Source organism: Pseudomonas sp. NFACC51 (assembly GCF_900103575.1).
Taxonomy (GTDB): Bacteria; Pseudomonadota; Gammaproteobacteria; order Pseudomonadales; family Pseudomonadaceae; genus Aquipseudomonas; species Aquipseudomonas fluorescens_Q.
Genome location: NZ_FMXH01000021.1, coordinates 1 through 108,943 on the forward strand (window position 1 = coordinate 1; position 108,943 = coordinate 108,943).

The following is a 108,943-nucleotide window of genomic DNA, read 5'->3' on the forward strand; positions in this document are numbered from 1 at the left end:
GTATCAGCCGGTTTTGCGACTGCTGCGCAGCCGAGCGGGAGCAAGCTCCCTCGCCACAGGGTAGTTGTCTGGCTTGATTGCGCTGTTGGTTACTGCGAAGGCTGGGCCCAAGTGCTGTTGAGTCAAACCCCATGTGGGAGTGAGCTTGCTCCCACAGTTGTTTTTGGGGGGGCTCAGAATTTGTATGCGCCACAAATCCCTTGTGGCGAGGGAGCTTGCTCCCGCTGGCGTGCGAAGCAGGCCCCGGCGGTTCTTCAGGCCGACTGTATCAGCCGGTTTTGCGACTGCTGCGCAGCCGAGCGGGAGCAAGCTCCCTCGCCACAGGGTGGTTGCCTGGCTTGATTCCGCTGTTGGTTACGGTGGCAAGGGTGGGTCCAAGTGCTGTTGAGTTGAGGTAGCCTCAAACCCATGTGGGAGCGGGCTTGCTCGCGATGGCGGTGGGTCAGTAGCATCGATGTCAACTGACCCGACGCCTTCGCGTGCAGGCTCGCTTCCACAAAACCGCTTCCCTTTCAGGCATCAAGGAGATTCAGTTTGTCCTCTCCCATCCCGGTCACCATCCTCAGCGGCTTCCTCGGCGCCGGCAAGACCACGCTGTTGCGCCATCTGCTCAAGGCCGAACACGGCCTGAAAATCGCCGTGATCGAGAACGAATTCAGCGATGCCGGTATCGACACCCAACTGCTGGGCGACGAGCCGGTGCAAGTCATGACCCTGGCCAACGGTTGCGTGTGCTGCACCATCCACACCGACCTGACCAAGGCCCTGTATCTGTTGCTCGAGCGGCTGGACAGCGGCGAGATTGCCTTCGATCGCCTGGTCATCGAGTGCACCGGACTGGCCGACCCAGCGCCGGTGGCCCAGACGTTTTTCATCGATGAGGACCTGCGCGAGCGTTACATCCTCGATGGGATCCTGACCCTGGTGGATGCTGCTCATGCCGATGTCCACCTGACCCAGGCCATCGCCCAGGCCCAGGTTGGATTTGCCGACCGCCTGCTCTTGAGCAAAACCGATCTGGTGGACGCAGCCCAGGTCCAAGCCCTTGGTGAACGCTTGGCGCGCATCAATCGGCGAGCGCCTATCAGGGTGGTGGAACATGGCAAGATCGACCTGGCCGAACTGCTCGATATCCGTGGCTTCAATCTCAATGCGGACCTGGGCGCAGGGTTCAGCTTGCGGCCGGTCGGCAAGGCCACCACGGGCGATCGGATCAGCAGCCTCGTGCTGCGCACTGACAAACCACTGGATATCGAAAAGCTCAGCGAGTTCATGAACCAGTTGCTGGAAGAGCACGGCAAGCAATTGTTGCGCTACAAAGGTGTGCTGAACATCGCCGGCGAACCCCGTCGACTGGTATTCCAGGGCGTACTGAAACTGTACGGTTTCGATTGGGACACCGAATGGGCTCCGGATGAACCCCGGGAAAGCGTGATCGTATTCATCGCCGACGAACTGCCCGAAGAGAAAATCCGTGCAGGCTTCGATGCCATCCTGCTTTGATGTTCCGCTGCCTGTGGCTTTCAACTTGCCCAAGGTGAGTTGTTGAAGGAGAAGCTGCCCACCGTAGAGCCTTGTGGCGAGGGAATATCCTGCGCCACAAGAGCTATCTGGTTATTTGTCTTTTACGAGATTTACATGCCTTAGTGCAGGCTTAAGATAAAAGTTATCTTTGATTTTTCTTCGGTCTCGGCCAGATAGAGATACGGCGAGCCAGGCACTCTTAATCCCCCGACATATTTATGGGTTGCGGTCATGAGAGAGAGGGGAGTGTGCTGGGTGTTGATGTTTTTCCGAGTGATGATGTTGTGTTGTTGATCGACCAGGATGAAACGCGTCGGGTTGGCAGTGTTTGGATGTACTGCACCAAGTACTTCAAGCCAACTCTTGCTAATCAGCCTGTTGTAGTATTCCCCGGGGTTTTTCAGGGTCAGGATGTAGCCATTGGGCGTAGGCCGGAAATGCAGCATCAATTGGGTAGAGGCCGTGGCCTGGGCTTCGGCGCGCATGCCGAGCAAATGCGAGTGATCATGGGTTTGCGGTTTGCCGGTAAAGAATCCGCCGCTGAATGAACTGACGGTCGCCATCGCAGGTTTACCATGCAGCGTTTCAAGTAGATTGACGTGGGCATCAAACATGCGAAGTGTTGCATGAAAAGATTTTTCACTGTCCATGTGATAATTGAATCCTGTGTTGAGTTAGTAAGTATGAGATGGAGCGAGTGGGATCTTATTAGTTTGTTGGGGGTGGGTGGTATTATCTGTATTGCAGAAAGTTAAGTGCGATAACAACCAGTGAATGGTGTAAGGATGAACGGGTAAGTTGGCGTTAACTTTTTAACAGCCCATAAAAAAGGCCCGCCTCGAAGAGGCGGGCCTTTTGGCTACGGTCTGACGGGCTGATTAAGCGCCGTACACCGGCAGCTTCTTGCAAATAGCCTTGACCTTCTCACGCACGGCGTCGATGACCGCTTCGTTGTTCAGGTCCGCCAGGATGTCGCAGATCCAGCCAGCCAGTTCCTTGCACTCGGCTTCCTTGAAACCGCGAGTGGTCACGGCCGGGGTGCCGAAACGCAGACCCGAGGTAACGAACGGAGAGCGTGGGTCGTTTGGCACCGAGTTCTTGTTGACGGTGATGAACGCCTTGCCCAGCGCCGCGTCGGCGTCTTTGCCGGAGATCTCTTGCTTGATCAGCGAGAGCAGGAACAGGTGGTTTTCAGTACCGCCGGACACCACGTCGAAGCCGCGCTCGATGAACACGCCGGCCATGGCCTTGGCATTCTTCACCACTTGTTGCTGGTAAGCCTTGAACTCAGGTTGCAGGGCTTCCTTGAAACAGATCGCCTTGGCCGCGATCACGTGCTCCAGCGGGCCACCCTGGGCACCCGGGAAGACGGCAGAGTTCAGCTTCTTCTCGATGTCGGCATTGGCGCGCGCCAGGATCAGGCCGCCACGTGGACCGCGCAGGGTCTTGTGGGTGGTGGTGGTGACCACGTCGGCGAATGGCACCGGGTTCGGGTAGACGCCAGCGGCGACCAGGCCCGCTACGTGAGCCATGTCGACGAACAGGTAGGCACCGACCTTGTCGGCAATCTCGCGGAAACGCGGGAAGTCGAGGACCTGGGAGTAGGCGGAGAAACCGGCCACGATCATTTTCGGCTTGTGCTCGAGGGCCAAGCGCTCGACTTCGTCGTAGTCGATCAGGCCGTTGCCGTCGATGCCGTACTGGACGGCGTTGTACAGCTTGCCGGAGGAGGAAACGCTGGCACCGTGGGTCAGGTGACCGCCGTGGGCCAGGCTCATGCCCAGGATGGTGTCACCGGCCGACAGCAGCGCCAAGTACACGGCGGAGTTGGCTTGGGAGCCTGCGTGCGGCTGGACGTTGGCGTAATCGGCGCCGAACAGTTGCTTGGCGCGGTCGATGGCCAGTTGCTCGACCACGTCGACGTACTCGCAACCACCGTAGTAACGCTTGCCTGGGTAGCCTTCGGCGTACTTGTTGGTCAGTACCGAGCCTTGAGCTTCCATCACCGCGGGGCTGGTGTAGTTTTCCGAAGCGATCAGCTCAATGTGCTCTTCCTGGCGCTGAGCTTCTTGCTCCATGGCGGCAAAGAGATCGGCGTCGTACTTGGCAATAGTCAAATCACGGCTGAACATGGCGGTCCTCAAGGATCGGGGGCAGAAAAGGGGGGCATTCTAACCCAACCGGTTTTGGAAGGCATATGAAAGGAATTCAGCTTCAAGATGCAAGCGACAAGCTGCAAGTTAACGCGGACCGTTTCTGCCTTCAGCTTGCCGCTTGCCGCTTGAAGCTTGCAACTGCCTCAATCAATCATGAACAACGCATCATTGCTGAACTGCGCTTCGAACCGATTGGCCGGCATCGGCCGGCCGAACAGGTAGCCCTGGACTTCGTCGCAGCCGTGCTCGCGCAGGAAATCCAGCTGCTCGTGGGTCTCGACACCCTCGGCGATCACCGCCAGGTTGAGGCTGTGGGCCATGGCGATGATCGCCCGGGCGATCTGCGCATCCTGCTCGCCGGACGGCAGGCCGTCGACGAAGGTGCGGTCGATCTTCAGCACGTCGATGGGGAATTGCTTGAGGTAGTTGAGCGACGAATAACCGGTGCCGAAGTCATCGACGGCGATGCTCAGGCCCAGGTTTTTCAGCCCGGCCAGGATTTGCATCGCCTCGCTGACTTCGCGCATCAGGATACTTTCCGTCAGTTCCAGCTCCAGGCAGGCCGGCGGCAGGCCGGTGCTGCGCAGGATATTGGCGATGCGCGTGCCCAACTGGCCGTCGGAGAACTGCCGGGCCGAAATGTTGACCGAGACCTTCGGCACCCGGACCTTGGCCTGGTGCCATGTCCTGAGCTGCCGACAGGCCTCGGTGATGACCCAGTCGCCGACGTCCACCACCAAGCCGAGTTCTTCGAGTACCGGGATGAAATCCCCCGGCGGCACCAATCCGCGTCGCGGATGGCGCCAGCGCAGCAGGGCTTCGGCACCGGTCAAACGTTTGCCATCGCCGCTGAACTGCGGCTGGTAATACAGCACGAATTCGTTCTGTTCCAGGGCGTGGCGCAGGTCGCTTTCCAGCTCCAGGCGCTCCAGGGCGCTGGCGTTCATGTCGGCCTGATAGAACTGGAAGTTGTTCTTGCCCCGCTCCTTGGCGTGATACATGGCTGTGTCGGCGTTCTTCATCAATTGGCTCAGTTCGTTGCCGTCCTGGGGGCTCAGGGCGATACCAATACTGGCGGTGACGAAGAACTCCCGGCCTTCGAGCACGAAGGGCCGGACCAGGCTGGCGAGGATCTGCTCGGCTACGTTGATTGCCCGGTTCAGCGCCATTTCGCGGCTGGCGCGCGGTTGCAGCAGCAGGGTGAATTCATCGCCACCCATGCGTGCCACAGTGTCGTCGTCGGCGACGCAGCCGAGCAGGCGCGTGGCCATTTCCTTGAGCATCCGATCGCCGGCGGCATGGCCCAGGGAGTCGTTGATCGGCTTGAAACGGTCCAGGTCGAGGAACATCAGCACGACCCAGGTCTTCTGCCGGTCAGCCGATTGCAGTGCGGTGTGCAGGCGATCCTGGAACAGCGTGCGGTTGGGCAGGTGAGTCAGGGCGTCGTAATAGGCCAGGCGATGAATGCGCTGCTCGCTGGCCTTGCGCTCGCTGATGTCGCTGAAGAAGCACACATAGCTGGCTAGGTCACCTTCGTCATCCAGCACGGCCGTAATGCCGACCCACGCTGGGTAATGCTCGCCATTGCGGCGCTTGAGCCAGACTTCGCCTTCCCAGGTGCTGTGCTGTTGCAGCTGCTTGAGCACGTAGCGCAAGTGGGCTTCCTGCTGTTCGTCCACGGTCAGCATGTTGGGCAACTGGTCCAGTACTTGCGACACGGCATAACCGCTGACGCGACTGAAGGCTTCGTTGGCCTGGACAATGTAGCCGGCCGGGTCGGTGATCAGGATCGCCGAGGTCGAGTGTTCGAAGACCGTAGCGGCCATGCGCAGGTCTTTTTCAGCGCGACGCTGCTGGCTGATGTCGCGACCGACGCCGAGCACGCCTTCGAACGCGCCGTGTTCATCCCACACCAGTACCAGCCGCAGCTCGATGGGAATCTTGCGCCCATCGGCACGCAGGCAGTCGAACAGGAACAACTGGGTCTGCATCTGGTTGCGCAGCTCGGCCAGTTGATCGGGCTTGTCGAGGGCCTTGCTGACCCGGTCCATCAGGCTGTAGATGCCGGTCAGTTGTTGCGGATTGGCGATGATCGATTGCCAGCCGTTCTGGAAGATCCAGTCGGCGGTGTAGCCCAGTACCGCTTGCACCGACGGGCTGACGTAGTTGAGCGAAAGCTTGTTGTCGGTGGAGAAAATCACGTCGCTGATGCTTTCGGCGAGCATCCGGTAGCGTTGTTCGCTGTCACGCAGCGATTCACTGGCCTCGATCTGCTCGGTGACGTCCTTGGCCACGCCGATGATTCGTGTCACCTGGTTATCCCGGTCCCGGGCCAGGGCCTGCTCGCGGATGTCGAAGCAGCGCCATTTGCCATTGCGGTGGCGAAAGCGCAGTTGGCATTGCAACAATTGCGTGTACCCGCCCCGCCGCTGTGCCTGGCGCAGGCTGTGGTAGTGATCGGCATCGTCGCTGTGCAGCAGGATTTCCCAGAAGTACTCGCCCATCTGGTGCAGTTCGGTGCGGTCGTACCCCAGGGTCTGGCCCAGGTGGTGGTTGCTGAAGATCATCCGCTGACTGATGACGTCCTGCACATAGAGATGATCCGGCACGGTGCGCACCACGTCGGACCAGAAACCCTCGCGTTCGAGCAGCGAGAGCTCGATCAGCTTGCGGCTGGTGATGTCGCTGATGCTCAGGATGACCGCGTTATGGTCTTGCTGTTTTTCCGGCAGGCGCAGCACCAGCCACAGGTGCTGGTCGCGGCCATGGGCGTCCTGGAGCTTGATTTCCAGCTCCAGTTGCTTGTGTTGATCGAGCAGCGCCTCGAGCAGCTTCGAGCCGACGGGGTTGTTGTCCTGCGTACCCTTGCCGACCAGCAGTTGCCAGGCCTGATCGCAGGAATCGACATTGAGCAGTTTCAATGCCATCTGGTTGACTTCGGTGACGTGAACTTCCTGACGCAATTGCTCGAGTTGATGGGAGGTTTTTGTCCATGCGCGCAATTGATCGCCCGTGTGCAGGCCGGCCCGCTCAAAAAAAGCCTTGAGCCCCGACAGGTCGAGCACGCACAAGGCCACGCCAGTGCCTTCGAAAATATCCTGGTAGCGCCGCCGACCTTCATGCAACTGCCGCTGACGTCGGCGCATGTTCAAGAGCGCAATCACCGGCAACAACGAAAACGCCAGGCCCAGCAGGCATTTGCCGATGAAGGCCGGCAACAGTTGTTCGATTACCTGGCGACGGTCGAACAGCCCCCGCAGTTGCCAGTCGCTGCTGCTCAAGGGCACGGTCAGTACGGTGTTCTCCAGGTCATCCGGGGACAAATGGGTAGGGCTGCTCGAGGGCAGGCTTTCGTCGCGGCTGATGATCTGCTGGTTGAGACGGTTTTCTACCAGCCACAGCGGGCGCAGCCCCATATCGGCCTGCTTGGTCAGGGTGGAGAAAAAGTTCGGGCTCAGGCGCAGGGCCCAGTAGCCACGGCTGCTACCGCTGGCCTGGTGCAACAATAGGTGCACCACGGAGCCGTCTTCGGCATTGCTGAAATAATGGGCCTGGGCCCGGCTGCGCCGCACCAGTTCGCCCAGGTAGTCGGCGTCGTGGCTGTCGGCGTCGCTGTCACTGAGCACTCGGCCGGAGGGGCTCAGCAGGACCAGGCTGCGCAATTCGGGGAGCGATTGCTGGAGTTTGCGCACCAGGGCCCGCTGTTCGTCGCCCGTTTGGGGTTGTTCGACGATCGGTAGCAGGTTGAGGGCGATTTGCGCGTTCAGGGCCATGTTCAGGCTGACTTGCGCGGCGAGATCGGCGGTGTAGTCGATGGTGTATTGGCGTTGCTGCTGTTGGGTTTCGCGCAGTTGGTCGAGCAATTGCCAGAACAGCAAGCCGAGCAACAGCAACACCAGCGTGGCCAGTGCGCTCTTCAATGTCCCGCGCAGGGGCGAGCCGGACACGACTGCGGGTGCGCGAGGGGACAGGGGCGGAGTGACGTTGGACAAGCTGTAATCCTGCAGTTTGCTGGACTGGCGCGACGTGCACTATAAGCCGGACGCCCGAAGGGCGGCTAGCATGCCTTGACTTGTGGCAAAGTGCCAGCCCTTGGCGGCTGGACCTTGACCGACGGTTGAGGTAGCTTTGCCGGTCAAACAAGAGCGTTCCAGCTCCAGATTCCCAGGCTCTATCCGCGCGCAGGCATTGATGACCGTCAAGTGCCGGTGCCGCGCATGGCCTGGCTCGTTCTTTTCACCTGTCACTGACGCTAGGTTCACCATGGCTCAATACGTCTTCACCATGCATCGGCTGAGCAAAGTTGTTCCGCCGAAGCGGGAAATCCTGAAAAATATTTCACTGTCCTTCTTCCCCGGCGCCAAGATCGGCGTACTGGGCCTCAACGGTTCGGGTAAATCCACGCTGCTGAAAATCATGGCCGGCGTCGATAACGAATTCGACGGCGAAGCCCGCCCGATGCCGGACCTGAACATCGGCTACCTGCCCCAGGAGCCTCAGCTGGATCCGACCAAGACCGTCCGTGAAGTGGTCGAGGAAGCGGTCAGTGTGATCAAGGACGCCCAGGCGCGCCTCGACGAGGTCTATGCCGCCTACGCCGATCCGGATGCCGACTTCGACAAGCTGGCCGCCGAACAGGCCAAGCTCGAAGCGATCCTGCAGGCCAGCGACGGCCACAACCTGGATCGCCAGCTGGAAGTCGCCGCCGATGCGCTGCGCCTGCCGGCCTGGGACGCGAAGGTCGAACACCTGTCTGGTGGTGAGAAGCGCCGCGTGGCCCTGTGCCGCCTGTTGCTGTCGGCCCCCGACATGCTGCTGCTCGACGAACCGACCAACCACCTGGACGCCGATTCCGTCGCCTGGCTCGAACACTTCCTGCACGACTTCCCAGGCACCGTGGTTGCGATCACGCACGACCGTTACTTCCTGGACAACGTCGCCGGCTGGATCCTCGAACTCGACCGTGGCGCAGGCATTCCATACGAGGGCAACTATTCGGGCTGGCTGGAAGCCAAGTCCGATCGTCTGGCCCAGGAATCCAAGCAGCAGTCGGCCCATGAAAAAGCCATGAAGGAAGAACTGGAGTGGGTGCGCAAAGGTGCCAAGGCCCGCCAGTCCAAATCCAAGGCGCGTCTGCAACGCTTCGAGGAAATGCAATCCCAGGAATTCCAGAAGCGCAGCGAAACCAACGAGATCTACATCCCGGCCGGTCCGCGCCTGGGTGACAAGGTCATCGAGTTCAAGAACGTCACCAAGGGCTACGGCGATCGCGTGCTGATCGACAACCTGTCGTTCTCCATGCCCAAGGGCGCCATTGTCGGCGTGATCGGTGGTAACGGTGCGGGTAAATCCACGCTGTTCCGCATGCTGATGGGCAAGGAAACGCCGGATTCGGGCAGCATCGAAATCGGTGAAACCGTGCAACTGGCCTGCGTCGACCAGAGCCGCGAAGACCTGGACGGCAGCAAGACCGTGTTCCAGCAGATCTCCGACGGTTCCGACCAGATCCGCATCGGCAACTATGAAATCCCGTCGCGCACTTATGTGGGCCGTTTCAACTTCAAGGGCGGCGATCAGCAGAAGTTCGTCAAGGACCTGTCCGGTGGTGAGCGCGGTCGCTTGCACCTGGCGTTGACCTTGAAGGAGGGCGGCAACGTCCTGCTGCTCGACGAACCGTCCAACGACCTCGACGTCGAAACCTTGCGTTCCCTGGAAGAAGCCTTGCTGGACTTCCCGGGCGCCGCCATTGTGATCTCCCACGATCGGTGGTTCCTCGACCGCGTGGCGACCCACATCCTGGCATACGACGACGATTCGCAAGCGGTGTTCTTCGAAGGCAACTACACCGAGTACGAAGCCGATCGCAAGAAGCGCCTCGGCGAAGCGGCTGCCCAGCCGCACCGCGTACGGCACAAAAAACTGGCCTGAGTCGGTTGGTTGCATGAAAAAACGGAGCCTTCGGGCTCCGTTTTTTATGGGGGTTACGCCGGCACCGCGAATTCAAGGGAGAGAATGTTGGGGAGGGTCGGGTCCATCTCGTACAGCAAGGCATAACCCGCCCCCGTGATTCCGGTCAACAGGCTGACGTCGGGTACCCGATCGTTGTCGAGCCATGGTCCCTCGAAAAACTGCCGGGCGATTTCGTCGAGTGTCTTTCTGACCCTGCTCATGCCTTCGGGATTATCCGAATGCCGATACAGGTCATGCAGACAGATCAGATTGCCGAAATCGCCGTGGCACAGGTTAAAGCCCTCGCCGAAACCGTGCTGCCAGAGATTGTTCTCGCATCGCTGTATATCGTCGAGCACGGTCTGCCTGGCCGCGTCGTCCAGGGCGTCCCCCATCGATGCCATGAGCTGTCGCCTGGCGATAAGGATACCGCCGTCGCCGTGGCACCACTTGGACGTATGGTCCGCCGGGCCGAGGTTTCGCAGGTCCAGCCAGAAACCGTCCCGGCTCATGCGGTTTTCACCTTCGAGCACCTGGATGGCCAAGGGCACCAGGGTCGCATCGCCGGTCACGTCATAGGCTTTGCACAGGGCATGGATGACCCCCGAGAGGCCGTGGGACAAGCCTGTCAAAATGACCGAGCGATCATCACGCCGCAGCAGTTGGCCATCTTCAATCAGGACTTGATCCTTGATGTAGCCAATCATGCGTTGGATGGCTGGCAGCACGTCCTCCTGTGCAGACAATGCATGGATATTGGCCAGCAGGGTCACAGCCCCACAACAGCCTCCGAGGAAGTCGAAATCATAGTCTTCAGGAGGGACTTCAATCAGTTGGGTCAGCAGGCCGGCGATTTTTTCATCGTGTTTCGGATCTCCCGTTATTTGCCGACGATTGATCAGCAGATAGAGATAAGCCCCCAGCCCGTGATAGGCACTGACGGTCAAATCGGTTTTGAAAAAGCCAAAGCGTTGTTCCAGGGAGTACAGGACCTGATCCATGCGCGACAGAAAGTGCGGTTCGCCGCTCACCTTGAACAGGCCCAGATAAAACAAGCCAATCCCGGCGATACCGGAATACAGCCCGTGATCCATGGGCGACGGGTATTTTCTCTGGGTCGTGGGGTGCGTATGGAAAGACAGCCAGCTTACATCTTCCGTCATGCCCACTACCGCCAGCTCCTCGAGGCGGGCGCTGATGGTCTGTAGCGCGTCGAGTCGGTCCGCCAGGGGCGCTGTTTCAAGGTTCGCCAGCGTCTGCGGAATAGGGGAGGGGGGATGTCCGTTCGGTTCTGGGAACAGACAGATTTCGAGTAAGGTGCGTTGTAAGGCCCAGTCTTTGCGGGACAGGTTGGCTATTTTCCGCAGGCAGCTTTTTACCGGTGGTTCCACGGCTGCCATTTCAATTGTTTCACCCTGTGCGCTCGTAAAATAGTTGCCGTTCAGCGGCATGGTAAAGCACGGGATACTGGATCGTTGCAGGTCGGCTATTTCATAGCGGGGAATGCCCTTTTCCCGATAGGGTTCTTTCAGGTCTTCCCACAGGGTGGCGAGCAGAAGTTCCCGGTCGAGCATGTTCTGCATAAAGCGAGGGTGGCGGATCAGCCCGATAAAATCAGCGTAGCGCTGAGAATTTTTGAGCAACACCCGGGTTGACAGTTCGCCTGCGGATTGTTCAAGCATCTGCATGATCGCGCGCCGATGAACCAGCAGTTCGCCATAGGCCTTTTCAAAGCCTTGGAAAAGTTCTTTTTTATAAGCCTCAGGTCCCTTGCGCTCACCCTGCAAAAGCGGCAGATGTTTTTGCATCAGGTGGTGTTCGAATTCGACTTTGCGCAAATGGTAAAAACCATCGTCGAAAATCAGGGAATGGCGGGTGGAGATGAATAGCGCTTGCCGGGTCAGACCGCTCTGGTCGTTATTGGGCTGTTGTGAGAAGGGTACGAAGCCGCTGGAGCAGATTGATTGCTGGACCAATTTAAAACTATTGGACAGTGCGCAACCTGCGGGCAGGTCAGTGAGCAGGTCGCTGGTGGAAGCCGTGAACAAACACTCGAGGTCAATCATGACCGGGCTGTTGCCGCACGCAATAATATTTTCGTAGTGAAAGTCGATGCCATTCAATCCATGGATGACGGCTATTTGTGCCCCCATTTTTTGATAGAACAGCCCAATGTCTGTTTCGCTATCGCAAGGGAGGTTCTCGACTTTTTCTACCCAGCTGTGCCGTTCGCGGCTGAGGATTTTGGGCGTATGGATAGAAAAACAATCTGCGCCTGTCCACTCATGCAATTGGCCAAGAAGGCCATAGAAAAACAGTGCCTCCCGGCTTGCCCTTGGCTTGTAGACCAATGCCGTGGTGCCGATATTGACTTGGCAGACCGTTTCGCCACGACCGTGAGGGTCGCCCAGGCCGAGCTCAATAGCGTCGATTTTCCGCGAGGGGATCGAAAACGCTGTCTCCAACCATTCAGCGTCGTCGGCAAAGTTATGAATGACCGTATAAAGAAAATGGAGGGTGTCTTCCAGTAGGTCAAACAGCAATGTCGCCAGCACTGGGTAGGATTCGAAAAACTTCAGCAGCGGCAACGTGCGTAGAAGGTGATTGAATCCTTCCAGGTCAATGTCATCGCCGTCCGCAATCCGTGTATTCAAATAATGGACCAGGCTTTGTTCCGAGGTGCGTCCAACCCGGGCCAGGACATAGCGTTCAAGGCTGGCAAACAAGGCGGGTTCATCAATGTGCCTTGACGCATTCGAATAGCGCGCATCTGCCTTGAACGTATCGATGAAATAAAGAAAAAAGCGATAGCCAAACCAATAAAAATTGTCCTTGTTGCTTGAGCCTTGTTTCATGTCGACATTCACGCTGTCGAGATGAATCAATTTCTCTTTCAACGTATTCAAGGCGTCTTCGCCTGCGGCGGGCAAGGGCTGCTGATTGACGGGTTCCTTGATATACGAGACCAGTTGTTCCCTGTTCAGGCCAAAGTGATCCAGCACGGTTTGATCATCGGCATGCAGGCGGGTCAGGTTGTTTTCAAAAAGGGCGATGTCGCCGTCTGAAGCGTACCGGTACTTTCCTCGCTGATCCAACTTCAAAGCGTTAACAAGCATGCCATAGCTCCTGACATGGATAGAGCAGGCAATGCCTGCTCTATGTTTATAGGTGTTGCCTGTTTCGACGTCGATTAAGCGGGATTAACACCCGAGTGTCGAGCATCCAATATTGGTGCAAGTTCCAAAGGTGTTGCATTCCATCGTCGTTGCCAGCATGCCCCCGATGTTGTTGGCGGGCGCTTGGTAGGCGTTGAACTCGAGATAGAAGTCACCGGACATGTTCAGGATTTTTTCGCTCATGATATTTCCTCATCAGTTATTGAATATCGCGTACAGCGGCCTGCGGCCAATCGGATGCCAATCACTGTATCCGAACTGTAGGATGTCAAATGAAGTTGTCTATGAATGGGATTAGGGATATCAAAGTCGCCCTGTGCAGGTCGACCTTGAAAGTGGGATTAGCACAAAATGGCGGTGCACTCTGCGGTGCCACATTCGACAATGGTCAGCGCTGCTGACTCAATGCCGCGACTGACGAGTTGGTAGGACTTGAAGTCACCATCGAAGTCACCGGACATTGCCAGTATGTGTTCGCTCATCGTGTTTCTCCTCTGCTGTTACGCACCTGTTTTGGTGCGGGAAAAACAATAGCACGCTGCCGATTAAGCACAAACTTGTCGTTATGACCTTATGTTGCAGTTACATGTTGCTACAGGTATGTGGTTACTGTTGCGACGCTCTAGCGCTAGAGGCTTTATTGCTCTTGTTCGAGTCTGCAGGAAAGGTTTAAGTGTTTTCTCATGGTACTAACAAGTGCTGCTCGCTCAGTTCGTTAATCAAGCGCTATTGCAATGACTTCAATGGCGAGATTGCCCATCGGTCGCTCCCAGATCACCTCATCCCCCACCTTCGCCCCCAGCAACGCTCGCCCCAGCGGCGAACCCCAGTTGATCAGTCCACTGGCCGCATCAGCTTGGTCTTCACCCACCAATTGCACCCGCTGCTCGTGATCATGCTCATCGACGAAGGTCACCCAATGCCCGATCCGCACCTGATCCGTTGATGTCGGCACGACGACTTGGGCGCTTTGCAAGCGCTGATTGAAATAGCGCAGGTCCCGTTCAATGTCGGCGATGCGCTGTTTGTCTGCCTGGTCGCCTTTGGCTGCGTGCTGGCCATGCAGTGCCTGCAACTGGGCGACGCGGGCCTGCAACTGGGCAAACCCGGACGGTGTCACGTAATTGGGCTGGGCACTGACCTGGCGTTCGACCGGTTGATCGGCCTGGGCTGCGGCGGTGTCTTCGTTGACGAAAGCGCGACTCATGGTGTTCTCCTCTATTGGAGTTTGGGCCATGGTCGCAGGCTTTTGGTTTCGATGAATGTCTGTGCGCGACTTACGGCGAGCGATAAGCCCGGGCGGCATCTTGGTCTTTCTGCTGTTGCCAGGCCCGTTCACGTTCATCCCAGTGACGTTCGCGATAGGCGTCACGCTCCTCGCTTTCGCGCATGGCCTGACACTGACGGAAACCATCGCTCCAGCCTTCGGCGTAGCGCGGGTCCTTGAGATAGCGCGGCACGTCTTTCCTGAACTGGCCGGTGATCACCCCGGCGGCTTGCCGGCCGCTGCTGCAACCGTCGTCGTAGCCGTCGGCGAACGCTGGTGGATAACCCCGGGCGATCAGGTCTTCGTGGGTGGTTTCACAGCCACCGAGCAACATCAACATACTCAGGACCACTGCTGTGCGCTTCATTTCTGCTTTCCTGCCGAATCCCGCTCATACAATAAGTCTAGAAGTGGATTCGTCAGTAAGGCGTGAAAGCGTGGTGATTAATCCGTTCGTTGCGCAGGCCATGGTCAGTAGTGATACCACTTCACCTCAAGCATCACCTCGTTCTCCGGCGAGGCCAATTGGCTGAACTCCCGCTGGGCACTCAGGCGCAGGCCGAGGTTGCGGGACAGCTCCCATTGCTGGTTCAAGCTCAGGCTGCGGCGCACTTCGCCGTTGACGAAATAATCACCCTTGGCTTCCAGGCTCAGGTTGCCCAGTGGATTTTTCCACAGCACACCGCTATTGAAACCGGCGGCCGGAGCGATGAACTGGGCGAAGTCATTGTTGTGCTCGACCCGCACCGTGCCCAGGGCAAAGCCCAGCACCTCGTCCCCCAGCGCCCAGGTGCCACCTGCGCCGCCGTTGACGTGGCTGACCAGGGTTTCGTCGTCGTGTTTGCCTGGCACCCGCTCCAGGCCGCCGGTGACCTGCCAGGACAGCGGTTGCAGCAACTCGTTGCGCGGCGTCAGGGAGCGAATGGTCGCCAGGTCCAGTTGTTGCACCTGCCAGTCATTGCCTTCGTACTGGCGCAGTTTCAATTGCAGGATTTCGATCTGTGCGCCCAAGGGGAAGCTCTCGGCGTTGTCGTTGAGATCGTGATAGGCCATGCGCAAGCCATACTCGCCGAACGCCCGGTCGCCCCGCGTGCCGAGGCCAGCCTGCCAGGTGCGCGATTGGTGACCGTCCTCGGGCAGGCCCGGTTGCGGGATATCGAGCTCCGGCGCAGGGTTTTGGTTGATCGCCCGCAACAGTTCGAAACTGCGCTGGGCGCGTTGTGGGTCGCGCTCCTGGCCGTTGGCGCGATAGCGCTCCAGGCGATAGGCCGCATCGATGATCAGCGCCTGGCGTTCGCGCGGCAACGCCTTGAAGCCGGGAGCTTGCAGTTGCTGCTGGTCGGCGCTGGCTTTGAGTACCCATTGCTGTTCTTCGTCGCTGAGCGGTTCGGCGCGGCTGAGCAGTTCCCGTTCACGGGACGGTCGATACTGGATGCTTTCCACCAGGCCGGCTTCTTTCACGGCCTTGACGGTGTCGGTGGGAATCGCAGTCAGCGGGAATTGTTCGGTCAGGCGCAGGCTGGGGCGAGCCACTTGCAGCAATTCGAGCAGGCGATAGGAGCAGTTTTCGTCGAAGAAAAAATAGTCGAACTGAATCTGCTTGAGTTCCCAGACGTGCTCGACCATGCGCTCGGTTTCCGCCTGGCTCAGGTTCAGGCGGTATTCCCACAGGTCGCGGTTCTCCAGGCTACGGTACTCGGAGAGTTTTTCCTGGTACGGCACCAGGGCAAACAGGCCGGGATAGCCGCCCATCAGGCCCTTCCAGGCATAGAGGATGCTGTTGTCCGAGCCTTCGATGTAGGCGCCGAAATTGATCGCATAGCTGAGCAGGGCGGTCTTGTCGCTTTGCACATCGGCCTGGTCGATGCGCAGCAGGGTGTGGCCGAACATCGAGGACGGGCTGTTCAGATACGCGGCGGGGAAGATCATCACCGCGCTGTGGGGCGAGACGTCCTTGAACCATTGGTTGAAGTCGCTGCAGTCAACGGCCGGCAGATCCGTCAGATTGAGCTGGGCCTTGAGCCAGCGCGTTCGCGCCGGGTACACGCACTGGGCATGCTGCTGGCCGGCGCTGGCCGGGCCGTACAGGGCTTTTAGCGTGGCACTCAGTTCACGCTCGGGATGTTCGTTGCCATCGGGCGCGAGGAAGAATTGCTTGTCGCTGATATAGCTGCGCCAACCGCCAAGCTTGGCGGTTTCGTAGTGGCCCAGGGAAATCCAGAAGCGGTCATTGGCCAGTTGCTGCAAACGTTGAGGGTCGACATGAGGCGCGGCGGACAGCGGGGCGCACACACAGAGCGCCAGCCAGGCAAGGCGTTTGAGCATAGTCGGCTACTTGGAAAGGCGAAAAAACAAAGACCGAAGGGGCCCCGAAAAGAAAACCCGCTCCCCGAGAGGAGCGAGTGGTGTCGAGCTTAAGCTTGAGTGGCGTACTTGGCCAGGCGAGGATCGCTTTTCAGCACGGCCAGGGTGTTGGTATGCACATCTTCCGCTGTCACGTCAGCCTTGCTGAAGATCTGCTGGAAGTGCTCGTGGGTAACGGCGGAGAAGTGTGCGCGATCTTCCGGCGCCACGCCCAGTACCACGGCATAGGTGGTCAGCGCTTCGCCCTGACCCTTGGCCATGTCTTCGGACAGCTCGTTCATCATGCCATTCATGGCCAGCCAGGACTTGCCGCCGTAAGTCAGTGCCGCGTTGGTCGAGCAACCGTTGGTGCCGGATGTCATGCCGAAGGTAGCGTTACCGGAAGTGCCGTTGGTGGTGGATGCCAGGAAGTGTGCCGGAGTGCCACGCTGACCTTCGAACAGCATGTTGCCCCAGCCGCAATCCGGGCCGCCCGGCGCCTGAGCCATGGCGTTGATGGATACAGCGGTGAAGAGAGTACCGAGAAGAATCCGTTTCATAGCTATGTTCTCTTTATGTGCATACCGATGGACAGGGTCTGGCCCCTACAGCTGCCAGTGGGCCGGTTATTGTTCCAGCCGCGCAGTTTGGAGTTTAGGCACGATCTGAGGGTTCCGTGACATTTTGCAAAAACATCACTGGAAGATCGCCTGTCTACCGGGCCCGACCGCGGTTTCCCCTTTGACTATGCTTTGGGCAGAGGCGCTCCTTGCCAGTCAGGTACAGGCGGCGCCAGAATGCCGCTATCTGCCCCGCCTGATGTAAGGAAGCCCGATGCCTGATCCTGTTGCTGCCAGCTTGCGTCTAGCGCCCGAAGCGCTGACCCGTCCGTTTTCCGCTGAACAGTTCAGCTTCTCTACCACCAATGATCTGGAGCCCTTCCGCGGTGTGCTTGGCCAGGAACGTGCGGTCGAAGCCTTGCAGTTCGGCGTGGCCATGCCGCGCCCCGGTTACAACGTATTCGTCATGGGTGAGCCCGGCACTGGCCGGTTTTCGTTCGTCAAACGCTACCTCAAGGCCGAAGGCAAGCGCCTGCAGACCCCGGCGGACTGGGTCTACGTCAACAACTTCGATGAGCCCCGCGAACCCCGTGCCCTGGAACTGCCGTCAGGTACGGCCGGTGCTTTCATCGCCGACATCAACGGCCTGATCGACAACTTGCTGGCGACGTTCCCGGCGGTATTCGAGCACCCGTCCTACCAGCAGAAGAAAAGTGCCATCGACCGCGCCTTCAATCAGCGCTATGACCGCGCCTTGGATGTGATCGAGCGCCTGGCGCTGGAGAAGGATGTCGCGCTGTACCGTGACAGCAGCAACATCGCCTTCACGCCAATGAGCGAAGGCAAGGCCCTGGATGAAGCTGAATTCGCCCAGTTGCCGGAAGCCGAGCGCGAGCGTTTCCATGAGGACATCTCGGGCCTGGAAGAGCGTTTGAACGAAGAGCTTGCCAGCCTGCCACAGTGGAAGCGCGAGTCCAGCAACCAGTTGCGCCAGCTCAACGAAGAAACCATCACCCTGGCCCTGCAACCGTTGCTGGCACCACTGTCGGAGAAATACGCAGAGAACGCTGCGGTCTGCGGCTACCTGCAGGCCATGCAGGTCTATCTGCTCAAGACTGTGGTCGAGCAATTGGTGGATGACAGCAAGACCGACGCCATCGCCCGCAAGCTGCTGGAGGAACAGTACGCGCCGAGCCTGGTGGTCGGGCATCCGTTCAGTGGTGGCGCGCCGGTGGTGTTCGAGCCGCACCCGACCTACGACAACCTGTTTGGTCGCATCGAATACAGCACCGACCAGGGCGCGCTCTACACCACGTACCGGCAGTTGCGTCCGGGCGCCTTGCACCGGGCCAACGGCGGTTTCCTGATTCTCGAAGCGGAAAAAATGCTCGGTGAGCCGTTCGTGTGGGATGCGCTCAAGCGCGCCCTGCAATCGCGCAAGCTGAAAATGGAATCGCCGCTGGGGGAACTGGGGCGCGTGGCCACCGTGACCCTGACGCCGCAGCACATTCCGCTGCAGGTCAAGGTCGTGATCATCGGCGCCCGCCAGCTCTACTACGCTTTGCAGGACCTGGATCCGGATTTCCAGGAAATGTTTCGCGTGCTGGTGGATTTCGACGAAGACATCCCGATGGGCGACGAGAGCCTGGAGCAGTTCGCCCAGTTGCTCAAGACCCGCACTTCGGAGGAGGGCATGGCGCCGCTGACTGCCGACGCGGTGGCGCGCCTGGCGACCTACAGTGCGCGTCTGGCCGAACACCAGGGGCGCTTGTCGGCGCGTATCGGTGATCTGTTCCAACTGGTCAGCGAGGCGGATTTCATTCGCCAACTGGCCGGTGACGAGATGACCGACGCCGGTCATATCGAGCGCGCCCTCAAGGCCAAGGCCACCCGTACCGGGCGTGTCTCGGCGCGAATCCTCGACGACATGCTCGCGGGGATCATCCTGATCGACACCGCCGGTGCGGCCGTGGGCAAATGCAACGGGCTGACAGTCCTCGAGGTCGGCGACTCTGCGTTTGGTGTACCCGCGCGGATTTCCGCCACGGTGTACCCGGGCGGCAGCGGCATCGTCGACATCGAGCGGGAGGTCAACCTCGGCCAGCCGATCCACTCCAAGGGCGTGATGATTCTTACCGGCTACCTGGGCAGTCGTTATGCCCAGGAATTCCCGCTGGCGATCTCGGCCAGCATTGCGCTGGAGCAGTCCTACGGTTACGTGGACGGCGACAGCGCGTCCCTGGGCGAGGCGTGTACGCTGATCTCGGCCCTGTCGAAGACGCCGCTCAAGCAGTGCTTCGCCATTACCGGCTCGATCAACCAGTTCGGTGAAGTGCAGGCGGTGGGCGGGGTCAACGAGAAGATCGAAGGCTTCTTCCGCCTCTGTGAAGCCCGCGGGTTGACCGGTGAGCAGGGGGCCATCATTCCCCAGGCCAACGTCGCGACCTTGATGCTCGACGAGAAAGTGCTGGCCGCCGTGCGCGCTGGGCAGTTCCACGTCTATGCGGTGCGCCAGGCCGACGAAGCCCTGAGCCTGTTGGTGGGCGAGCCTGCTGGCGAGCCGGACGAAAACGGCGAGTTCCCCGAGGGCAGCGTCAATGCCCGGGTGGTGGAGCGGCTGCGGGTGATCGCGGAAATGATCAGCGAAGACGACATCAAGGAAGCGGAAAAGGAATTGGCACAGCAGGCATTGACGGAGGCCAAGCCGGCTTGATGTTTTCCTGACCGCAGCAAGACCTCCTGTGGGAGCGAGCTTGCTCGCGATTGCGGAGTTTCAGTCACGGTTTTCCCGACTGTCACACCGCAATCGCGAGCAAGCTCGCTCCCACACTGTTTTGTGGGTTATTTCTAAAAAAACGCCACCACTTTGGCGTCAATATTCACACTGTGACCGCTCGGCGTATTCTGGTCTCGAAAGTCCTTGCGACCGGAACTTTTCTTCTATCCTCAGCTCAAGGATAACGAGAGTCATCATCGGATCGAAACAGCCTCCTCCCGGGGCTGAATACCGGATCTACCGAGGGGCGCCGCCATGTCGCGCAACCTTTGCCTCACTCGTCAATGCCTGGGCCTTGTCACCCGTATCGAATGCGCCATCCGCCCCCTGGCGGGAGATACCGGTATGTGGACCTTGCTCTTCGCCGCCGGAATGGCCGGTGAACAACCTTCTGCCATCAAGGCCCAAGGGCCATTTCCCGGCCCGACTGCCGCCGAATCCATCCTCGATACCATTGTGCAAAGCCTGACGCTGCACGGCTACGAGCTGGCCGATGACCCGCAGATATGGTCCCTGCACATGCAAGCCCAACTGCGTGAAATCAATGGAGGCCGTTGTCGCAACGTCGGCGGCTTCGAGTTTCGTCCGCTGCATTGAAGGCCATCACCGCACGGGCATCGGCAGTAAAATTTTGACACAAGAGCAGGGACCTGGGACGGTCCCGGCGTTTGTGGGGCCGGTCGTGGCTGATATACTCGCCGCGATTTTTCAGCCCTGGTGTGAGATTCAATGGAACGCTTTATCGAAAACGCAATGTACGCCTCCCGTTGGCTGCTGGCGCCGATCTACTTCGGGTTGTCCCTGGGCTTGCTGGCCCTGGCGCTGAAGTTCTTCCAGGAAGTCTTTCACGTCATCCCCAACGTGTTTTCCATGGCCGAGTCGGACCTGATCCTGGTGCTGCTGTCGTTGATCGACATGGCGCTGGTGGGCGGGCTACTGGTGATGGTGATGATTTCCGGCTACGAGAACTTCGTCTCGCAGTTGGACATCGGCGACGACAAGGAAAAGCTCAACTGGCTGGGCACCATGGACTCTTCATCGCTGAAGATGAAAGTCGCGGCCTCGATCGTGGCCATTTCCTCCATCCACCTGCTGCGCATTTTCATGGACGCCAAGAACGTCGATCCCGAGCATCTGATGTGGTACGTGATCATTCACATGACTTTCGTGGTCTCGGCATTCGCCATGGGCTACCTGGACAAACTGACCAAGCACTGAGGTCGGTTCACCACGCTGACACAACGCCTGCCTGTAGAATTGCAGGCGGGCGTTGTCGTTTCGGGCGGCTTGCTTTGACGTAGGGGGCTCGTCACCCGCGGTGGCATCTGTGCTAGTCTGCTCGCCCTTTTGGTTCCGGGCGCTCCGGGAGGCGCTGTGTCACGCACGGCAACTCTCGAGCCGTCCGCACAGCGGAGCAGCATCATGTCCGAAGTTAACCTGTCCACCGACGAAACCCGCGTCAGCTACGGCATTGGCCGTCAGTTGGGCGACCAACTGCGCGACAACCCGCCACCGGGCGTGAGCCTGGACGCCATCCTGGCCGGCCTGACCGACGCGTTCGCCGGCAAGCCAAGCCGCGTGGGCCAGGACGAGATGTCCGCCAGCTTCAAGGTCATTCGTGAAATCATGCAAGCCGAAGCCGCTGCCAAGGCTGAAGCCGCCGCTGGCGAAGGCCGTGCGTTCCTGGCCGAAAACGCCAAGCGTGAAGGCATCACCACCCTGGCTTCCGGCCTGCAATTCGAAGTGCTGACCCAAGGTGAAGGCGCCAAGCCGACCCGTGAAGACCAGGTGCGTACCCATTACCACGGCACCCTGATCGACGGCACTGTGTTCGACAGCTCCTACGATCGTGGCCAGCCAGCCGAATTCCCGGTTGGCGGCGTGATCCCAGGCTGGACCGAAGCCCTGCAACTGATGAACGCCGGCAGCAAATGGCGCCTGTACGTGCCGAGCGAACTGGCTTACGGCGCTCAAGGCGTTGGCAGCATTCCACCGCACAGCGTGCTGGTGTTTGACGTCGAGTTGTTGGACGTACTGTAAGACCCTGCCTGGTTTAACGCCGGGCAAATAGGTGGGAGCGGGCTTGCTCGCGAATGCGGACTGTCAGTCGACATTATCGTTGACTGACCCACCGCTTTCGCGAGCAAGCCCGCTTCCACATGACCTCTGCGTTCATCCGTGGAGCCTGCCACTGAAATCACCCGTCGGGCGCAATGCCCGGGCGTAGCAGAACAGGAACAGATTGCGCACCAGTTCCTTGAGCACCAACGGCTCACTGGAATTGAGGCTGTTGAGGTCCAGGTCCCCCTGGTCCTGCAGCTCGTTCAAGGCTTCTTCTTCAAGCACCGCACAGACTTCCCCGGTTTCCCGATGCAGGATCCTGAGATAGGGATGTGGGCGGTCCAGCCAGGCATCGATCAAATAAGTCATGGTTCTCATCTCCTTGATGGGTTTCGATGAGAATAATTCTTATTCGCTAAATAGCAAGGCTCTATTGGCGTTGCGATTGTTTTTCTGACGGTGGGTTATGGCAGCTCAGAACGCCTGGCAGTTGGCTAACGTCCGAGAAATGGGGGCGAAGCGGAGAGGGCGAGGCTCCATCCCACACGCGGGGTATGGGATGGAATACAGCAGTATCAGACTTTTCTTACGAACTCGGACTTGAGTTTCATCGGGCCGATGCCGTCGATCTTGCAGTCGATGTCGTGGTCACCCTCGCACAGGCGGATGTTCTTGACCTTGGTGCCGACCTTGACCACCAGCGACGTGCCCTTGACCTTGAGGTCCTTGATCACGGTGATGGTGTCGCCGTCCTGCAGGACGTTGCCGACCGAATCTTTCTTCACGGTATCGTCGGACGCTGTTTCAGCTTCGCCGCTGGCGGACCATTCGTGGGCACACTCCGGGCAGACCAGTTGAGTACCGTCTTCGTAGGTGTATTCGGAATTGCATTTCGGGCAGGGAGGCAACGTGCTCACTAAGGTTCCTTGGGTATCAGGAGGGCAAAAGGGCGCACATTATATAGGGTTTTGTGGCTGGGATGGGAGTTCGCCGTCCTGTGGCGAGGGAGCTTGCTCCCGCTCGGTTGCGTAGCGACCGTGGATACTTTTGAAGGGGCTGCTGCGCAGCCCAGCGGGAGCAAGCTCCCTCGCCACAGGAAAACCTTGTATCAGTGGGTACGGGCGACCGCAAACTCGCTCAGCTCCACCAGCGCATCGCGGTATTCGCTGGCCGGCAGGGCGTCGAGGCATTTGATCGCGCGGGCAACATAGTCCCGGGCCAGTTTCGCGGTGTACTCCAGCGAACCGGATGCTTCGACCGCGACACGGATGCTTTCCAGGTCTTCGATCCCGCCTTTCTGGATCGCCTGGCGCACCAGTGCTGCCTGTTCAGGCGTGCCCTCGCGCATGGTGTAGATCAGTGGCAGGGTCGGCTTGCCTTCGGCCAGGTCGTCGCCGACGTTCTTGCCCAGGGTTTCTGCATCGCCCTTGTAGTCGAGCAGGTCGTCCACCAGTTGGAAGGCCACGCCCAAGTGGTCGCCGAAGGTGCGCAGCGCTTCGCTCTGCTCGGCGCTGGCACCGGCCAGGGCGGCGGCGCTGTGGGTCGAGGCTTCGAAGAGCATCGCGGTCTTGCCGCGGATGACTTCCATGTAGGTTTCTTCGGTGGTGCTGGCATCGCGTACCTTGGACAGCTGCAGCACTTCGCCCTCGGCGATGATGCGCGTGGCCTGGGACAGGATCTTCATCACCGGCATCGAGCCCAGTTCGACCATCATTTCGAACGAGCGCGAATAGAGGAAGTCGCCCACCAATACGCTGGGGGCGTTACCCCACATGGCGTTGGCGGTCGAACGACCGCGCCGCATGCCGGACATGTCGACCACGTCGTCGTGGAGCAGGGTCGCGGTGTGCAGGAATTCGATGGTGGCGGCCAGCAGGCGCATGTCATCGCCTTCGCGACCCAGGGCCTTGCCGCACAGCAGCACCAATAAAGGACGCAGGCGTTTACCGCCGGCCGAAGTGATGTAGTCGCCGATTTTCGATACCAGAGGCACGCGGGAAGTCAGCTGCTTCTTGATGATGCCGTCGACGGCGCTAAAATCGTCCGCCACCGCGCGGTAGAAAGCTTGGGGTTGCATCAGCGACAGGTGCTCCAGAAGGGTTGCGCGGCATGCTAGGACCCACGTCCGCAGGTGTCAAGGCGCGATAGACGGCTACTTGCAAGGCTCTCGCGGCTTGCGTACAATCGCGCACCCTGAACTTCCTGGGCAGCACCTGCCTTACGCAATTGCATCCGGGCCTTCCAGCCCATGCAGCCATGCCAGCCAATACCTCTTCTTATAAAGCGCTGGGTGAGCAGGATTATCGGAGAAATACCATGTCGTACGCAGTAATTGTTACTGGTGGCAAGCAATACAAGGTCGCCCCAGGTGAATACCTGAAGATCGAAAAACTGGAAATCGCTACCGGCGAATCCGTGACTTTTGATCGCGTTCTGTTGGTCGCCAATGGCGATGACGTGAATATCGGCGCTCCAGTCGTTGCTGGCGCTACCGTTGTGGCTGAAGTGATCTCCCAAGGTCGTCACGATAAAGTCCGCATCATCAAGTTCCGTCGCCGTAAGCACCACATGAAGCGTATGGGCCACCGCCAGTGGTACACCGAGATCAAAATCACCGGTATTCAGGCTTAATTTCAGCCTAATTCCTCACTAGGAGAATTGAACTCATGGCACACAAAAAAGCTGGTGGTAGTACCCGTAACGGTCGCGACTCAGAAGCCAAACGCCTTGGCGTGAAGATGTATGGCGGCCAGGCTATCAAAGCAGGCAACATCATCGTGCGTCAGCGCGGCACCCAATTCCACGCTGGCTACGGCGTGGGCATGGGTAAGGATCACACCCTCTTCGCTAAAGTCGAAGGCGTGATCAAGTTCGAAGTAAAAGGCGCCTTCGGTCGTCGTTACGTAAGCGTTATCGCAGCTTAATTGCGAGACCGCTGGAAAAGCCCTGTCTTGCGACGGGGCTTTTTCGTTTGTGGGGTGAGTCTCTTGCAAAACTGTTTGTATGGGCTGTCGGCGCTGCGGTTGGGGCGTGTCATCAGGTCGCTGCGCTCATTTTTGCAAGAGTCTTATGTCTTGTTTTTTTGGCTCGTCCGTATGGCGAGAGGCGTGTGTCATGAAGTTTGTTGATGAAGTATCGATTCGAGTAAAGGCCGGCGACGGCGGCAATGGTTGCATGAGTTTCCGTCGGGAGAAGTTCATTGAAAATGGTGGCCCTAACGGCGGTGATGGGGGCGATGGTGGCTCGATCTACATGCTCGCCGACGAAAACCTCAACACCCTGGTGGACTACCGTTACACCCGGCACTTCGATGCCGAGCGTGGCTCCAACGGCGGCAGCACCGACTGCACCGGCAAGAAGGGCGAAGACCTGATCCTGCGCGTGCCAGTCGGCACCACGGTGATCGATTCGGCCACCCAGGAAGTGATTGGCGACCTGACCAAGGCTGGCCAGCGTCTGCTGGTCGCCCATGGCGGCTGGCACGGCCTGGGCAACACCCGTTTCAAATCCAGTACCAACCGTGCGCCGCGCCAGACCACGCCAGGCAAGCCAGGCGAGCAGCGTGACCTGAAGCTGGAAATGAAAGTGTTGGCCGATGTGGGTCTGCTGGGTTTGCCGAACGCCGGTAAAAGTACCTTCATTCGCTCGGTGTCGGCGGCCAAGCCGAAAGTGGCCGATTACCCGTTCACCACCCTGGTGCCGAACCTGGGCGTGGTCAGCGTCGACCGCTGGAAGAGTTTTGTAATCGCCGACATTCCAGGGTTGATCGAAGGGGCTTCCGAGGGCGCGGGCCTGGGGATTCGTTTTCTCAAGCACTTGTCCCGTACCCGTCTGTTGTTGCACCTCGTGGACATGGCGCCGCTGGATGAAACCGATGCTGCCGATGCTGCTGAAGTCATCGTCAACGAGCTGACCAAGTTCAGCCCGGCCCTGGCCGAGCGCGACCGTTGGCTGGTGTTGAACAAGTGCGACCAGATCCTTGAAGAAGAGCATGAGGAGCGGGTCAAGGAAATCGTCGATCGTCTGGAGTGGGAAGGTCCGGTCTACGTGATCTCGGCCATCGCCAAAGAGGGCACTGAGCGCCTGTGTCACGACATCATGCGTTACCTGGAGGATCGCGCCGACCGCCTGGCCAACGATCCGGCCTACAAGGAAGAGCTCGCCGAGCTCGACCAGCGCATCGAAGACGAGGCCCGTGCCCAGTTGCAGGCGCTGGACGACCAGCGTGCCCTGCGTCGCAGTGGTGTCAAGTCGGTCCATGACATTGGTGACGACGATTGGGATGAAGAAGATGTGGATGACGAAGACGGTCCGGAAATCATCTACGTTCGCGACTGATGCTGCTCAGTTGAAGTCAAGGCCTGTGGGGGCTAGCTTGCTTGCGATAGCGGTGTGACAGCCGGTATCAATAATTGCTGGCCCCATGCAATCGCGAGCAAGCTCGCTCCCACAGGTTCAAGTGTTTCGGCGCGGTGTTATCATCGCAGCCAGCCGGTTTCCAAGGCGCCGCTCATTCGAGCGGCGTTTTGGTATCTGTAAAACGCAAATACGAATAATCCCATGGGCGGCGCTGGGTCGCGCCGTTCGCTGGCAAAGGTTGAAGATGATGCGGAGCAAGGTGACGGGGGCGCAGCGCTGGGTCGTGAAGATCGGCAGCGCACTGCTGACGGCGGATGGCAAGGGCCTGGATCGCCAGGCAATGGCGGTGTGGGTCGAGCAGATGGTGGCCTTGCATGAGGCTGGCGTCGAGCTGGTATTGGTCTCTTCCGGGGCTGTAGCCGCCGGTATGAGCCGCCTGGGCTGGACGTCGCGACCCAGCGCGATGCATGAGCTGCAGGCTGCCGCCGCCATCGGCCAGATGGGCCTGGTGCAGGCTTGGGAATCAAGCTTCGCCGAGCACGGTCGCCATACGGCGCAGATCCTGCTGACCCACGATGACTTGTCCGACCGCAAGCGCTACCTCAATGCCCGCAGCACCTTGCGCGCGCTGGTGGAGCTGAAAGTCATCCCGGTGATCAACGAGAACGACACGGTGGTCACCGACGAGATCCGTTTCGGCGATAACGACACCCTGGCCGCACTGGTGGCGAACCTGGTGGAGGCGGATCTGCTGGTGATCCTCACGGATCGCGACGGCATGTTCGATGCCGATCCGCGCAACAATCCCGACGCCAAGCTGATCTACGAAGCCCGTGCCGACGATCCGGCGCTGGACGCGGTGGCGGGTGGCACGGGTGGTGCGCTGGGTCGTGGTGGCATGCAGACCAAACTGCGCGCTGCGCGTCTGGCGGCGCGGTCCGGGGCGCACACCATCATCGTGGGTGGGCGCTTGGAGCGGGTGCTGGACCGCCTGAAAGCTGGCGAGCGCATCGGCACCTTGCTCTCGCCGGAGCGTGGCATGTTGGCGGCGCGCAAGCAGTGGCTGGCTGGGCATCTGCAGACCCGTGGCACCTTGGTACTGGATGCTGGTGCGGTGGTGGCCCTGTCCCAAGGCAACAAAAGCCTGCTGCCGGTGGGCGTGAAGTTGGTACAAGGCAGTTTCCGTCGGGGCGAAATGGTCGTGTGCGTGGCCCCGGATGGTCGCGAGATCGCCCGTGGCCTGGCCAACTACAGCGCCCTGGAAGCACAGAAAATCATCGGTCAGTCGTCTGATGCGATTGTCGGTCTGTTGGGTTACATGGCGGAGCCCGAGTTGGTTCACCGTGACAACCTGATCCTCGTCTAAGGAAAAATCATGGGTTTGGCAAAAGGATTGATCGGCTTGCTGCTGGCTGTGCCGCTGCTGGCTTCGGCCGAAGAAATTGGCCAGGTGTCGACGGTGTTCAAGTTTGTCGGGCCGAACGATCGGATCGTGGTCGAGGCGTTCGACGATCCCAAGGTGGATGGCGTGACCTGTTACCTGTCGCGGGCCAAGACCGGCGGCGTGAAGGGTGGCCTGGGCCTGGCCGAGGATCGCGCCGAGGCGTCCATCGCCTGCCGCCAGGTCGGGCCTATCAGCTTCAAGGGTGAGCTCAAGGACGGCGAAGAGGTGTTCCGTGAGCGCACTTCGCTGGTGTTCAAGACCATGCAAGTGGTGCGATTCCTCGACAAGAAACGCAATACGCTGGTGTACCTGGTCTACAGCGATCGCGTGATCGAGGGCAGCCCGCAGAACGCGGTGACGGCTATTCCGATCTTGCCTTGGCGTTAAGTAGCGAATGACGGGCGAGCCGATCGGCTCGCTTTTTTATCTCCATGGATGTGTTGTGCTTTTGGCGCGAAGGGATTCGTATGCGTGCGTTTTTGCTGCTGTTTGTATTGGGTTGTTCGGTGTCCGTCGGGGCTTTGGCCGAGCCGTTTTATAGCGAAAAAAACCTGGCCCATCCGCTGATAAAAACTTCCCAGGAGAGTGGGGCGACGCTGGCATTTATCCGCGAAGCCGAGGGTGTCGTAGGCTACTCATGCCTGTGTGATTCGCCGGATGGCGTCCCGCAAGTGCTCGACAGGTATGGCGATGCGAGTGTCGAGTCGGTGTTCTACGCCAGCCTCGACAGTGATCTCCAGACGTTGGTCGTGCTGTCACGGGCAAAGGGGCGGTACGCTCTTCAGGGTTATCGGTTCGTGCCGTCCACCGGCGGGTATCGCCGGCTCGAGACATTGCAGCCGGTATTGGATCGTATCGCCGCTGATCGCAAGGTCCTCACTGCTGCGCTGGTCCAGAAGGAGCTGGGCAAGTTGCCGCCCTACGATTACAGCGCCGTGTTGCCCAAGACCGGTATCGCCGAGTTCGACACGCTGGAGCCTGCGGGTGGCACGCTGGTGGGGTACTTCGGCGTCGACGGTGTCCCGGCGTCAGTGGGGCAGCCGCCAGAGGACCCTCATCGCGACACCTACAAAAAGACTTTCCAGCAGCGCGAAGGGCGCTGGCTCACGCTGACTTATGCGCGCGTGCCGCCTCGGGACGAGGATGTGGGCTCTGCCTATCGTGTCAGCAGGATGGCCTGGGAAACCGATCCAGCGGTGTACCAGGGCTCCGAGGATGGGGCCTGGGCAGTCTTGGGTAATGGGCGGCTCTGGGCGCTGGGTGCTTATATCCAGGGCAAGAGGTCGGGCCAGTGGGCGGAGTTCGACGAGTCGGGCTACGCGTCCACCGGCGCCTATGTGGATGGACTGCGCCAGGGGCCGTGGGTCGTCAGTGATGGGGGTGCGGTTTCCAAGGGCATGATCGTCGACGATTTCTATGAGGGGCGCTGGACGATCGAGGCGCGTGACGATGAGGAGCAGATGTCCGGCTTCGATACTTACAAACATGGTGATCTCGACGGGCCTTCCGAGCGCGTGCGTCATGGTGAGGTTGTCCAGCGCGGCGATTTCGTGGCAGGGCAGCAGCACGGAGACTGGATAATGCCCTGGGGTGAGGGGCGTTATGCGCAGGGCGTCCGGGAAGGCCGTTGGACCTTGAGAATGGACGGCGGTGGTGTCCAGGTTGTGGATTTTGTTGCTGACAAGAAGCAAGGCGAATTGCGCGAAGTGGATGCCGCAGGTGTGTTGCGGCTCGTCGAGCATTACCGCGCGGGTGTCCTGGATGGATTGAAAGAAACCTACGCGGCCAATGGCAAGCTCACCTATTCGGCCAGCTATGCCAACGGCCAGATCGAGGGGCGGGCGCTGACCTACACCGATGACGGTGCCGTGCTGCTTTCGGATATCTCGTGGCGCCATGGTTCGCGAGAGGGCGCCTTGCGTCTCTATCACCCCAATGGTCAGCCCGATACGGTGGCAACGTACGAGGGGGATGAGCCCATTGGTAACGTGCAGTCATTTGATGCGACTGGGGTGTTGATAGCGGACAGGAACTATTGCCACGTGCCTGATGGGAAATACACCCGTATCAAGCTTTGCGGCAAGCAGCGCGGGGCTTTCAATAACGGGCATTTCGACTCGGAGAGTGATTACCTGTTCGGTAATGAGCAAAGTGCCCGCCACACCCGGGAGGGGCGCAAGGTCCGGGAGGTGCTGCTGGGGCCTGATGATCGCGTGACTCACAACGAGTACTACCCCGATGGCCAGTTGAAGTACTCTGAAGCCAAGCAGGGCTTTCGCCTGATAACGGTCGAGGGGCGCGAATACAAGGACTACTCGTACGCCAGGCGCGAAGGTGAGACGGTCTACTACTACCCGACGGGTGTGGTTGAGCGTCGCATGAACTTCAAGGATGACAAGATAGTGGGTTGTTACACTGGATACGACGAGGCGGGTGTGCAGAATTTCCCGCCGCCTGGTGGTTGTCCTCCGCCAAAGCCGGTGGTTTTCAATTTTGGGGAATAGTGCGGGGCTTTAGTGGAGATGTCTGTTTTCACTGACGCCATCGCGAGCCTGCTCGCGATGTGGTGGTGCATTCAGTATCAAGGCAAGCTGATTCACTGCTCCCGCAAGGGGGGTAAATTGCGGGCAATAAAAAACCGACCCTGAGGTCGGTTTTTTAACGAGCGCGTCGCTTAGGCAGCAGCGGCAACGTTCAGGGCCTTTACGTGGCCATTCAAGCGGCTCTTATGGCGAGCAGCCTTGTTCTTGTGGATGATGCCTTTATCGGCCATGCGGTCGATAACTGGCACAGCCAGAACGTAAGCAGCTTGAGCTTTTTCAGCGTCTTTTGCGTCGATGGCCTTAACTACGTTCTTGATGTAGGTACGGACCATGGAACGCAGGCTGGCGTTGTGGCTGCGACGCTTCTCAGCCTGTTTTGCACGTTTTTTGGCGGAAGGTGTGTTGGCCACCGTCGAGCTCCTCGAAAGACTTTTTAGGAAATAGCAAACAAAATAGGCCGCGAATCATGCCGATGAGTTGAGGTCTTGTCAAGGGCGGGTGACGCGTTCCGCTGAATGGCAGGTACCGCGCACCGAAGGATTTCTTTCCGGCGTGCGACCTGTAAACTCGCGGGCTTTGGCTCTGCACTGTTTAGCGGCGCGGAGTATCGCACAAGTGGGCGCGTTGTTCGCCTGCTGTTTATCGACAGGCAAATACTCTTTTCATGAATCTGCTCAAATCGTTGGCTGCCGTCAGCTCTATCACGATGCTTTCCCGTGTCCTGGGGTTCGTTCGCGACACACTGATCGCACGGATATTCGGTGCCGGAATGGCCACCGACGCCTTCTTCATCGCCTTCAAGTTGCCCAACCTGCTCCGGCGGATCTTCGCCGAAGGGGCGTTCTCCCAGGCCTTCGTGCCGATCCTGGCGGAATATAAAAGCCAGAAGGGCGACGAAGCGACCCGCACATTCATTGCCTACGTCACCGGCCTGCTGACGTTGGTGCTGGCGCTGGTCACGGCGGCCGGCATGCTCGCCGCGCCATGGGTAATCTGGGCCACGGCCCCGGGCTTCACTGATACGCCAGAAAAATTCCAGCTCACCTCCGACCTGCTGCGGGTGACCTTTCCTTATATATTGCTGATTTCCCTGTCGTCCCTGGCCGGGGCGATCCTCAATACCTGGAACCGTTTTTCCGTGCCGGCCTTTGTGCCGACCCTGCTCAACGTCAGCATGATCGTGTTCGCGGTGTTCCTGACGCCGTACTTCGATCCGCCGGTGATGGCCCTCGGCTGGGCGGTGCTGGTGGGTGGCCTGGCGCAATTGCTCTATCAACTGCCGCACCTGAAAAAGATCGGCATGTTGGTCCTGCCACGGCTGAACCTGCGCGACAGCGGCGTGTGGCGGGTGATGAAGCAGATGTTGCCGGCGATCCTCGGGGTGTCGGTGAGCCAGATTTCCCTGATCATCAACACCATCTTCGCCTCGTTCCTGGTGGCCGGCTCGGTGTCGTGGATGTATTACGCCGACCGCTTGATGGAGCTGCCGTCCGGCGTGCTGGGTGTGGCCCTGGGTACGATCCTGTTGCCGACCCTGGCCAAGACCTACGCCAGTCAGGACCGCCAGGAATATTCGCGCATCCTCGACTGGGGCTTGCGCTTGTGTTTCGTGCTGGTCCTGCCTTGTTCCCTGGCCCTGGGGATCCTGGCCGAGCCGTTGACCGTTTCGCTGTTCCAGTACGGCCAGTTCAATGCCTTCGACGCCTTGATGACCCAGCGTGCGCTGATTGCTTACTCAGTGGGCCTGCTCGGGATTATCGTGATCAAGGTGCTGGCGCCGGGGTTCTATGCCCAGCAGAACATTCGCACGCCAGTGAAAATCGCCATTTTCACGCTGGTGATGACCCAATTGTTCAACCTGTTGCTCATCGGCCCGTTGGCTCACGCCGGCCTGGCCCTGGCGATCAGCGCTGGCGCGTGCCTCAACGCCGGGTTGCTGTTTTATCAACTGCGCAAGCAAAAGATGTATCAGCCGCAGCCGGGCTGGGGCAAGTTCGGCCTCAAGCTGCTGGTGGCCGTGGCGGTGATGTCGGCGGTTTTGCTGGGGGCGATGCATTTCATGCCGGCTTGGGGCGAAGGGCAGATGCTCGCGCGTTTCCTGCGCCTGGGAGCGCTGGTGGTTGCCGGCGTGGTGGCGTATTTCGGCATGTTGCTGCTGATGGGGTTCCGTCTGCGGGACTTCAACCGCAAGGCCTTGAGCTGAGGGCCAGCCCTCGATAATCCCGGGGCGGGCAGTGGTTTTGTCGGTTCGATCACTTTGGGGTGCGGTGTTGCCTGTCGTCGGCCGCCGGGTGTGGTTATAATCGGCCACTTTATGAGCAAGAAGCGCGTTATGCAGCTGGTTCGAGGCCTCCACAACCTGCGCCCCCAACATCGGGGCTGTGTCGCCACTATTGGCAACTTTGACGGTGTTCACCGTGGCCACCAGGCTATCCTGGCGCGGCTGCGCGAGCGTGCGCTGGAATTGGGTATGCCGAGCTGCGTGGTGATCTTCGAGCCGCAGCCCAGGGAGTTTTTCGCCCCGGACACCGCCCCGGCCCGTCTGGCCCGGTTGCGGGATAAACTGCAATTGCTGGCCGCCGAAGGCGTCGACCGGGTCCTGTGCCTGGCCTTCAACCAGCGCCTGAGCAAGCTCAGCGCCGCCGAGTTCGTCGACACGATCCTGGTGGACGGTCTGGGCGTAAAGCATCTGGAAGTCGGCGATGATTTCCGGTTCGGCTGTGACCGCTCGGGGGATTTCGACTACCTGCAACAGGCCGGTATCGTCCAAGGCTTCACCGTCGAAGCGGCACAGACGGTCGAGATCGATGGCCTGCGCGTCAGCAGCACCCAGGTCCGCAATGCCCTGGCGGCTGCCGACTTCGAATTGGCCGAGCGCTTGCTCGGCCGGCCGTACCGGATTGCCGGACGGATCCTGCACGGGCAGAAGCTGGCGCGCCAATTGGGCACGCCGACGGCCAACGTGCAACTCAAGCGTCGTCGTGTGCCGCTGACCGGTGTGTTCCTGGTGAGCGTCCAGATCGACGGCAAGACCTGGCCCGGTGTCGCCAATATCGGCGTACGGCCCACGGTCCAAGGGGATGGCAAGGCCCACCTCGAAGTACATGTTCTGGATTTTGCCGGCGATCTGTATGACCGGCGTTTGACGGTGGTTTTCCACCAAAAGCTGCGTGAAGAGCAGCGTTTTGCCTCTCTGGAGGCGCTCAAGACGGCGATCCATGCAGATATCGCCGCCGCCCGTGCCCTTGTCGCAACCAGCGCCAATCGCTAATGAAGAGCCTTAAATGACCGACTATAAAGCCACGCTAAACCTTCCGGACACCGCCTTCCCAATGAAGGCCGGCCTGCCTCAGCGCGAACCACAGATTCTGCAGCGTTGGGACAGCATTGGCCTGTACGGAAAGTTGCGCGAAATTGGCAAGGATCGTCCGAAGTTCGTCCTGCACGACGGTCCTCCGTACGCCAACGGCACCATTCACATCGGTCACGCGCTGAACAAGATTCTCAAGGACATGATCATCCGTTCCAAGACCCTGTCGGGTTTTGATGCGCCTTATGTTCCGGGCTGGGATTGCCACGGCCTGCCGATCGAGCACAAGGTGGAAGTGACCCACGGCAAGAACCTGGGCGCGGACAAGACCCGCGAGCTGTGCCGTGCCTACGCCACCGAGCAGATCGAAGGGCAGAAGTCCGAATTCATCCGCCTCGGCGTGCTGGGCGACTTCGCCAACCCGTACAAGACCATGGATTTCAAGAACGAAGCCGGCGAAATCCGTGCCCTGGCGAAAATCGTCGAGGGCGGCTTTGTGTTCAAGGGCCTCAAGCCAGTGAACTGGTGCTTCGATTGCGGTTCGGCCCTGGCCGAGGCGGAAGTCGAGTACGAGAACAAGAAGTCCTCGACCATCGATGTCGCGTTCCCGATCGCCGATGAAGACAAGCTCGCCGCCGCGTTCGGCCTGGGCAAGCTGGCCAAGCCGGCCGCGATCGTGATCTGGACCACCACCCCGTGGACCATCCCGGCCAACCAGGCGCTGAACGTCCACCCGGAATTCAACTACGCCCTGGTCGACGTCGGCGACAAGCTGCTGGTGCTGGCCGAAGAACTGGTCGAATCCTGCCTGGCCCGCTATAACCTCGAAGGTTCGGTGGTCGCCACCGCCCCGGGTTCGGCACTGGAACTGATCAATTTCCGTCACCCGTTCTATGACCGCCTGTCGCCGGTGTACCTGGCCGACTACGTGGAACTGGGCGCTGGCACTGGCGTGGTTCACTCCGCACCGGCCTATGGCGTCGACGACTTCGTGACCTGCAAGAAATACGGCATGGTCAACGACGACATCCTCAATCCGGTGCAGAGCAATGGCGTGTACGTGCCGTCGCTGGAGTTCTTTGGCGGCCAGTTCATCTGGAAAGCCAACCCGGCCATCGTCGACAAACTGACCGAAGTCGGCGCGCTGCTGCACACCACCGTCATCGAACACAGCTACATGCACTGCTGGCGCCACAAGACCCCGCTGATCTACCGCGCCACCGCGCAGTGGTTCATCGGCATGGACAAGCAGCCCACCACTGGCGACACCCTGCGCCAGCGTTCGCTCAAGGCCATCGAAGAGACCCAGTTCGTGCCCGCCTGGGGCCAGGCGCGCCTGCACTCGATGATCGCCAATCGTCCAGACTGGTGCATCTCCCGCCAACGCAACTGGGGCGTGCCGATCCCGTTCTTCCTGAACAAGGAAAGCGGTGAGCTGCACCCGCGCACCGTTGAACTGATGGAAGCCGTGGCCAAGCGCGTCGAAGTCGAAGGCATCGAAGCCTGGTTCAAGATGGATGCCGCCGAGCTGCTGGGTGACGAAGCGCCGCTGTACGACAAGATCAGCGACACCCTGGACGTCTGGTTCGACTCCGGCACCACCCATTGGCACGTGCTGCGCGGTTCGCACCCGATGGGCCACGAGACCGGCCCGCGTGCCGACCTGTACCTGGAAGGTTCGGACCAGCACCGTGGCTGGTTCCACTCCTCGTTGCTGACCGGTTGCGCCATCGACAACCACGCGCCGTATCGCGAACTGCTGACCCACGGCTTCACCGTCGACGAGTCCGGTCGCAAGATGTCCAAGTCCCTGGGCAACGTGATCGCGCCCCAGAAGGTCAACGACACCCTGGGTGCCGACATCATGCGCCTGTGGGTGGCGTCCACCGACTATTCCGGCGAGATGGCCGTGTCCGAGCAGATCCTGCAGCGCAGCGCGGACGCCTACCGGCGGATCCGTAACACCGCGCGCTTCCTGCTTTCCAACCTGACCGGTTTCAACCCGGCCACCGACCTGCTGCCGGCCGAAGAAATGCTCGCGCTGGACCGTTGGGCCGTGGACCGTACCCTGTTGCTGCAACGCGAATTGCAGGAGCATTACGGCGAATACCGCTTCTGGAACGTCTACTCCAAGATCCACAACTTCTGCGTGCAGGAGCTCGGTGGTTTCTACCTCGACATCATCAAGGACCGCCAGTACACCACCGGCGCCAACAGCAAGGCCCGTCGTTCGTGCCAGACCGCGCTGTTCCACATCAGCGAGGCGCTGGTGCGCTGGATCGCACCGATCCTGGCATTCACCGCCGACGAGCTGTGGCAATACCTGCCGGGCGAGCGTAACGAATCGGTGATGCTCAACACCTGGTATGAAGGCCTCACCGAGTTGCCCCAGGGCTTCGAACTGGACCGTGCCTATTGGGACCGGATCATGGCGGTCAAGGCAGCGGTCAACAAGGAAATGGAGATCCAGCGCGCGGCCAAGGCCGTCGGTGGCAACCTGCAAGCCGAGGTGACCCTCTACGCCGAAGAAGCCCTGGACGTCGACCTGGCCAAACTGGGCAACGAACTGCGCTTCGTGCTGATCACCTCTACCGCTAGCGTCGCGCCTTTCGTGCAGGCGCCGGCCGATGCGGTGACCACTGAGGTCAGCGGTTTGAAGCTCAAGATCGTCAAGTCGAACCACACCAAGTGCGCCCGTTGCTGGCACTGCCGCGAAGACGTCGGCGTGAACCCGGAGCATCCGGAAATCTGCGGGCGTTGCGTCGACAACATCAGCGGCACCGGTGAGGTTCGTCATTATGCCTAACACGGCGGGCCGTTTCGGACGGCTGGGCTGGCTGTGGTTGAGCGTGCTGGTACTGGTCATCGACCAGGCCAGCAAGTTCTACTTCGAAAGCTCGTTGACCCTGTACCAGCAGATCGTGGTCATCCCTGACTACTTCAGCTGGACCCTGGCCTACAACACTGGCGCAGCGTTCAGCTTCCTGGCCGACAGCTCGGGCTGGCAGCGCTGGCTGTTCGCCCTGATCGCTGTCGTGGTCAGCGCGGTGCTCGTGGTCTGGCTCAAACGCCTGGGCCGCGACGAGACCTGGCTGGCCGTGGCACTGGCGTTGGTGCTCGGTGGCGCACTGGGCAATCTTTACGACCGGATTGCTCTGGGCCATGTGATCGATTTCATCCTGGTGCATTGGCAGAACCGCTGGTATTTCCCGGCGTTCAACTTTGCCGACAGTGCCATCAGCGTGGGCGCGGTGATGCTCGCCCTGGACATGTTCAAGAGCAAGAAAACCGGAGAAGCCGTCCATGACTGAGCAGCGTATCGCTCAAAACACTGAAGTGAAGCTTCACTTCGCCCTGTACCTGGAAAACGGTGACACCGTCGACAGCACCTTCGACAAGGCGCCGGCAGTGTTCAAGGTCGGTGATGGCAACCTGCTGCCAGGCTTCGAAGCGGCAATCTTCGGCTTCAAGGCCGGCGACAAGCGCACCGTGGTCGTACCGCCAGAAAACGCCTTTGGTCAGCCCAACCCGCAAAACGTGCAGACCATGCCACGCTCCCAGTTCCAGGACATGGAGCTGTCCCAGGGCTTGCTGGTGATCTTCAACGACGCGGCCAATACCGAGCTGCCAGGTGTGGTGAAGGCTTTCGACGACGCCCAGGTGACCGTGGACTTCAACCATCCGCTGGCGGGCAAGACCTTGAACTTCGAAGTGGAAATCCTTGAGGTCAAGGCGGTTTAACATTTGACGGGCGGCTTCTGCTGCCACCCGATCCCGTGTGGGAGCGAGCTCGCTCCCACACTGGATTGCACTGATTCAATTTCTTGCGCGCAAGACACGAGGCACAGCATGCAAATCAAACTCGCCAACCCCCGTGGCTTCTGCGCCGGTGTGGACCGGGCGATCGAAATCGTCAACCGCGCCCTGGAAGTCTTCGGGCCGCCGATTTACGTGCGCCACGAAGTGGTCCACAACAAATTCGTCGTCGAAGACCTGCGCAGCCGTGGGGCGATTTTCGTCGAGGAACTGGACCAGGTGCCCGACGACGTCATCGTGATCTTCAGCGCCCACGGGGTTTCCCAAGCAGTACGCACCGAAGCCGCCGGCCGTGGCCTGAAGGTCTTCGACGCGACGTGCCCATTGGTGACCAAGGTGCACATCGAAGTGGCGCGCTACAGCCGTGATGGTCGTGAATGCATCCTGATCGGTCATGAAGGCCATCCGGAAGTCGAAGGCACCATGGGCCAATACGATGCCAGCAACGGCGGTGCGATCTACCTGGTCGAAGACGAGGAGGACGTTGCGGCCCTGCAGGTTCGCAACCCTGAGAGCCTGGCTTTTGTCACCCAGACCACTTTGTCCATGGACGATACCAGCCGTGTGATCGATGCCCTGCGCTCGCGCTTTCCGGCCATCGGTGGTCCGCGCAAGGACGATATCTGCTACGCCACTCAGAACCGTCAGGATGCCGTCAAGCAACTGGCGAATGAGTGCGACGTGGTGTTGGTGGTCGGCAGCCCGAACAGCTCCAACTCCAACCGCTTGCGTGAGCTGGCCGAACGCATGAACACCCCGGCCTACCTGATCGACGGTGCCGAGGACATGCAGCGCAGTTGGTTCGATGGGGTCGAGCGCATCGGCATCACCGCTGGCGCTTCCGCGCCGGAAGTATTGGTGCGCGGTGTGATCCAGCAATTGCAGGCCTGGGGCGCCACCGGGGCCGATGAGTTGGCCGGTCGCGAGGAGAACATCACTTTCTCCATGCCCAAGGAACTACGCGTTCGCTCCCTGCTTTAAGCCTTTTTCGCACAATGCCTGCTCGGCTTTCTCGCTGCGCAGGCTGATGCGTCCGCTACGCGCCAGCACCACCTGATGGTGACTGACCGGCTCGCGTTTGGCGCAGACATGCAGTGTGCCGGCCTGGAATGCGTCGCTGGGCAGTAACGCTTGCCCTTGGCTGCCGAACCTCACCGAACGCTTCACCGGCCGGTTGCCTATCACTCGCGCGCGACCGCTGCGCTCCATCAGCAAGGTCTTCTCCTTATCGTCCAGGGTGATGCGCCAGCCTCGGCCCCAATCGTTGTCTATCCCTCTGATCACGACGGTCCGGCTGCGCGTGATGGCTTCGCTGCGGGCAATGCGCAAACCACTGGCCAGCAACTGCGCGGCGTCTTTGCGCTCGGTGGCTTCGACCAGCGCTGTATAGCTTGCGCTGGCCCACGGCAGAACAATTGCCGCAATCGCCAGTCCCATGAGCAGTTCGATGAGGCTGAAGCCCTGTTGGTGCATGAGATCTCCTCCCTGGAGAATGTGAAGCGGATTCAGGTTTTATAGCCCATTGTGGCGAGGGGATTTATCCCCGTTGGGCTGCGCAGCGGCCCCAGACCAACCTCCGCACGGTGTCAGGTTGGATCGTAATCAGCTTCATTGGGGCTGCTGCGCAGCCCAGCGGGGATAAATCCCCTCACCACAGGGCAGTATTGGGCACACGGCAGTGGTTTGTTCTAGCGTGTACAAGCAGGTATAGCCGGCGGCAACGGAGGGCATCGATGGATCTTCGTACAAAAGGTTTCACGCTGATCGAGGTGCTGGTGGCCTTGGGCGTGCTGCTGATCCTGATCACCATGGCGGTACCGGCGTTTACCGGGTCGATGCAGAGCACCAAGGCTGACACCGAGATCGGCGATCTGCGCCGGGCATTGAACTTCGCCCGGATGGAGGCGATCGATCGGGGTACCACCACTCGAATTCGCCCCAGGGTCGACGGCGCGGCCTGGAGCAGCGAACTCACGGTGTATGACAGTACTGGCTCGTCGCCCACTGTATTGCGGGTTGTTCCAGCGATGAGCAGCGGCGCGACTCTGACGCTAACCTCAGAGGTGAGCAATATTGATTTCAACAACCTCGGTGGGTTGTCGGCCCCGGCCACACCGGTGAGTTTCAATTATGTAAGGGGGGCGCAGAGCCGGACGCTGAATGTTTGCCTCAATGGACGAATCGTATTGGGTGGAAGTTGCGGATGAAGGGTTGCAGTAACAGGGTGCAGGCAGGCATGACGCTGATCGAAGTGCTGGTGGCGGTGCTGATCCTCGGTGTGGGTTTGCTGGGGGCGGCGATGATCCAGCTCAATGCGCTCAAGTACACCGACAGTTCGCGCATGACCAGCCAGGCCAGTTTCATTGCCTACGACCTGCTGGACCGCATTCGCGCCAACTCCGGCGCCGACTACACCATCACACCGCCCAGCTCGCCGAACCTCAACGTGGCGCGGGACCAGGACCTCTACGATTTCAAGACCAACATCGTTGCCTTCGGCGGCGCCACGGCCACTGGCACCATTGCGCTGAACCAGCGGGTCTACACCATCACCATTTCCTGGGACGACGCCCGGGCCGCCAACACCACCGACGCGGCCGAGGCGCGACGCAGCTTTGTACTGACCAGTCGCGTCGCCGTCGATCCGGTGGGGACGCCACCATGAACCGACATTGCCGGGGATTCGGCCTGATTGAATTGATGATCGCGCTGGTGCTCAGCCTGATCGTCGTGCTGGGCGTCGTGCAGATTTTCATTGCCGCCAAAAATACCTACGTCAGCCAGAATGCCGCCGCGGTGATTCAGGAGGATGCGCGGTTTGCCTTGAGCAAAATGGTCCAGGAAATTCGCATGGTGGGCATGTTCGGTTGCGTGGCGACCATCATCGATGCCTCAACGGATAACAGTTTCGCTGCCAGCCAGACCACTCCAATCCGTTGGGATAACGCCAACCGGAGGTTGACCCTGGTCACCGCGGACATTGGGAGTGGCGGTAGCGCGCCGACCTGGACCGTCGTCTCCGATTGCCGTACCTCGGCGACGGCCTACTCGAACGCGCGGGTGCCGGCGACGGGGCAGTTGGCCTTCCCGATCCGTCGACTGGTCTACAGCTTCAACAACAATCAATTGCTGTTGGGCAGCGGCACCGCCAATCCGCCGACCCTGTCGGTGCTGGTGGACAACGTACGGGCGTTCGACGTGACGTTTGGCGTGGCTGCTAGCGACGAGGTCGACGCTGCCGTCTCCTACAGTAGCAATCCGTCCAGCTCGGAAATCCGCAGTGTGCGTTTGACCCTCACACTCTTCGACCCAAAAAACACAGTGCATGATCAAACCTTCAATGTAGTTGCCGCTTTGCGTAACCGGCTCAGGTGAGAGAATGATCTATGAATCTACCTCCCATGAAACATAGCCAGCAAGGCATGGCATTGCTGGTCAGCCTGGTGTTTTTGTTGCTGCTGACGCTGATTGGCCTGTCGTCGATGCAGAGCGCCACCCTCCAGGAAAAAATGACCAGCAGCGTCATGCAGCGCAACCAGTCCTTCCAGATCGCCGAGGCCGCGTTGCGGGTCGGCGAGAGTGCAGTGCAGGTCGAGGCTTATTCGTTGCCAGTCTGTACTACTACGATTCAATGCGCGCCACCGGCCGAGTCGGCAACTCTCACGGTGGCTGGGCGCAACTCTACGTCGGGGGTGACGTGGGTCGCCACGGCTGGAGGGTTCTATGGCGTGCAGAACATCGGCACCACGCAGGACGCGGTCAAGTTGAACACTCTACCGGTGACCCTGTATCGCGTCACGGCGGTGGCTGTGGTGGGTAATAACCAGCGCAGCGTGGTGGAGAGCATCTATGCGAAATAGGGAAATGTGTTGTGGCTGGAGGCAGACGTTGTGGGGAATTCTGCTCAGTCTTTATCTAACAGTCCCGGCCTATGCGTTCACGCCTTCGGATTCACCGCTGTTGAGTGCGGCTGCGGTCACGCCGAACGTGATGCTGCTGATCGATGATTCGGGAAGCATGAACAACATTATCTGGGCGGCGGGGTTTGATCCGGCGGCGACGCAGACGCGCACTTATGCCTGCAGCGCCAGTAACAACTGTAACGACAGGTATGAGCTGGACCTGGAAGATTCGAACATCCTGTTGGTAGGTCTGTTGCGTGGCGGCTGCTCGTCTGGCTGGTACGGTTTCTATCGACCCAGCATTGGGCGGGTGTGCCTTCGGTTGCCAGACCCTGTGGGAGGCGGCAATACCCGTTATACCGGTAAGTACCTGGCGTATCTGGTAACCCTGGCCAACGGATCGAGCCGGGATTTCACCACCGGCACGATTCCCAACGATTATCGAATCAACGTGGCACGGGATGTCTCCAACGACCTGGTCGCCAGCAACCGCGCCTTGCGCATTGGCCTCGCCACGTTCAACCCGCCCAACAGCAGTAACTCTGGCCCGGGTGGCTACATCGCCCGCGCCATCAGCGACCTGTCACCGGTTAGTGGCAGCGTGACCCAGACCCAGGCCAACACCAACTACAGCGCCCTGATCAATGCCATCAACGCCCTGGGCGCCGTCGCGAATACACCGTTGGCCGAAAGCTATTACGAAGTCACCCGTTACTTCAGGGGCATGGCGCCGTACTACAACAGCACACCGACCACCTACACCAGCCCGATCCAGTACCGTTGCCAGAAAAATTTCGGCGTGGTGATCACCGACGGGTTGCCCACCTATGACCGGACGTTCCCCACCAACGACCCGCAGGGCTTGGCCCGGCTGCCGAACTGGGATGGTATCAACAACGATGGCGCCGATCTCAGTGGTAACGGCGAGGGCGACACGCTTTACCTGGACGACATCGCCAAGTTCGCCTTCGACATCGACATGCGCTCCACCGGCACCGACGCCACCGGCCAGAGCTGGAACGCCACGGATTTTCCCCGGCAGTACCTCAATACCTACACCGTGGGTTTTGCCGTCACCAATCCGATGCTGTCCGACGCCGCCCGTTACGGCGCGGGTAAGTATTATCCGGCGACCGACAGCGAAGGCCTCAACTCAGCGTTGGCCTCCGCCCTGAGCGACATTACCTCCAAGGCTGGATCCGGGGGCGCCGGCACGACCAATGCCGCCACGTTGTCCAGCACCTCCAGTTACTACCAGACCACGTATGACCCCAAGGATTGGCGCGGCACCATCCGCGCGTTCGGCTTCACCTCGGCAGGCACGGTCAACAGGGCTGCGATGCAATGGACCACCGACACGGCCATCGTGCCCGGCGCCACGGCGCCGATTTATCAGTCGTGGAATACCGCGACCAATGCGCCTGTGACCCTGGCTTACGCTAACCTTTCACCTGCCCAGCAAAGCAGCCTCAGCCAGAACCTGCCTACGGGAATCACCGGCAACGATCTGGTGGAGTGGAGCAAGGGCGTCAATAAAACCGGCTTGAAGGTGCGCAATGTGTTGCTGGGGGACATCATCAACTCGCCGTTGGTGCTGGCCTCACCCAATGAACAGACCGCCGCGGATTTGCTCAACGACACCAGCTACAGCACGTATCTGACGACCAAGGCGGCGAACATGAATACCAGCCTGGTGGTGAACGCCAACGACGGTTTTTTCAGCGTCATCAACAGTGCGAACGGTACGCGACGATATGCCTATATGCCGTCGAGCGTGCTGCCATCGCTGCAGAACATTGCCGACACCAACTACGTCAATGGCGTGAGCCACAAGTTTTTGGTGGATGGGCAGGTCGGCGTATTCGATACGCAATCGGGGAGTGTCTGGAAGACGGTGGCCCTGGGCGGCACTGGTGCTGGGGGCAAGACGTTCTATGCGGTTCAGCTGTTCGATGCGACGGCGGGCAATGTGTTGCGGGCATTGTGGGAAATCAGTGCGCCAACCGTTGCCAACACCGCCAACGCTTTCAATGACCTGGGCTACGCCTACGCCCGCCCCGAAGTCGCCCGCCTGGCGGATGGGCGCTGGGCGGCGTTCATCTCTAACGGCTACGGCAGCAATAGCGGTGTCGCGGCGCTGTACGTGGTGGATATCCGCGACGGCTCGTTGATCAGGAAAATCGTCATCAACAGCAGCGAGACCGGTAATGGCTTGTCGTCGGTCAAGCTGCGGGTCAACTCCCAGAACGTGGTGCAGGCCGCGTACGGGGGCGACTTGAGAGGGCGGCTGTGGAAGTTCGACCTCAGCGGCACTTCCCCGACTGCTTGGGGTGTGGCGTTTGCCGGCCAACCATTGTTCACCACCTCCGGTGGCGCGACTCAGCCGATCACCGTTCAACCGCTGCTGGCGGACAACCCGCAGGGCGGTACCCAGGTGTTTTTCGGCACCGGCAAGTTCAACGAAACGGCGGATAAACTCAACAAGGACCTGCAAGGGTTCTATTCGATATGGGACGCCACCGGCGGTGCCGGGCAAATCACCGTGTCGAACCTGCAAGCCCAGTCGATCACGGGGGTGTTCTCGGGCAGCACGGGGCAGTTCGTGACGACCAGCCAGACCGACGTGGCTTACCCGACGAAAAAGGGTTGGTACCTGCCGTTGGTGTACAACAATGCGCTGACCGGGGAGCGGGTGATCAACCCGGCCAATCTGGTGAGCGGCCGCGTGGTCTTTACCACGGCCGCCGTGGACACTACCGACCCTTGTGCCAGCTTCGGTACCGGCAAACTGATCGAATTGGATGCGTTCAACGGTAAGATGCTCAACTATGCGGTGCTCGATACCAACGGCGATGGCACGATCAACAGCTCCGACACGATTTCCAGCGGGGTGGTCTTCACGGGGGGAATCCCGACCTTGAGCGCCGTCGTCAGCGCCAGCGGGGCCACCAACATGATCGTCAACGACTCCAGCGGCAACATCACCGAACTGCTGGAAAAATCCGTGGGCGGCAGCCGCCGCATCATGTGGCGACAAATACAATGAAGAGGCAAGGCATGCGCAGATCCAACCGAGGTTTCACCTTGATCGAAATCATGATCGTGATTGCGATCATCGGTATCGTGATCACCGTCGGCTATCCGAGCCTGACCGAATACATGAAGAAGGGCCGACGGGCTGAAATTGCCGGGCTGTTATCGGAGCAGGCGCAAATTCTCGAGCGCTACTACTCGAAGAACAACCGCTACACCGATGCGACTGGCCTGAGCAGCGGCAACGATTTCTATACCATTACCCAGACTTTGACGGATCAGAGCTTCATCCTGACGGCTGTGCGCAGGAGCGGCTCGTCCATGGCCACGGATAAATGCGGTGACTTCAGAATCACCAATACCGGCGCACGAACTGTGGAAAACACCGCCGCCGGGATGACCGCCAAGGATTGCTGGGGCCGCTGAGTTTCTTTTTTCGGGCGCAGCCTTGCGCCCTCTGTCTTATGAGTCGAATCAGAACATGACCAGGCAACAGCAAGTGGTGATTGTCGGCGGCGGAGTCATTGGCCTGCTGACGGCGTTCAATCTGGCGTCCGAAGGGCAGCGTGTGGTGTTGCTGGACCGTTCCAGTCTCGGCCAGGAGTCGTCCTGGGCCGGCGGCGGTATCGTGTCGCCGTTGTATCCCTGGCGCTATAGCCCAGCAGTCACGGCGCTGGCCCATTGGTCACAGGATTTTTATCCACAGCTGGGCGAGCGTTTATTCGCGGCGACCGGGATTGATCCGCAAGTGCATGTCACCGGTCTGTATTGGCTGGACCTGGACGATCAGGATGAGGCGCTGGCCTGGGCTGAGCGGGAAGGGCGCCCGCTGCGAGCTGTGGATATCTCCGCTGTTCATGATGCCGTGCCGGTACTGGGTCCTGGTTTTTCCCGGGCGATCTACATGGCCGATGTGGCCAACGTGCGTAATCCTCGCTTGGTGAAATCCCTCAAGGCGGCCTTGCTGGCGCTGCCCAACGTCGAGGTTCATGAGCACTGTGAGGTCAGTGGGTTCATTCGCGAGGGGGCGACTGTTATCGGGGTGGACAGTTCGGCGGGCCCGATACGTGGCGACCAGGTGGTGCTGGCTGCAGGTGCCTGGAGCGGTGAGTTGCTCAAGACGCTGGGGCTGAAGTTGCCGGTCGAGCCGGTCAAGGGCCAGATGATTTTGTACAAGTGTGCGTCGGATTTTCTGTCGAGCATGGTGTTGGCCAAGGGGCGTTATGCGATTCCCCGTCGCGATGGGCATATCCTGGTTGGCAGTACGCTGGAGCGTGAGGGCTTCGACAAGACGCCGACCGATGCTGCCCTGGACAGCCTGAAGGCTTCGGCGCAGCAGTTGATTCCGGCGCTGGCGGGGGCTGAGGTGGTTGGGCATTGGGCTGGGCTGCGGCCGGGGTCGCCAGAGGGCATTCCCTATATCGGCGAAGTGCCGGGGGTTGGCGGTTTGTGGTTGAACTGTGGGCATTATCGCAATGGGTTGGTGTTGGCGCCGGCTTCGTGTCGGTTGTTTACGGACCTGATGTTGGGGCGGGAGGCGGTGATTGATCCTGCGCCTTATGCGCCGGCGGGACGGTTGGTTTTTTGATTGGGTACATATCCGTTGCTGCGGTAATGGCTACTTAGGGTTCCGCCCTGACGGCGTCTCACTTTTGAAAAGCGCAAAAGTAAGCAAAACGCTTTAGCCCCACCACTCGGTGCCTCGCTAGGGCTCGGCATGCCCGAACGTAGGCATTGCTCCGTGGGCCGCCGCGAAGGGCCATCCATGGCCCAGCGCGGCTACCTCGGCATCCATGCCGAGGTGCCCACTGCGCAATACCTACGTTCGGCCATCGTGGTTAATGGGGCGCCGAGATCAACGTCCACCGCGAGGCGGCCTTATAGCCGACCTGTCTCTTTGTCGTACTCCGACCCAATTGTGGGGGCGAGCTTGCTCGCGAAGAGGCCGGTACATACGACATCCTGTTGACTGCGGTCGCACCTTCATAGCCTCAGCCTGTTCGCGATGGCGGTAATTCCGTGACATAGCGGTTGGATTTACTGCTGTCATCGCGAGCAAGCTCGCTTCCACATTTTCGACCTTCAACAATCACAAAATTTGTATACGCCACCCATCCCTTGTGGGAGCGAGCTTGCTTGCGATGAGGCCAGCAAACACAACATCCTCATCGACAGTGGCATCGCCTTCGCGAGCAAGCCCGCTCCCACAGGAGAAACGCGGTCCCACCCCAACCAGGCCGGCTATCAGGCCGCCTCGCGGTGGACGTTGATCTCGGCGCCCCGTTAACCACGATGGCCGAACGCAGGCATTGCGCAGTGGGCAACCCGGCATGGATGCCGGGTTAGCCGCGCTGGGCCATGGATGGCCCTTCGCGGCGGCCCACGGAGCAATGCCGGAGTGAGGGCACACCGAGCCTAGGCGAGGTGCCGAGTGGTGGGGCAGAAGCGCTTTGGTTACTTTCGCGCTTTTCGAAAGTGACCCGCCGTCAGGGCGGAACCCTAAGTAGCCGTTACCGCAGAAACGGATATACACACTCCCGATGCCCTGACAGCCAAACCAGATTTGTGAGAAAGGTCGGACAAAATTCTGAATCGAGATGAATTTTCCGACGATCTCTGGCGGTTGCCGAGTGGGAAGGGCTCCGACTAACCTCCTCCCACCGTCGTGGAAGGCATCGACACCGAATGCCTCCTCGCCAACCTCAGCGAAACCCTGGCCTCAGCCAGCGCAACAATCAGCGACCTGGCCTTCGAACTCGACGGTTCGCGACGGCATGTTGCATTGGGCGTGCAACAGCTGATCGAGTTGAGTGAGTTGCTAGCCAATCGTGTGCTGGACGAGCAGGTGCCGGTGCCGAAGGGCTAGAAAAGCTGCCAAGGCGAACACAGCACCTGTGGTGAGGGGATTTATCCCCGTTGGGCTGCGAAGCAGCCCCAAAAAGCAGCTACTCAAACAACCTGATACACCGAGGTGCCAGGTTCGGGGCTGCTGCGCAGCCCAGCGGGGATAAATCCCCTCGCCACACAGTTCGGTGTAGATCCTGCCATTCGGTGCAGACCCAGCCATTGGTTGAGCTGAGCCGGCCACATGCTCAATCCAACCCCAATTTCTTCAACCGATAGCGCATCGACCGAAACGACAACTTCAACCGCTGCGCCGCCGCCGTGCGGTTCCAGCGGGTTTCCTCCAGGGCCTGGAGGATCAGCTTGCGTTCGACGTCTTCCAGGTAGTCTTCCAGGTTATCGACCTGCATCAAGTCGGGGTTGCCCGGTTCTGCGCTGCCATTGCCCTCGGCCAAACGCAGGTCATCCGCTTCGATCTGCTGCTGTTCGCAAAGGGTGTAGGCCCGCTCGAGCATGTTCTCCAGTTCACGCACGTTGCCCGGGAAACGGTAACTCCTGAGAGCGTCCAACGCCTGGGGATGCAACTTGACCGGTGGACTGCCTGTGTTGGCTGCCAGGCGCAGAAGCATGTGATTGGCCAGCAGCTCGATGTCTTCGCGGCGTTCACGCAATGGCGGGACGCGCAGTTCGATGACGTTCAGCCGGTAATACAAATCCTGGCGAAAGCGCCCGGCGGCCACTTCGCCGTCCAGATCCTTGTGGGTCGCGCAGAGGATGCGCACGTCCACCACTTCTTCCTGCTGGCCGCCAACAGCGCGCACGGCCTTTTCCTGGATCGCCCGCAACAGTTTGACCTGCATCGCCAAGGGTAGGTCGGCCACTTCATCGAGGAACAAGGTCCCGCCATGGGCGGCCTGGAACAAACCTGGCTTGTCCTCGATGGCGCCGCTGAAGCTGCCTTTTCGATGGCCGAAAAACTCACTTTCCATCAGCTCCGTGGGAATTGCCCCACAGTTGACCGGTACAAAGGGCAGGTTGGCACGGGGGCCTTGTTCGTGGATCAGCCGGGCGACCAGTTCCTTGCCGCAGCCCGATTCCCCGCTGATGTACACCGGTGCCTGGCTGCGGGCGAGTTTTTCGATCTGCTTGCGCACGCTGAGCATGGGGGGCGAGTCGCCCAGCAGGCTGCGCTCGAGGGTGGTGCCAGGCGTGGCGACCGGCGGCAGGCGCAGGGCACTGGTGACCAGTTCCCGCAGCCGACCCAGGTCTACCGGTTTGGTCAGGAAGTCGAAGGCGCCGGCCTTGAGGGCGTCGATGGCGGTTTCCAGGCTGCCGTAGGCGGTGATCATTGCCACGGGGAGCTGGGGGTAACGCTGCTGGATGTGTTGCACCAGTTCCAGGCCGGTGCCGTCGGGCAGGCGCATGTCGGTCAGGCACAGGTCGAAGGCCTCGCCGGCCAGCAGGTTCTGGGCTTCGGCGAGGTTCTTGGCGCTGCGGGTGTCGAGTTTCATCCGGCCCAGGGTGATGTCCAGGAGTTCGCGGATGTCCGGTTCGTCATCGACGATCAGGATTCGTTGCCGTGAGCGTGTATTCAAATCTGTTTCCGTCCGTGAGCAAAGGTGATGCGAAAGCAACCGCCGCCTTGGCGTGGTTTGAAGTCTAGGCGGGCCTGGTTGCTTTCGCACAGCTCACGGGACAGATAGAGCCCAAGGCCGGTGCCCTGGCTGCTGGTGGTGAAGAAGGGTTCGAACAAATGTGCCTGTTGCTCTGGCGTCACACCAGGGCCGTTGTCGATGATGTCCAGGGTGGATAACTGGCTGTGGGGGTCGATGAACAGTTTCAGCCAGGCCTCGGCCTGTTCGTGGGCCATGGCGCTGTGGCGCCAGGCGTTGCGCAGCAGGTTGTCGAGTACCTGGGTCAACTGGTCGGGGTCCATCAGCGTGGTGTAGTCACCCGGGTCGATGCTCAGGTGCAAGTGCTGGTGCTCGGCCATGCTTTCGCGGGCCTGCCGGACGAATTGGTCGAGCCAGGTCCGCAGGTCGAGGCGTTGGGGGGTGGTTTGCTGGCGGCGAGACAGCTGCAGGACGTTTTCAATGACGCGGTTCATTCGTTGGGAGTGATCTTGAATAATCTGCGTCAGACGCCGATCCGCGTTGTTCAGTTCCTCGGATTCGCGCAGTAATTGCGCTGCGTGGCTGATGGCGCCCAAGGGGTTGCGGATTTCATGGGCGATGCCAGCAGTGAGGCGCCCGAGGGAAGCGAGTTTCAGTTGCTGGGCCTGCTGCGCAACCTGGGCCAGGTCCTCAAGGAATACCAGCAACTGCTGTTGATCGTAATGCCCCAAGGCGATGAAGCTCGGTTGCAGGGTCAGGCCTGTGCCGGTCACGGTCAGGCTGGGAGGGCGCAGGCTGGGGTTGTTCAGCCACAATTGCAGGCGTTCGACCAAGGCGGTGCAATAGTCATCGATTCGCTGGCCGACCAGGTCGTGTATGCCCAGCAGGTTCAAGGCGCTTTCGTTGGCCAATTGCACGCGCCGCTCGCGGTCGAGCACCAGGATACCTGTGCGCATGCGTTGCAGGATCAGTGCGTTGAGCGCTTCGAGGCCGATCACCTCGCTGGCTCGTTGCTCGGCCAGGGTTTCACTGGCTTCCAGTCGCCGGGTCAGGCCCTGTACCAGCAGGGCGGCGGCAAAACACAGCGCCCCGAGGGTGCCGGCTTGCAGATAACTGCTGGGACGGTTTGAATCGCTCAGGCCGAGGAAAAAAGTCGACCCGACGATACCGATCGTGGCGACAGCGGCGATCAACAGGCCGACCCGGCTTCGCAACAGCGTATTGCCGATGGCTACCGAGACAATGAGCAGGTTGCCGATGGCACTGGGCACACCGCCCGCGGCGAAGAACAGCCACGAAAGCAGCAGAACGTCGGTGAGGGCCAGGCCGAACAGCCGGGCGGGGCGGCGAATGTTCTCAAGGAACACCACCAGCAGGATGTTCAGCACCAGGTACAACCAGCTGCCGTTGCGCAGCAGGTCGTCGTTGGCGAACTCCAGCAGGCGGTTGTCCAGCTTGCTGGAGATCAGCAGCACCAGGGTGATGCCGATGCTCAGGCGATACAGGTGATAGAGACGCAGCAGGCGCTGCGCCTGTTTTTCGCGTGGGCTTGAGGCCTCAGCGATCACGAGTGCCCGGGCCTTGCTCGAGATGAGCCTGGCTGCAATACCATTGTTGTTCGAGGGCCAGGGCCCGGTCACGGGGCAGATGTACGCCGCAATGGGCGCAACGAACCATGGGTGGTGCGTCCTGCTCCCGGGGAGCGTTCGGCGCGGATGAGGTGCTCTTGAACTTGCGCCAGAACCATACCGCGGCGGCAATCAGGGCGATCCAGAACAGTAAACGAAGCATGATGGGCGGCTTTTTGGCTAGAGATCAGGCAGTTTAGCCAAGGACAGGAACGGCGCACAGCGCAATAAAACCCAGGCATAAAAAAGGGAGACCCGCGGGTCTCCCTTTTTGCTGAGGCCTTGGCCTCAGTCGAACATACCGAAGGTCATGTAGCTGAACCAGGAGCGATCGGTGGATTCGCTCTCAGGCTCTTCTTCTTCGATCACGTCGCCATTTTCGTCCTTGGGCTTGAGCTCGTTTGGAATGGCTTCCTTGGCGTCCTGGAACTGACGCTGCACGTCCTGGTTGGCGCGGGTTTCGCCCGGCGGCAGAGGTGGACGGGACTCGATCAGGCCCAGGGTCGCCTTGCTCAGCCACGAACGGTTGTCCGCTTCGTCGACCCGTGGGGTGAACTGGCCATCGACCAGGGATGGGTGATCCGGGTAGTTCAGCTTGAGGGTTTCCAGGCTGGTGGCCGCCAGGTCGTCCAGGTGCAGGCGCTGGTAGGCTTCGGTCATCACGGCCAGGCCGTCACCCACCGAAGGGGTTTCCTGGAAGTTTTCCACTACGTAGCGGCCACGGTTGGCGGCGGCAACGTAGGCCTGACGCGTCAGGTAGTAGTCGGCCACGTGGATTTCGTAGGAGGCCAGCAGGTTGCGCAGGTAGATCATGCGCTGCTTGGCGTCCGGCGAGTAGCGGCTGTTGGGGAAGCGGCTGGTCAGTTGGGCGAACTCATTGTAGGAGTCGCGCGCGGCGCCCGGGTCACGCTTGGTCATGTCCAGCGGCAGGAAGCGCGCCAGCAGGCCGACGTCCTGGTCGAAGGAGGTCAGGCCCTTGAGGTAATAGGCGTAATCGACATTCGGGTGCTGCGGGTGCAGGCGAATGAAACGCTCGGCGGCGGACTTGGCTGCTTCCGGCTCGGCGTTCTTGTAGTTGGCGTAGATCAGCTCCAGCTGGGCCTGATCGGCGTAGCGACCGAACGGATACCGCGACTCCAGCGCCTTCAGCTTGGCAGTGGCGCTGGTATAGCTGTTGTTGTCCAGGTCGTTCTGCGCCTGTTGGTACAGTTCGACTTCGCTCAGGTTTTCGTCTACGACTTCCTTCGACGAGCAAGCAGCAGTCAATGCGAGGATGGCGATCAGCAGCAGGTGTTTCACTTGCATGGCGGCTTGCGTCCCTATGACGGCCGCTGTCTTGGGCGGGGCCGTCCTGTTATGATGAGCGCCCCGTTGAAAGCCTCGGGGCAAAAGACGCCGTATTTAACCACAAGCGCGCAGCCGAAACCAAAGGCTGTGCCGACGCCCAGTCCGAGCATGTCCGATAAAATAGAACTTCGCGCAGAGGTGCCGTCCGAATTGGGCGGCCAACGCCTCGATCAAGTCGCCGCACAACTCTTTGCCGAGCACTCTCGCTCGCGCCTTTCCGCCTGGATCAAGGACGGCCGCCTGACTGTGGATGGGGCGGTGATCCGCCCGCGCGACATCGTCCACGGCGGTGCCATTCTCGAGCTGACTGCCGAACAGGAGGCCCAGGGAGAATGGGTCGCCCAGGACATCGCCCTGGACATCGTCTATGAAGACGAAGACATCCTGGTGATCAACAAGCCTGCGGGCCTGGTGGTGCACCCGGCGGCTGGGCATGCTGATGGCACCTTGCTCAATGCCTTGCTGCACCACGTACCGGACATTATCAATGTGCCGCGTGCTGGCATCGTCCATCGCCTGGACAAGGACACCACCGGTCTGATGGTGGTGGCCAAGACCATCCAGGCGCAGACACAGCTGGTCACACAGCTGCAAAGCCGCAGCGTCAGTCGCATCTATGAATGCATCGTGATCGGGGTCGTCACCGCCGGTGGCAAGATCAACGCCCCTATCGGTCGTCACGGCCAGCAGCGCCAACGCATGGCGGTGATGGAGGGCGGCAAGCAGGCGGTCAGCCATTATCGCGTGCTCGAGCGTTTCCGCTCCCACACCCATGTGCGGGTCAAGCTGGAAACCGGCCGGACCCACCAGATCCGTGTGCACATGGCCCACATCAACTTCCCGTTGGTGGGCGACCCGGCCTACGGCGGTCGTTTCCGCATTCCGCCGGCTGCCAGCCAGACCATGGTCGAATCGCTGAAGAATTTCCCGCGGCAGGCGTTGCATGCACGTTTCCTGGAGCTGGATCATCCGACGACCGGCAAGCGCATGAGCTGGGAGTCGCCGTTGCCGGATGACTTCGTCTGGCTGCTGACATTGCTCAAGCAGGACCGCGAGGCGTTCATCGGATGAGTGACTGGCTGATACCCGACTGGCCCGCGCCGGCCCGGGTCAAGGCCTGCATCACGACCCGTGAGGGTGGCGTCAGCCTGGCGCCGTTCGACAGCCTCAACCTGGGCGATCATGTGGGCGACGATCCTGCGGCCGTCGCCGAAAACCGTCGTCGCCTCACCGATCAATTCGCCATCACCCCGGCCTGGCTACAGCAGGTCCACGGCATTGCCGTGGTCGAGGCTGATCCGGCCCAGGTGGCGACCGCCGATGCCAGTTGGACCGACACGCCCGGTATCGCCTGCACCGCGATGACGGCGGACTGCCTGCCTGTGCTGTTCTGCAACCGTGCCGGCACCCGCGTCGCGGCGGCCCATGCCGGCTGGCGCGGGCTGGCGAACGGCGTGCTGGAAGCCACCCTCGACAGCCTTGCCGTGCCCGCGGATGAAATCCTCGCCTGGCTCGGCCCGGCCATCGGCCCGCAAGCGTTTGAAGTCGGGCCGGAAGTCCGTGAAGCCTTCATCGCGCAACTGCCCCAGGCAGGCCAAGCCTTTGCCGCGAGCCCAAACGCCGGCAAGTTCCTCGCCGATATCTACACGTTGGCACGGCTGCGCCTGGCCGCACATGGTGTCACGGCCGTCTACGGTGGCGGTCTCTGCACCGTGACCGACCCTCGTTTCTTTTCCTACCGCCGCAACCCGCGCACCGGTCGCTTCGCTTCGCTGATCTGGATCGAACGCTAGACTTCTCTGATCTGTATCAAGGGCGCCCGGCTTGAATCTTCCAGAATCGACCACATCTATAACGGTATCTGGCAGGTTTCTTCATTCAGGATGTTTCCACGGTCCGGCCTGCTCATTAGGAAGGTGACCCATGCGTATTGATCGTTTAACCAGCAAATTACAGTTGGCCCTGTCCGATGCCCAGTCCCTGGCCGTCGGTCTGGACCATCCCGGTATCGAACCGGCGCATTTGATGCAGGCCATGCTTGAACAGCAGGGCGGCTCCATCAAGCCCCTGCTGATGCAGGTCGGCTTTGACGTCAACAGTCTGCGCAAAGAACTGGCCAAGGAACTCGACCAGTTACCCAAGATCCAGAATCCCACCGGTGACGTGAACATGTCCCAGGACCTGGCGCGGCTGCTCAACCAGGCCGATCGCCTGGCCCAGCAGAAGGGCGACCAGTTCATTTCCAGCGAACTGGTGCTGCTCGCCGCCATGGACGAGAACAGCAAGCTTGGCAAATTGTTGCTCGGCCAAGGGGTGAGCAAGAAAGCGCTGGAAAATGCTATCAACAACCTGCGTGGCGGCGAAGCAGTCAACGACGCCAACCACGAGGAGTCGCGCCAGGCGCTGGACAAATACACCGTCGACCTGACCAAGCGTGCCGAGGAAGGCAAGCTCGACCCGGTGATCGGCCGCGACGATGAAATCCGCCGTACGATCCAGGTGCTGCAACGCCGCACCAAGAACAACCCGGTGCTGATCGGCGAGCCAGGTGTGGGTAAAACCGCCATTGCCGAGGGCTTGGCCCAGCGCATCATCAACGGCGAAGTGCCGGACGGCCTCAAGGGTAAACGTCTGTTGTCCCTGGACATGGGCGCCTTGATCGCCGGTGCCAAGTACCGTGGCGAGTTCGAAGAACGGCTCAAGGCGTTGCTCAATGAACTGTCCAAGCAGGAAGGGCAGATCATCCTGTTCATCGACGAACTGCACACCATGGTTGGTGCGGGTAAAGGCGAAGGCTCGATGGACGCCGGCAACATGCTCAAGCCTGCGTTGGCCCGTGGCGAGTTGCACTGCGTCGGCGCGACCACGCTCAACGAATACCGCCAATATATAGAGAAGGATGCGGCGCTGGAGCGGCGCTTCCAGAAAGTGCTGGTGGAGGAGCCGAGCGAGGAAGACACCATTGCCATCCTGCGCGGCCTCAAAGAACGCTACGAAGTTCACCACAAGGTGGCGATCACCGATGGCGCGATTATCGCGGCGGCCAAGCTCAGCCACCGCTACATCACCGACCGCCAGTTGCCGGACAAGGCCATCGACCTGATCGACGAGGCCGCCAGCCGCATCCGCATGGAAATCGACTCCAAGCCCGAAGTGCTGGATCGGTTGGAGCGCCGCCTGATTCAGCTCAAGGTCGAATCCCAGGCCCTGAAGAAAGAAAGCGACGAAGCGGCGAAGAAGCGTCTGGAAAGGTTGCAGGAAGAGATCGTTCGTCACGAGCGTGAGTATTCCGACCTCGAGGAAATCTGGAACTCGGAGAAAGCCGAAGTCCAGGGTTCAGCGCAGATCCAGCAGAAGATCGAACAGTCCCGCCAGGAGCTGGAAGCGGCCCGTCGTAAAGGCGACCTCAACCGCATGGCCGAGCTGCAGTACGGGGTGATCCCGGACCTGGAGCGCAGCCTGCAAATGGTCGACCAGCACGGCAAGAGTGAAAACCAGTTGCTGCGCAGCAAGGTCACCGAGGAAGAGATTGCCGAAGTGGTCTCCAAATGGACCGGCATTCCGGTGTCGAAAATGCTCGAAGGCGAGCGCGACAAGCTGCTGAAGATGGAAAGCCTGCTGCATCAGCGTGTGATCGGCCAGGAAGAGGCAGTCGTGGCAGTGTCCAATGCCGTACGCCGCTCCCGTGCCGGGCTGTCGGACCCTAACCGTCCGAGCGGCTCGTTCATGTTCCTCGGCCCTACGGGGGTCGGTAAAACCGAACTGTGCAAGGCGCTGGCCGAGTTCCTCTTCGACACCGAAGAGGCCATGGTGCGCATCGACATGTCCGAGTTCATGGAGAAACACTCCGTGGCACGGCTGATCGGTGCGCCCCCGGGTTATGTCGGTTATGAAGAGGGCGGTTACCTGACCGAGGCAGTGCGTCGCAAGCCGTACTCGGTGATCCTGCTCGATGAGGTCGAGAAGGCGCATCCGGATGTGTTCAACATCCTGCTGCAAGTGCTGGAGGATGGACGCCTGACTGACAGCCACGGGCGCACGGTGGACTTCCGCAACACGGTGATCGTGATGACCTCCAACCTGGGCTCGACGCAGATCCAGGAACTGGTGGGCGACCGCGAAGCGCAGCGTGCGGCGGTGATGGACGCGATTTCCACCCACTTCCGGCCGGAGTTCATCAACCGCGTCGACGAAGTGGTGATCTTCGAGCCATTGGCCCGTGATCAGATTGCCGGCATTACCGAGATCCAGTTGGGTCGCCTGCGCAGTCGTCTCACAGAGCGTGAGCTGAAACTGCAATTGAGCGACGAGGCATTGGACAAGCTGATTGCGGTGGGTTACGACCCGGTCTATGGCGCACGGCCGCTGAAGCGGGCGATCCAGCGCTGGATCGAAAACCCGCTGGCGCAGTTGATCCTGTCGGGCCGCTTCATGCCGGGCGAGACTGTGACCGGTACGGTGGAGAACGACGAAATCGTCTTCAACTGAGGCGATTGTCTGGGCTTTTGTGGCGAGGGAGCCAGCTCCCGCTGGGTCGCGTAGCGGCTCCTCAAAAAGCGAGGAGTGCTTCGCGCTCCAGCGGGAGCAGGCTCCCTCGCCATGGCCGGTGTTCTTTTCCTGATTTATGGGGGGGCTCGCTTCCAAGCGCCATTTTTTTCATCAGGCCGTTGAACTCAAAGGAAAAGGCTTGTAAAGTGCGCCCCGCAGTCAGTCACCCCAAGGGTTACTTCTCGCTGAGAAGGAATCCAAAATAAGTTGCAAATCATTGTCTTGAAAGCAATTTAAGGGGTTGACAGAGGTTTTGAAGATTGTAGAATAGCGCGCCTCAGACACACGAACGCAGCGATGCGTAAGGGTAGAAGAGGTTGAAGCTAGCTTCAACGTTGTAACTTGAAATATCAGTTCCGTGATAGCTCAGTCGGTAGAGCAAATGACTGTTAATCATTGGGTCCCAGGTTCGAGTCCTGGTCACGGAGCCATTTCAATCGGGGTATAGCGCAGTCCGGTAGCGCGCCTGCTTTGGGAGCAGGATGTCAGGAGTTCGAATCCCCTTACCCCGACCATTTTTGGGTCGTTAGCTCAGTTGGTAGAGCAGTTGGCTTTTAACCAATTGGTCGTAGGTTCGAATCCCACACGACCCACCATTTTTGAAACCAGTTCGCTGGAATCGAATCTTAAGATCAGAGGCCAAAAGCGCTGATCGAGAAGGCGACTTGCGAAGGTCGCCTTTTTTTTACCGGGGTATAGCGCAGTCCGGTAGCGCGCCTGCTTTGGGAGCAGGATGTCAGGAGTTCGAATCCCCTTACCCCGACCATATTGAAAATCCTCGTATCGAAAGATACGGGGATTTTTTTTGCGTGCGATAAAGCGGATTTGACTTAAGACATCGTACAACCTGCCGATAACCCGCCGACAGGGGCCTTGCCCCACTTCAGGCCAATAATAAAAAAGGCATTCCCTATGGTTCTTCGTCAGCTGAATATCGCCCCTCGTGCCGCGTTGGGTTTTGCCTTGATCGCCGTGCTGGTGGCATTGCTCGGGGTGTTCGCGCTGGGACAGATGTCGAGTATTCGAGACAGTGAAGTTGCGGTGGAAACCCAGTGGCTGCCGAGCATTCGTGGCGGTGATGAGATCCGCGAGTGGATGTTGCGCATCCGCACCATTTCCCTGCGCATGGCCCTGGACCAGGACCCGAAGAATATTGCGGTGTATCGCGGGCAGATGGATACGCGCGACAAGGAGCTGAGCGAAAAAATCGCGGCCTACGAAAAGCTCGTCGTCACGCCTGAAGGCAAGGCGCTTTATGACCAGTTCAAGCAAACCTTCGCCGCTTATCGTACGGGTATCGCCCAATCCTTCACCCTGGCAGAGCAAGGGCGTCGGGACGAGCTGATCAAGCTGCTGCTGGTGGACATGAAGACCGTGGTGGACGGTTCCGGCAAACAGCTCAACGACCTGGCGGAGCTGTTCTCCAAGCAAGTGTCCATCGAGAGTCAGAAGTCCCAGGAGCACTACGCCAATTCCCGCATGATCGTCAGCCTGTTCGTTGTGCTCGCCGCCCTGGCCACGGTGGCCCTGGCCATGCTGCTCACGCGCAGTATCGTCAAACCCTTGGGTGAGGCGCTCAATGCTGCGGAGAGCGTCGCCCGGGGTGACCTGACCCGGCCAATCGAGACCCATGGCAACGACGAAGTGAGTCGCTTGCTCAAGGCGTTGGCGGCCATGCAGCAGAATCTGCGTGAGACGTTGCAGGGCATCAGCGGTTCGGCCGCGCAACTGGCCACCGCAGCCGATGAACTGAACGCCGTCACGCTCGACAGCACCCAAAGCCTGCAACAACAGAACAACGAAATTGAACAGGCTGCCACGGCCGTCACCGAAATGACCACCGCCGTGGAAGAAGTCGCGCGCAATGCGGTTTCCACTTCCGATGCCACGCGTCAGTCCAGTGAGTCGGCGTCCCTTGGGCAACAGCGAGTCAGCGACACGGTCGACGCCATCGGCGCCCTCGCCAGCGACGTGCAAGTGACTGGCGGCCTGGTGCAATCCCTGGCCAACCAATCGCAGGATATCGGCAAGGTGCTGGACGTGATCCGCGCCATCGCCGAGCAGACCAATCTGCTGGCCCTCAACGCGGCCATTGAAGCGGCCCGGGCGGGTGAGAGTGGACGTGGGTTTGCAGTGGTGGCCGATGAGGTGCGGGCGCTGGCTTATCGCACGCAGCAATCGACCCAGGAAATCGAGCAAATGGTCCAAGGCATGCGCAGCGGCGCCACCCAGGCACTCGACTCCATGCAAGCCAGCTCCAGTCGCGCCGCCAGTACCCTGGCCATGGCGGAGCGGGCGGGGGACGCGTTGCAGACCATCACGGCGTCGGTCAATGAAATCCATGAACGCAACCTGGTGATTGCCAGCGCCGCCGAAGAGCAGGCACAAGTGGCCCGCGAGGTGGATCGCAACCTGGTGAACATTCGTGATTTGTCGGTGCGTTCGGCTTCCGGCGCGGACCAGACCAGTGCGTCCAGCCATGAGTTGTCGCAACTGGCCAATTCGTTGCGCACGATGGTGCAGCGATTTCAGGTTTGATTATTGAAGGGACATGAAGGGTTGATCGCTCCCACGCTCTGCGTGGGAGTGAATCCAGTGACGCTCTGCGTCACAAAGGACGCGGAGCGTCCCGGGCTGCATTCCCACGCAGAGCTTGGGAACGATCGTCAGTAAGGTCTCAGTGCAACTTCAGCCGTGGCTCAGTCCCGCGCCCGATCTTGCTGCCCAGCATCAGCATGGCCGTGCGGAACATGCCGTACAGTGCCATCTGGTGCATGCGGTAGAGCGAAACGTAGAACATCCGCGCCAGCCAGCCTTCGAGCATCACGCTGCCGGTCAGGTTGCCCATCAGGTTGCCCACTGCCGAGAATCGCGACAGCGAGATCAGCGAGCCGTAGTCGGTGTATTTGTATTCGGGCAGGGCCTTGCCCTCGATCCGCAGCTTCAAGGACTTGGCCAGCAACGAGGCCTGCTGGTGCGCGGCCTGGGCGCGGGGCGGGACGTTGCGCTCGCTGCCGGGTTGCGGGCAGGCGGCGCAGTCGCCGAAGGCAAAGATGTTCTCGTCGCGGCTGGTCTGCAACGTAGGCAGCACTTGCAGCTGATTGATCCGGTTGGTCTCCAGCCCGTCGATGTCCTTGAGGAAATCCGGGGCGCGAATCCCGGCGGCCCAGACTTTCAGGCTCGCGTCGATCACTTTGCCATCTGCCGTAATCAGGCTGTCGGCGGTCACTTGGCTGACGGCGGCGTTGGTCATGACGTTGACGCCGAGTTTCTCCAGGGTCTTGTGCACCGGTCCGCCGATACGTTCCGGCAGGGCTGGCAAGACGCGTGGGCCCGCTTCGATCAGAGTGATGTGCATGTTTTCCGGTTTGATCCGGTCCAGGCCGTAGGCGTGCAGTTCGTGGGCGGCATTATGCAGCTCGGCCGCCAGTTCGACCCCGGTCGCACCGGCTCCGACAATGGCGACGCTGATGCGCTCGACGACATCGGTTTGCCCGGCGTGGGCGCGCAGATAGTGATGAAGCAGTTGCTGATGGAAGCGCTCGGCCTGTTTGCGGGTGTCGAGGAACAGGCAATGCTGCGCTGCGCCTTCGGTGCCGAAGTCATTGGTGGTGCTGCCGACGGCAATCACCAGCGTGTCGTAGCCCAGTTCCCGGGCCGGCAATAGCTCGACGCCCGCCTCATCGTAGGTGGCGGCCAGTTGGATTCTCTTGCGCTCGCGATCCAGGCCACTCATGCGCCCGAGCTGGAACTCGAAGTGGTTCCATTTTGCCTGGGCGACATAGTTGAGTTCGTCTTCGGAGGAGTTCAAGGAGCCTGCGGCCACTTCGTGCAGCAGCGGTTTCCAGATGTGGGTCAGGTTCGCGTCGACCAGCATCACACTGGCCGTGCCGCGCTTGCCCAGAGTCTTACCCAGACGGGTAGCCAACTCCAGACCGCCGGCGCCGCCGCCAACGATGACAATACGATGAGTCATGGGGATATCTCGCAAGGCTAAAGGAAATCGGTGCCGTTACCCGAGCGAGCGGCAGTGTGACTGGGCGGCTCATAGCGTCAGGTAACTGATCAGTCGGCTCAACAGGCCCAGGCCGATGGTCACGGCCAGTACCACCACCAGGAGCATCCACGGCCGGAAAGGCCGGCGCTCGACTCGGTGCTGGGACAGTTGCAGGTACTCTTCGACATGCTTCTGGTCTTCTGGGTTCAGGCGGCTGGTCATAAAGGCCTCGTCAGGTAGACGTTGCGGAATGTGAAGACGTTACAGCGTCCGGCTAGCCGGCATTGAAAGCAGCGTAGCCGCTCGCCGGAACGGGTTCGACGATCAGGCTGTCGTCCAGGCGAATGATTCCACTTTTTAACACCCGGGCGGTGATTCCGCCATGGCCGCGTACGGCCTGGAATGTACCTTCGCCGAGGTTTCGCTCCAATCGGGCACAAGGCTGGCACCAGCCGGTGGTTTCAAAAATGGCTTGGCCAACGCGAAAGCGCCGGCCCTTGAGGCTGAACAGATTGATGCCGCTGACCACAATGTTGCGTCGCAGCTCCTGTGGCAGCACGGGCCGGTCCTCGGGACGGCCCATCAGCGAGCCGATCACGGCCAGGTGCTCCCATTGGATCAGCGTCACTTGCCGCGCATTGCGCACGCCGGGGCGAGCGTGATCGCCGGTCAGCCCAGCCTCCAGGCGGGCCTCCACGGCGTCCAGTTCGATCATGGGCGCGTGGCCCTGAGGTCGTACGCCAATCCAGCGTACGCGGCCCTGTTGGGGCACAGCGGCAATCAATTCCTGCAGTGGGCTCACAGGCTGATCCCGACATCGAACACAATGCTGCGACCCAGGTTGCTGCGCAGGAAGTCCGGCGCGTCGGGGTGTGCGAACAGCACCCGGGCAAACGTCGGCCCCACCAGTGACAGCGAGCGCCAGCCCTGGCGCAGGTATTCGGTCGGCGGTGGGAAGTGACTGTTGAGGTCCAGCACTTCGCGCTTGAGGCTGGCGAAGGCGATGATGTCCAGGTCCCCCAGGTCCATGCCGCGCTCGGTGTAGTTGTGAGCTTTCTTGCGCAGGGTCGGGGCCAGCCGCATCAGGAACTCATTGGCCGGAATCCGCCGCGGCTTGGCCTCGCGACGTACCAGCTGGCTCAGGGAGAAGGCGCTGCGGCGGCGTTGCAGTTCATCGCGCCATTCGTCATTGAGGCGTCGACCTTCGTCGAGCACGAAAAACACTTCGAAATTGGCATCGCGAAACAACACGTCCGGCGGCTCGCCGGCCGGCGCGAACTCGTCGGCGCGATAAGGTACGTTCAGCCCTTGCAGCAGACGCTGGCAAACCCAACGCTCACGCTCCCATTTGCGGGCATTGGAGAGAAAGGCGTTGGCTTGCTCGGCCGCGATGGTCAGCAGGCGTAAGTAATCGGAGTCATCCATGAGCCCAAGCTTAGCGTTCAATTGCGACAAGCTGAAAGCGTTGCGTGGATTAATGGGCGTTGTGGGCGGGGTGTAGACTGCTGGTTTGAAAAAAACGTGGCGAGGGAGCTTGCTCCCGTTGGGCTGCGAAGCAGACTCGAAGCATTTGCGAGCGCTTCGCGCTCGAGCGGGAGCAAGCTCCCTCGCCACAACAGCCTGTTTGAGGCAAGGGCAAGCGAAAGGAGTAGTCCCATGATCGGTGCCGAACTGCTCTCCCCGCAGACGCTGGCGGGCGGCTGGCTGATTTTTCTGCCTGCCTTGGCTTGGGCGGTGTTTCGGGCACCGTGGGTCGAGTTGTTCACCGACAGCCGTCGCCAGCATCTGCTGTTCGGCACAGTGCTGGCGTTGTTCATGCTGTGGCTGGTGCGCCGGGATTTCGATACGGGTGTCTCGTATCACTTCATCGGCATGACTGCCGTGACGCTATTGCTGGACTGGCCGTTGGCGATCCTCGGTGGCCTGTGCGCGCAGCTAGCGCTGGTGCTGCTGGGCCGCCAGGACCTGGCAGCGGTAGGGGTCAACGGTGCGCTGCTGATCCTTTTGCCGGTGCTGGTCACCGAGTGCTGCGCGATCCTGGTGGAGCGCGCCCAGCCGCGCAATCTGTTTGTGTATATCTTCTGTTCGGGGTTTCTCGCGGCCGCGCTTTCGGCGCTGGCGTGCCTGCTGCTGGGGCTTGGCCTGCTGTGGTACGACGGAATATTCGCCATGCCTTACTGGCTGGAAGATTTTGTCGGCTACCTCTGGTTGATCATTTTTCCCGAGGCCTTTATCAACGGTATGGTGATCAGCGCATTGGTGGTGTTCAGTCCCGAATGGCTGGAGACCTTCAACCGTACGCGCTACCTGTCGGCTCCGTGGAACGATGATGACAAGCCTTGATTCACGTCAAGGCTGTACCACCACACGCCATTCATGCTTTGGAAAATTTCCAGGAGCACAACCATGAGTGTTTATGAGTGGGCCAGACAAGAGATCAGGCGTAGCCACGATGCCGCAATGGAGATCGGTTTTGACCCAGGCTTGAGCCTGCGCGCCTTGCTCAGTGCGATCGTGCAACAGAGCAAGACAGTGCGCAGCCCTGAAGACCTGGCCGATGAGTTGAGTTTCCTGGCGGAAAACCTCGACGATGAACAGGACTACGGTTTCATGCGGCCTTAATGGCGAATGCCGTACACCCAAGAAAACGATGACTCTGTGGCGAGGGGATTTATCCCCGCTGGGCTGCGTAGCAGCCCTGAAACCTGACACTGTGGTGTTTCAGATCGACTGCATTCAGCTTTTTGGGGCTGCAGCGCAGCCCAGCGGGGATAAATCCACTCGCCACAATGACTCAGATTTTTCCTGAGTGAGCGACACTGCCTTAGTGCCGGGGCTCGAAGTCTTCGCTGAACAGCTCGTCCTCGGCGTCGGGGCTGACCGGAATCTTGTGTTCTTCCGACGCCCAGGCGCCGAGGTCGATCAGTTTGCAGCGGTCAGAGCAGAACGGCCGGAATTTGCTCTCCGGGGTCCATTCCACAGGGGCGCCACAGGTTGGGCAATCAACGGTTGGGGTCTGGCTCATGATTGGCCTCCACGCAAAGTAAGGTAAAAGTGATGCAGGCGCTCGACCTCGCTGTGCAGCCAGGCGAGGTCGCGATCATTGACCACCACGTCGTCGGCATGGCTCAGGCGATCCTGGCGGCTGGACTGGGCCTTGAGAATCGCCTGGACCTGCTGTTCGCTGGTCTGGTCGCGCTGCAACGTACGTTCAATCTGCAATTGTTCCGGCGCATCGATCACCAGGATCCGCTGGGTCATGGCGTACTGCCCCGACTCGATCAGCAGCGGCGATACCAGGATCGCATAGGGCGATTGTGCCTGGGCCAGATGATGGGCGATTTCCTCGGCGATCAGCGGATGCAGCAACGCCTCGAGCCAGCGGCGCTCATCGGCATTCTCGAAGATCAGCTTGCGCAGCGCCGCCCGGTCCAGGGCGCCGTCGGCCTGCAATACGCCGGGGCCGAAGTGCTCGGCGATTTTCGCCAGCGCCGGGCGTCCGGGTTCGACCACCCAGCGCGCCGCATGATCGGCGTCGATGACGTGCACGCCCAGGTCGATGAAATGCTGCGCCGCCGCGCTCTTGCCGCTGCCGATGCCACCGGTCAGGCCGAGAATCCAGGGCTTTTTCACTGAGGTATTCATTAAAAACCGACAGACTGCCAATAGAAGTCGGTTATTTGACCACCCCAGAGCAAGGCAATCCAGCCGGCAATGGCCAGATAAGGTCCAAAGGGAATCTGCGTCGACTCGGGAGCATCACGCAAGCGCAGCACAATCACCCCGACAACGGCGCCCACCAGCGACGACAGCAGCAGTGTCAGCGGCAGGATCTGCCAGCCACCCCAGGCGCCGAGCATCGCCAGCAGCTTGAAATCCCCGTAGCCCATGCCTTCCTTGCCGGTGACCAGCTTGAACACCCAGAACAGTGACCACAGCGCCAGATAGCCGGCCACCGCGCCCCACATCGCCTGGTTCAAGGGCACGAAGAGTCCGAAGCTGTTGATGATCAAGCCCAGCCACAACAGTGGCAGCACCAGGGAATCGGGCAGCAATTGATGCTCGGCGTCGATCAGACTCATGCCCAGCAGGCCCCAGGTCAAGACCATCACCATCACGGCGTGCCAGCCAAAGCCGAAATGCCAGGCGACGAACGCCGATAACGCGCCGCAAGCCAGTTCGGTCAGGGGGTAACGCTTGCCAATGGGCGCGGCGCAGCTCGAACAGCGGCCGCGCAGCATCAGGTAGCTGAGCAGTGGAATGTTTTCCCAGGCGCGGATGCGATGGCCGCAGTGCGGGCACTGGGAGTGGGGCAGCATCAGATTGTAGACCGGGCCCGGGGTTTCGGCCGGCAGGCCCAGCAGGTCGTGAGCCTGCAGGCGCCATTCGCGGTTGAGCATCTTCGGCAGGCGCCACACCAGCACGTTGAGGAAGCTGCCGATGATCAGGCCGAGCAGTGCTGCAACGAGCACGAAAGCCAGGGGATACAGCACGAAGAATTCGCTCAGGGGCATGTCAGATCGCAGAGCCGAGTTGAAAGATGGGCAGGTACATGGCAACCACCAGGCCACCGACGACCACCCCCAGGACCACCATGATGAAGGGTTCCATCAGGCTGGTGAGGTTGTCCACCAAATTGTCCACCTCGGCCTCATAAAAGCTCGCCACCTTGTCGAGCATGTCGTCCAGCGCACCGGATTCCTCGCCGATGGCGGTCATCTGGACCGCCAGGTTCGGAAAGATCCCTGAGGCACGCATGGAAAAATTCAACTGCATGCCGGTCGAGACCTCCTGCTTGATGCGCTGCACGGCATGTTTGAACACCACGTTGCCGGTGGCGCCAGACACCGAGTCCAGGGCCTCCACCAGCGGCACGCCGGCGGCGAAGGTGGTGGAAAGCGTGCGGGCGTAGCGGGCCACGGCGGATTTGTACAGCAAGGTGCCTATCAGCGGCAGCTTGAGCAGCCATTTGTCGCGCCAGTCGCGAAAGCGCTCCGAACGCCTGAGCGCGTACTTCACGCCAAAAAACGCCCCCATCAACCCGCCCAGCATTACCCACCACCATTGCTGCATGATTTCCGACAGGCCGATGACCATCACCGTGAAGGCTGGCAGTTGCGCGCCGAACCCGGAGAATACCGACTCGAATTGCGGCACGACCTTGACCAGGAGGATCCCCGTGACCACTGCGGCAACGAGGACCACGGCCGCCGGGTAGGTCATGGCTTTCTTGATCTTGGCCTTGAGCGCTTCGCTCTTTTCCTTGTAGGTCGCGACTCGGTCCAGCAGGGTGTCCAGGGCACCGGCCTGTTCGCCGGCATCCACCAGGTTGCAGTACAGCTCGTCGAAATATTGTGGGCACTTGCGCAGCGCCGCGGCGAAGCTGTTGCCGGCGGCGACTTCCTGCTTCACCTCGTCCACCAGCTTGCGCATGCTGGGGTTGTCGAAGCCTTCGCCAATGATGTCGAACGCCTGCAGCAGTGGCACGCCAGCCTTGAGCATCGTGGCCATCTGGCGGGTGAAGAGGGCGATATCCAGCGGCTTGATGCGCTTGCCCTTGCTGAATATCGAGGCGGATTTCTTGCGCACCTTCTGCGGGTTGATGCCTTGTTTGCGCAGCTGTGCCTTGACCAGCGCCGGGCTCTGGCCCGTCAGCTCGCCACTCATTTTTGTGCCTTTGCGGTCCTTGCCTTCCCAAGTGTAAACATCGGTTTTGACTGCCTTGACCGCCATGTTCAATCCTTGGTGACCCGGTTGATTTCTTCGAGGCTGGTGACACCCTGCATCACTTTGAGCAGCCCCGACGTGCGCAGGTCATTGAAACCGTCCTTGCGCATTTGCAGATCGATTTCCAGCGAGTTGCCCTCGGCCATGATCAACCGTTGCAGCTCGGGCGTGTTCTTGACCACTTCGTAAACTCCCACGCGCCCTTTGTAACCGTTGTTGCACTGTTCGCAACCGACCGGCTCATAGATCGTGAATGTGCCGAGGTGTTCCCGAGGGAAACCTTCCTTGAGCAAGGTTTCCTCGGGAATCTCGATGGCTTTCTTGCAGTGACTGCACAGCTTGCGCGCCAGCCGCTGGGCAATGATCAGGTGCACGGCGGTGGCGATGTTGAACCCCGGAATGCCCATGTTCTGCAGGCGGATCAGGGTTTCGGCAGCGCTGTTGGTGTGCAGGGTGGAGAGCACCAGGTGCCCGGTCTGGGCGGCCTTGATGGCGATCTCGGCGGTTTCCAGGTCGCGGATCTCGCCGACCATGATCACGTCCGGGTCCTGGCGCAGGAACGAGCGCAGGGCCTGGGCGAAATCCAGCCCCTGGCGCGGATTCACGTTGACCTGGTTGATGCCTTCCATGTTGATTTCCACCGGGTCTTCGGCGGTGGAAATGTTGATGTCCACGGTGTTGAGGATATTCAGCCCGGTGTAGAGCGACACGGTCTTGCCCGAGCCGGTCGGACCGGTCACCAGGATCAGCCCTTGCGGTTGCTTGAGGGCGGCCATGTACAGGTCTTTCTGGTCCGGTTCGTAGCCCAGGGCATCGATGCCCATTTGCGCACTGGAGGGGTCGAGGATCCGGATCACCACTTTTTCGCCCCAGAGCGTGGGCAGGGTGTTGACCCGGAAATCGATGGACTTGGTTTTCGACAGACGCATTTTCAGCCGCCCGTCTTGGGGTTTGCGCCGCTCGGAAATATCCAGGCTGGCCATGACTTTCAGGCGGGCGGCGATACGGTTGGCCAGTTGGATCGGCGGCCTGGCCACTTCCCGCAGTATGCCGTCGGTGCGCACCCGCACCCGGTAGATTTTTTCATAGGGTTCAAAGTGCAAGTCGGAAGAGCCGCCCTTGATCGCGTCCAGCAGCATCTTGTTGACGAAGCGCACCACCGGCGCGTCGTCGGTGTCTTGACCGCCGATGGAGTCCTGCTTGGAATCGTCGATCGACTCGATGTCCAGGCCATCGAGATCGACATCGCCCATGCCTTCCAGGCCTGTACTGCTGGATTCGAAAAACTTTTCGATGGCGTCACTGAGCTTGTTGTCCTCCACCAGGATGGCTTCGGTGGTCAGGCCGGTACTGAACTGGATGTCATTGATGGCCTGGTGATTGGTCGGGTCGGAAATGCCCACGAACAGCTTGTTGCCGCGTCGCCACAGTGGCAGGGCATGATGTTGGCGCACCAGTTTTTCACTGACCAGCCCCGTGGGTTGGGTGTCTTTCTCCAGGCTGCTGAGGTCCAGCAGGGCCACGCCGAAATGTTCCGAGGCGATTTCCGCCACCTGACGGCTCTGGACCAGTTTGTTTTGCACCAGATAACTGACCAAGGGCATGCGACTGCGCTGGGCCTGTTGGTACGCCTGCTGAGCATTTTGCTCGGTGATCAGTTCGGCCAGCACCAGTTGCTTGGCCAGACCGCTGAGGGGAATGTCATTCATGGGAATACCGACGGCGGACAGTTCATGACTTATAGCCTAGTCAAGCATCGACGCCAAACCAGCGGAGCAGGGTGACAAAAAACGTCAGATAGTGCGGTTGTTGAGGTAGGACGTCGCCGTTGTGCGGGTTCAACCCCCCTTATTGATGAGGCTTGAGGGTTGGCATGTGCCCTGCAATGGCTATTTCAGGTCATGAGATTTCGACTCATGCATGGGAGATGTCTATGAATAAGCAGAGTGGCTTTACCTTGATCGAGCTGCTGATCGTCGTGGCGATCATCGGCATTCTGGCGACGTTTGCGTTGCCGCAGTATTCCAAGTACCAGGCCAGGGCGAAGGCTACGGCCGGTCTGGCAGAGGTATCCGCGTTGAAAGTGCCATTTGAGGACGTCATGAATCAAGGGACCAATCCAACGTTGGACCTTATAGGGGGAACTGCATCCACCAGTAACTGCACGATGACCGCTTCAGGCACGGCTTCCGCAGGAACGGGTACCATCGCTTGTGTTCTTCGCAATGCGCCTGCCCCCGTGGCAGGTCAAACAATTACTCTAAGTCGTTCAGCCGCGGGTGTCTGGACGTGCGGCTCTACGGCGGCCCAGGAATTCCTACCGGCCGGCTGTACTGGCGGCGCTGCCGCTGCCGCCGCTCCAGCGAGTTGATGACAGCAGGCGCCCCGCTCTGATGAGCGGGGCTTGATCTTCGAAATCGATCTGACTCCCGTACTTGGAAGCAAAGAGAAAAGCTCAGAAATTCATATGGTTAGTTGGAACCCAAAACCCGCAACTTGCATGTCCAGAATCGGCAGTTCATGCATTTTGCATGATTGTGAAAATTACCGTTTCGCTTAACTTGCTGATTTATAAGTAATTAATGAACGTTTCAAAAGTGGCACAGCCTTCGCACTACTCCTGTTAACCCTGCCGGAATGCATCACCCCGGCAGTTTCTGAGAAAAACAGGAGTTACTCGTATGAAGAAGTTCGCTATCACTGCCGCCGCTGCTACCGCTCTGACCCTGACCATGGCTAGCGCATTCGCCGAGACCACTCAAGCAACTCAGGCGCCAATGATGCTGGCTGCGGGCGAAGTGACAGAGGCCAAGGAAGACGTTTCCGATACCTGGATCACCACCAAGGTCAAAGCTGACCTGGTCACCGAAAAAGGCATTCCAGGCACTGATATCAAAGTCGAAACCAACAAAGGTGTTGTGTCCCTATCTTCGATGACCAAAGTCACTGAGGCACAAAAAGACACCGCTGTGGCGATCGCCAAGAAAATCAAAGGCGTCAAGGCCGTATCGGCTGATGGCCTGAAAGCCGAATAAGGCTAAGACTTCTCGCCTGGACTGGGAGAAGGCGCGGCAAGCGGGCCAGGATATACGTTTGCCGTCGCTTTGGAGTTCATGCGAAAGGCCACACGGATGTGGCCATTACAGGCCCCCGGCATTCGTGCCGGGGGCCTGTTCTATTGTGGGGTGGATCAATTGGGGGGCAGCGGTTGTGGATGAGTCTGTAGGATCGCCATCGCGAGCAAGCTCGCTCCCACATTGTTCTGGGTGATCTCAAAATCAGTGCTCATCGCCATCCTCCTGTGGGAGCGAGCTTGCTCGCGATGGCGGTAGTACATTCAACGCCTCTGTACGGACAAACCTCAGCGCCCCCGCTTGCTGGTGATCTGCACCAGCCGATTCCCCTCGAAGCGCAGGTATTGGTACATGCCGCTGTTGGGGCCGTAGGTCCATTCCTCCACCGGGTATTCTTCCCGGCGGTTGACACTGCGCTTGTAGCCCAGGTCATCCCGCGCCGCTGGCTCCCCGCACTTTTGCAGCACTTCGCTCGAGCGGTCGCCGACGCTGATCAGTTGGCTGCCGCAGCGCAGCGTGTCGGCAGCCGCGGCTTGGCCGGTGGCCAGCGATAGACCCAGGCAGAGTCCGAACCAGGGTTTCATCTATTCGGCATCCAGATGCAGCGGGGTAATCACCCGGCCATCGCTCTCGGCCTGGCCGAGGTTGGCGTCGATGAAATACACGCGGTCATCGGCCAACTGGCCTTTGTCCACCAGGAAGTCCTTGATGCTACTGGCCCGTTCCTGCCCCAGTTGGCGCAAGAGCACGTCACTGCCGCTCCAGAACTTGATCACGCCTTCACGCAGTTTCTCGATACGCGCCTTTTTATCCAATTGTGTCCATTCGGCGGGCGGTTGGGTCTTGAGGCGGGTGCGGTAGATGCCTTCGAGCAGCGGCGCTTTTTCGTCCTCGGGCACCTGTATCAGCGAGGCCTGGGCCGGAACTTTGTCGCCCCGACGCTGCAGCATCTTGTAGTAGTTGTATTGATATTCGCGCTCCAGGCGTTGGGCGGCGAGCAGTGGGCCGTCGCTGCTTTCGGCGGCGGTGCCTTCGATCTCCAGGCGCAGCTCCGGACGTTTGCCAAGGGCCTCGGACAGTTTGAGCAGCACGCCTTCATTGTCTTTGCTCAGGTCGCTGGAGCCTGGCGCAAACGCCACGCTGCCCAGGTCTTCCGAGCCGCCGCCGGCCACCAGCCCACCGATAAGCTTGAACGGCGCCTGGGCCGCTCGTACCACCAGGTTGCGCAGGGTCTGCCAGATGATTGGCATGACGCTGAATTGCGGGTCGTTGAGATCACCGGACACCGGTAGTTCGATGGAAATCTTGCCGTCGGAATCCTTGAGCAATGCGACGGCCAATTTGAGTGGCAGGCTCACGGCGTCCGGGCTGTCGACTTTCTCCCCCAGTTGCAACTGCTCGACCACCACTTTGTTCTCCGCCTGGAGCTTGCCCTGGGTGATTCGGTAATGCAGATCGAGATTGAGCCGACCCTTGCGGATGCGATAGCCGGCGAACTTGCCGGAGTAGGGCGTCAGGGTAGTCAGCTCGACCCGTTTGAAACTGGTGGCGATGTCGAGGCTGGCCATCGGGTCGAAGGGGTTGACCGCCCCTTTGATGGTGACCGGTGCATAGCGATCTACTTTGCCCTTGATGTCGACACTGGCCGGTTTGGCCTGGCGGCTGTCGATCGTGCCGATTGCACCGTTGAGCTGTTGGATAGCCGTGGCGAAATTGGGGGTCAGGCTGAAGTCGGCGAAGTTGGCCGAACCGTCATTGATGGCGATACCACCGATGTGGATGCCCAGCGGTTTTTCCTGGGGCGCCGGTTTTGCCGCGGTGTTCTTCGTGCCGCTGTCGGCCGGTTGCGGGATCAGCAGGTCATCGACGTTGGTGGTGCGGTCGTCGTTGATCATGAAGCGCGCGTACGGTTGGAACAGGTTGACCTTGTTGATGGAAAGGCTGTCACCGTGCTGATAATTCAGGCCTTCGAGGACCAGGCTTTGCCACTTGAGGAAGTCGCGGGTCTTGAGCGTGTCGAGGGTGTGCAACTGATCGACCTGGGCGCGGCCGGTGACGGCAAATGCCAGCGGTTTGGTACTTTTGAGGTCGACCGCCAGGTCACTGCCGAGCATCCCGGAGCGCAGCTCCAGGCGAATGAACGGGTTGATGTACGACTGAGCGACGCGCAGGTCGACGTCCTGGGTCTTGACCTTGAGCTTGGCGGTGATCGGGTTCAGGTTGACCTCGCCGTCGGCCAGGATCTTGCCCTGCTTGCCTACCCCGGTGTCCAGCTTGAGGGTAAAGGGTGAGCCATTGAGGGTGTCGTAGTTCTGCAGGTCGAGGTTCAGCGGGCCGACCTCCAGTGCCACCGCGGGCTGGGCCTGGCGGTCGGCCAAGTGCACCTTATAGTCGCGCAGTTGCACATCCTTCAACATCACCTGCCAGGGTTTGCTGGGCGGTGCCGGTTCAGCTTTTGGCGAGTCTGCCGCTGCCGGGGCGGATGCCGGCTCAGCCTTGACCTGCGGTTTGGCCGGCTGGCTGGCGAAGAGTTTCTGCCAGTCCAACTGCCCGTCCGCCTCGCGAGCGGCCCAGGTTTCCAGCTTCTGGCTACGGATCTTGCCCACGATAACTTGCTGCTTGGCCAGGTCCACCGAGGTTTCGCTCACGTCCAGGCGTTCGAGCTTCACCAGTGGACGGCCATCGGGTGCCTTGATGGCGAAGGGCGCGACACTGACCGCGGCGTTGTTGAGCAGCAGTTCGGTACCCTTGGCCAGGTTGAGCTTGTAGTCGGTGCTGAGGTTCAGGACGCCGTTTTCCAGAACCAGCGGCACGGCGTCGCGCACATAGGGCCACCAGGCTTTCATTTGGCCGCCAGTGACTTTGAGAGTGCCTTGGGAGGCAATCGGCGTGAGGCTGAAATTACCGGTCCAGTCGATCTGTCCGCCTTCGGGGCCAGCAGCCACCAGGGTCATGTCGGCATTGTCGTCGGGCAGGGTGCTGAGGTTTTTCAGCTCGAAATCGAGGGTGTCGTAGAGAAACTCAATGGGTTCGCTGGGGCGCAGGTCCTGAAAATGCACATAACCGCCGGCCAACTTGATTCGGTCGACCCGCAGGGGGAACGGCTTGGCCTCGGGGGCGGCGGGCGTCGGCTCGCTGGCCGGCAGCTTGAACAGGCCCAGCAGGTTCAATTGACCGTCCTTGGCGAACATCACTTCGGTCTTGGGCTTGTCCAGCTCGATGTCGACCAGGTGCAGGGCGCCCGACCACAGGCTGTCGAGCTGCAGGTTGGCATACAGCCGTTCGAAGCCGACCTGTTCCTTGCCTGGTTCGCCGATATTCAGGCCCCAGAGGGTGACTTCAAGGCTGAAGGGATTGAGTTCGATGCGCTGGATCTGGGTCGGCACCGTCGCAAAGGTGGCCAGTTGCTGGTTGGCGATGCGCAAGGCGATGCCCGGCAAAATCAGAAAGCCCAACAGGCTGTAGAGGGCCAGTGCGGTCAACAGAGCGCCGATGGCGCGAATCAATCCTTTGGGCATGTGCGGCTTCATCTTGGTGTGAATTCGGAGTGCCTTGGAGTATGGCATGCGTTTACGGTTCCGAAGCCACTGTGATTTATGAGATTTGTCCGTTTTTTGCGTGAGAATTCTGAGCCTGGCTTAGAGCTGGAGGACCAGGGTCTTGAGTGGCGGTTGCTGGTCGAGGGAGGGGAAATCGCTGCCGGGCGTCAGCACGCTCCACTCGCGCACCGGGCGACCGGCTTTTTCCGCACAACGCAGTACCTGTTCGCGCCAGTCGTCCATGGGCACTTTTGCCAGGTTGTTGCAGCAGATCAGCACGCCATTGTCGGCGGTGGTGAGCAATGCCGGTTTCAGCAGGCTTTGATAGTCGCGCAACAGATCGACGGTGCCGAACGCACTTTTGGCCCAGGCCGGCGGATCGAGCAGCACCAGGTCGTACTGGCGTTGTTCCAGGCGCACGTAGTTGGGCAGTTTCTGCCCGCGCCGCTGGCTGATGGGCAGGCCGGCCAGTTGGCGGATCGCCGGAAAGTAATCCGACTGCACGAACGCCATCGGCGGCAAATCGGGGTTGAGCAGGCCGTTTTCGCGGCCCACCGCCAGGTTGCCTTCGGCGAAGTCCAGGTTGCACACCTCCCGCGCGCCGCCGGCCGCAGCGCTCAGGCCGACGCCGCAGGTGTAGGCGAACAGGTTCAGCACGCTTTTGTTGCGGCTGTGTGCCTTGACCCAGCCTCGGGCGTTGCGCAGGTCGAGAAACAGCAGTGGGTCCTGCCCGGCATGGCGACCGCGGACGCGATAATTCAAGCCCCATTCATGCCCGACCAGGTCTTGCAGGGCGGCCTCGTCCGCCTGATAGACGGTGTCCTGGCGGTCGACGCGCGAATTGCCCCGGGCGCGGTCGTTGTAGACCAATAGCGTCTCCAGGCCCAGCCGTTCGTTGACGATGCCGTGCAGTTGCAGCAGGTCGTCGCGCTCCAGCGCTTTATGGAAGCTCTGTACCAGCAGTTGCGGGCCGTAGCGGTCGATGGTCAGGCCGGGTGCGCCTTCCTGGCTGCCATGGAACAGGCGATAGCAGTCGGTGCCTTGCTGGTGCAGTTGGTCGAGCAACTCGTGGCGCTGGTCGAGGGCGGCGCGCAGCGCCTGATTCAAGGAAGACATGCCGGGCGCGCCTTAGAGAAATGAGGCGCGGGAGTTTAGCAGTTATACAAACCCAGGTTGGGGGATTGCATACGGATCTGGAGCCGGGCACCGATCTGTGGCGAGGGAGCTTGCTCCCGCTGGGCTGCGCAGCGGCCCTATCATTTTTGGGAGCGCTACGCACTCCAGCGGGAGCAAGCTCCCTCGCCACAAAGGCGCGGTGCTTCTGGGAAGCCAAGTTGTCTGGCTCAGCGATTCAGGCGTTTGTCGATCAGCCCCTCCACCACACTTGGATCGGCCAGGGTCGAGGTATCACCGAGGCTGTCGAGTTCGTTGCAGGCGATCTTGCGCAGGATGCGCCGCATGATCTTGCCCGAACGGGTCTTGGGCAACGCCGGCGCCCACTGGATCAGCTCCGGTTTGGCGAAGCTGCCGATTTCCTTGCTGACGTGGGCCAGCAGTTCCTTCTTCAACTCGTCATTGGCCTCCACACCGTTCATCGGCGTGACAAAGGCATAGATGCCCTGGCCCTTGAGGTCGTGGGGGTAGCCGACGACGGCTGCTTCGGCAATGTTGTCGTGCAGCACCAGGGCGCTTTCCACCTCGGCGGTGCCGATGCGATGCCCGGAAACGTTGATCACATCGTCGATGCGCCCGGTGATCCAGTAATCGCCGTCTTCGTCGCGGCGCGCGCCGTCGCCGGTGAAGTAGTAGCCGGGGTAGGGTTTGAAGTAGGTGTCGACCATGCGTTGATGATCGCCGTAGACGCTGCGAATCTGCCCGGGCCAACTGGATTTGATCGCCAGTACGCCGCTGCCGGCGCCGCTGATTTCCTTGCCCACTTCATCCAGCAAGACCGGTTGCACGCCGAACATCGGCCGGGTGGCGCAGCCTGGCTTGAGCCGTGGGGCGCTCACCAACGGGCTGAGCATGATGCCGCCCGTCTCGGTCTGCCACCAGGTATCGACAATCGGGCAACGCTGTTCGCCTACCGTGTTGAAATACCATTCCCATGCTTCCGGGTTGATCGGCTCACCAACGCTGCCGAGTAATCGCAGGCTTTTGCGGGACGTTTCCTGCAACGGGCCGGCACCTTCGCGCATCAGCGCGCGCAGGGCGGTCGGTGCGGTGTAGAAGATATTGACCTGATGCTTGTCGATCACCTCCCAGAAGCGCGAACTGCTCGGGTAGCTCGGCACGCCCTCGAAGATCAGCGTGGTGGCGCCATTGGCCAGCGGGCCGTAGACGATGTAGCTATGACCGGTGACCCAGCCGACATCGGCGGTGCACCAGAACACTTCGTTGTCGCGGTAATCGAGCACGTACTTGAACGTCATCGCCGCTTGCAGCAGATAGCCTCCCGTGGTGTGCAGCACGCCCTTGGGTTTGCCAGTGCTACCGGAGGTGTAGAGGATGAACAACGGGTCTTCGGCGTCCATCGGTTCGGGTGGGCAGTCGTCGCTCATCTCGTGCATGGCCTGGTGGTACCACAGGTCACGGCCTTCAACCCAGTTCACCTCGCCCTGGGTGCGCTCGACCACCAGCACGGTGCTGACGTTCGGGCAACTTTCCAGGGCCTTGTCGACGTTACGCTTGAGCGGTACGAAGCGCCCGCCGCGCACGCCTTCGTCAGCGGTGATCACGGTGCGGCAATCGGCGTCGAGAATCCGGTCGCGCAGCGAGTCCGGTGAGAAACCGCCGAACACCACTGAATGCACCGCGCCGATGCGGGTACAGGCGAGCATGGCGTAGGCGGCCTCGGGGATCATCGGCATGTAGATGCAGACCCGGTCGCCTTTCTTCACACCACGGCTTTTCAGCACGTTTGCCAGGCGGCACACATGGTTGTGTAGTTTTTTGTAGGTGATTTCTGCCGATTCGGCGGGGTCGTCGCCTTCCCAGATGATTGCCGTCTGGTCGCCGCGTGTTTGCAGGTGACGGTCGATGCAATTGGCGCTGACGTTCAGCTTGCCACCGGCGAACCAGGTCGCGTCGCCGTTCTTGAGGTCATAGCGCTGGACGGTTTGCCAGGGCGTCATCCAGTCGAGAAAGCGTGTGGCCTGCTCGGCCCAGAAGGCGCTGGGGTGTTCGATGGATTCTTTATAGAGCCGCTTGTACTCGTCCTGACTCAGTTGCGCAGCCCGGCGGACGGCATCGGCTTGGGGGTACTGGCTGATATCGAACATGACGGTTCCTTATTCTTGTTTTTGCGACAAGTGATAAAGATGCGCCGAGTAGCCGGAGGGTTCAAGTCATGCACAAACAACTGTGGGAGTGAGCTTGCTCGCGAAGGCGGTGTGTCAGTCAACATGAGTGTCAACTGATCCACCGCCTTCGCGAGAAGCTCGCTCCCACAAAAGTAAGTGCTTGGTGTTCGACCTGCGATCAGCCGCGATGACGCCCGCGGAAGTAGTTGATCAAGCCCTGGGTCGAGGCATCTTCGGCCGGGTTTTCTTCACTGCCCACCAGACGGTTGTAGACGCCCTTGCCCAGTTCCTTGCCCAGCTCCACGCCCCATTGGTCGAAGGCGTTGATGCCCCAGATCACGCTCTGCACGAACACCTTGTGTTCATACAGCGCGACCAGTGCGCCGAGGCGACGTGGGCTGATGCGTTCGACCACTAGGGTGTTGCTCGGACGGTTGCCCGGGATCACCTTGTGAGAGGCCAGTTTCTGCACGTCTTCTTCGCTGGCGCCCTTGTCCCGCAGCTCGGCTTCGGCTTCGGCGCGGGTCTTGCCGAGCATCAGTGCCTGGCTCTGGGACAGGCAGTTGGCATACAGCCATTGGTGATGATCGGAAACCGGGTTGAAGCTGACGATCGGCACGATGAAGTCGGCCGGAATCAACTGGGTGCCCTGGTGCAGCAACTGGTGGTAAGCGTGCTGACCGTTGCAGCCGACGCCGCCCCAGATGACCGGGCCCGTGTCGGTCGACACCGGTGTACCGTCCTGGCGCACGCTCTTGCCGTTGGATTCCATGTCCAATTGCTGCAAATGCTTGGTGATGTTACGCAGGTAGTGGTCGTACGGCAGGATCGCATGGCTCTGCGCACCCCAGAAGTTGCCGTACCACACACCCAGCAGTGCCAGCAGCACCGGCATGTTCTGCTCGAACGGGGCGCTCTGGAAATGCTGGTCCATGGAATAGGCCCCGGAGAGCAATTCCTTGAAGTTCGACATGCCGATGGCCAGGGCGATTGGCAGGCCGATGGCCGACCACAGCGAGTAACGCCCGCCGACCCAGTCCCACATCGGGAAGATGTTCTCTTCACGGATGCCGAAAGCCACGGCGGCGGCATTGTTGCTCGACACGGCGATGAAGTGGCGATACAGCTCCGCTTCGGAGCCACCCTGGGCCAGGTACCAGGCGCGGGCGGCCTGGGCGTTCTTCAGGGTTTCGAGGGTGTTGAAGGATTTCGACGAGACGATGAACAGCGTGGTCTCGGCGCGCAGCTTCATGGTTAGCTCATGGAATTCGCTGCCGTCGATGTTTGCCAAGTAGTGGCAGCGAACGCCTTTTTGCGCGTAGGACAACAGCGCTTCGGACACCAGTTCCGGGCCGAGGAAAGAACCACCGATGCCGATGTTCACCACGTCGGTGATGGGCTTTTCGGTGTAGCCGCGCCACAGGCCGTCGTGAATGCGGCCCACCAGGTCGGTGATCTGGTTCAGAACTTTGTGCACGTCCGGCATCACGTTGACGCCGTTGACCAGCAACTTGTCGCCCACCGGCCGACGCAGGGCGGTGTGCAGGGCAGGGCGGTTTTCCGAGGCGTTGACGATTTCGCCTTCGAACAGCGACTTGATCGCGCCCTTGAGGTCGACTTCGTTGGCCAGGCCCACCAGCAGATCGCGGGTCTGGGCGTTGATCAGGTTTTTCGAGTAGTCGAGAAACAGGCCGCAGCTCGAGAGGGTGAATTGAGTGAAACGCTGCGGATCGGCATTGAACGCTTCGCGCATGCTGAAATCCTGCATGGCTTTGCGGTGGTCATTCAGCGCTTGCCAGGCTGGCAGAGCGGTCACGTCATGAGGGGTTCGGTAATACGCCATCGCTGCGGGTTTCCTTTTTACTTGAACGACCTTTTGTACACTAAAAATTCCGGCGCGGCTCGAGGTGGGCGTCCGGACACTGCATCGACACGATCGCCAGACGCAGGGCGAATACAGTAAACCTCGCGTTGCGATCTGTCTTGACTTTGTCAGACCGATTCCCGGTACTTTTTTATACAACTGGGCGGGAAAGGTCCGACAAACGGAAACGCAGATTGCTTACCGTGGGAGCGAACTTGCTCGCGATAGCGGTGTGTCCGTCGACATCTCTATCAACTGACCTATCGCTATCGCGAGCAAGCTGATCCCACAGGGGGGAATGGTGAAGCAGGTCGATTCGATCAGGCAACCTGGACCGGGATGGCATTGCTGGTGTGACTCAGTTCATTGCCTGGCGCCATGTACAGCATGCGGGGCTTGAAGTTGACCAGCTCGGCTTCGCTGTAGTGGGCGTAGGCGCAGATGATGACACGATCCCCCACCTTGGCCTTGTGCGCTGCGGCGCCGTTCACCGAGATCATCCGCGAACCTTCCTCGCCACGGATGGCGTAGGTAGTGAAGCGTTCGCCGTTGTCGACGTTGTAGATCTGGATCTGTTCGTATTCACGGATCCCTGACAGGTCCAGCCATTCACCATCGATGGCGCAGGAGCCTTCGTAGTCGAGCACCGCGTGAGTGACTTCGGCGCGATGCAGCTTGGCCTTGAGCATGATGGCGTGCATGAATTTTTCCTTTGGTCGGGTCCGAACGGCGGGCAGTCTGCCTGAAGGCTGCCGAGGCGGCAATAACACCGCAGGCCCCTTGTGGGAGTGAGCCTGCTCGCGACAGCGGTGGGTCAGTTGACCGATAGGCTGGCTGACGGATTGCTATCGCGAGCAAGCTCGCTCCCACAGGGTTTTGTGATGCTTAGGCGGGCGTGTCGAGATCCAGGTGCAGGTTGTCGATCAACCGCGTAGTGCCCAGGAAGGCCGCTACCAGAATCACCAGGTCACGGTCCTCGCTCAATGCCGGGCGCAAGGTCTTGGCGTGACGGATCTCCAGGTAATCGGAACGCAGGCCGGCCGCTTCGAGCTGCTTGAGCTGCTCGTCGATCAGCGCCGGGAAATCTCGTCGGCCCTGTTTGATGGCCTCGGCGATCTGGCTCAGGACGCGATAGACCACGGGCGCGACGGCACGTTGGTCCGGGCTGAGGAAGCCGTTGCGCGAGGACAGCGCCAGGCCGTCCTCGGCGCGCACGGTCGGTTCGCCGATGATCTGGATCGGCATGTTCAGGTCATGGACCAGTGCGCGAATCACCGCCAGTTGCTGGAAGTCCTTCTGGCCGAACACCGCCAGGTCGGGCTGGACCATGTTGAACAGTTTGCTGACCACCGTCGCCACGCCCTCGAAATGCCCCGGGCGGCTGGCGCCGCACAGGCCTTCGGACAATTGCGGGACGCTGACCCGGGTCTGCCCGGCCATGCCGTCGGGGTACATCTCTTCGACGCTGGGAGCGAACAACAGATGGCAGCCGGCCTGGAGCAGTTTCTCCTGGTCGGCCGCCAGGGTGCGGGGGTATTTGTCCAGGTCTTCGCCAGCACCGAATTGCAGTGGGTTGACGAAGATGCTCGCCACCACGAAGTCGGCCCGTTGCGCGGCCTTGGTGATCAGCGCCACGTGACCACTGTGCAGGTTGCCCATGGTCGGCACGAAGGCGATGCGTTTGCCTTCGCCGCGGGCACGGGCCACGGCGGCCCGCAGTTCGCGTACGGTTTTGACGGTATTCATGCAGAAAACCCGTGTTCGGCGCCCGGGAAGGTCACGGCCTTGACCTCAGCGACATAGGCACTCAGGGCGCCCTGGATAGACGTTTGCCCTGCCATGAAGTTTTTCACGAACTTGGGTGCGCGACCGGTGATCGACAGCCCGAGCATGTCGTGCAGCACCAGTACCTGGCCATCGGTGGCGTGGCCGGCGCCGATTCCGATCACCGGGATCTTCACCGCCTGGGTGATTTCTTCCGCCAGCTCGCTGGGCACGCATTCGAGCAGCAACATCGCCGCGCCAGCCTGCTCCAGTGCAATCGCATCGGCGCGCATCTGCCGCGCCTGGTTCTCATTGCGGCCCTGGACCTTATAGCCACCGAGGATGTTCACCGCTTGTGGGGTCAGGCCCAGGTGCGCGCACACCGGGATGCCTCGCTCGGCCAGCAGCCGAATCGAATCGGCCAGCCACAACGCGCCTTCGACCTTGACCATGTGGGCACCGGCCTGCATCAGCATGGCGCTGTTGGTCATGGTTTGTTCAAGGGTGGCATAGGCCATGAATGGCAGGTCGGCGAGAATCAGCGCATCGGTGTTACCGCGTTTGACGGCGGCCACATGGTAGGCCATCTCGGCGGTGGTCACCGGCAGCGTGCTGTCGTGACCTTGCAGCACCATGCCGAGGGAATCGCCCACCAGCAACACTTCGACACCAGCCTCATTGCAGGCGTGGGCGAAGGTTGCGTCATAGCAGGTCAGCATGGCGATTTTCTCACCTTTTTGCTTGAGACCTTGCAGCGTGGTCAGGGTAATAGCTGGCATGAAAAAGTCCTCATTAGGCGCTCTTGAGCTACTGCGAGTAACGCGCATGAATCGTCATCTATACAGGCGCACCCTCTATGTGTGGTGCTTGTAAGGCCTGGATTGCGCCCTTTAAACGCCGCGTTGGCGGCATCGGGACGCCTATAGTCGTGAGGAGCACTCGGGAAGTCAATTGGATGTGTTACCGCCGGGTGTTACCGGGGTTACTGATGCGTTTCAGCGTAGAGGCGTGTCTCGGATCTGACTGCCGGGTCCCTGATCCCGTGGGAACGAGCTTGCTCGCGATGGCGGTGTGTCAGTCACCCTGGATGCTGGATGTGCCGACGCTATCGCGAGCAAGCTCGCTCCCACAGGGGGGCTTTGTCAGATAGGCGGCAGGCGTTCCAGACCAACGAATGGGCACGCCGCGAGCAGATCCTTGAGCAAGCGCCCATCGGCCAGGCGCAGGTCGGCGGGTGCCAACTCGGCCAGTGGGTACAGCACGAAGGCTCGGGCCTGCATGTGGTAGTGAGGGACCTTGAGGCGAGACTCGTCGATCAGGCGATCGCCAAACAGCAGGATATCCAGGTCCAGGGTGCGTGGGCCCCAGCGTTCCAGGCGTTCGCGACCTTGTCCGGTTTCGATGGCTTGCAGCGCATCGAGCAGGTCCAGCGGTGCCAGGCGGCTGTCCAGCACCGCCACCGCATTGGTGTAGCGCGGCTGGCCGGGCAGCAGGGAATCGCTTTGATAAAACGCCGAGACCCCCACCAGTTGGGTATCGGGCAATTGCGCCAGCGCCTGGATGGCACTGCGCAATTGTTCGGCGGGTTCGGCCAGGTTGCTGCCCATGCCGATGTAGATGCGTTCCATCGATTACTCGCCCGATGCGCTCGGTACACCGGCACGCTTGCGCTTGGCACCGCTGCTGCGGCGGCGCTTGCGCGGGCCGCTGGCGCCGTCATCCTTGCCGCTGAGCTCGCGAATCATGTCGCGGCGCTCGCTGTCGTTGGCGTCCTGGTAATCGGTCCACCATTCACCCAGGCCATCGGTCTGCTCGCCCGCGCTTTCACGCAGCAGCAGGAAGTCGTAGCCGGCGCGGAAACGAGGGTTGTCCAGCAGCAGGTCGGCACGCTTGCCGCTGCGCCGTGGCAGGCGTTCCTGCATGTCCCAGATCTCGCGGATCGGCATCGTGAAGCGTTTTGGAATGGCGATGCGCTGGCACTGTTCGGCAATCAGCTCGTGGGCGGCTTCCTGCATCGCCGGGATCGGCGGCATGCCACGCTCTTGCAGGCGCAGCACCCGAGCCGGCAGGGCAGGCCAGAGCAAGGCGGCGAACAGGAACGCAGGCGTCACCGGCTTGTTCTGCTTGATGCGCAGGTCGGTGTTGATCAGTGCTTCGCTGATCAAGGTGTGGGTGTAGGTCGGGTTGTGCTCCAGGGCCTCGGCGCTGGCGGGGAACAGCGGATCGAACAACTGCAGGTCCACCAGCATCTCGAAGGTGTCTGCGGCGTTGCCCGACAGGAACAGCTTGAGCACTTCCTCGAACAGGCGCGCCGAAGGGATTTCCCGCAGCATCGGCGCCAGTTCACGAATCGGCAAGGCGCTGTGTTTTTCGATGCCGAAATCCAGCTTGGCGGCGAAACGCACGGCCCGCAGCATGCGCACAGGGTCTTCCTGATAGCGCTGCTTGGGGTCGCCGATCAGGCGGATCAGGCGATTGCGAATGTCGTGTACGCCGTTGGCGTAATCGAGGATGCGTTCGCTGACGGGATCGTAATACAGGGCGTTGATGGTGAAGTCGCGGCGTTGCGCGTCTTCTTCCAGAGTGCCGTAGACGTTATCGCGCAGGATGCGCCCGCTTTCGTTACGGGAAGACTGGTTGCTGTCTTCTTCTTCATCGTTTTGCGGGTGATTGGCGCGGAAGGTCGCCACTTCGATGATTTCGCGACCGAAGTGGATATGGACCAGTTTGAAGCGCCGGCCAATGATCCGCGCGTTGCGAAATTCGGCCCGTATCTGTTCCGGCGTGGCGCTGGTGGCGACGTCGAAATCCTTTGGGGTGATGTTGAGCAGCATGTCGCGCACGCAGCCACCGACCAGGTAAGCCTGGTAACCGGCGTTCTGCAAACGTTCGACGATGTTCACCGCATAACGGCTGAACTGGGCCTTTTGCAGTGAATGCTGGCCGCTGTTGAGCACTTCAGGCGTGCTGCGAATGTGTTGCGTACGACGCAAGGGAGAACGGAATGACTGGAACAGCTTCTTCAGCATGGGATGCACTGTTTGAAGGAATATTCGGCCAAAAACGAAGAATGGCCGCATGATGGGCCGAGATTCTAGCATTTAGTCGAGGGATGGTGTAGGACGGAGCGGTTTTGAGCTTCAAGCGACAAGCTTTGTAGGCTGCGGGGAGGCGGAACGACAGAAACCACAAGGGGAGCCGAAGCTCCCCCAGAATTAGTTACGTGCTCTGTTTTTATTATTGGTTTTGGGCTTCTTGTTTTTGTTGAGTGCCCGCGTCACGAGGTTTTCCCTTCGTGACCCTCCCAATCGGGAGCCAAGAGCAAACGGATTGCTTTGGTCGCTGTGTTGCAGTGATCAATCGATCCAACCAGTTCAGGCACCTGTCTTGAGACAGTTTTTATTGTTCTCGGCCTGGTTGTGGGGCAAGCCCCAAATACAACGCCTCTCCAAAAGAATCAGTTAGCTGCGCCTCTCGCCGTCTTGTTTTTATTGTGCGTGAGTCGATTCGTCTTATTTTTATTGTCTTTTGCATTGCTTGTTATTGTTCTTGTACCAAAGCTATAGCAGGGTGCGTGCCAACTTTTGCGAGGGCCAGCGAAACCGGGGGTTCCAGGGTTATAACCATTTTTCCGAGGCGAAAAAAAGCCGGGGTTTCGTTACCGTAAACCCCGGCTTCTGTTACGTGAAAAAGCTGAGGTAACAGTTTTTTCACATTCGGCGGTGTTACCCCCACACCTCAGCTTTCGCTGGTCGCTCCGGTCTTGCGCCGTGGAATCCCCAGGCGCTGGCGCCGTTCCCACAGGCACTTGCGGCTTACGCCCAGTTTGCGTGCCAGTTCGGTCTCGGTCATGTGGTCCTGGTGCTCCAGGACGAAGTGTTGGAAGTAGTCCTCCAGGGACAGGTCTTCGGTGGGCTCGTGGCTGGTGTTGTTGGCAGCGCCGCCCTGTTGCGGGGCCAGGCCGATGAATTCTTCGTCGTCCAGGTCGCTCAGTTCGATGTCGATGCCCAGCAGGTCGGCAGAGATTTCCGGGCTCTCGCACAGGATCACCGCCCGCTCGACCGCGTTTTCCAGCTCGCGAACGTTACCCGGCCAGGCGTAATGACGGATGGCCTGTTCGGCGTCCGGGGCGAACTTGAGATCGGTGCGGTTGACCCGCGCGCTCTGGCGAGCCAGGAATGCCTGGGCGATTTCATTGACGTCCGCGCCACGTTCGCGCAGGGCGGGCAGCTTCAAGGCGATCACGTGCAAGCGGTAATACAAGTCTTCGCGGAACTGGCCGATCTTCGCCAGGCTCTTGAGGTCACGGTGGGTGGCCGCGATCAGGCGGACATCGACCTTTTGCGACTGCACCGAGCCGACGCGGCGGATTTCGCCTTCCTGAAGCACCCGCAGCAACCGCGCCTGGGCTTCCAGTGGCAGTTCGCCGATTTCATCGAGGAACAGCGTGCCGCCGTCCGCCGCTTCCACCAAGCCTGCGCGCCCGGCGCTGGCGCCGGTGAACGCACCTTTTTCGTGGCCGAACAGTTCGGACTCGATCAGGCTTTCCGGGATCGCCGCGCAGTTCACCGAAATCATCGGTGCCTTGGCCCGGCGTGACAGGTTGTGCAGGGCCCGGGCTACCAGCTCCTTGCCGGTACCGGACTCGCCCTGGATCAGGACATTGGAGTCGGTCGGGGCCACTTTGCGGATCTTGCTGTACAGGTCCTGCATGGGCGGGCAGGAACCGATGATGCCAATTTCGCCATTATTGTTACTGGCGCCGGCTTTCGTCGAGGCACTGGCCTTGCCGGCGGGTTCCGCCGGGTTGCTGGTCGCCGCCTGTCGGTCGCGCAGGATGCGGGCCACGGCCTGGAGCATCTCATCGTGGTCGAACGGTTTGGCGATGTAGTCCACCGCACCCATTTTCATGGAGTCGACCGCCGAGCGCAGGCTGGCGTAACTGGTCATGATCAGCACGGGTGTGCCCTGGCCGAGCTTGATCAGCTCGGTACCCGGGGCGCCAGGCAGGCGCAGGTCGCTGACGATCAGGTCAAATGTTGGAATGCTGAAACGTTCTTGTGCTTCCTGCACTGAACCGGCTTCGCTGACCTGGTACTGATTGCGTTCCAGCAGGCGGCGCAAGGCGGAGCGGATAATTGTTTCGTCTTCGACGATCAAAATGTGCGGCATTGATTCGATTCTCTCGACGGTCTCAGTTCACAGCGGACGTCGCTTCGACATGACGCGGCAAGGTCACCCGGATACGGGTGCCGCGTTGGCTTTGTACATCGGCCGGGCTGTCGATGGTGATTTGTCCATAATGCTCTTCAACGATGGAATAGACCAGTGCGAGGCCCAGACCGGTGCCTTCGCCAGGATCCTTGGTGGTGAAGAAAGGTTCGAACAATCGGTCCATGATGTTCTGTGGGATACCGCTGCCTTCGTCTTCGACGATCAGGTCGACCGTGTGTTCGAAGGCTTCACTCTTGACCCGCACCGCGCTGCCGGCCGGTGAGGCGTCCCGCGCGTTGGATAGCAGGTTGATCAACACCTGGGCGAGCCGCTGGGGGTCGCCGTCGACCCAGTGATCCGGATCGCACAGGTTGAAAAACTGCACTTCGAAGTTGCGTCGGTTGAGCGCCAGCAGACCAATGGCATCCTGGGCGACTTCGGCCAGACAGACGGGCTCGTCATTGTGCTGGTGACCGCCGGCATGGGCGAAGCTCATCAGCGACTGGACGATCCGCGACACACGCTTGGTCTGTTCGAGGATCTGGCCGCTGATTTCCGTCAGTTCGCCGTCGTCCTCGCGTTCTTCGCGCAGGTTCTGCGCCAGGCAAGCGATGCCAGTGATCGGGTTGCCGATTTCGTGGGCCACCCCGGCGGCCAACCGGCCGATGCTTGCCAGTCGTTCGGAGTGGACCAGTTTGTCTTCGAGCATCTGGGTATCGGTCAGGTCTTCCACCAGCAGCACCAGGCCGCTGTTACCGGGTGCCAACGGCTCGTCGATCGCGGCCTTGTGCAGGTTCAGCCAACGGGTCTGGCCGTCGAGGGCCAGGTGCTGTTTGTGCAAGTGCTCGTCCGGCAGGTCGATGAAACCTTGCAATAAGCCTTTCCACGGCTCGCCCAGGGTGCTCAGGCGTGAACCGACCACGCGCTGGGCGGCGATCCCGGTGAGTTCTTCCATGGCTTTGTTCCACATCAGGATTTCCTGGTCCTTGGCCAGGGAACACACGCCCATTGGTAGTTCCTGCAGGGTCTGGCGATGGTAACGGCGCAAGGCGTCCAGTTCGGCGGCCAGGCCCGTGAGGCGCGAGTGGTAATCCTCGAGGCGGCTCTCGATGAAGTGGATGTCTTCGGTGACGTAGTTTTCGCCGCCGGCCTTGTAGGGCAGGAACGTCTCGACCATGTCCTGGGCCACGCTGGGGCCCATCAGGCCGGACAGGTTGGCTTCGATCCGGTCCCGCAGCCGACGCAGGGCATACGGGCGACGTTCATCGAAAGGCAGGTAGAGGTCTCGCAGGGCCTGTTCGACTTCCTTTTGCGCGGCCTTGGCGCCCAAGGGCTTGGCCAGTTGCGTGGCGAATTCCTGGGGCGAGGCGGCGTGCAGTTCGCGACGCTGCGGGCGGCGGACATTGTCCACCGCGCAAGCTTCGGCGGCGCTGGCCTCTTCGCTGCTGGCGTTGGTGAACAGCGAGATCAGGGTGAACATCAGCACGTTCGCCGCCAGGGAGGCGATGGCCGCCATATGCCAACTGGTGTCGTCGAGCACGTAGATCATGTTCAGCAGCGGAATATAGAAGCCCTGCAGGTTGCCCATCAGCGGCAACAGCATCGCGACCAGCCACACCAGGATCCCTGCCAGCAGGCCGGCGATGAAGCCGCGGCGGTTGGCAGTCGGCCAATACAGCACCGACAGTACCCCGGGCAGGAACTGCAAGGTGGCCACGAAGGCGACGATGCCCAGGTTGGCCAGGTCCTGCCCCTCGCCCAGCATCAGGTAGAAGCCGTAGCCGGCCATGATGATGGCGACGATCAGCGCCCGCCGTGTCCACTTCAGCCAGCGGTAGATATTGCCTTCGGCCGGTGGCTGGTAGAGCGGCAGCACCAGGTGGTTGAGGGCCATGCCCGACAATGCCAGCGTGGTGACGATGATCAAGCCGCTGGCCGCCGACAGGCCGCCGACATACGCCAGCAACGCCAGGGCCTTGCTGTTGGCGGCGATGCCGATGCCCAGGGTGAAATATTCCGGATTGGTACTGGCGCCCAGCTTCAAGCCGGCCCAGAGGATCAGCGGTACCGCCAGGCTCATCAGCAGCAGGAACAGCGGCAGGCCCCAACTGGCGCTGACCAGCGAGCGCGGGTTGAGGTTTTCGGTAAACGTCATGTGGTACATGTGCGGCATCACGATGGCCGATGCGAAGAACACCAGCAACAGCGTGCGCCATGGGCCTTCCTGCAACGGTGTGTGCAGGGCGGCGAGGGCCGTCTGGTTCTGCAACAGCCAAATTTCCAGCTGTTGCGGGCCATCGAACACGCCATACAGGGCATAGAGACCGACACCACCGATGGCGATCAGCTTGATCACCGATTCGAAAGCGATGGCGAACACCAGGCCTTCGTGTTTCTCCCGCGTGGCGATGTGTCGGGAACCGAAGAAAATCGTGAACAGGATGATCAGTACGCAGAAGCTCAGCGCCACCCGGTGCTGCACCGGCTCGCGGGTCAGGATGCTGATGGAGTCGGCCACGGCCTGGATCTGCAGGGCCAGCAGCGGCAATACCCCGACCAGCATGAAGATCGTGGTCAGCGCGCCGGCCCAGGTGCTGCGAAAACGAAAGGCGAACAGGTCGGCCAGCGACGACAGTTGGTAGGTGCGGGTGATTTTCAGGATCGGGTAGAGCAACACCGGCGCCAGCAGGAACGCCCCTGACACCCCCAGGTAACTGGAGAGGAAACCATAGCCGTACTGGTAGGCCAGCCCGACCGTGCCATAGAACGCCCATGCGCTGGCATAGACACCCAGCGACAGGGTGTAGGTCAGCGGGTGGCGGATGATCGCCCGGGGGATCATGCCTCGTTCGCTGATCCAGGCTACGCCGAACAGCACTGCCAGGTAGGCGGCGCTGATCAGGACCATCTGGGTCAGGCTAAAGCTCATCGGCATCTTTTTGGCTCTGCAGGATGAAGGTCACGACAATCAGGATCAGCCAGAGCAGATACGGCCGATACCAGGCACCCGTGGCATCGATCCACCAATCCATGATGGCCGGGGAGAACAGATAAATCCCCACTACCAGGAGCAGGACCAAGCGATAGATATACATCCCGGCCTCTCTAATTTATGCGCGTGCCCAAAAAACGTGCGGCGATGGTAACGGATGGGCGCCAAGCTGCAAGGGCCGTCAACGTATTTGCGCTTCGGGCAGGCTCAGTGTGCGCGGGATCTTGCCTGCATCCCAGTGGCGAATGCCCCAAGCCAGCAGTTCCCGTGGGCTGGCGTCGACCAGTTCGAGGCCCGGTTGCTGGCCCAGTGCGCGCAACGCCCGTAACAGCAATGGCGTGGCCTGATCGGCCGCCAGGGGCGGTGAGCGGTAGGATTTACCGAGCTTGTGCCCGTCGGGTTGGGTGATCAGCGGCACGTGCAGGTAACGCGGTTGCGGCAACCCGAGCAGTTCTTGCAGATAGAGCTGGCGCGGTGTGGAGTCCAGGAGGTCGGCGCCGCGCACGATATCGGTCACCCCTTGCCAGGCATCGTCCAGGACCACGGCCAATTGATAGGCGTAGAGCCCGTCGCGGCGGCGGATCACGAAGTCGCCGACCTCACGGCCCAGGTGCTGGCGGAACTCGCCCTGGACCCGGTCGGTGAAATGGTACTCAAGCTCGGGGACGCGCAGACGGATGGCGGCGTCCTCGGTGCCGTGCCCGGCATTGCGGCACAACCCTGGATAAATGCCCTGGTACGCTTCCAGTTGTTTGCGCGAACAGGTACAGGCGTAGGCCAGGCCTTGGCTGAACAATCGGTTGATGACCTGATCATAGGCGTCATGGCGTTCGCTCTGGCGAACCATCTCGCCGTCCCATTCGAACCCGTAGCTTTCCAGTGCCTTGAGAATCGCCGCTTGCGCGCCCGGTTCTTCCCGGGGCGGATCGAGGTCTTCCATGCGCAGCAACCAACGCCCGCCCATGGCGCGGGCATCCAGGTACGACGCCAGTGCGGCGACCAGTGAGCCGAAGTGCAAGTGGCCGCTGGGGGTGGGGGCGAAGCGTCCGATGTAGGCAGTCATAGGGCGAATGTTACTGGGTCCGGGCGGTGGGCATGCAATCTCGACAACAAAGCATATCCCCTGTGGGAGCGAGCAGGTTTTTCAGACTTGGAGAAAATATCGGAAACAAAAAACGGAGCGTATGAACGCTCCGTTTCGGTGACAGCGCCGGCGATTACTTGCCGACCTGTTTTTCCTTGATTTCCGCCAGGGTCTTGCAGTCGATGCACAGATCGGCCGTCGGGCGGGCTTCCAGGCGGCGAATGCCGATCTCGATGCCGCAGGACTCGCACCAACCGTATTCTTCGTCTTCGATTAGCTGCAGGGTCTTGTCGATTTTCTTGATGAGCTTGCGCTCGCGATCACGGGCACGCAGCTCGAGGCTGAACTCTTCTTCCTGGCTGGCACGGTCGGCCGGGTCGGGGAAGTTGGCCGCTTCGTCTTTCATGTGATCCACGGTGCGGTCGACTTCCTGCATCAAATCCTGTTTCCACTTGTTCAGGATCTTGGTGAAGTGCGCGCGCATGGGGGCGCCCATGTACTCTTCGCCAGCTTGCGGGACGTAAGGCTCAAACCCGCTGAGCGACTGATTTTGATTTTGCTTTGCTTGGGTGGGCATGAATGGACCGCCTCTACTCTTGTAATCCACTACGCAGGATTGCTCCATCACCGACACCTGCCGGCCCTGCGGCTGCAAGCGGGCGAACTTACCAGATCAAATCGGGCCGCGCTACTCCCGGTTGTCGAGCCTGCGGCGGCCGGGGCTTGTAAAACATGGCCGGGTTCGCTTCGGTGGGGATTTAAACCTGCTCAATGCTTGATTCTAGTCAAGCCTGGGCCAATCGCGGGAGTCATTTCCTGCAATCCACGGGCTCAGACCATTTGTGGTTCGCACCTGTTCCCGCAGTTGTTTCTGACTTGGCTGGAGAGTTGGGTAGAATCGGTTCTTTTTTCCCCTGAAGGAAGGCCAATGGCTCAGCCCTACAGTGCGCGCAGCCGCGCCATCGAACCTTTCCATGTGATGGCGTTGCTGGCCCGTGCCAACGAACTGCAGGCCGCCGGGCATGACGTCATCCACCTGGAGATCGGCGAGCCGGACTTCACCACCGCCGAGCCAATCATCCAGGCTGGCCAGGCCGCGCTGGCGGCTGGCAAGACCCGTTACACCGCGGCCCGTGGCATTCCAGAACTGCGCGAGGCCATCGCCGGTTTCTACGGCCAGCGTTATGGGGTGGAGATTGACCCCCGGCGCATCCTCGTGACCCCGGGCGGGTCCGGCGCGTTGCTGCTGGCCAGCGCTTTGCTGGTGGACCCAGGCAAGCATTGGCTGCTGGCCGACCCCGGTTATCCGTGCAACCGTCATTTCCTGCGCCTGGTCGAAGGGGCGGCGCAATTGGTGCCGGTGGGGCCCGAGGTGCGTTACCAATTGACGCCAGACCTGGTGAACCGCCATTGGGACCAGGACAGCGTCGGTGCGTTGGTGGCCTCACCGGCCAACCCGACCGGGACGATTCTCACCCGGGACGAATTGGCTGGGCTATCCAAGGTCATCAAGGGCCATAACGGCCATCTGGTGGTGGACGAGATCTATCATGGCCTGACCTACGGCACCGACGCCGCCAGCGTGCTGGAAGTCGATGACGATGCCTTTGTCCTTAACAGTTTTTCCAAGTATTTCGGCATGACCGGCTGGCGACTTGGCTGGCTGGTGGCCCCTTCGGCGGCTGTCGGCGAGCTGGAAAAGCTCGCGCAGAACCTCTACATCAGTGCGCCGAGCATGGCCCAGTACGCCGCCCTGGCCTGTTTCGAGCCGGCGACCATCGAGATCTTCGAGCAGCGGCGGGCCGAGTTTGCGCGGCGCCGTGACTTTCTACTGCCGGCCTTGCGTGAATTGGGCTTCGGTATTGCGGTGGAGCCGGAAGGGGCGTTTTACCTCTATGCCGACATCAGTGCGTTCGGCGGCGATGCCTTTGCGTTCTGCCAGCACTTCCTGGAAACCGAACACGTGGCCTTCACGCCGGGCCTGGATTTCGGTCGCCATCAGGCCGGTCACCACGTGCGCTTCGCCTACACCCAGAGCCTGCCGCGGCTGGAGGAAGCGGTGGCACGAATCGAACGTGGACTACGGAGCTGGCAAGGCTGATGCAATTTTCCCCTGCGTTGGAAGAAGGTCGCCTGATTCGACGTTACAAGCGTTTTCTCGCCGATATCGAGACCGTTCATGGCGAACTGCTCACTATTCACTGCCCTAACACCGGCTCGATGCTCAATTGCATGGCTGAAGGCGCGCGTGTCTGGTTCAGTCGCTCCAGCGATCCCAAGCGCAAGTTGCCCGGCACCTGGGAAATTGGCGAAACCCCTCAAGGGCGGCTTGCCTGCATCAATACCGCGCGGGCCAACGCGTTGATCGAAGAAGCCTTGCGCGCCGGGGTCATCAGCGAACTGAACGGGTTTACCGGGCTCAAGCGTGAAGTGGCTTATGGGGTGGAAAACAGCCGTATCGATTTTCGCCTGGACTACGACCACGGCTCGGCCTGGGTCGAAGTCAAAAGTGTCACGCTGGGGTTCGATGGCACGAATGTGGCGGCGTTTCCCGATGCGGTGACCCTGCGCGGGGCCAAGCACCTGAGGGAGCTCGCCTGCCTGGCCCGGGACGGTGTGCGGGCGGTGCAGTTGTATTGTGTGAACCTGAGCGGCATCGAAGCGGTGCGCCCGGCACAGGAAATCGACCCGGTATACGCCGCTGCGCTGCGTGATGCGGTGGCGGCGGGTGTGGAGGTGCTGGCCTACGGGGTCACGCTGACGCCCGAGCAGATGTGGGTGGATCGCGGGTTGCCGGTGCTGCTAGAGCTCGACCCAGATGCCTTGCTCGTCCTCCCGGCTGTCTAGGGCAGCGAGGAACTGACCGGCGCAGGGGCCCGCCACGCATTCGCCGCTTTCTATCAGGAACAGCGCGCCGTGGGTGGCGCACTGGATCAGGCTGGCGCTGGGGTCGAGGAACTGGTCCGGTTGCCATTCCAGTGGCACGCCCCGGTGCGGGCAGCGGTTGAGATAGGCATAGACCTGGCCGGCGCGTCGCACGGCCAGTACTTTGCGCCCATCGAGGTCGAAACCGCGACTGCCGTTGTCGGGCAGTTCGACGGCGGTACAAAGAAACTTCATGTGTGTCTCTATATGTCTGACGGAGTGAGACTCTGTGGGAGCGAGCTTGCTCGCTCCCACATGGGCTTCATGTAGCAAAAGATCCGCCCTTGACGGTCAAATGAAAACAATTATCAAATGGCGCCTCCTTCGCAGGTGATTGAGGATACTTGGCCCGGCCCGGTCCTGCGAAAAACTTCTTTGAGGAAGCTGCCCGATGCGCCTGAACATCCGCGTTGTTGCGCTCTGTGTTGCACTGTTGGTCAACCAGGGGACCAGCGCGGCTGAATCGCCGCAACGTTGGGTCAGCGCCGGCGGCGCCGTGTCGGAGTGGGTCAGTGTGCTGGGGGGCGAGTCGAAACTGGTGGGTGTGGACACCACCAGCCAGCATCCTGAATCCTTGCGAGCCTTGCCCAGTGTTGGCTATCAGCGACAGCTGTCGGCGGAGGGCGTGCTGAGCCTGCGTCCGCAGATCCTGGTGGGCACCGAGGAAATGGGGCCACCGCCCGTGTTGGCGCAAATTCGCAGCGCCGGTGTGCAGGTCGAACTGTTCTCGGCCACACCAGACTTGCCGGCCCTGCAGGGCAATCTGCGGCACCTGGGACAGTTGCTGGGGGCTGAGGCCGAGGCGGCGCGGTTGTTCGACCTTTATCAAAAGCAACTCATTCAGCAACAGGCCCGGGTGGCCGAGGCCCAGCGCAAGCAAAAGGCCCCTGGTGTATTGCTGTTGGTGGGCAGTTCCGGCGGCAAGCCACTGGTCGCCGGTAAGGGGACTTCGGCTGATTGGCTGTTACAGCAGGCCGGCGGTCATAACTTGGCGACCCACAGCGGCTACAAGTCTTTTTCCGTGGAAACCCTGGCCAGCCTGAATCCGCAAGTGCTGGTCTTTGCTGACCGTGCCTTGAGCGGTGAAGAAGCGCGTGTGGCGCTGTTCAGGGAAAACCCGATTCTTTCCTCGACCCAGGCCGCCAGGGATGGGCGCGTCATTGAGCTTGATCCGACGCTGTTGGTAGGCGGATTGGGCCCGCGGTTGCCACAAAGCCTGGTGATACTGACGGCGGGCTTCTATCCGGCTGCGTCGGCCACGGCGCCATGACCTCGTTGGTCAAGCCACGCACCTTGTTCATTGGCCTGGGCCTGCTGTGTCTGCTGGCAACCTGGCTGTCCCTGGCCCTGGGGCCGGTGAGCTTGCCGTTGCTCGACACCTTGCGCGCCGCCCTGCGCCTGCTGGGCTTGCCGGTGGCGGCCGATGGCCTGGAGCAGGCCGAACTGATCCTCGGCCAGATCCGTTTGCCACGTACCTTGCTGGGGGTGGCGGTGGGCGGGGTGTTGGCGTTGTCCGGTGTGGCGATGCAAGGACTGTTTCGCAACCCACTGGCGGACCCGGGGTTGGTGGGCGTGTCCAGCGGTGCGGCACTGGGTGCCGCGTTCGCCATTGTCGGTGGCTCGGCGCTGGGTGGGTTGCCCGAAGCCTTTGGTCCCTACGTGTTGTCGTTGTGTGCATTCCTTGGCGGGCTCGGCGTTACGGCGCTGGTCTATCGTTTCGGGCGACGCAACGGCCAGACCCATGTCGCGACGATGCTCCTGGCCGGTATTGCCCTGACCGCGCTATCCGGTTCGGCCGTCGGTCTGTTCACCTACCTGGCGGATGACGCGACCCTGCGCACCCTGACGTTCTGGAACCTGGGCAGTCTCAACGGCGCCAGCTATGCGCGGTTGTGGCCGCTGTTGCTGGTCAGTGCCGCAGTGGCGCTCTGGCTGCCACGCAGGGCCAGGGCACTCAATGCGCTGTTGCTAGGGGAGTCCGAGGCTGCCCACCTGGGCGTTAACGTCGAAAGCCTCAAGCGTGAACTGGTGTTTTGTACGGCCTTGGGGGTTGGCGCGGCGGTGGCGGCTGCGGGCATGATCGGCTTCGTCGGGCTGGTAGTGCCGCATCTGGTGCGGCTGGTGGCCGGCCCCGATCACCGTGTGTTGCTGCCTGCTTCGGTGTTGGCGGGCGCAAGCCTGCTATTGTTCGCCGATCTGGTGGCGCGCCTGGCACTGGCCCCTGCGGAATTGCCGATCGGCATTGTCACGGCCTTCATCGGCGCGCCGTTCTTCCTTTATCTATTGGTGCGAGGGCGCGCCTGATGCTGCGAGCGCAGAACCTGCACATTCAACGTGGCCGCAAGACGGTGCTGGCGGACGTCGATCTCGCGCTCAACCCTGGTGAAGTACTCGGAGTGCTTGGGCCCAACGGCGCAGGTAAAAGTACTTTGCTGGCGGGCCTGTGCGGCGAACTGCGCCCGGCCCAGGGGCAGGTCTGGCTCGATGATCGGCCACTGGCCCAGTGGCAGGGGGCGGAGCGCGCCCGGCGCCTGGCAGTCTTGCCGCAGTCCTCGACCCTGGATTTCGCCTTCCGTGTCGAGGAAGTCGTCGGCATGGGGCGCCTGCCGCACCAGAGTGGTCGAGTGCGCGACGAGCAAATCGTCGCCTCGGCGCTGCAAGTGGCAGACGCTGCGCATCTGCACGGTCGCAGTTACCTGGCGTTGTCCGGCGGCGAACGTCAGCGGGTGCATCTGGCGCGGGTGTTGGTGCAGTTGTGGCCAGGTGAAACGGGGCAAACCCTGTTGCTGGATGAGCCGACCTCGATGCTCGATCCGCTGCATCAGCACACCATCCTCCAGGCGGTACGTGAGTTCGCCAGTCGCGGCGTTGCCGTGTTGGTGATCCTGCATGACCTGAACCTGGCGGCGCGTTACTGTGATCGCCTGTTGCTGCTCGCGTCCGGTCGGCCAGTGGCCCTGGACACGCCCCGGCACGTGCTGCGCCCGGAACCGCTCAAGGCGGTGTTTGGCCTGGACGTGCTGGTGCAAGACCATCCGGAGCGCGGGCATCCATTGATCATTGCCCGCTGAGGGCGCCCTGGAGGATATGGACGTGCGCCTGCTTCTGATTCTGGCATTGAGTGTACTGACGGCGTGTCAGAGCATCGCACCGCCTCCACTCGGCGGACGAATCCGTGATTTGCACAATGGCCAGGCCGTGACACCCCAGGTATTGGTCGAACGCTTGGCAATGGCGCCTCGGATGGTGGTGGGGGAGCGGCACGACAATCGCGATCACCACGCACTGCAGGTCTGGCTGCTCCAGGCCCTGGCCGGGCAGCGGGCCCAGGGCAGCCTGTTGCTGGAAATGCTCACCCCCGCCCAGCAACCACGTGTTGATTCGGTCCGCCAGTTACCCACCTTGCCGAAAGACCTGCCCGGCGCACTGGACTGGTCGCCGGGCTGGGATTGGAGCTTGTATGGCCCCGTCGTCGAGTTTGCCCTGGCGCAACGTTATCCGTTGCTGGCCGCCAATCTGGACGCCGCCGAGATCCAGCGTTTCTATCGACAAGCCCCCAGCTTGATGGGCACTCGCTCCAATGCAGCCACTGTGAAGGATGAGTTGTTGGGGCAAATCCGTGAATCCCACTGCGGTTTGCTGCCCGAGTCGCAAATGCCGGCGATGCTGGCCGTGCAGCAGCAGCGTGACCGGCGCATGGCCGAACGCTTGTTGCAAGCGCCGACACCGGCACTGTTGTTCGCCGGTGCCTGGCATGCGCGCAAGGATGTTGGTGTGCCGATGCATGCGTTGGATCTTGGCGCCAGTGAGGCACCCATCGTCTTGATGCTGGCCGAGGAGGGCAGCGAGGTGACGTCGGCCATGGCGGATTACGTGTGGTACACGCCGGCCGTGCCGCCACAGGATTACTGCGCGCAGATGCGCGAGCACGCCGGGAAGTGATTTTCTACAGGCAAAAAAAGACCCGGCAAAAGCCGGGTCAAATAACCGTGATTAGCCTGATGAGGAGATATCTGAGAGTCCGAACCAAGGGCTGTTCAAATATCGACCAGTCTCGCGACCGGATGTGCTAATCATAGCGATTCTCATTACCATGTCAAACATTGTTTTACGATTCACCGAAATAACCGCGCGACCAGGGTTCGCGCTGGAAACGAAAGGGGCGTCAGGTCTTATGGCGCATTGAAATGGCGTCCAGCTGTTTATTCAGGGCTTCTTTGCGCTCGGCGGGGATGTCATTCCAATGCACATCCATCAACGCGCCCTCGATGGCGTACAGCAACACCTTGGAGGCCCGGAAGCCCCGAGTGCGTACGGCGCGATAGGCGTCCACCGCGCCAAGCCGGCGTAGATCCGAGGCACTGTGAATGCCCACGGCGTGCAGCCACTGGGCTGATGTCTTGCCCAGATTTTTCAGATGTTGCAGTTCATCATTCATCGAGCCTCCTTGCGAATGGCCGATTGGTGCAGTGGGCAAGCTTCTGAGCAGTGTAGCGGTCAGTAGGAAAAGCGTGATTGTTTGGTCGGATTCGACGCAAAAGCTTCTAATGCATTACGCACGATGGGGTGGGAAAAGGCTGCAAACTACATGCTCCAGCGCAAGCGGGGGCGCTGGAGGTCCGTTTCAGTCTGTGGCAGTTCCGCTTGCTGGCCGACCCGCTTCAAACAGGTTCAGCGAGTGCGGTAGCGCAACCGGGTGCCGAAGTTCATCGACATCAGGATCTCGTCCGCAGACAGCTCTGGCGGGAAGTAGGCGCCGGATATCTGCGCATGGGCCAGGCTCGCGCCTTCCAGTGACGACTTGCGAAAATCGATGCCGCGCAAATCGGCGGAGCGGAAATAGGCATCGCTGAAGTCAATGTCGTCCGCGTTCAGCTCCCGCAGATCAAGCCCTCGAAAATCGCCGCCGCGCATGTCGACCGGACCTTGTGGGCGTTCGCTGTTGAACCCGGCGATATCATCTTTGCGCAGCAAGGCATAAAGCGGGGTAGTGAGAAGTTTGGGAAGGCTCATTTCATATCACCTGTTGGTTTTATGACGCCAGTATAGTGCCACTATTTGGCGGCCGTGAAGCCGGACATCGCTTCACGGCCGAAATAGTGATCTAGAGGCCTGGCAGGCGCTGGCGGATCTGCGCGACCACGACGTCGAGCGTACCGCTTTCGTTGGTTTGGACCCGTTTGCTGCAGAGAATTTCCGCCGGGGTCAGGGCTTCACGGCTGGCCTGTTGGGCGGCAATGACCGCCAGATTCGCATCGGAGGGGTCTTTCTGGTCGGCCTGACGTTGTGCCAGGCGACTTTCGATGACCGCTTGCGGCGCATTGCAGTCGAGGATCAGGAACGGAGCACCGGTGGCTTCGGCGATTTTCGCTGCTGCGTCGCGTTGATCGCGCTTGAGGTAAGTGGCATCGATCACCACCGGGAATCCGGCGCGCAGGATCACCGCGGCGATTTCATGCAGGCGGGCGTAGGTAGCGCTGCTGGCGTCGCTGCTGTAAATGCCGGCCTGTGGATCGTTGGGTACTTGTTGCTGGCCGAACAGCCGCTTGCGCTCCACGTCCGAGCGCAGGCGAATGGCGCCCAGCGCCTCTACCAGGCGCATCGCGACATGGCTTTTGCCGACGGCCGAAACACCGTGGGTGATGGCCAGGAAAGGCGAAGGAATGGTGCTGTAGCTTTCGGCCAGGTTGGCGTAGTTGCGGTACTGGCGCAGGGTGGTGGCGCGCTGTACCGGATCGGCTTCGGCCGGCATGCTGAACAGCGCGACTTTGGCCCGGACCAGGGCACGATAGGCTTTATAGAAGTTCAGCAGCTCCAGGCCCTGGTAGTCACCGGTCAGTTCCAGGTACTGGCTGACGAAGCGCCGTGCCAGCGATTTCAGACCGCGGTCCTCCAGGTCCATCGCCAGGAACGCGGTGTCGGCATAGACGTCGGTGAAGCGGAACGGCTCGTTGAACTCGATGCAGTCGAAAATCACCACCTTGCCGTCGATCACGGTGGCGTTGCCCAGGTGGATATCACCGTGGCATTCGCGGATGAAGCCTTCGGCCTTGCGTTGGGTGAACAGCGGCTTGAGGCGTTCGAAACTGCTTTCGGCCCAGGCTTGCAGGGCTTCGAGTTGCAACAGGTCGGCCTTGTCGTTGAGGAACGGGCGGATCTGTTCAAAGTTCTGCAGCACCGGTGCCATCACGCTTTGCGGGGTGCCGGCGTCGTTTTCGGCGGGCACCCTGGGCGTGGCGAGGTGGAATTGGGCGATCTGCGCGGCCATCTCGTCGATGTGCGCGGTGGTCAGTTCGCCGTTGGCTTGCAGCGTGCTGAGCAGCTCGCTCTGCGGGAACTGACGCATCTTCAGGGCGTACTCGATGGCCGGGCCGTCGCCACCCAGCTGCGGCGCTTCGGCGTTGCCGGTAATTGGCAGGACGTCCAGGTACAGGTCCTGGGTCAGGCGCTGGTTGAGGCGCAACTCCTCACCACAGAAGTGCTTGCGCGCCTCGAGGCTGGTGAAGTCGAGGAAGCCGAAGTTGACCGGTTTTTTGAATTTGTAGGCGTATGGCCCAGTGAGCAATACCCAGGAAATGTGGGTCTCGATGACCTGGAACCCTTCGACGGGATGCGGGTAGAGGGCCGGGTTTTGCAGGGCAGCGATCAGGGATTGGCTCACGGGCGGTCCTTCATAGACTGGAAAAATTCAGGCCGTCATTATGGCCGCAAGCCGCGCTAACGCAAACCGCGTGGAGGGCTCATGTTGAACCCCGACAAAGTGCGTATAATCCGCCGCCATGACTCGTACCCGATCCCCCCGTACCCCCAAGAAACCACCCGCCAGCCGCCTGCGGCCCTGGCTGGGCTGGGCCCTTAAACTCAGCCTGGTGGGCCTCGTCGTGCTCGCCGGTTTTGCGGTCTATCTCGATGCCGTGGTCCAGGAGAAGTTCTCCGGCAAGCGCTGGACCATTCCGGCGAAGGTCTATGCCCGGCCGTTGGAGCTGTTCGTCGGACAAAAGCTGAGCAAGGATGATTTTCTGACCGAGCTCGATGCCTTGGGTTATCGCCGTGAAAGCGTGGCCAATGGTCCGGGCGCGGCCTCGGTCAATGGCAATACCATCGACCTCAATACCCGTGGCTTCCAGTTCTATGAGGGCATGGAGCAGGCACAACCGGTGCGGGTGCGTTTTTCCGGCGATTATGTCGCTGCGCTGACCGGCGCCAATAACGCAAGCCTGTCGGTGGTGCGTCTTGAGCCGCTGCTCATTGGTGGCCTGTACCCCAAGAACCTCGAAGACCGGATCCTGATCAAGATCGACCAGGTGCCGCCGTTCCTGCTCGATACGCTGATCGCCGTCGAAGACCGCGACTTCTACCATCACTTCGGCGTCTCGCCCAAGTCGATTGCCCGGGCCGTCTGGGTCAATACCTCCTCGGGCCACATGCGCCAGGGCGGTAGCACGCTGACCCAACAGTTGGTCAAGAACTTCTACCTGACCAACGAACGCAGCCTGACCCGCAAGCTCACCGAAGCCATGATGGCGTTGTTGCTGGAGCTGCACTACGACAAGCAGGAGATCCTGGAGGCGTACCTCAACGAGGTATTTATCGGCCAGGACGGTCAACGGGCGGTGCACGGTTTCGGCCTCGCCAGCCAGTTCTTCTTCAGCCAGCCGCTGTCCGAGCTCAAGTTGCATCAGGTGGCGTTGTTGGTGGGCATGGTCAAGGGACCGTCTTCCTATAACCCGCGTCGTAATCCGGAACGCGCCCTCGAGCGGCGCAACCTGGTGCTCGACCTGCTGCAACAACAGGGTGTGGCGACGGCCGAGCAAGTCGAAGCGGCGAAAAAGATGCCGTTAGGCGTGACCAAGCGTGGCAGCCTGGCAGACAGTTCGTTCCCCGGTTTCATGGACCTGGTCAAGCGTCAACTGCGGGAAGACTACCGCGACGAAGACTTGACCGAAGAAGGCCTGCGTATCTTCACCAGTTTCGACCCGATCCTGCAGATGAAGGCCGAAGCCTCGGTCGAGGACACCTTCAAGCGACTGGGTGGGCGCAAGGGCGCCGACGAAGTCGAAGCGGCCATGGTGGTGACCAACCCGGAAACCGGCGAAGTCCAGGCCATGATCGGCAGCCGGCAGGCCAGTTTCGCCGGTTTCAACCGGGCGCTGGATGCGGTGCGCCCGATTGGCTCGCTGATCAAGCCGGCGGTGTACCTCACCGCCCTGGAAAAGCCGAGCCAATACACGTTGACCAGCTGGCTGTCGGACGAGACGTTCTCGGTCAAGGGGGCCGATGGCCAGGTCTGGAAACCGCAGAACTATGATCGACGCTCCCACGGCACGGTGTTCCTGTACCAGGGGCTGGCGCATTCCTACAACCTGTCGACGGCTCGCCTCGGACTTGAGGTCGGCGTCCCGAACGTACTCAAGACCTTGGCGCGCCTGGGGGTGAGTCGCGAATTCCCGGCGTTCCCGTCGATGTTGTTGGGGGCCGGTGGCCTTACGCCGATCGAAGTGGCGGCCATGTACCAGACGCTGGCCAACGGTGGTTTCAATACGCCGATGCGCGGGATCCGCAGTGTGCTGACCGCCGATGGCGAGCCGCTCAAGCGTTATCCGTTCCAGATTCAGCAGCGTTTCGATCCGGCCTCCATTTACCTGATCCAGAGCGCGATGCAGCGGGTCATGCGTGAAGGCACCGGCAGTTCGGTCTATAACGTGCTGCCCCGGACCCTGACCCTGGCGGGCAAGACCGGTACCAGTAACGACTCGCGCGACAGTTGGTTCGCCGGCTTCAGCCAGGACCTGCTGGCGGTGGTCTGGCTCGGACGTGATGACAACGGCAAGACCCCATTCACCGGTGCCACTGGCGCGCTGCAGGTCTGGACCAGTTTCATGCGCAAGGCCGACCCGCTGCCGCTGGACATGCCGCAACCGGACAACATCGTCCAGGCGTGGGTCGATTCGCGCACGGGGCAAGGCTCCGATGCCAATTGCCCGGGCGCTGTGCAGATGCCGTATATTCGCGGCAGCGAACCGCCACCTGGTGCTGCCTGTGGCGGCACGAATCCCGCCGAATCGGTGATGGATTGGGTCAAGGACTGGATGAATTAAGCAAAGAGGGTTTCAAGTGAACAAGTGGTTGATTCCAGCGGTAACAGCCGTGGCTTTGCTCAGTGGTTGTTCTACCGTACAACGTGGTTCGATTCCGGTCGTTGACTCCGGCACCGCTGTTTCCAACAGTGAGCGGGTCTCGGCCAACGGCGGTTTCCGTCAGACGACAGTGAAGCGGCCGGTGCAGGGCCAGGTCCAGGCAATCCCGCAGGGCGACACCGGTGTCGTCGTGATGGTGCCAGGTGGCGGCGCGACGACCTCGGCGCCGATCAGCAGCACGCCGATCACGCCGGGCCCGATCACCCCCGGGCCAATCGAAACCTCGCCGATCGATCAGGGCAGCTACAGCATGCCTTCGACGCCGAGCAGCATTCCGTCGGCAGGAGCCGGTGGTCTGTCCGCCGATGAGCAGCTCGACGGTCCGGTCCTGGCCCTGCTGACCACCGCGCAACAGCAACAGGCCGGCGGTGACCTCAACGGTGCGTCTTCCAGCCTGGAGCGCGCCCAGCGTGTCGCGCCGCGCGAACCCCAGGTGCTTTATCGCCTGGCCCAGGTGCGCATGGCCCAGGGCGACGCACCGCAAGCCGAACAGCTGGCCCGTCGTGGCCTGACATTCTCCAGTGGTCGTCCGGCACTTCAGGCCAGCCTGTGGGAATTGATCGCCCAGGCCCGTGAGAAACAGGGCGATTCCGCTGGCGCGGCATTGGCCCGTCAGAAGGCCAAGGTTTCGCTCTGATGGATACGCGTTTTCCTCGGATCGCCGATCAGTTGCTGTTGATCGAGCGGGAACTGCGGGTCCAGGGCTGGTGGAGCGATGTGTCGCCTTCGGCGCAGGCGCTGGCCAGCGTCGAGCCGTTCGCGGTCGACACCCTGGACTTCGAGCAATGGCTGCAATGGATCTTCCTGCCCAGGATGAAAACTATCCTGGAAAACGACCTGCCGCTGCCCAACGCCTCGGGCATCCTTGCCATGGCCGAGATGGTCTATGCCCAGCGGCCAGGGCAGGGCATCGAGTTGCAGCGGCTGCTGGCGCAGTTCGATCAGTTGATCAGCAACGCCGGCTGACCGGCGTTACTGACAGTTCTCCTCGATTTGCTTGCGGGTCTCGTCGATCCGCAGGCGCCGTTCCTCATCGGTGAGGCGGCGCATTTCCCCCTCCACGTCTTCACGTACCCTGGGATTGTTCTGCAATTGCGCCAGGTTGGTCCGCGCCTGTTCGCAGAACGCCTTTAGTTGGGCTTCCTGCTCGGCAATCTGTTTCTTGACCTGTTGGTCGATGGCCTTTTGGTCGCCAATGACTCCGCCAGACGGCGGTGCCGCCGGTTTGGCGGGCGGCGGGGCGGACTTGATCACCGTCGTGGCCTCCGTGCCTTCCGGCGGCTGGGCGCCGAAGTGGGTAACGCCCTGGGCGTCCACCCATTTGTAGACCTGGCCGGCCATGCACATCGGGCTCAGGCCAACCAGCAGGCTGGCCGTCAAGAAGATCATTCGCATGCTGTTTCCTTGTCATGGGTTGCGCAATTGAAGCTAACACAGTTGCCGTTTAAAGGTTTTTTCTTGCGTTCTCATGCGCTTACTTCGAATAAAACACATAGACGACTTGACTTGAAGGAGGCGAAACAGAAGAATCCAAAGTCCGCTGTAGAGGGACTGCCAGAAGCAGACCCACTCAGCAGATCATGAGGCGCACATCCGCGCCGACCTGTTACACCCGCAACGCGTTACCTCGCGCTGGGTGGGAAAGGCCCGCAACACTTGGGACGATCCCAATACTTGCTCAGTCAGTGCTGACGTAGTCGGCGACCACCGTCGCTCATGCTCTGCCGAGAAGTAAACCTATTAAGACCCGTCCCTTTCTTGTGGGTCGGTATTCTGGCGTTTTAGAGGTGAACAACGTGGAGCTTTTATCTGGCGGTGAGATGCTCGTCCGCTTTTTGCGTGACGAAGGCGTCAAATATATCTACGGGTACCCCGGTGGTGCTCTTCTTCATGTCTATGATGCCCTGTTCAAAGAACCGGAAGTGACCCACATCCTGGTTCGTCACGAGCAGGCGGCCACCCATATGGCTGACGGCTATGCCCGTGCCACCGGCAAGGCCGGCGTGGTACTGGTGACTTCCGGTCCAGGCGCCACGAACGCCATCACCGGTATCGCTACCGCGTACATGGACTCCATCCCGATGGTGATCATTTCCGGCCAGGTGCCCAGCACCATGGTGGGGACCGATGCATTCCAGGAAACCGACATGATCGGTATCTCCCGGCCGATCGTGAAGCACAGCTTCATGATCAAGCACGCATCGGAAATCCCGGAAGTCATGAAGAAGGCCTTCTACCTGGCTGAATCCGGTCGTCCTGGCCCGGTTGTGGTCGATGTCCCGAAAGACATGACCAACCCGGCCGAGAAGTTCGAATACATCTTCCCGAAAAAAGCCAAGCTGCGTTCCTACAGCCCGGCCGTACGCGGCCACTCCGGACAAATCCGCAAGGCAGCCGAAATGCTCCTGGCGGCCAAGCGCCCGGTGCTGTACTCCGGTGGTGGCGTGATCCTCGGCGGTGGCTCCGCGCCGCTGACTGAACTGGCAAAAATGCTCAACCTGCCGGTCACCAATACGCTGATGGGCCTGGGCGCGTTCCCTGGCACCGACCGTCAGTTCATCGGTATGCTCGGCATGCACGGCAGCTACACCGCCAACCTGGCGATGCACCACGCCGATGTCATCCTGGCGGTTGGCGCACGTTTCGACGACCGCGTTATCAATGGGCCGGCGAAATTCTGCCCGAACGCCAAGATCATCCACATCGACATCGACCCGGCGTCCATCTCCAAGACCATCAAGGCAGACGTGCCGATTGTCGGTCCTGTAGAGAGCGTGCTGACCGAAATGGTCGCCATCCTCAAGGAAATCGGCGAGGTTCCAAACAAGGAGTCCGTGGCCAGTTGGTGGAAGCAGGTCGATGAATGGCGCGGCGATCGTGGCCTGTTCCCTTATGACAAGGGTGACGGCAGTGTGATCAAGCCGCAGACCGTGATCGAAACCCTGTGCGAAGTGACCAAGGGCGATGCCTTTGTGACCTCCGACGTGGGCCAGCACCAGATGTTCGCTGCGCAGTACTACAAGTTCGACAAGCCCAATCGCTGGATCAACTCCGGCGGCCTGGGCACCATGGGCTTCGGTTTCCCGGCGGCCATGGGCATCAAGTTGAGCTTTCCAGAGGCTGATGTCGCCTGCGTCACCGGCGAGGGCAGCATCCAGATGAACATCCAGGAACTGTCCACCTGCCTGCAATACGGTTTGCCGGTGAAGATCGTGATCCTGAACAACGGTGTGTTGGGGATGGTTCGCCAGTGGCAGGACATGAGCTACGGCAGCCGTCACTCGCACTCGTACATGGAATCGTTGCCTGATTTCGTCAAGCTGGCGGAGGCCTACGGTCACGTTGGCGTGCGCATCACCGAATCGAAGGATTTGAAGTCGAAGATGGAGGAAGCGTTCGCCATGAAGGATCGCCTGGTGGTGATCGATATTGCGGTCGACACCAGCGAGCACGTCTACCCGATGCAGATCAAAGACGGCTCCATGCGCGATATGTGGCTGAGCAAGACGGAGCGTACCTAATCATGCGACACATTATTTCCTTGCTTCTGGAAAACGAACCGGGTGCGCTGTCTCGTGTTGTAGGCCTGTTCTCGCAGCGCAACTACAACATTGAAAGCCTGACCGTGGCGCCAACCGAAGACCCGACCCTGTCGCGTCTGACGCTGACCACCGTGGGGCACGATGAAATCATCGAGCAGATCACCAAGAACCTGAACAAGCTGATCGAGGTGGTCAAGCTGGTGGACCTGTCGGAAAGCGCTCACATCGAGCGTGAACTGATGCTGGTCAAGGTCAAGGCCACCGGCGCCCAGCGCGCCGAGATCAAGCGTACTACCGATATTTATCGTGGGCAGATCGTCGATGTCAGCGCCAGCGTCTATACCGTTCAGTTGACCGGTACCAGCGACAAGCTCGACAGCTTCATTCAATCGATCGGCACTGCCTCGATTCTGGAAACCGTACGCAGTGGCGTCACCGGGATTGCCCGTGGCGACAAAGTACTGAGCATCTAAACCAAATTAGCGAATGGCCTGAACGGCCGGATATAGGGGAAATTCATGAAAGTTTTCTACGATAAAGACTGCGACCTGTCGATCATCCAGGGCAAGAAAGTCGCCATCATCGGCTACGGTTCCCAAGGTCACGCCCAGGCGTGCAACCTGAAAGATTCCGGCGTTGACGTGACTGTCGGCCTGCGCAAAGGCTCGGCCACCGTTGCCAAGGCAGAAGCCCATGGCCTGAAAGTGGCTGACGTGGCTTCCGCCGTTGCCGCTGCCGACCTAGTCATGATCCTGACGCCGGACGAGTTCCAGGGCGCTCTGTATCGCGACGAAATCGAACCGAACATCAAGAAAGGCGCGACCCTGGCCTTCTCCCACGGTTTCTCGATCCATTACAACCAGGTCGTGCCGCGTGCCGACCTCGACGTGATCATGATCGCGCCGAAGGCCCCGGGCCACACCGTGCGTTCCGAGTTCGTGAAAGGCGGCGGTATCCCTGACCTGATCGCGATCTACCAGGACGCTTCGGGCAATGCCAAGAACGTGGCCCTGTCCTACGCCGCTGGCGTGGGTGGCGGTCGTACCGGCATCATCGAAACCACGTTCAAGGACGAGACCGAAACCGACCTGTTCGGCGAGCAAGCCGTTCTGTGTGGCGGTACCGTCGAACTGGTCAAGGCCGGTTTTGAAACCCTGGTCGAAGCGGGCTACGCGCCGGAAATGGCTTACTTCGAGTGCCTGCACGAACTGAAGCTGATCGTTGACCTCATGTACGAAGGCGGTATCGCCAACATGAACTACTCGATCTCCAACAACGCCGAGTACGGCGAGTACGTGACCGGTCCGGAAGTGATCAACGCCGAATCCCGTCAGGCCATGCGCAACGCCCTGAAACGTATCCAGGACGGCGAATACGCCAAGATGTTCATCAGCGAAGGCGCCACCGGCTATCCTTCGATGACCGCCAAGCGTCGCAACAACGCTGCGCACGGTATCGAAATCATCGGCGAGCAACTGCGTTCGATGATGCCGTGGATCAGCGCCAACAAGATCGTCGACAAAGCCAAGAACTAAGTCGCGAACTTGAGTCGAAAAACGCGGCCTTGGCCGCGTTTTTTCGTTTGGGCGGTGGCTTCTGGTATAAAGCTGCATCGTTTGCGGTCGAACCGTCGTCCCAGACATCTGTCGAATTTTTTCACACCGTTGCAAGGTATTGTCCATGAGCGAACGTCCCGACGAGCCAAACCAGGCTCCTGACGCCGAAAGCCTGCTACCCATCGATGAACACGTCGAAGAAGGCCATGACGCTGAAGGCCGTAAGGTCCGGCATCGTGGCATCTATCTATTGCCGAACCTGTTCACCACCGCGAACCTGTTCGCCGGTTTCTATTCCATCATCAACTCCATGAGTGCCCAGGCTGCCTTGAGCGCTGGGGATGGCGCAGGGGCGAGTCGTTACTTCGCGTTCGCCGCCATTGCGATCTTCGTCGCCATGGTGCTCGATGGTCTGGACGGGCGCGTGGCCCGCATGACCAATACCCAGAGTGCGTTTGGCGCTGAGTATGATTCACTGTCCGACATGGTCGCCTTTGGCGTGGCTCCCGCCTTGCTGGCGTTCGGCTGGGCGCTGGGAGACATGGGCAAGGTCGGCTGGATGGTTGCCTTTATCTATGTGGCGGGGGCGGCGTTGCGCCTGGCGCGTTTCAACACCCAGGTTGGCAAGGCTGACAAACGTTACTTCATCGGCCTGGCCAGTCCGGCCGCGGCGGGTGTCGTGGCAGGTGTCGTCTGGGCATTCAGCGACTACGGCATCCAGGGGTCGAAAATGTCGTTCCTGGTGGCGTTGCTGGTTGCGGCGGCCGGGATGTTGATGGTCAGCAACATCAAATACAACAGCTTCAAGGAGCTCGACCTGAAGGGGCGTGTGCCATTCGTGGCGATTCTGGCGGTGGTGCTGGTGTTCGCAGTGGTGTTCAGTGATCCACCGCGTATCCTGTTGTTGGTTTTCCTGGGCTATGCCGCTTCCGGACCGGTGCAATACTTGTTGCGTCTTCGCCGACGCTAAACGTTGCCTTAATGTAATTTCCCCCATACTCCGCAGTCTATTGGTGCACCTGCCCTCCAATACTGCGGAGTTGTCATGCTGATCAAGATCCCCAAGTCGTCCGACTGCCGTGAATCGGACGTCACGCCCGAATCCCTCTATCTATCCCGTCGGCAAATGCTCGGTGCGTCCCTGGCTGGTCTCGCCGTCAGCGGCTTGCCTCAATGGGCCAGTGCTGCCGATGCGGCGCGTTATGCCGATGTCGAGCCCGGCAAGGCGCCGTCCTGGTTTGCCGAGAAACTGCCCTCAGTCCAATGGGGCGTGGTCACCGTCAAGAATGAGCCCATCACGCCGTTCAAGGACGCAACCCACTACAACAACTTCTATGAATTCGGAACTGACAAGGGAGACCCGGCAGCCAATGCAGGATCGTTGAAGACCGAGCCCTGGAGCGTGGTCGTGGACGGGGAGGTGGGCAAGCCGGGACGCTACGGGTTGGAAGACTTCATGAAGCCTTATCAACTGGAAGAGCGCATCTATCGATTGCGCTGTGTCGAGGCTTGGTCGATGGTCATTCCGTGGATTGGCTTCCCCATCTCTGCCTTGCTCAAGCAGGTCGAACCGACCTCCAAGGCCAAGTACATCCGTTTCGAAACCCTGCAGGATCCCAAGGTCATGCCGGGGCAGCGTTCAGGTTTCGCCTTGATCGACTGGCCGTATGTCGAAGGCTTGCGATTGGATGAGGCCATGAACCCGTTGGCCATTCTGGCGGTGGGAATGTACGGGCGGGAGTTGCCGAACCAGAACGGCGCGCCGCTGCGGTTGGTGGTCCCATGGAAATACGGTTTCAAAAGTGTGAAGTCCATCGTGCGTATCAGTCTGGTGAGTGAGCAGCCGAAGACGACTTGGCAGAGCATTGCGTCTGACGAATACGGTTTTTATGCCAACGTCAATCCGACGGTCGATCACCCGCGGTGGACCCAGGCGCATGAGCGTCGTTTACCGAGCGGGCTGTTCAGTCCCAATGTCCGCGATACGTTGATGTTCAACGGCTATCAGGATGAAGTCGCTTCTTTATATGCAGGGATGGACCTGAGGAAGGACTACTGATGCGTTTTCCAGTCTGGCGAGTCGGCGTCTTCATCGCGGCGGCGATCTGGCCCTTGTTCTGGCTTTACGAGGCCTTGATGAACTCGCTGGGTCCTGACCCGGGCAAGGTGCTGGTGGATCGGCTCGGGTTAGGCACGTTGATCCTGTTGTTGATCACCTTGAGCATGACGCCGCTGCAAAAGCTGACGGGATGGGCGGGGTGGATTGCGGTCAGGCGGCAGTTGGGGTTGTGGTGCTTTGCTTATGTGGTGCTGCATTTGAGTGGGTATGCGGCGTTCATATTGGGCTTCGACTGGTCGCAGTTGGGCGTCGAGTTGAGCAAGCGGCCTTACATTATCGTCGGGGCGCTTGGGTTTCTCGGCCTGCTGGCGTTGGCGGTCACATCCAATCGCTACAGTCAGCGGCGGCTTGGCATGCGTTGGAAGAAATTGCATCGCCTGGTTTATCTGATCCTGGGGCTTGGGTTGCTGCATATGCTGTGGATCGTACGTGCAGATCTGAAGGAGTGGGCGATATACGCCTTTATAGGGGCTGTACTGTTGATGCTAAGAGTCCCGCCGGTTATGCGCCGGATCCCGCGTTTGCGGGGTAGGAAAGTCTCTTCTGCAACAAAAGCGTAATTAAGGGTTGACGGCAGATTCTGGAAGTCTATAATTCGCCCCACTTCCGGCGCAGTCGAAACGGAAAACTCCTTGAGATTCAATGAGTTAAGTAGGTTTCGAAGATGCAGGGCTTCAGTTCATCGAAGCCCGGAAGGAGCAGGTGGAGCGCTGTTGTTTGGCTCTATCGGCGGTTCGATCTTCTCGGTCGAAAGCGGTGAAAAAGAGGTGTTGACAGCAGCGAGTAACGCTGTAGAATTCGCCTCCCGCTAACGAGAGATCGGAAGCGCAAGTGGTTGAAGTTGTTGA

The 108,943-nt window shown here is 60.5% G+C and carries 96 protein-coding genes, 4 tRNA genes and 2 pseudogenes; 54 read left to right on the forward strand and 48 right to left on the reverse strand.

All coding sequences use genetic code 11. The features are described 5' to 3' along the window. Positions 1 to 534: 534 nt before the first annotated feature. Positions 535 to 1,503, forward strand: coding sequence for a GTPase (gene yjiA, locus BLT00_RS28525; RefSeq protein ID WP_092150641.1), 969 nt, complete (start codon positions 535 to 537; stop codon positions 1,501 to 1,503). Positions 1,504 to 1,643: 140 nt separating this feature from the next. Here the strand turns inward: yjiA and BLT00_RS28530 are convergent, their stop codons facing one another. From BLT00_RS28530 to BLT00_RS28540, 3 genes are all read right to left on the reverse strand, one after another. Further along, complete coding sequence (locus BLT00_RS28530) at positions 1,644 to 2,174, reverse strand: hypothetical protein (RefSeq protein WP_092150638.1); 531 nt, start codon at positions 2,172 to 2,174, stop codon at positions 1,644 to 1,646. Positions 2,175 to 2,402: 228 nt separating this feature from the next. Continuing rightward, positions 2,403 to 3,656 carry a serine hydroxymethyltransferase gene (gene glyA / locus BLT00_RS28535; protein WP_072347783.1) on the reverse strand — a complete coding sequence of 418 codons (1,254 nt, stop codon included), beginning with the start codon at positions 3,654 to 3,656 and terminating at the stop codon, positions 2,403 to 2,405. A gap of 167 nt (positions 3,657 to 3,823) precedes the next feature. After that, complete coding sequence (locus BLT00_RS28540) at positions 3,824 to 7,672, reverse strand: sensor domain-containing protein (protein WP_092150635.1); 3,849 nt, start codon at positions 7,670 to 7,672, stop codon at positions 3,824 to 3,826. A gap of 271 nt (positions 7,673 to 7,943) precedes the next feature. On the opposite strand from BLT00_RS28540, the gene ettA reads away from it, so the two are divergent. Further along, positions 7,944 to 9,608 carry an energy-dependent translational throttle protein EttA gene (gene ettA / locus BLT00_RS28545; RefSeq protein WP_092150632.1) on the forward strand — a complete coding sequence of 555 codons (1,665 nt, stop codon included), beginning with the start codon at positions 7,944 to 7,946 and terminating at the stop codon, positions 9,606 to 9,608. 53 nt (positions 9,609 to 9,661) lie between these two features. Here ettA and lanM read toward each other — a convergent pair whose 3' ends face one another. From lanM to BLT00_RS28570, 7 genes are all read right to left on the reverse strand, one after another. After that, entirely contained in the window at positions 9,662 to 12,745 is a 3,084-nt protein-coding gene (gene lanM, locus BLT00_RS28550; RefSeq protein WP_092150629.1) for a type 2 lanthipeptide synthetase LanM, read from the reverse strand. Between the two features lie 84 nt (positions 12,746 to 12,829). Further along, positions 12,830 to 12,988 carry a hypothetical protein gene (locus tag BLT00_RS31975; RefSeq protein ID WP_175456264.1) on the reverse strand — a complete coding sequence of 53 codons (159 nt, stop codon included), beginning with the start codon at positions 12,986 to 12,988 and terminating at the stop codon, positions 12,830 to 12,832. Between the two features lie 158 nt (positions 12,989 to 13,146). After that, on the reverse strand, positions 13,147 to 13,287 hold the full coding sequence (locus tag BLT00_RS31980) for a hypothetical protein (RefSeq protein ID WP_170845994.1): 141 nt from the start codon (positions 13,285 to 13,287) through the stop codon (positions 13,147 to 13,149). Positions 13,288 to 13,520: 233 nt separating this feature from the next. Continuing rightward, positions 13,521 to 14,012 (reverse strand): GreA/GreB family elongation factor, encoded by a 492-nt coding sequence (locus tag BLT00_RS28555; protein WP_092150626.1) that lies wholly within the window; start codon positions 14,010 to 14,012, stop codon positions 13,521 to 13,523. A 70-nt stretch (positions 14,013 to 14,082) separates the two neighbouring features. Then, positions 14,083 to 14,439: a hypothetical protein gene (locus tag BLT00_RS28560; RefSeq protein WP_092150623.1), complete on the reverse strand. Its 357-nt coding sequence runs from the start codon at positions 14,437 to 14,439 to the stop codon at positions 14,083 to 14,085. A 104-nt stretch (positions 14,440 to 14,543) separates the two neighbouring features. After that, a complete protein-coding gene (locus BLT00_RS28565; protein WP_092150620.1) occupies positions 14,544 to 16,397 on the reverse strand; it encodes an Lnb N-terminal periplasmic domain-containing protein in 1,854 nt (617 codons plus the stop codon). Positions 16,398 to 16,486: 89 nt separating this feature from the next. Next, entirely contained in the window at positions 16,487 to 16,975 is a 489-nt protein-coding gene (locus tag BLT00_RS28570; RefSeq protein WP_003185616.1) for a DUF3015 domain-containing protein, read from the reverse strand. Between the two features lie 274 nt (positions 16,976 to 17,249). On the opposite strand from BLT00_RS28570, the gene BLT00_RS28575 reads away from it, so the two are divergent. The 4 genes from BLT00_RS28575 (at position 17,250) to BLT00_RS28590 (ending at position 21,791) form a co-directional block, all read left to right on the forward strand. Continuing rightward, the gene (locus tag BLT00_RS28575; RefSeq protein ID WP_063324297.1) at positions 17,250 to 19,688 is read left to right on the forward strand and encodes a Lon protease family protein; all 2,439 of its coding nucleotides are present in this window, start codon (positions 17,250 to 17,252) and stop codon (positions 19,686 to 19,688) included. A gap of 318 nt (positions 19,689 to 20,006) precedes the next feature. After that, positions 20,007 to 20,348 carry a PA4575 family protein gene (locus tag BLT00_RS28580; protein WP_013694243.1) on the forward strand — a complete coding sequence of 114 codons (342 nt, stop codon included), beginning with the start codon at positions 20,007 to 20,009 and terminating at the stop codon, positions 20,346 to 20,348. A 132-nt stretch (positions 20,349 to 20,480) separates the two neighbouring features. Continuing rightward, the gene (locus BLT00_RS28585; protein WP_003205748.1) at positions 20,481 to 20,969 is read left to right on the forward strand and encodes a TIGR00645 family protein; all 489 of its coding nucleotides are present in this window, start codon (positions 20,481 to 20,483) and stop codon (positions 20,967 to 20,969) included. 204 nt (positions 20,970 to 21,173) lie between these two features. Beyond that, a complete protein-coding gene (locus BLT00_RS28590; protein WP_003205746.1) occupies positions 21,174 to 21,791 on the forward strand; it encodes a BamJ family beta-barrel-assembly machinery protein in 618 nt (205 codons plus the stop codon). 132 nt (positions 21,792 to 21,923) lie between these two features. On the opposite strand, the gene BLT00_RS28595 is transcribed toward BLT00_RS28590, so the two are convergent. The 3 genes from BLT00_RS28595 to BLT00_RS28605 all read right to left on the reverse strand — a co-directional run bounded on the left by BLT00_RS28595 (position 21,924) and on the right by BLT00_RS28605 (position 23,889). Beyond that, positions 21,924 to 22,181 carry a PA4570 family protein gene (locus BLT00_RS28595; protein ID WP_072411884.1) on the reverse strand — a complete coding sequence of 86 codons (258 nt, stop codon included), beginning with the start codon at positions 22,179 to 22,181 and terminating at the stop codon, positions 21,924 to 21,926. Positions 22,182 to 22,387: 206 nt separating this feature from the next. Next, a complete protein-coding gene (locus BLT00_RS28600; RefSeq protein ID WP_072346141.1) occupies positions 22,388 to 22,729 on the reverse strand; it encodes a zinc ribbon domain-containing protein YjdM in 342 nt (113 codons plus the stop codon). A 191-nt stretch (positions 22,730 to 22,920) separates the two neighbouring features. Then, positions 22,921 to 23,889, reverse strand: a complete 969-nt coding sequence (locus BLT00_RS28605; RefSeq protein ID WP_072346139.1) for a polyprenyl synthetase family protein — start codon at positions 23,887 to 23,889, stop codon at positions 22,921 to 22,923. Positions 23,890 to 24,128: 239 nt separating this feature from the next. On the opposite strand from BLT00_RS28605, the gene rplU reads away from it, so the two are divergent. The 6 genes from rplU to BLT00_RS28635 all read left to right on the forward strand — a co-directional run bounded on the left by rplU (position 24,129) and on the right by BLT00_RS28635 (position 30,119). Then, entirely contained in the window at positions 24,129 to 24,443 is a 315-nt protein-coding gene (gene rplU / locus BLT00_RS28610) for a 50S ribosomal protein L21 (RefSeq protein ID WP_003176051.1), read from the forward strand. Positions 24,444 to 24,478: 35 nt separating this feature from the next. Then, the gene (rpmA, locus tag BLT00_RS28615; protein ID WP_003205738.1) at positions 24,479 to 24,736 is read left to right on the forward strand and encodes a 50S ribosomal protein L27; all 258 of its coding nucleotides are present in this window, start codon (positions 24,479 to 24,481) and stop codon (positions 24,734 to 24,736) included. A 190-nt stretch (positions 24,737 to 24,926) separates the two neighbouring features. Next, entirely contained in the window at positions 24,927 to 26,150 is a 1,224-nt protein-coding gene (gene cgtA, locus BLT00_RS28620; protein ID WP_060740551.1) for an Obg family GTPase CgtA, read from the forward strand. Between the two features lie 268 nt (positions 26,151 to 26,418). Further along, a complete protein-coding gene (gene proB / locus BLT00_RS28625; RefSeq protein ID WP_063324300.1) occupies positions 26,419 to 27,537 on the forward strand; it encodes a glutamate 5-kinase in 1,119 nt (372 codons plus the stop codon). Positions 27,538 to 27,546: 9 nt separating this feature from the next. After that, positions 27,547 to 28,002, forward strand: coding sequence for a CreA family protein (locus BLT00_RS28630; RefSeq protein WP_003205733.1), 456 nt, complete (start codon positions 27,547 to 27,549; stop codon positions 28,000 to 28,002). 80 nt (positions 28,003 to 28,082) lie between these two features. Next, the gene (locus BLT00_RS28635) at positions 28,083 to 30,119 is read left to right on the forward strand and encodes a toxin-antitoxin system YwqK family antitoxin (RefSeq protein ID WP_092150617.1); all 2,037 of its coding nucleotides are present in this window, start codon (positions 28,083 to 28,085) and stop codon (positions 30,117 to 30,119) included. Positions 30,120 to 30,289: 170 nt separating this feature from the next. On the opposite strand, the gene rpsT is transcribed toward BLT00_RS28635, so the two are convergent. Continuing rightward, a complete protein-coding gene (rpsT, locus tag BLT00_RS28640) occupies positions 30,290 to 30,568 on the reverse strand; it encodes a 30S ribosomal protein S20 (protein WP_003185593.1) in 279 nt (92 codons plus the stop codon). Positions 30,569 to 30,822: 254 nt separating this feature from the next. On the opposite strand from rpsT, the gene murJ reads away from it, so the two are divergent. The 6 genes from murJ to ispH all read left to right on the forward strand — a co-directional run bounded on the left by murJ (position 30,823) and on the right by ispH (position 38,265). Then, positions 30,823 to 32,361 carry a murein biosynthesis integral membrane protein MurJ gene (murJ, locus tag BLT00_RS28645; protein WP_092150614.1) on the forward strand — a complete coding sequence of 513 codons (1,539 nt, stop codon included), beginning with the start codon at positions 30,823 to 30,825 and terminating at the stop codon, positions 32,359 to 32,361. 129 nt (positions 32,362 to 32,490) lie between these two features. Next, the gene (gene ribF / locus BLT00_RS28650) at positions 32,491 to 33,429 is read left to right on the forward strand and encodes a bifunctional riboflavin kinase/FAD synthetase (protein ID WP_063324303.1); all 939 of its coding nucleotides are present in this window, start codon (positions 32,491 to 32,493) and stop codon (positions 33,427 to 33,429) included. Positions 33,430 to 33,442: 13 nt separating this feature from the next. Continuing rightward, a complete protein-coding gene (gene ileS, locus BLT00_RS28655) occupies positions 33,443 to 36,274 on the forward strand; it encodes an isoleucine--tRNA ligase (RefSeq protein WP_092150611.1) in 2,832 nt (943 codons plus the stop codon). Beyond that, on the forward strand, positions 36,267 to 36,779 hold the full coding sequence (lspA, locus tag BLT00_RS28660; RefSeq protein WP_063324305.1) for a signal peptidase II: 513 nt from the start codon (positions 36,267 to 36,269) through the stop codon (positions 36,777 to 36,779). The genes ileS and lspA overlap by 8 nt, the downstream gene beginning before the upstream one ends. Beyond that, positions 36,772 to 37,209: an FKBP-type peptidyl-prolyl cis-trans isomerase gene (gene fkpB / locus BLT00_RS28665; RefSeq protein WP_063324306.1), complete on the forward strand. Its 438-nt coding sequence runs from the start codon at positions 36,772 to 36,774 to the stop codon at positions 37,207 to 37,209. Before lspA ends, fkpB begins: the two co-directional genes overlap by 8 nt. Positions 37,210 to 37,317: 108 nt before the next feature. Further along, the gene (ispH, locus tag BLT00_RS28670) at positions 37,318 to 38,265 is read left to right on the forward strand and encodes a 4-hydroxy-3-methylbut-2-enyl diphosphate reductase (protein WP_063324307.1); all 948 of its coding nucleotides are present in this window, start codon (positions 37,318 to 37,320) and stop codon (positions 38,263 to 38,265) included. Here ispH and BLT00_RS28675 read toward each other — a convergent pair. Further along, the gene (locus tag BLT00_RS28675; RefSeq protein WP_092150609.1) at positions 38,242 to 38,757 is read right to left on the reverse strand and encodes a GspH/FimT family pseudopilin; all 516 of its coding nucleotides are present in this window, start codon (positions 38,755 to 38,757) and stop codon (positions 38,242 to 38,244) included. The two genes, ispH and BLT00_RS28675, sit on opposite strands and share 24 nt — an antisense overlap. 260 nt (positions 38,758 to 39,017) lie before the next feature. On the opposite strand from BLT00_RS28675, the gene BLT00_RS28680 reads away from it, so the two are divergent. The 8 genes and pseudogenes from BLT00_RS28680 to BLT00_RS28715 all read left to right on the forward strand — a co-directional run. Beyond that, on the forward strand, positions 39,018 to 39,491 hold the full coding sequence (locus tag BLT00_RS28680; RefSeq protein WP_092150607.1) for a GspH/FimT family pseudopilin: 474 nt from the start codon (positions 39,018 to 39,020) through the stop codon (positions 39,489 to 39,491). Next, the gene (gene pilV / locus BLT00_RS28685; protein WP_092150604.1) at positions 39,488 to 39,949 is read left to right on the forward strand and encodes a type IV pilus modification protein PilV; all 462 of its coding nucleotides are present in this window, start codon (positions 39,488 to 39,490) and stop codon (positions 39,947 to 39,949) included. The genes BLT00_RS28680 and pilV overlap by 4 nt, the downstream gene beginning before the upstream one ends. Next, positions 39,946 to 40,659, forward strand: coding sequence for a PilW family protein (locus BLT00_RS28690; protein ID WP_092150601.1), 714 nt, complete (start codon positions 39,946 to 39,948; stop codon positions 40,657 to 40,659). Before pilV ends, BLT00_RS28690 begins: the two co-directional genes overlap by 4 nt. Before the next feature lie 11 nt (positions 40,660 to 40,670). Continuing rightward, positions 40,671 to 41,144: a pilus assembly PilX family protein gene (locus BLT00_RS28695; RefSeq protein WP_175456263.1), complete on the forward strand. Its 474-nt coding sequence runs from the start codon at positions 40,671 to 40,673 to the stop codon at positions 41,142 to 41,144. After that, a complete protein-coding gene (locus tag BLT00_RS28700) occupies positions 41,134 to 44,232 on the forward strand; it encodes a pilus assembly protein (RefSeq protein WP_092150596.1) in 3,099 nt (1,032 codons plus the stop codon). The genes BLT00_RS28695 and BLT00_RS28700 overlap by 11 nt, the downstream gene beginning before the upstream one ends. A gap of 11 nt (positions 44,233 to 44,243) precedes the next feature. Next, complete coding sequence (locus tag BLT00_RS28705; protein ID WP_092150593.1) at positions 44,244 to 44,645, forward strand: type IV pilin protein; 402 nt, start codon at positions 44,244 to 44,246, stop codon at positions 44,643 to 44,645. 55 nt (positions 44,646 to 44,700) lie between these two features. Next, on the forward strand, positions 44,701 to 45,807 hold the full coding sequence (gene thiO / locus BLT00_RS28710) for a glycine oxidase ThiO (protein WP_092150590.1): 1,107 nt from the start codon (positions 44,701 to 44,703) through the stop codon (positions 45,805 to 45,807). A gap of 1,071 nt (positions 45,808 to 46,878) precedes the next feature. Then, positions 46,879 to 47,085, forward strand: a pseudogene (locus BLT00_RS28715) (DUF6124 family protein); the annotation flags it as partial. Positions 47,086 to 47,311: 226 nt separating this feature from the next. On the opposite strand, the gene BLT00_RS28720 reads toward BLT00_RS28715, so the two are convergent. From BLT00_RS28720 to BLT00_RS28735, 4 genes are all read right to left on the reverse strand, one after another. After that, complete coding sequence (locus BLT00_RS28720; RefSeq protein WP_092150400.1) at positions 47,312 to 48,658, reverse strand: sigma-54-dependent transcriptional regulator; 1,347 nt, start codon at positions 48,656 to 48,658, stop codon at positions 47,312 to 47,314. Further along, the gene (locus tag BLT00_RS28725; RefSeq protein ID WP_063324318.1) at positions 48,655 to 50,244 is read right to left on the reverse strand and encodes a two-component system sensor histidine kinase NtrB; all 1,590 of its coding nucleotides are present in this window, start codon (positions 50,242 to 50,244) and stop codon (positions 48,655 to 48,657) included. The genes BLT00_RS28720 and BLT00_RS28725 overlap by 4 nt, the downstream gene beginning before the upstream one ends. After that, complete coding sequence (locus tag BLT00_RS28730; RefSeq protein WP_063324319.1) at positions 50,234 to 50,467, reverse strand: PP0621 family protein; 234 nt, start codon at positions 50,465 to 50,467, stop codon at positions 50,234 to 50,236. Before BLT00_RS28730 ends, BLT00_RS28725 begins: the two co-directional genes overlap by 11 nt. A 125-nt stretch (positions 50,468 to 50,592) precedes the next feature. Next, positions 50,593 to 51,609: an outer membrane protein assembly factor BamD gene (locus tag BLT00_RS28735; protein ID WP_092150403.1), complete on the reverse strand. Its 1,017-nt coding sequence runs from the start codon at positions 51,607 to 51,609 to the stop codon at positions 50,593 to 50,595. 150 nt (positions 51,610 to 51,759) lie between these two features. Between BLT00_RS28735 and rluD the strand changes: the two genes are divergently transcribed. The 9 genes and pseudogenes from rluD to BLT00_RS32685 all read left to right on the forward strand — a co-directional run bounded on the left by rluD (position 51,760) and on the right by BLT00_RS32685 (position 58,737). Next, complete coding sequence (rluD, locus tag BLT00_RS28740; RefSeq protein WP_063324322.1) at positions 51,760 to 52,722, forward strand: 23S rRNA pseudouridine(1911/1915/1917) synthase RluD; 963 nt, start codon at positions 51,760 to 51,762, stop codon at positions 52,720 to 52,722. Next, positions 52,719 to 53,444: a peptidoglycan editing factor PgeF gene (gene pgeF, locus BLT00_RS28745; protein WP_092150406.1), complete on the forward strand. Its 726-nt coding sequence runs from the start codon at positions 52,719 to 52,721 to the stop codon at positions 53,442 to 53,444. The genes rluD and pgeF overlap by 4 nt, the downstream gene beginning before the upstream one ends. 130 nt (positions 53,445 to 53,574) lie before the next feature. Continuing rightward, positions 53,575 to 56,139 carry an ATP-dependent chaperone ClpB gene (gene clpB / locus BLT00_RS28750; protein ID WP_053125348.1) on the forward strand — a complete coding sequence of 855 codons (2,565 nt, stop codon included), beginning with the start codon at positions 53,575 to 53,577 and terminating at the stop codon, positions 56,137 to 56,139. 415 nt (positions 56,140 to 56,554) lie between these two features. Continuing rightward, positions 56,555 to 56,630: transfer RNA gene (locus BLT00_RS28755), tRNA-Asn, on the forward strand. A 7-nt stretch (positions 56,631 to 56,637) separates the two neighbouring features. Next, positions 56,638 to 56,714 (forward strand) — tRNA-Pro (locus tag BLT00_RS28760). 5 nt (positions 56,715 to 56,719) lie between these two features. Further along, positions 56,720 to 56,795, forward strand: a tRNA-Lys gene (locus BLT00_RS28765). Between the two features lie 93 nt (positions 56,796 to 56,888). After that, positions 56,889 to 56,965 (forward strand) — tRNA-Pro (locus tag BLT00_RS28770). A 146-nt stretch (positions 56,966 to 57,111) separates the two neighbouring features. Then, a pseudogene (locus BLT00_RS32680) lies at positions 57,112 to 57,882 on the forward strand (MCP four helix bundle domain-containing protein); the annotation flags it as partial. Continuing rightward, positions 57,874 to 58,737, forward strand: a complete 864-nt coding sequence (locus tag BLT00_RS32685; RefSeq protein ID WP_371856982.1) for a methyl-accepting chemotaxis protein — start codon at positions 57,874 to 57,876, stop codon at positions 58,735 to 58,737. The pseudogene BLT00_RS32680 and the gene BLT00_RS32685, both read left to right, overlap by 9 nt. 139 nt (positions 58,738 to 58,876) lie before the next feature. Here the strand turns inward: BLT00_RS32685 and BLT00_RS28780 are convergent, their stop codons facing one another. From BLT00_RS28780 to BLT00_RS28795, 4 genes are all read right to left on the reverse strand, one after another. Continuing rightward, a complete protein-coding gene (locus BLT00_RS28780; RefSeq protein ID WP_092150412.1) occupies positions 58,877 to 60,175 on the reverse strand; it encodes an NAD(P)/FAD-dependent oxidoreductase in 1,299 nt (432 codons plus the stop codon). 69 nt (positions 60,176 to 60,244) lie between these two features. After that, a complete protein-coding gene (locus BLT00_RS28785) occupies positions 60,245 to 60,418 on the reverse strand; it encodes a DUF3094 domain-containing protein (protein WP_003205686.1) in 174 nt (57 codons plus the stop codon). Between the two features lie 52 nt (positions 60,419 to 60,470). Further along, positions 60,471 to 60,998, reverse strand: coding sequence for an MOSC domain-containing protein (locus BLT00_RS28790; RefSeq protein WP_092150415.1), 528 nt, complete (start codon positions 60,996 to 60,998; stop codon positions 60,471 to 60,473). Further along, positions 60,995 to 61,621, reverse strand: coding sequence for a DUF1780 domain-containing protein (locus BLT00_RS28795; protein ID WP_003205682.1), 627 nt, complete (start codon positions 61,619 to 61,621; stop codon positions 60,995 to 60,997). Before BLT00_RS28795 ends, BLT00_RS28790 begins: the two co-directional genes overlap by 4 nt. A gap of 231 nt (positions 61,622 to 61,852) precedes the next feature. Between BLT00_RS28795 and BLT00_RS28800 the strand changes: the two genes are divergently transcribed. Together BLT00_RS28800 and BLT00_RS28805 are read left to right on the forward strand one after the other, a co-directional pair. After that, positions 61,853 to 62,539: an energy-coupling factor ABC transporter permease gene (locus BLT00_RS28800; RefSeq protein WP_092150419.1), complete on the forward strand. Its 687-nt coding sequence runs from the start codon at positions 61,853 to 61,855 to the stop codon at positions 62,537 to 62,539. 63 nt (positions 62,540 to 62,602) lie between these two features. Next, positions 62,603 to 62,818 carry a hypothetical protein gene (locus tag BLT00_RS28805; RefSeq protein ID WP_013694234.1) on the forward strand — a complete coding sequence of 72 codons (216 nt, stop codon included), beginning with the start codon at positions 62,603 to 62,605 and terminating at the stop codon, positions 62,816 to 62,818. A gap of 202 nt (positions 62,819 to 63,020) precedes the next feature. Here the strand turns inward: BLT00_RS28805 and yacG are convergent, their stop codons facing one another. From yacG to pilB, 5 genes are read right to left on the reverse strand one after another with little or no spacing between them, the layout of a single operon-like run. Continuing rightward, positions 63,021 to 63,221 carry a DNA gyrase inhibitor YacG gene (yacG, locus tag BLT00_RS28810; RefSeq protein ID WP_072346097.1) on the reverse strand — a complete coding sequence of 67 codons (201 nt, stop codon included), beginning with the start codon at positions 63,219 to 63,221 and terminating at the stop codon, positions 63,021 to 63,023. Continuing rightward, on the reverse strand, positions 63,218 to 63,841 hold the full coding sequence (gene coaE, locus BLT00_RS28815) for a dephospho-CoA kinase (protein WP_063324329.1): 624 nt from the start codon (positions 63,839 to 63,841) through the stop codon (positions 63,218 to 63,220). The genes yacG and coaE overlap by 4 nt, the downstream gene beginning before the upstream one ends. After that, positions 63,841 to 64,710, reverse strand: coding sequence for a prepilin peptidase (locus tag BLT00_RS28820; protein WP_092150423.1), 870 nt, complete (start codon positions 64,708 to 64,710; stop codon positions 63,841 to 63,843). The genes coaE and BLT00_RS28820 overlap by 1 nt, the downstream gene beginning before the upstream one ends. 1 nt (position 64,711) lies before the next feature. Continuing rightward, a complete protein-coding gene (locus BLT00_RS28825; protein WP_092150426.1) occupies positions 64,712 to 65,929 on the reverse strand; it encodes a type II secretion system F family protein in 1,218 nt (405 codons plus the stop codon). 2 nt (positions 65,930 to 65,931) lie between these two features. Beyond that, positions 65,932 to 67,632 carry a type IV-A pilus assembly ATPase PilB gene (gene pilB, locus BLT00_RS28830; protein ID WP_092150429.1) on the reverse strand — a complete coding sequence of 567 codons (1,701 nt, stop codon included), beginning with the start codon at positions 67,630 to 67,632 and terminating at the stop codon, positions 65,932 to 65,934. A gap of 224 nt (positions 67,633 to 67,856) precedes the next feature. Between pilB and BLT00_RS28835 the strand changes: the two genes are divergently transcribed. Both BLT00_RS28835 and BLT00_RS28840 read left to right on the forward strand, forming a co-directional pair. Continuing rightward, on the forward strand, positions 67,857 to 68,294 hold the full coding sequence (locus BLT00_RS28835; protein WP_092150476.1) for a pilin: 438 nt from the start codon (positions 67,857 to 67,859) through the stop codon (positions 68,292 to 68,294). A 310-nt stretch (positions 68,295 to 68,604) separates the two neighbouring features. Beyond that, complete coding sequence (locus tag BLT00_RS28840; RefSeq protein ID WP_063324333.1) at positions 68,605 to 68,958, forward strand: BON domain-containing protein; 354 nt, start codon at positions 68,605 to 68,607, stop codon at positions 68,956 to 68,958. A gap of 326 nt (positions 68,959 to 69,284) precedes the next feature. On the opposite strand, the gene BLT00_RS28845 is transcribed toward BLT00_RS28840, so the two are convergent. The 15 genes from BLT00_RS28845 to dksA all read right to left on the reverse strand — a co-directional run bounded on the left by BLT00_RS28845 (position 69,285) and on the right by dksA (position 89,333). Next, positions 69,285 to 69,581 (reverse strand): DUF2845 domain-containing protein, encoded by a 297-nt coding sequence (locus BLT00_RS28845; protein ID WP_092150432.1) that lies wholly within the window; start codon positions 69,579 to 69,581, stop codon positions 69,285 to 69,287. After that, on the reverse strand, positions 69,582 to 72,515 hold the full coding sequence (locus BLT00_RS28850) for a DUF748 domain-containing protein (protein ID WP_175456260.1): 2,934 nt from the start codon (positions 72,513 to 72,515) through the stop codon (positions 69,582 to 69,584). It abuts the gene before it with no gap. 120 nt (positions 72,516 to 72,635) lie between these two features. Further along, complete coding sequence (locus BLT00_RS28855) at positions 72,636 to 73,652, reverse strand: class I SAM-dependent rRNA methyltransferase (RefSeq protein WP_092150437.1); 1,017 nt, start codon at positions 73,650 to 73,652, stop codon at positions 72,636 to 72,638. A gap of 227 nt (positions 73,653 to 73,879) precedes the next feature. Continuing rightward, positions 73,880 to 75,817, reverse strand: a complete 1,938-nt coding sequence (gene acs, locus BLT00_RS28860) for an acetate--CoA ligase (RefSeq protein WP_092150440.1) — start codon at positions 75,815 to 75,817, stop codon at positions 73,880 to 73,882. Between the two features lie 199 nt (positions 75,818 to 76,016). Then, entirely contained in the window at positions 76,017 to 77,681 is a 1,665-nt protein-coding gene (pgi, locus tag BLT00_RS28865) for a glucose-6-phosphate isomerase (RefSeq protein WP_092150443.1), read from the reverse strand. Between the two features lie 341 nt (positions 77,682 to 78,022). Then, entirely contained in the window at positions 78,023 to 78,403 is a 381-nt protein-coding gene (panD, locus tag BLT00_RS28870) for an aspartate 1-decarboxylase (protein WP_007963888.1), read from the reverse strand. Positions 78,404 to 78,587: 184 nt separating this feature from the next. Beyond that, positions 78,588 to 79,448, reverse strand: a complete 861-nt coding sequence (panC, locus tag BLT00_RS28875; RefSeq protein WP_092150446.1) for a pantoate--beta-alanine ligase — start codon at positions 79,446 to 79,448, stop codon at positions 78,588 to 78,590. After that, positions 79,445 to 80,245 carry a 3-methyl-2-oxobutanoate hydroxymethyltransferase gene (panB, locus tag BLT00_RS28880; protein ID WP_063324340.1) on the reverse strand — a complete coding sequence of 267 codons (801 nt, stop codon included), beginning with the start codon at positions 80,243 to 80,245 and terminating at the stop codon, positions 79,445 to 79,447. Before panB ends, panC begins: the two co-directional genes overlap by 4 nt. Positions 80,246 to 80,608: 363 nt before the next feature. Further along, positions 80,609 to 81,094 (reverse strand): 2-amino-4-hydroxy-6-hydroxymethyldihydropteridine diphosphokinase, encoded by a 486-nt coding sequence (gene folK / locus BLT00_RS28885; protein ID WP_092150449.1) that lies wholly within the window; start codon positions 81,092 to 81,094, stop codon positions 80,609 to 80,611. Positions 81,095 to 81,097: 3 nt separating this feature from the next. Further along, the gene (locus tag BLT00_RS28890; protein ID WP_057450877.1) at positions 81,098 to 82,495 is read right to left on the reverse strand and encodes a polynucleotide adenylyltransferase PcnB; all 1,398 of its coding nucleotides are present in this window, start codon (positions 82,493 to 82,495) and stop codon (positions 81,098 to 81,100) included. A 709-nt stretch (positions 82,496 to 83,204) separates the two neighbouring features. Continuing rightward, positions 83,205 to 84,638 (reverse strand): sigma-54-dependent transcriptional regulator, encoded by a 1,434-nt coding sequence (locus BLT00_RS28895; RefSeq protein ID WP_063324342.1) that lies wholly within the window; start codon positions 84,636 to 84,638, stop codon positions 83,205 to 83,207. A gap of 22 nt (positions 84,639 to 84,660) precedes the next feature. After that, positions 84,661 to 87,615 (reverse strand): sensor histidine kinase, encoded by a 2,955-nt coding sequence (locus tag BLT00_RS28900; protein WP_161951744.1) that lies wholly within the window; start codon positions 87,613 to 87,615, stop codon positions 84,661 to 84,663. Then, on the reverse strand, positions 87,599 to 87,775 hold the full coding sequence (locus tag BLT00_RS28905) for a hypothetical protein (protein WP_003176118.1): 177 nt from the start codon (positions 87,773 to 87,775) through the stop codon (positions 87,599 to 87,601). The genes BLT00_RS28900 and BLT00_RS28905 overlap by 17 nt, the downstream gene beginning before the upstream one ends. A gap of 78 nt (positions 87,776 to 87,853) precedes the next feature. Then, entirely contained in the window at positions 87,854 to 88,735 is an 882-nt protein-coding gene (gene gluQRS / locus BLT00_RS28910; RefSeq protein WP_063324344.1) for a tRNA glutamyl-Q(34) synthetase GluQRS, read from the reverse strand. 154 nt (positions 88,736 to 88,889) lie between these two features. After that, entirely contained in the window at positions 88,890 to 89,333 is a 444-nt protein-coding gene (gene dksA, locus BLT00_RS28915; protein WP_003205639.1) for an RNA polymerase-binding protein DksA, read from the reverse strand. Positions 89,334 to 89,684: 351 nt separating this feature from the next. Between dksA and BLT00_RS28920 the strand changes: the two genes are divergently transcribed. Further along, positions 89,685 to 90,857 carry a pyridoxal phosphate-dependent aminotransferase gene (locus BLT00_RS28920; protein WP_063324345.1) on the forward strand — a complete coding sequence of 391 codons (1,173 nt, stop codon included), beginning with the start codon at positions 89,685 to 89,687 and terminating at the stop codon, positions 90,855 to 90,857. Beyond that, complete coding sequence (gene sfsA / locus BLT00_RS28925) at positions 90,857 to 91,603, forward strand: DNA/RNA nuclease SfsA (protein WP_063324346.1); 747 nt, start codon at positions 90,857 to 90,859, stop codon at positions 91,601 to 91,603. Before BLT00_RS28920 ends, sfsA begins: the two co-directional genes overlap by 1 nt. On the opposite strand, the gene BLT00_RS28930 is transcribed toward sfsA, so the two are convergent. Beyond that, a complete protein-coding gene (locus BLT00_RS28930) occupies positions 91,559 to 91,876 on the reverse strand; it encodes a Rieske (2Fe-2S) protein (protein ID WP_092150452.1) in 318 nt (105 codons plus the stop codon). The two genes, sfsA and BLT00_RS28930, sit on opposite strands and share 45 nt — an antisense overlap. A 196-nt stretch (positions 91,877 to 92,072) precedes the next feature. Between BLT00_RS28930 and BLT00_RS28935 the strand changes: the two genes are divergently transcribed. From BLT00_RS28935 to BLT00_RS28950, 4 genes are read left to right on the forward strand one after another with little or no spacing between them, the layout of a single operon-like run. After that, positions 92,073 to 92,951, forward strand: a complete 879-nt coding sequence (locus tag BLT00_RS28935; RefSeq protein ID WP_092150455.1) for a heme/hemin ABC transporter substrate-binding protein — start codon at positions 92,073 to 92,075, stop codon at positions 92,949 to 92,951. 50 nt (positions 92,952 to 93,001) lie between these two features. Beyond that, complete coding sequence (locus tag BLT00_RS28940; protein ID WP_175456261.1) at positions 93,002 to 93,985, forward strand: FecCD family ABC transporter permease; 984 nt, start codon at positions 93,002 to 93,004, stop codon at positions 93,983 to 93,985. Continuing rightward, positions 93,985 to 94,752, forward strand: a complete 768-nt coding sequence (locus BLT00_RS28945) for a heme ABC transporter ATP-binding protein (RefSeq protein WP_092150461.1) — start codon at positions 93,985 to 93,987, stop codon at positions 94,750 to 94,752. The genes BLT00_RS28940 and BLT00_RS28945 overlap by 1 nt, the downstream gene beginning before the upstream one ends. Positions 94,753 to 94,768: 16 nt before the next feature. Then, entirely contained in the window at positions 94,769 to 95,623 is an 855-nt protein-coding gene (locus BLT00_RS28950) for a ChaN family lipoprotein (RefSeq protein WP_092150464.1), read from the forward strand. A 223-nt stretch (positions 95,624 to 95,846) separates the two neighbouring features. Here the strand turns inward: BLT00_RS28950 and BLT00_RS28955 are convergent, their stop codons facing one another. The 3 genes from BLT00_RS28955 to BLT00_RS28965 form a co-directional block, all read right to left on the reverse strand. Next, positions 95,847 to 96,119 (reverse strand): TfoX/Sxy family protein, encoded by a 273-nt coding sequence (locus tag BLT00_RS28955; RefSeq protein WP_063324352.1) that lies wholly within the window; start codon positions 96,117 to 96,119, stop codon positions 95,847 to 95,849. A 233-nt stretch (positions 96,120 to 96,352) separates the two neighbouring features. Further along, positions 96,353 to 96,694 carry a pentapeptide repeat-containing protein gene (locus BLT00_RS28960; RefSeq protein ID WP_092150467.1) on the reverse strand — a complete coding sequence of 114 codons (342 nt, stop codon included), beginning with the start codon at positions 96,692 to 96,694 and terminating at the stop codon, positions 96,353 to 96,355. A 91-nt stretch (positions 96,695 to 96,785) separates the two neighbouring features. Beyond that, the gene (locus tag BLT00_RS28965; protein ID WP_092150470.1) at positions 96,786 to 98,342 is read right to left on the reverse strand and encodes a bifunctional aminoglycoside phosphotransferase/ATP-binding protein; all 1,557 of its coding nucleotides are present in this window, start codon (positions 98,340 to 98,342) and stop codon (positions 96,786 to 96,788) included. Between the two features lie 118 nt (positions 98,343 to 98,460). Here BLT00_RS28965 and mrcB point away from each other — a divergent pair, with 118 nt between their 5' ends. The 3 genes from mrcB to BLT00_RS28980 are packed head-to-tail and all read left to right on the forward strand — an operon-like array spanning position 98,461 to position 101,844. Further along, complete coding sequence (gene mrcB / locus BLT00_RS28970) at positions 98,461 to 100,779, forward strand: penicillin-binding protein 1B (protein WP_092150473.1); 2,319 nt, start codon at positions 98,461 to 98,463, stop codon at positions 100,777 to 100,779. Between the two features lie 16 nt (positions 100,780 to 100,795). Continuing rightward, complete coding sequence (locus tag BLT00_RS28975; protein WP_063324356.1) at positions 100,796 to 101,515, forward strand: tetratricopeptide repeat protein; 720 nt, start codon at positions 100,796 to 100,798, stop codon at positions 101,513 to 101,515. Beyond that, entirely contained in the window at positions 101,515 to 101,844 is a 330-nt protein-coding gene (locus BLT00_RS28980; RefSeq protein ID WP_072346057.1) for a YqcC family protein, read from the forward strand. The genes BLT00_RS28975 and BLT00_RS28980 overlap by 1 nt, the downstream gene beginning before the upstream one ends. Before the next feature lie 6 nt (positions 101,845 to 101,850). Here BLT00_RS28980 and BLT00_RS28985 read toward each other — a convergent pair whose 3' ends face one another. Next, on the reverse strand, positions 101,851 to 102,273 hold the full coding sequence (locus BLT00_RS28985) for a DUF4124 domain-containing protein (RefSeq protein WP_024618735.1): 423 nt from the start codon (positions 102,271 to 102,273) through the stop codon (positions 101,851 to 101,853). A gap of 401 nt (positions 102,274 to 102,674) precedes the next feature. On the opposite strand from BLT00_RS28985, the gene BLT00_RS28990 reads away from it, so the two are divergent. From BLT00_RS28990 to msrQ, 6 genes are all read left to right on the forward strand, one after another. After that, on the forward strand, positions 102,675 to 104,399 hold the full coding sequence (locus BLT00_RS28990) for an acetolactate synthase 3 large subunit (RefSeq protein ID WP_003205612.1): 1,725 nt from the start codon (positions 102,675 to 102,677) through the stop codon (positions 104,397 to 104,399). 2 nt (positions 104,400 to 104,401) lie between these two features. Next, positions 104,402 to 104,893: an acetolactate synthase small subunit gene (ilvN, locus tag BLT00_RS28995; protein ID WP_003205610.1), complete on the forward strand. Its 492-nt coding sequence runs from the start codon at positions 104,402 to 104,404 to the stop codon at positions 104,891 to 104,893. A 45-nt stretch (positions 104,894 to 104,938) separates the two neighbouring features. Then, positions 104,939 to 105,955 carry a ketol-acid reductoisomerase gene (ilvC, locus tag BLT00_RS29000; protein ID WP_024779611.1) on the forward strand — a complete coding sequence of 339 codons (1,017 nt, stop codon included), beginning with the start codon at positions 104,939 to 104,941 and terminating at the stop codon, positions 105,953 to 105,955. Between the two features lie 145 nt (positions 105,956 to 106,100). Beyond that, on the forward strand, positions 106,101 to 106,946 hold the full coding sequence (gene pssA, locus BLT00_RS29005; RefSeq protein ID WP_063324359.1) for a CDP-diacylglycerol--serine O-phosphatidyltransferase: 846 nt from the start codon (positions 106,101 to 106,103) through the stop codon (positions 106,944 to 106,946). Positions 106,947 to 107,021: 75 nt separating this feature from the next. After that, the gene (msrP, locus tag BLT00_RS29010) at positions 107,022 to 108,035 is read left to right on the forward strand and encodes a protein-methionine-sulfoxide reductase catalytic subunit MsrP (protein WP_063324360.1); all 1,014 of its coding nucleotides are present in this window, start codon (positions 107,022 to 107,024) and stop codon (positions 108,033 to 108,035) included. After that, entirely contained in the window at positions 108,035 to 108,655 is a 621-nt protein-coding gene (msrQ, locus tag BLT00_RS29015) for a protein-methionine-sulfoxide reductase heme-binding subunit MsrQ (RefSeq protein ID WP_072346055.1), read from the forward strand. Before msrP ends, msrQ begins: the two co-directional genes overlap by 1 nt. Positions 108,656 to 108,943 lie beyond the last annotated feature (288 nt).

What these genes read in the sequence shown, in the direction of transcription:
- BLT00_RS28530 (WP_092150638.1), bottom strand. Translation starts at nt 2,174, where the DNA reads ATGGACAGTGAAAAATCTTTTCATGCAACACTTCGCATGTTTGATGCC.
- glyA (WP_072347783.1), bottom strand. Translation starts at nt 3,656, where the DNA reads ATGTTCAGCCGTGATTTGACTATTGCCAAGTACGACGCCGATCTCTTT.
- ettA (WP_092150632.1), top strand. Translation starts at nt 7,944, where the DNA reads ATGGCTCAATACGTCTTCACCATGCATCGGCTGAGCAAAGTTGTTCCG.
- lanM (WP_092150629.1), bottom strand. Translation starts at nt 12,745, where the DNA reads ATGCTTGTTAACGCTTTGAAGTTGGATCAGCGAGGAAAGTACCGGTAC.
- BLT00_RS31975 (WP_175456264.1), bottom strand. Translation starts at nt 12,988, where the DNA reads ATGAGCGAAAAAATCCTGAACATGTCCGGTGACTTCTATCTCGAGTTC.
- BLT00_RS31980 (WP_170845994.1), bottom strand. Translation starts at nt 13,287, where the DNA reads ATGAGCGAACACATACTGGCAATGTCCGGTGACTTCGATGGTGACTTC.
- BLT00_RS28555 (WP_092150626.1), bottom strand. Translation starts at nt 14,012, where the DNA reads ATGAGTCGCGCTTTCGTCAACGAAGACACCGCCGCAGCCCAGGCCGAT.
- BLT00_RS28560 (WP_092150623.1), bottom strand. Translation starts at nt 14,439, where the DNA reads ATGAAGCGCACAGCAGTGGTCCTGAGTATGTTGATGTTGCTCGGTGGC.
- BLT00_RS28565 (WP_092150620.1), bottom strand. Translation starts at nt 16,397, where the DNA reads ATGCTCAAACGCCTTGCCTGGCTGGCGCTCTGTGTGTGCGCCCCGCTG.
- BLT00_RS28570 (WP_003185616.1), bottom strand. Translation starts at nt 16,975, where the DNA reads ATGAAACGGATTCTTCTCGGTACTCTCTTCACCGCTGTATCCATCAAC.
- BLT00_RS28575 (WP_063324297.1), top strand. Translation starts at nt 17,250, where the DNA reads ATGCCTGATCCTGTTGCTGCCAGCTTGCGTCTAGCGCCCGAAGCGCTG.
- BLT00_RS28580 (WP_013694243.1), top strand. Translation starts at nt 20,007, where the DNA reads ATGTCGCGCAACCTTTGCCTCACTCGTCAATGCCTGGGCCTTGTCACC.
- BLT00_RS28585 (WP_003205748.1), top strand. Translation starts at nt 20,481, where the DNA reads ATGGAACGCTTTATCGAAAACGCAATGTACGCCTCCCGTTGGCTGCTG.
- BLT00_RS28590 (WP_003205746.1), top strand. Translation starts at nt 21,174, where the DNA reads ATGTCCGAAGTTAACCTGTCCACCGACGAAACCCGCGTCAGCTACGGC.
- BLT00_RS28595 (WP_072411884.1), bottom strand. Translation starts at nt 22,181, where the DNA reads ATGACTTATTTGATCGATGCCTGGCTGGACCGCCCACATCCCTATCTC.
- BLT00_RS28605 (WP_072346139.1), bottom strand. Translation starts at nt 23,889, where the DNA reads ATGCAACCCCAAGCTTTCTACCGCGCGGTGGCGGACGATTTTAGCGCC.
- rplU (WP_003176051.1), top strand. Translation starts at nt 24,129, where the DNA reads ATGTCGTACGCAGTAATTGTTACTGGTGGCAAGCAATACAAGGTCGCC.
- rpmA (WP_003205738.1), top strand. Translation starts at nt 24,479, where the DNA reads ATGGCACACAAAAAAGCTGGTGGTAGTACCCGTAACGGTCGCGACTCA.
- cgtA (WP_060740551.1), top strand. Translation starts at nt 24,927, where the DNA reads ATGAAGTTTGTTGATGAAGTATCGATTCGAGTAAAGGCCGGCGACGGC.
- proB (WP_063324300.1), top strand. Translation starts at nt 26,419, where the DNA reads ATGCGGAGCAAGGTGACGGGGGCGCAGCGCTGGGTCGTGAAGATCGGC.
- BLT00_RS28630 (WP_003205733.1), top strand. Translation starts at nt 27,547, where the DNA reads ATGGGTTTGGCAAAAGGATTGATCGGCTTGCTGCTGGCTGTGCCGCTG.
- BLT00_RS28635 (WP_092150617.1), top strand. Translation starts at nt 28,083, where the DNA reads ATGCGTGCGTTTTTGCTGCTGTTTGTATTGGGTTGTTCGGTGTCCGTC.
- murJ (WP_092150614.1), top strand. Translation starts at nt 30,823, where the DNA reads ATGAATCTGCTCAAATCGTTGGCTGCCGTCAGCTCTATCACGATGCTT.
- ribF (WP_063324303.1), top strand. Translation starts at nt 32,491, where the DNA reads ATGCAGCTGGTTCGAGGCCTCCACAACCTGCGCCCCCAACATCGGGGC.
- ileS (WP_092150611.1), top strand. Translation starts at nt 33,443, where the DNA reads ATGACCGACTATAAAGCCACGCTAAACCTTCCGGACACCGCCTTCCCA.
- lspA (WP_063324305.1), top strand. Translation starts at nt 36,267, where the DNA reads ATGCCTAACACGGCGGGCCGTTTCGGACGGCTGGGCTGGCTGTGGTTG.
- fkpB (WP_063324306.1), top strand. Translation starts at nt 36,772, where the DNA reads ATGACTGAGCAGCGTATCGCTCAAAACACTGAAGTGAAGCTTCACTTC.
- ispH (WP_063324307.1), top strand. Translation starts at nt 37,318, where the DNA reads ATGCAAATCAAACTCGCCAACCCCCGTGGCTTCTGCGCCGGTGTGGAC.
- BLT00_RS28675 (WP_092150609.1), bottom strand. Translation starts at nt 38,757, where the DNA reads ATGCACCAACAGGGCTTCAGCCTCATCGAACTGCTCATGGGACTGGCG.
- BLT00_RS28680 (WP_092150607.1), top strand. Translation starts at nt 39,018, where the DNA reads ATGGATCTTCGTACAAAAGGTTTCACGCTGATCGAGGTGCTGGTGGCC.
- pilV (WP_092150604.1), top strand. Translation starts at nt 39,488, where the DNA reads ATGAAGGGTTGCAGTAACAGGGTGCAGGCAGGCATGACGCTGATCGAA.
- BLT00_RS28690 (WP_092150601.1), top strand. Translation starts at nt 39,946, where the DNA reads ATGAACCGACATTGCCGGGGATTCGGCCTGATTGAATTGATGATCGCG.
- BLT00_RS28695 (WP_175456263.1), top strand. Translation starts at nt 40,671, where the DNA reads ATGAATCTACCTCCCATGAAACATAGCCAGCAAGGCATGGCATTGCTG.
- BLT00_RS28700 (WP_092150596.1), top strand. Translation starts at nt 41,134, where the DNA reads ATGCGAAATAGGGAAATGTGTTGTGGCTGGAGGCAGACGTTGTGGGGA.
- BLT00_RS28705 (WP_092150593.1), top strand. Translation starts at nt 44,244, where the DNA reads ATGCGCAGATCCAACCGAGGTTTCACCTTGATCGAAATCATGATCGTG.
- thiO (WP_092150590.1), top strand. Translation starts at nt 44,701, where the DNA reads ATGACCAGGCAACAGCAAGTGGTGATTGTCGGCGGCGGAGTCATTGGC.
- BLT00_RS28730 (WP_063324319.1), bottom strand. Translation starts at nt 50,467, where the DNA reads ATGCTTCGTTTACTGTTCTGGATCGCCCTGATTGCCGCCGCGGTATGG.
- BLT00_RS28735 (WP_092150403.1), bottom strand. Translation starts at nt 51,609, where the DNA reads ATGCAAGTGAAACACCTGCTGCTGATCGCCATCCTCGCATTGACTGCT.
- rluD (WP_063324322.1), top strand. Translation starts at nt 51,760, where the DNA reads ATGTCCGATAAAATAGAACTTCGCGCAGAGGTGCCGTCCGAATTGGGC.
- pgeF (WP_092150406.1), top strand. Translation starts at nt 52,719, where the DNA reads ATGAGTGACTGGCTGATACCCGACTGGCCCGCGCCGGCCCGGGTCAAG.
- clpB (WP_053125348.1), top strand. Translation starts at nt 53,575, where the DNA reads ATGCGTATTGATCGTTTAACCAGCAAATTACAGTTGGCCCTGTCCGAT.
- BLT00_RS32685 (WP_371856982.1), top strand. Translation starts at nt 57,874, where the DNA reads ATGCAGCAGAATCTGCGTGAGACGTTGCAGGGCATCAGCGGTTCGGCC.
- BLT00_RS28780 (WP_092150412.1), bottom strand. Translation starts at nt 60,175, where the DNA reads ATGACTCATCGTATTGTCATCGTTGGCGGCGGCGCCGGCGGTCTGGAG.
- BLT00_RS28785 (WP_003205686.1), bottom strand. Translation starts at nt 60,418, where the DNA reads ATGACCAGCCGCCTGAACCCAGAAGACCAGAAGCATGTCGAAGAGTAC.
- BLT00_RS28795 (WP_003205682.1), bottom strand. Translation starts at nt 61,621, where the DNA reads ATGGATGACTCCGATTACTTACGCCTGCTGACCATCGCGGCCGAGCAA.
- BLT00_RS28800 (WP_092150419.1), top strand. Translation starts at nt 61,853, where the DNA reads ATGATCGGTGCCGAACTGCTCTCCCCGCAGACGCTGGCGGGCGGCTGG.
- BLT00_RS28805 (WP_013694234.1), top strand. Translation starts at nt 62,603, where the DNA reads ATGAGTGTTTATGAGTGGGCCAGACAAGAGATCAGGCGTAGCCACGAT.
- yacG (WP_072346097.1), bottom strand. Translation starts at nt 63,221, where the DNA reads ATGAGCCAGACCCCAACCGTTGATTGCCCAACCTGTGGCGCCCCTGTG.
- coaE (WP_063324329.1), bottom strand. Translation starts at nt 63,841, where the DNA reads ATGAATACCTCAGTGAAAAAGCCCTGGATTCTCGGCCTGACCGGTGGC.
- BLT00_RS28820 (WP_092150423.1), bottom strand. Translation starts at nt 64,710, where the DNA reads ATGCCCCTGAGCGAATTCTTCGTGCTGTATCCCCTGGCTTTCGTGCTC.
- BLT00_RS28825 (WP_092150426.1), bottom strand. Translation starts at nt 65,929, where the DNA reads ATGGCGGTCAAGGCAGTCAAAACCGATGTTTACACTTGGGAAGGCAAG.
- pilB (WP_092150429.1), bottom strand. Translation starts at nt 67,632, where the DNA reads ATGAATGACATTCCCCTCAGCGGTCTGGCCAAGCAACTGGTGCTGGCC.
- BLT00_RS28835 (WP_092150476.1), top strand. Translation starts at nt 67,857, where the DNA reads ATGAATAAGCAGAGTGGCTTTACCTTGATCGAGCTGCTGATCGTCGTG.
- BLT00_RS28840 (WP_063324333.1), top strand. Translation starts at nt 68,605, where the DNA reads ATGAAGAAGTTCGCTATCACTGCCGCCGCTGCTACCGCTCTGACCCTG.
- BLT00_RS28845 (WP_092150432.1), bottom strand. Translation starts at nt 69,581, where the DNA reads ATGAAACCCTGGTTCGGACTCTGCCTGGGTCTATCGCTGGCCACCGGC.
- BLT00_RS28850 (WP_175456260.1), bottom strand. Translation starts at nt 72,515, where the DNA reads ATGCCCAAAGGATTGATTCGCGCCATCGGCGCTCTGTTGACCGCACTG.
- BLT00_RS28855 (WP_092150437.1), bottom strand. Translation starts at nt 73,652, where the DNA reads ATGTCTTCCTTGAATCAGGCGCTGCGCGCCGCCCTCGACCAGCGCCAC.
- acs (WP_092150440.1), bottom strand. Translation starts at nt 75,817, where the DNA reads ATGTTCGATATCAGCCAGTACCCCCAAGCCGATGCCGTCCGCCGGGCT.
- pgi (WP_092150443.1), bottom strand. Translation starts at nt 77,681, where the DNA reads ATGGCGTATTACCGAACCCCTCATGACGTGACCGCTCTGCCAGCCTGG.
- panD (WP_007963888.1), bottom strand. Translation starts at nt 78,403, where the DNA reads ATGCACGCCATCATGCTCAAGGCCAAGCTGCATCGCGCCGAAGTCACT.
- panC (WP_092150446.1), bottom strand. Translation starts at nt 79,448, where the DNA reads ATGAATACCGTCAAAACCGTACGCGAACTGCGGGCCGCCGTGGCCCGT.
- panB (WP_063324340.1), bottom strand. Translation starts at nt 80,245, where the DNA reads ATGCCAGCTATTACCCTGACCACGCTGCAAGGTCTCAAGCAAAAAGGT.
- folK (WP_092150449.1), bottom strand. Translation starts at nt 81,094, where the DNA reads ATGGAACGCATCTACATCGGCATGGGCAGCAACCTGGCCGAACCCGCC.
- BLT00_RS28890 (WP_057450877.1), bottom strand. Translation starts at nt 82,495, where the DNA reads ATGCTGAAGAAGCTGTTCCAGTCATTCCGTTCTCCCTTGCGTCGTACG.
- BLT00_RS28895 (WP_063324342.1), bottom strand. Translation starts at nt 84,638, where the DNA reads ATGCCGCACATTTTGATCGTCGAAGACGAAACAATTATCCGCTCCGCC.
- BLT00_RS28900 (WP_161951744.1), bottom strand. Translation starts at nt 87,615, where the DNA reads ATGCCGATGAGCTTTAGCCTGACCCAGATGGTCCTGATCAGCGCCGCC.
- BLT00_RS28905 (WP_003176118.1), bottom strand. Translation starts at nt 87,775, where the DNA reads ATGTATATCTATCGCTTGGTCCTGCTCCTGGTAGTGGGGATTTATCTG.
- gluQRS (WP_063324344.1), bottom strand. Translation starts at nt 88,735, where the DNA reads ATGACTGCCTACATCGGACGCTTCGCCCCCACCCCCAGCGGCCACTTG.
- dksA (WP_003205639.1), bottom strand. Translation starts at nt 89,333, where the DNA reads ATGCCCACCCAAGCAAAGCAAAATCAAAATCAGTCGCTCAGCGGGTTT.
- BLT00_RS28920 (WP_063324345.1), top strand. Translation starts at nt 89,685, where the DNA reads ATGGCTCAGCCCTACAGTGCGCGCAGCCGCGCCATCGAACCTTTCCAT.
- sfsA (WP_063324346.1), top strand. Translation starts at nt 90,857, where the DNA reads ATGCAATTTTCCCCTGCGTTGGAAGAAGGTCGCCTGATTCGACGTTAC.
- BLT00_RS28930 (WP_092150452.1), bottom strand. Translation starts at nt 91,876, where the DNA reads ATGAAGTTTCTTTGTACCGCCGTCGAACTGCCCGACAACGGCAGTCGC.
- BLT00_RS28935 (WP_092150455.1), top strand. Translation starts at nt 92,073, where the DNA reads ATGCGCCTGAACATCCGCGTTGTTGCGCTCTGTGTTGCACTGTTGGTC.
- BLT00_RS28945 (WP_092150461.1), top strand. Translation starts at nt 93,985, where the DNA reads ATGCTGCGAGCGCAGAACCTGCACATTCAACGTGGCCGCAAGACGGTG.
- BLT00_RS28950 (WP_092150464.1), top strand. Translation starts at nt 94,769, where the DNA reads ATGGACGTGCGCCTGCTTCTGATTCTGGCATTGAGTGTACTGACGGCG.
- BLT00_RS28955 (WP_063324352.1), bottom strand. Translation starts at nt 96,119, where the DNA reads ATGAATGATGAACTGCAACATCTGAAAAATCTGGGCAAGACATCAGCC.
- BLT00_RS28960 (WP_092150467.1), bottom strand. Translation starts at nt 96,694, where the DNA reads ATGAGCCTTCCCAAACTTCTCACTACCCCGCTTTATGCCTTGCTGCGC.
- mrcB (WP_092150473.1), top strand. Translation starts at nt 98,461, where the DNA reads ATGACTCGTACCCGATCCCCCCGTACCCCCAAGAAACCACCCGCCAGC.
- BLT00_RS28980 (WP_072346057.1), top strand. Translation starts at nt 101,515, where the DNA reads ATGGATACGCGTTTTCCTCGGATCGCCGATCAGTTGCTGTTGATCGAG.
- BLT00_RS28985 (WP_024618735.1), bottom strand. Translation starts at nt 102,273, where the DNA reads ATGCGAATGATCTTCTTGACGGCCAGCCTGCTGGTTGGCCTGAGCCCG.
- ilvN (WP_003205610.1), top strand. Translation starts at nt 104,402, where the DNA reads ATGCGACACATTATTTCCTTGCTTCTGGAAAACGAACCGGGTGCGCTG.
- ilvC (WP_024779611.1), top strand. Translation starts at nt 104,939, where the DNA reads ATGAAAGTTTTCTACGATAAAGACTGCGACCTGTCGATCATCCAGGGC.
- pssA (WP_063324359.1), top strand. Translation starts at nt 106,101, where the DNA reads ATGAGCGAACGTCCCGACGAGCCAAACCAGGCTCCTGACGCCGAAAGC.
- msrP (WP_063324360.1), top strand. Translation starts at nt 107,022, where the DNA reads ATGCTGATCAAGATCCCCAAGTCGTCCGACTGCCGTGAATCGGACGTC.
- msrQ (WP_072346055.1), top strand. Translation starts at nt 108,035, where the DNA reads ATGCGTTTTCCAGTCTGGCGAGTCGGCGTCTTCATCGCGGCGGCGATC.